At 61.3% G+C, this 111,630-nt stretch carries 120 protein-coding genes and 1 pseudogene (1 of these 121 only partly in view); 63 read left to right on the top strand and 58 right to left on the bottom strand.

Translation table 11 applies throughout. The annotated features are described in order from the left end of the window. From ACIQH5_RS17135 to ACIQH5_RS17105, 7 genes are all read left to right on the top strand, one after another. A protein-coding gene (locus tag ACIQH5_RS17135) for a MetQ/NlpA family ABC transporter substrate-binding protein (RefSeq protein ID WP_400405626.1) crosses the window boundary here: on the top strand, positions 1–202 show its final stretch. Its footprint begins 683 nt before the window's first position; 202 of the gene's 885 nt are visible here — the last part of the coding sequence; its start codon lies beyond the left edge, outside the window; the stop codon is at positions 200–202. A gap of 80 nt (positions 203–282) precedes the next feature. Continuing rightward, positions 283–1,632, top strand: a complete 1,350-nt coding sequence (locus ACIQH5_RS17130; RefSeq protein ID WP_400405624.1) for an LLM class flavin-dependent oxidoreductase — start codon at positions 283–285, stop codon at positions 1,630–1,632. Beyond that, positions 1,629–2,171 carry a GNAT family N-acetyltransferase gene (locus ACIQH5_RS17125; RefSeq protein WP_400405621.1) on the top strand — a complete coding sequence of 181 codons (543 nt, stop codon included), beginning with the start codon at positions 1,629–1,631 and terminating at the stop codon, positions 2,169–2,171. Before ACIQH5_RS17130 ends, ACIQH5_RS17125 begins: the two co-directional genes overlap by 4 nt. 139 nt (positions 2,172–2,310) lie before the next feature. Continuing rightward, positions 2,311–3,141, top strand: coding sequence for an oxidoreductase (locus ACIQH5_RS17120; protein ID WP_400405619.1), 831 nt, complete (start codon positions 2,311–2,313; stop codon positions 3,139–3,141). A 179-nt stretch (positions 3,142–3,320) separates the two neighbouring features. Then, on the top strand, positions 3,321–3,491 hold the full coding sequence (locus tag ACIQH5_RS17115) for a hypothetical protein (protein WP_178994140.1): 171 nt from the start codon (positions 3,321–3,323) through the stop codon (positions 3,489–3,491). Positions 3,492–3,733: 242 nt separating this feature from the next. Then, positions 3,734–4,882 (top strand): glycosyltransferase family 2 protein, encoded by a 1,149-nt coding sequence (locus ACIQH5_RS17110; RefSeq protein ID WP_400405616.1) that lies wholly within the window; start codon positions 3,734–3,736, stop codon positions 4,880–4,882. Positions 4,883–4,889: 7 nt separating this feature from the next. Next, on the top strand, positions 4,890–5,066 hold the full coding sequence (locus ACIQH5_RS17105; RefSeq protein ID WP_400405614.1) for a hypothetical protein: 177 nt from the start codon (positions 4,890–4,892) through the stop codon (positions 5,064–5,066). An 86-nt stretch (positions 5,067–5,152) separates the two neighbouring features. Here ACIQH5_RS17105 and ACIQH5_RS17100 read toward each other — a convergent pair whose 3' ends face one another. Next, entirely contained in the window at positions 5,153–6,403 is a 1,251-nt protein-coding gene (locus ACIQH5_RS17100) for a hypothetical protein (protein ID WP_400405611.1), read from the bottom strand. 366 nt (positions 6,404–6,769) lie between these two features. Between ACIQH5_RS17100 and ACIQH5_RS17095 the strand changes: the two genes are divergently transcribed. Then, entirely contained in the window at positions 6,770–7,249 is a 480-nt protein-coding gene (locus ACIQH5_RS17095) for an NUDIX domain-containing protein (protein WP_400405690.1), read from the top strand. Here ACIQH5_RS17095 and ACIQH5_RS17090 read toward each other — a convergent pair. Further along, positions 7,244–8,023, bottom strand: a complete 780-nt coding sequence (locus ACIQH5_RS17090; RefSeq protein ID WP_400405608.1) for an SDR family NAD(P)-dependent oxidoreductase — start codon at positions 8,021–8,023, stop codon at positions 7,244–7,246. The genes ACIQH5_RS17095 and ACIQH5_RS17090 overlap by 6 nt on opposite strands. Positions 8,024–8,103: 80 nt before the next feature. Here ACIQH5_RS17090 and ACIQH5_RS17085 point away from each other — a divergent pair, with 80 nt between their 5' ends. The 3 genes from ACIQH5_RS17085 to ACIQH5_RS17075 are packed head-to-tail and all read left to right on the top strand — an operon-like array spanning position 8,104 to position 9,284. Then, the gene (locus tag ACIQH5_RS17085) at positions 8,104–8,718 is read left to right on the top strand and encodes a TetR family transcriptional regulator (RefSeq protein WP_400405605.1); all 615 of its coding nucleotides are present in this window, start codon (positions 8,104–8,106) and stop codon (positions 8,716–8,718) included. Then, a complete protein-coding gene (locus ACIQH5_RS17080; protein ID WP_400405602.1) occupies positions 8,718–9,089 on the top strand; it encodes a hypothetical protein in 372 nt (123 codons plus the stop codon). The genes ACIQH5_RS17085 and ACIQH5_RS17080 overlap by 1 nt, the downstream gene beginning before the upstream one ends. Before the next feature lie 15 nt (positions 9,090–9,104). Then, complete coding sequence (locus tag ACIQH5_RS17075) at positions 9,105–9,284, top strand: hypothetical protein (protein WP_400405600.1); 180 nt, start codon at positions 9,105–9,107, stop codon at positions 9,282–9,284. A gap of 9 nt (positions 9,285–9,293) precedes the next feature. Here the strand turns inward: ACIQH5_RS17075 and ACIQH5_RS17070 are convergent, their stop codons facing one another. From ACIQH5_RS17070 to ACIQH5_RS17060, 3 genes are all read right to left on the bottom strand, one after another. Then, positions 9,294–10,091 (bottom strand): alpha/beta fold hydrolase, encoded by a 798-nt coding sequence (locus ACIQH5_RS17070; RefSeq protein ID WP_400405597.1) that lies wholly within the window; start codon positions 10,089–10,091, stop codon positions 9,294–9,296. 66 nt (positions 10,092–10,157) lie between these two features. Further along, a complete protein-coding gene (locus tag ACIQH5_RS17065; RefSeq protein WP_400405595.1) occupies positions 10,158–10,349 on the bottom strand; it encodes a helix-turn-helix transcriptional regulator in 192 nt (63 codons plus the stop codon). Positions 10,350–10,361: 12 nt separating this feature from the next. Continuing rightward, on the bottom strand, positions 10,362–10,799 hold the full coding sequence (locus tag ACIQH5_RS17060; protein ID WP_400405592.1) for a hypothetical protein: 438 nt from the start codon (positions 10,797–10,799) through the stop codon (positions 10,362–10,364). 82 nt (positions 10,800–10,881) lie between these two features. On the opposite strand from ACIQH5_RS17060, the gene ACIQH5_RS17055 reads away from it, so the two are divergent. The 3 genes from ACIQH5_RS17055 to ACIQH5_RS17045 all read left to right on the top strand — a co-directional run bounded on the left by ACIQH5_RS17055 (position 10,882) and on the right by ACIQH5_RS17045 (position 12,781). Then, complete coding sequence (locus tag ACIQH5_RS17055; RefSeq protein ID WP_400405589.1) at positions 10,882–11,553, top strand: helix-turn-helix domain-containing protein; 672 nt, start codon at positions 10,882–10,884, stop codon at positions 11,551–11,553. 82 nt (positions 11,554–11,635) lie between these two features. Then, positions 11,636–12,169 carry a VOC family protein gene (locus ACIQH5_RS17050; protein ID WP_400405587.1) on the top strand — a complete coding sequence of 178 codons (534 nt, stop codon included), beginning with the start codon at positions 11,636–11,638 and terminating at the stop codon, positions 12,167–12,169. A 39-nt stretch (positions 12,170–12,208) separates the two neighbouring features. After that, positions 12,209–12,781 carry an MOSC domain-containing protein gene (locus ACIQH5_RS17045; protein ID WP_400405584.1) on the top strand — a complete coding sequence of 191 codons (573 nt, stop codon included), beginning with the start codon at positions 12,209–12,211 and terminating at the stop codon, positions 12,779–12,781. Positions 12,782–12,799: 18 nt separating this feature from the next. On the opposite strand, the gene ACIQH5_RS17040 is transcribed toward ACIQH5_RS17045, so the two are convergent. From ACIQH5_RS17040 to ACIQH5_RS17030, 3 genes are all read right to left on the bottom strand, one after another. Next, positions 12,800–14,134: a CCA tRNA nucleotidyltransferase gene (locus ACIQH5_RS17040; RefSeq protein WP_400405688.1), complete on the bottom strand. Its 1,335-nt coding sequence runs from the start codon at positions 14,132–14,134 to the stop codon at positions 12,800–12,802. Positions 14,135–14,286: 152 nt separating this feature from the next. After that, entirely contained in the window at positions 14,287–16,257 is a 1,971-nt protein-coding gene (locus ACIQH5_RS17035) for an ABC transporter ATP-binding protein (protein ID WP_400405582.1), read from the bottom strand. Next, entirely contained in the window at positions 16,254–17,987 is a 1,734-nt protein-coding gene (locus tag ACIQH5_RS17030) for an ABC transporter ATP-binding protein (protein ID WP_400405580.1), read from the bottom strand. The genes ACIQH5_RS17035 and ACIQH5_RS17030 overlap by 4 nt, the downstream gene beginning before the upstream one ends. Positions 17,988–18,148: 161 nt before the next feature. Between ACIQH5_RS17030 and ACIQH5_RS17025 the strand changes: the two genes are divergently transcribed. Continuing rightward, a complete protein-coding gene (locus ACIQH5_RS17025) occupies positions 18,149–19,147 on the top strand; it encodes an aldo/keto reductase (protein ID WP_400405577.1) in 999 nt (332 codons plus the stop codon). A 10-nt stretch (positions 19,148–19,157) separates the two neighbouring features. Here the strand turns inward: ACIQH5_RS17025 and ACIQH5_RS17020 are convergent, their stop codons facing one another. The 3 genes from ACIQH5_RS17020 to ACIQH5_RS17010 all read right to left on the bottom strand — a co-directional run bounded on the left by ACIQH5_RS17020 (position 19,158) and on the right by ACIQH5_RS17010 (position 21,554). Continuing rightward, positions 19,158–20,066 carry a helix-turn-helix transcriptional regulator gene (locus ACIQH5_RS17020; RefSeq protein ID WP_400405575.1) on the bottom strand — a complete coding sequence of 303 codons (909 nt, stop codon included), beginning with the start codon at positions 20,064–20,066 and terminating at the stop codon, positions 19,158–19,160. Between the two features lie 94 nt (positions 20,067–20,160). Continuing rightward, positions 20,161–20,865, bottom strand: coding sequence for an AAA family ATPase (locus ACIQH5_RS17015; protein WP_400405573.1), 705 nt, complete (start codon positions 20,863–20,865; stop codon positions 20,161–20,163). A gap of 11 nt (positions 20,866–20,876) precedes the next feature. Continuing rightward, the gene (locus ACIQH5_RS17010) at positions 20,877–21,554 is read right to left on the bottom strand and encodes an FMN-dependent NADH-azoreductase (RefSeq protein ID WP_400405570.1); all 678 of its coding nucleotides are present in this window, start codon (positions 21,552–21,554) and stop codon (positions 20,877–20,879) included. Positions 21,555–21,720: 166 nt separating this feature from the next. Here ACIQH5_RS17010 and ACIQH5_RS17005 point away from each other — a divergent pair, with 166 nt between their 5' ends. From ACIQH5_RS17005 to ACIQH5_RS16995, 3 genes are all read left to right on the top strand, one after another. After that, positions 21,721–22,374: an HAD family hydrolase gene (locus tag ACIQH5_RS17005; RefSeq protein ID WP_400405567.1), complete on the top strand. Its 654-nt coding sequence runs from the start codon at positions 21,721–21,723 to the stop codon at positions 22,372–22,374. 85 nt (positions 22,375–22,459) lie between these two features. Then, positions 22,460–22,867, top strand: a complete 408-nt coding sequence (locus tag ACIQH5_RS17000; protein ID WP_400405566.1) for a winged helix-turn-helix transcriptional regulator — start codon at positions 22,460–22,462, stop codon at positions 22,865–22,867. Between the two features lie 15 nt (positions 22,868–22,882). Continuing rightward, positions 22,883–23,524 (top strand): thioesterase II family protein, encoded by a 642-nt coding sequence (locus tag ACIQH5_RS16995; RefSeq protein ID WP_400405563.1) that lies wholly within the window; start codon positions 22,883–22,885, stop codon positions 23,522–23,524. 92 nt (positions 23,525–23,616) lie between these two features. On the opposite strand, the gene ACIQH5_RS16990 is transcribed toward ACIQH5_RS16995, so the two are convergent. The 5 genes from ACIQH5_RS16990 to ACIQH5_RS16970 all read right to left on the bottom strand — a co-directional run bounded on the left by ACIQH5_RS16990 (position 23,617) and on the right by ACIQH5_RS16970 (position 26,648). Beyond that, the gene (locus ACIQH5_RS16990; RefSeq protein ID WP_400405561.1) at positions 23,617–24,258 is read right to left on the bottom strand and encodes a flavodoxin family protein; all 642 of its coding nucleotides are present in this window, start codon (positions 24,256–24,258) and stop codon (positions 23,617–23,619) included. A gap of 65 nt (positions 24,259–24,323) precedes the next feature. Further along, on the bottom strand, positions 24,324–24,569 hold the full coding sequence (locus ACIQH5_RS16985) for a phosphopantetheine-binding protein (RefSeq protein ID WP_400405559.1): 246 nt from the start codon (positions 24,567–24,569) through the stop codon (positions 24,324–24,326). Between the two features lie 83 nt (positions 24,570–24,652). Continuing rightward, the gene (locus ACIQH5_RS16980) at positions 24,653–25,627 is read right to left on the bottom strand and encodes a beta-ketoacyl-ACP synthase III (protein ID WP_400405556.1); all 975 of its coding nucleotides are present in this window, start codon (positions 25,625–25,627) and stop codon (positions 24,653–24,655) included. Beyond that, positions 25,624–26,208, bottom strand: a complete 585-nt coding sequence (locus ACIQH5_RS16975; protein ID WP_400405554.1) for an AvrD family protein — start codon at positions 26,206–26,208, stop codon at positions 25,624–25,626. The genes ACIQH5_RS16980 and ACIQH5_RS16975 overlap by 4 nt, the downstream gene beginning before the upstream one ends. 17 nt (positions 26,209–26,225) lie before the next feature. Beyond that, positions 26,226–26,648, bottom strand: coding sequence for an AvrD family protein (locus ACIQH5_RS16970; protein ID WP_400405552.1), 423 nt, complete (start codon positions 26,646–26,648; stop codon positions 26,226–26,228). Positions 26,649–26,826: 178 nt separating this feature from the next. On the opposite strand from ACIQH5_RS16970, the gene ACIQH5_RS16965 reads away from it, so the two are divergent. Then, positions 26,827–27,663, top strand: coding sequence for an alpha/beta fold hydrolase (locus tag ACIQH5_RS16965; RefSeq protein ID WP_400405550.1), 837 nt, complete (start codon positions 26,827–26,829; stop codon positions 27,661–27,663). Between the two features lie 70 nt (positions 27,664–27,733). On the opposite strand, the gene ACIQH5_RS16960 is transcribed toward ACIQH5_RS16965, so the two are convergent. From ACIQH5_RS16960 to ACIQH5_RS16930, 7 genes are all read right to left on the bottom strand, one after another. Then, entirely contained in the window at positions 27,734–29,254 is a 1,521-nt protein-coding gene (locus tag ACIQH5_RS16960) for a CHAD domain-containing protein (protein ID WP_400405547.1), read from the bottom strand. Positions 29,255–29,372: 118 nt separating this feature from the next. Next, on the bottom strand, positions 29,373–29,876 hold the full coding sequence (locus ACIQH5_RS16955) for an SRPBCC family protein (RefSeq protein WP_400405545.1): 504 nt from the start codon (positions 29,874–29,876) through the stop codon (positions 29,373–29,375). Between the two features lie 114 nt (positions 29,877–29,990). Beyond that, positions 29,991–30,344 (bottom strand): hypothetical protein, encoded by a 354-nt coding sequence (locus ACIQH5_RS16950; protein WP_400405542.1) that lies wholly within the window; start codon positions 30,342–30,344, stop codon positions 29,991–29,993. A 220-nt stretch (positions 30,345–30,564) separates the two neighbouring features. Beyond that, positions 30,565–30,768, bottom strand: a complete 204-nt coding sequence (locus tag ACIQH5_RS16945) for a hypothetical protein (protein ID WP_400405540.1) — start codon at positions 30,766–30,768, stop codon at positions 30,565–30,567. Between the two features lie 121 nt (positions 30,769–30,889). Then, complete coding sequence (locus tag ACIQH5_RS16940; RefSeq protein ID WP_400405537.1) at positions 30,890–31,063, bottom strand: hypothetical protein; 174 nt, start codon at positions 31,061–31,063, stop codon at positions 30,890–30,892. A gap of 86 nt (positions 31,064–31,149) precedes the next feature. Then, positions 31,150–31,308 carry a hypothetical protein gene (locus ACIQH5_RS16935; RefSeq protein ID WP_018778776.1) on the bottom strand — a complete coding sequence of 53 codons (159 nt, stop codon included), beginning with the start codon at positions 31,306–31,308 and terminating at the stop codon, positions 31,150–31,152. A gap of 231 nt (positions 31,309–31,539) precedes the next feature. Further along, a complete protein-coding gene (locus tag ACIQH5_RS16930) occupies positions 31,540–32,304 on the bottom strand; it encodes an IclR family transcriptional regulator (protein ID WP_400405533.1) in 765 nt (254 codons plus the stop codon). A gap of 112 nt (positions 32,305–32,416) precedes the next feature. Between ACIQH5_RS16930 and ACIQH5_RS16925 the strand changes: the two genes are divergently transcribed. The 8 genes from ACIQH5_RS16925 (at position 32,417) to ACIQH5_RS16890 (ending at position 41,197) form a co-directional block, all read left to right on the top strand. After that, entirely contained in the window at positions 32,417–33,808 is a 1,392-nt protein-coding gene (locus tag ACIQH5_RS16925; RefSeq protein WP_400405530.1) for an SLC13 family permease, read from the top strand. Positions 33,809–33,836: 28 nt separating this feature from the next. Then, complete coding sequence (locus tag ACIQH5_RS16920; protein WP_400405528.1) at positions 33,837–35,054, top strand: CaiB/BaiF CoA transferase family protein; 1,218 nt, start codon at positions 33,837–33,839, stop codon at positions 35,052–35,054. Next, positions 35,051–35,860, top strand: coding sequence for an enoyl-CoA hydratase/isomerase family protein (locus tag ACIQH5_RS16915; protein WP_400405525.1), 810 nt, complete (start codon positions 35,051–35,053; stop codon positions 35,858–35,860). Before ACIQH5_RS16920 ends, ACIQH5_RS16915 begins: the two co-directional genes overlap by 4 nt. Positions 35,861–35,956: 96 nt before the next feature. Continuing rightward, entirely contained in the window at positions 35,957–36,550 is a 594-nt protein-coding gene (locus tag ACIQH5_RS16910) for a dTMP kinase (protein ID WP_400405522.1), read from the top strand. Positions 36,551–36,806: 256 nt separating this feature from the next. Beyond that, positions 36,807–37,289 carry a hypothetical protein gene (locus tag ACIQH5_RS16905; protein ID WP_400405519.1) on the top strand — a complete coding sequence of 161 codons (483 nt, stop codon included), beginning with the start codon at positions 36,807–36,809 and terminating at the stop codon, positions 37,287–37,289. 854 nt (positions 37,290–38,143) lie between these two features. Continuing rightward, a complete protein-coding gene (locus ACIQH5_RS16900; RefSeq protein ID WP_400405516.1) occupies positions 38,144–38,416 on the top strand; it encodes a lactococcin 972 family bacteriocin in 273 nt (90 codons plus the stop codon). A 64-nt stretch (positions 38,417–38,480) separates the two neighbouring features. Next, the gene (locus tag ACIQH5_RS16895) at positions 38,481–40,442 is read left to right on the top strand and encodes a hypothetical protein (protein ID WP_400405514.1); all 1,962 of its coding nucleotides are present in this window, start codon (positions 38,481–38,483) and stop codon (positions 40,440–40,442) included. A 5-nt stretch (positions 40,443–40,447) separates the two neighbouring features. Then, positions 40,448–41,197, top strand: coding sequence for an ABC transporter ATP-binding protein (locus ACIQH5_RS16890; protein ID WP_400405512.1), 750 nt, complete (start codon positions 40,448–40,450; stop codon positions 41,195–41,197). Positions 41,198–41,427: 230 nt separating this feature from the next. Here ACIQH5_RS16890 and ACIQH5_RS16885 read toward each other — a convergent pair whose 3' ends face one another. Beyond that, entirely contained in the window at positions 41,428–42,162 is a 735-nt protein-coding gene (locus ACIQH5_RS16885) for an NUDIX hydrolase (protein WP_400405509.1), read from the bottom strand. A 103-nt stretch (positions 42,163–42,265) separates the two neighbouring features. Between ACIQH5_RS16885 and ACIQH5_RS16880 the strand changes: the two genes are divergently transcribed. The 8 genes from ACIQH5_RS16880 to ggt all read left to right on the top strand — a co-directional run bounded on the left by ACIQH5_RS16880 (position 42,266) and on the right by ggt (position 52,165). Next, positions 42,266–43,285 (top strand): SPFH domain-containing protein, encoded by a 1,020-nt coding sequence (locus ACIQH5_RS16880; RefSeq protein ID WP_400405507.1) that lies wholly within the window; start codon positions 42,266–42,268, stop codon positions 43,283–43,285. 9 nt (positions 43,286–43,294) lie between these two features. Next, positions 43,295–44,197, top strand: a complete 903-nt coding sequence (locus ACIQH5_RS16875; RefSeq protein WP_400405505.1) for a hypothetical protein — start codon at positions 43,295–43,297, stop codon at positions 44,195–44,197. A 76-nt stretch (positions 44,198–44,273) separates the two neighbouring features. Continuing rightward, positions 44,274–45,182, top strand: coding sequence for a LysR family transcriptional regulator (locus ACIQH5_RS16870; RefSeq protein ID WP_400405502.1), 909 nt, complete (start codon positions 44,274–44,276; stop codon positions 45,180–45,182). Positions 45,183–45,312: 130 nt separating this feature from the next. Then, a complete protein-coding gene (locus ACIQH5_RS16865) occupies positions 45,313–46,410 on the top strand; it encodes a tartrate dehydrogenase (RefSeq protein ID WP_400405499.1) in 1,098 nt (365 codons plus the stop codon). Positions 46,411–46,504: 94 nt separating this feature from the next. Continuing rightward, the gene (gene dctA, locus ACIQH5_RS16860) at positions 46,505–47,998 is read left to right on the top strand and encodes a C4-dicarboxylate transporter DctA (RefSeq protein WP_400405496.1); all 1,494 of its coding nucleotides are present in this window, start codon (positions 46,505–46,507) and stop codon (positions 47,996–47,998) included. Position 47,999: 1 nt separating this feature from the next. Beyond that, the gene (locus ACIQH5_RS16855) at positions 48,000–49,154 is read left to right on the top strand and encodes a glycerate kinase (RefSeq protein ID WP_400405494.1); all 1,155 of its coding nucleotides are present in this window, start codon (positions 48,000–48,002) and stop codon (positions 49,152–49,154) included. Between the two features lie 94 nt (positions 49,155–49,248). Next, positions 49,249–50,199, top strand: coding sequence for a hypothetical protein (locus ACIQH5_RS16850; protein ID WP_400405491.1), 951 nt, complete (start codon positions 49,249–49,251; stop codon positions 50,197–50,199). A 127-nt stretch (positions 50,200–50,326) separates the two neighbouring features. Then, positions 50,327–52,165 (top strand): gamma-glutamyltransferase, encoded by a 1,839-nt coding sequence (gene ggt / locus ACIQH5_RS16845; RefSeq protein ID WP_400405488.1) that lies wholly within the window; start codon positions 50,327–50,329, stop codon positions 52,163–52,165. A gap of 28 nt (positions 52,166–52,193) precedes the next feature. Here the strand turns inward: ggt and ACIQH5_RS16840 are convergent, their stop codons facing one another. The 18 genes from ACIQH5_RS16840 to ACIQH5_RS16755 form a co-directional block, all read right to left on the bottom strand. Continuing rightward, complete coding sequence (locus tag ACIQH5_RS16840; RefSeq protein ID WP_400405486.1) at positions 52,194–52,379, bottom strand: hypothetical protein; 186 nt, start codon at positions 52,377–52,379, stop codon at positions 52,194–52,196. A gap of 31 nt (positions 52,380–52,410) precedes the next feature. Further along, positions 52,411–53,103: a hypothetical protein gene (locus ACIQH5_RS16835; protein WP_400405483.1), complete on the bottom strand. Its 693-nt coding sequence runs from the start codon at positions 53,101–53,103 to the stop codon at positions 52,411–52,413. Beyond that, complete coding sequence (locus ACIQH5_RS16830; RefSeq protein WP_400405481.1) at positions 53,104–53,640, bottom strand: hypothetical protein; 537 nt, start codon at positions 53,638–53,640, stop codon at positions 53,104–53,106. Between the two features lie 209 nt (positions 53,641–53,849). Further along, positions 53,850–54,560 carry an ABC transporter ATP-binding protein gene (locus tag ACIQH5_RS16825; RefSeq protein ID WP_400405478.1) on the bottom strand — a complete coding sequence of 237 codons (711 nt, stop codon included), beginning with the start codon at positions 54,558–54,560 and terminating at the stop codon, positions 53,850–53,852. After that, positions 54,557–56,230, bottom strand: a complete 1,674-nt coding sequence (mpaP, locus tag ACIQH5_RS16820) for a daptide biosynthesis intramembrane metalloprotease (RefSeq protein WP_400405476.1) — start codon at positions 56,228–56,230, stop codon at positions 54,557–54,559. The genes ACIQH5_RS16825 and mpaP overlap by 4 nt, the downstream gene beginning before the upstream one ends. Next, positions 56,227–57,474 (bottom strand): YcaO-like family protein, encoded by a 1,248-nt coding sequence (locus tag ACIQH5_RS16815; RefSeq protein ID WP_400405474.1) that lies wholly within the window; start codon positions 57,472–57,474, stop codon positions 56,227–56,229. The genes mpaP and ACIQH5_RS16815 overlap by 4 nt, the downstream gene beginning before the upstream one ends. Continuing rightward, entirely contained in the window at positions 57,471–58,289 is an 819-nt protein-coding gene (gene mpaM, locus ACIQH5_RS16810; protein WP_400405472.1) for a daptide-type RiPP biosynthesis methyltransferase, read from the bottom strand. Before mpaM ends, ACIQH5_RS16815 begins: the two co-directional genes overlap by 4 nt. Before the next feature lie 84 nt (positions 58,290–58,373). Then, positions 58,374–58,511, bottom strand: coding sequence for a daptide-type RiPP (locus ACIQH5_RS16805; protein ID WP_400405469.1), 138 nt, complete (start codon positions 58,509–58,511; stop codon positions 58,374–58,376). 60 nt (positions 58,512–58,571) lie between these two features. Next, complete coding sequence (locus tag ACIQH5_RS16800) at positions 58,572–58,697, bottom strand: daptide-type RiPP (RefSeq protein ID WP_268891908.1); 126 nt, start codon at positions 58,695–58,697, stop codon at positions 58,572–58,574. A 48-nt stretch (positions 58,698–58,745) separates the two neighbouring features. Then, positions 58,746–58,886 carry a hypothetical protein gene (locus tag ACIQH5_RS16795; RefSeq protein WP_181151850.1) on the bottom strand — a complete coding sequence of 47 codons (141 nt, stop codon included), beginning with the start codon at positions 58,884–58,886 and terminating at the stop codon, positions 58,746–58,748. A 4-nt stretch (positions 58,887–58,890) separates the two neighbouring features. Then, positions 58,891–60,105, bottom strand: coding sequence for a daptide-type RiPP biosynthesis dehydogenase (mpaC, locus tag ACIQH5_RS16790; protein ID WP_400405465.1), 1,215 nt, complete (start codon positions 60,103–60,105; stop codon positions 58,891–58,893). Then, on the bottom strand, positions 60,102–61,391 hold the full coding sequence (gene mpaD, locus ACIQH5_RS16785; protein WP_400405462.1) for a daptide-type RiPP biosynthesis aminotransferase: 1,290 nt from the start codon (positions 61,389–61,391) through the stop codon (positions 60,102–60,104). Before mpaD ends, mpaC begins: the two co-directional genes overlap by 4 nt. Beyond that, positions 61,388–62,413: a daptide biosynthesis RiPP recognition protein gene (mpaB, locus tag ACIQH5_RS16780; protein WP_400405459.1), complete on the bottom strand. Its 1,026-nt coding sequence runs from the start codon at positions 62,411–62,413 to the stop codon at positions 61,388–61,390. The genes mpaD and mpaB overlap by 4 nt, the downstream gene beginning before the upstream one ends. A 276-nt stretch (positions 62,414–62,689) precedes the next feature. Next, positions 62,690–63,175, bottom strand: a complete 486-nt coding sequence (locus ACIQH5_RS16775) for a DUF6301 family protein (protein WP_400405457.1) — start codon at positions 63,173–63,175, stop codon at positions 62,690–62,692. Beyond that, positions 63,172–63,414, bottom strand: coding sequence for a hypothetical protein (locus ACIQH5_RS16770; protein WP_400405454.1), 243 nt, complete (start codon positions 63,412–63,414; stop codon positions 63,172–63,174). The genes ACIQH5_RS16775 and ACIQH5_RS16770 overlap by 4 nt, the downstream gene beginning before the upstream one ends. 86 nt (positions 63,415–63,500) lie before the next feature. Further along, the gene (locus ACIQH5_RS16765; protein WP_400405452.1) at positions 63,501–64,823 is read right to left on the bottom strand and encodes an MFS transporter; all 1,323 of its coding nucleotides are present in this window, start codon (positions 64,821–64,823) and stop codon (positions 63,501–63,503) included. Beyond that, positions 64,820–66,415 carry an acyl-CoA synthetase gene (locus ACIQH5_RS16760; RefSeq protein WP_400405449.1) on the bottom strand — a complete coding sequence of 532 codons (1,596 nt, stop codon included), beginning with the start codon at positions 66,413–66,415 and terminating at the stop codon, positions 64,820–64,822. The genes ACIQH5_RS16765 and ACIQH5_RS16760 overlap by 4 nt, the downstream gene beginning before the upstream one ends. 29 nt (positions 66,416–66,444) lie before the next feature. After that, the gene (locus tag ACIQH5_RS16755; protein WP_400405446.1) at positions 66,445–67,209 is read right to left on the bottom strand and encodes an enoyl-CoA hydratase/isomerase family protein; all 765 of its coding nucleotides are present in this window, start codon (positions 67,207–67,209) and stop codon (positions 66,445–66,447) included. A gap of 116 nt (positions 67,210–67,325) precedes the next feature. Here ACIQH5_RS16755 and ACIQH5_RS16750 point away from each other — a divergent pair, with 116 nt between their 5' ends. The 5 genes from ACIQH5_RS16750 to ACIQH5_RS16730 all read left to right on the top strand — a co-directional run bounded on the left by ACIQH5_RS16750 (position 67,326) and on the right by ACIQH5_RS16730 (position 70,616). Then, on the top strand, positions 67,326–68,219 hold the full coding sequence (locus ACIQH5_RS16750) for a LysR substrate-binding domain-containing protein (protein ID WP_400405443.1): 894 nt from the start codon (positions 67,326–67,328) through the stop codon (positions 68,217–68,219). Between the two features lie 83 nt (positions 68,220–68,302). Beyond that, positions 68,303–68,524 (top strand): hypothetical protein, encoded by a 222-nt coding sequence (locus tag ACIQH5_RS16745; protein ID WP_400405441.1) that lies wholly within the window; start codon positions 68,303–68,305, stop codon positions 68,522–68,524. Between the two features lie 128 nt (positions 68,525–68,652). Continuing rightward, positions 68,653–69,189, top strand: a complete 537-nt coding sequence (locus ACIQH5_RS16740) for a type IV toxin-antitoxin system AbiEi family antitoxin domain-containing protein (RefSeq protein WP_400405438.1) — start codon at positions 68,653–68,655, stop codon at positions 69,187–69,189. Next, positions 69,186–70,043, top strand: coding sequence for a nucleotidyl transferase AbiEii/AbiGii toxin family protein (locus tag ACIQH5_RS16735; RefSeq protein ID WP_400405435.1), 858 nt, complete (start codon positions 69,186–69,188; stop codon positions 70,041–70,043). Before ACIQH5_RS16740 ends, ACIQH5_RS16735 begins: the two co-directional genes overlap by 4 nt. A 189-nt stretch (positions 70,044–70,232) precedes the next feature. Continuing rightward, positions 70,233–70,616: a DUF1304 family protein gene (locus ACIQH5_RS16730; protein ID WP_400405433.1), complete on the top strand. Its 384-nt coding sequence runs from the start codon at positions 70,233–70,235 to the stop codon at positions 70,614–70,616. Positions 70,617–70,642: 26 nt separating this feature from the next. Here ACIQH5_RS16730 and ACIQH5_RS16725 read toward each other — a convergent pair whose 3' ends face one another. From ACIQH5_RS16725 to ACIQH5_RS16700, 6 genes are all read right to left on the bottom strand, one after another. Then, on the bottom strand, positions 70,643–71,107 hold the full coding sequence (locus ACIQH5_RS16725; RefSeq protein ID WP_400405431.1) for a VOC family protein: 465 nt from the start codon (positions 71,105–71,107) through the stop codon (positions 70,643–70,645). Beyond that, entirely contained in the window at positions 71,046–71,483 is a 438-nt protein-coding gene (locus ACIQH5_RS16720) for a MerR family transcriptional regulator (protein WP_400405428.1), read from the bottom strand. Before ACIQH5_RS16720 ends, ACIQH5_RS16725 begins: the two co-directional genes overlap by 62 nt. Positions 71,484–71,640: 157 nt before the next feature. Then, a complete protein-coding gene (locus ACIQH5_RS16715; RefSeq protein ID WP_400405426.1) occupies positions 71,641–72,234 on the bottom strand; it encodes an AAA family ATPase in 594 nt (197 codons plus the stop codon). A gap of 167 nt (positions 72,235–72,401) precedes the next feature. Then, on the bottom strand, positions 72,402–72,824 hold the full coding sequence (locus ACIQH5_RS16710) for a hypothetical protein (RefSeq protein WP_400405423.1): 423 nt from the start codon (positions 72,822–72,824) through the stop codon (positions 72,402–72,404). Positions 72,825–72,915: 91 nt separating this feature from the next. Next, on the bottom strand, positions 72,916–73,599 hold the full coding sequence (locus ACIQH5_RS16705) for a type 1 glutamine amidotransferase domain-containing protein (protein WP_400405421.1): 684 nt from the start codon (positions 73,597–73,599) through the stop codon (positions 72,916–72,918). Between the two features lie 34 nt (positions 73,600–73,633). Beyond that, entirely contained in the window at positions 73,634–74,278 is a 645-nt protein-coding gene (locus ACIQH5_RS16700) for a TetR/AcrR family transcriptional regulator (protein ID WP_400405418.1), read from the bottom strand. An 86-nt stretch (positions 74,279–74,364) separates the two neighbouring features. Between ACIQH5_RS16700 and ACIQH5_RS16695 the strand changes: the two genes are divergently transcribed. Continuing rightward, complete coding sequence (locus ACIQH5_RS16695; protein WP_400405415.1) at positions 74,365–75,306, top strand: NAD-dependent epimerase/dehydratase family protein; 942 nt, start codon at positions 74,365–74,367, stop codon at positions 75,304–75,306. On the opposite strand, the gene ACIQH5_RS16690 is transcribed toward ACIQH5_RS16695, so the two are convergent. The 7 genes from ACIQH5_RS16690 to ACIQH5_RS16660 all read right to left on the bottom strand — a co-directional run bounded on the left by ACIQH5_RS16690 (position 75,299) and on the right by ACIQH5_RS16660 (position 82,701). Further along, positions 75,299–76,465 carry a Gfo/Idh/MocA family protein gene (locus tag ACIQH5_RS16690; RefSeq protein ID WP_400405412.1) on the bottom strand — a complete coding sequence of 389 codons (1,167 nt, stop codon included), beginning with the start codon at positions 76,463–76,465 and terminating at the stop codon, positions 75,299–75,301. The two genes, ACIQH5_RS16695 and ACIQH5_RS16690, sit on opposite strands and share 8 nt — an antisense overlap. A gap of 3 nt (positions 76,466–76,468) precedes the next feature. Continuing rightward, positions 76,469–77,212, bottom strand: coding sequence for a ThuA domain-containing protein (locus tag ACIQH5_RS16685; RefSeq protein WP_400405409.1), 744 nt, complete (start codon positions 77,210–77,212; stop codon positions 76,469–76,471). Position 77,213: 1 nt separating this feature from the next. Next, positions 77,214–78,317, bottom strand: coding sequence for a Gfo/Idh/MocA family protein (locus ACIQH5_RS16680; protein ID WP_400405407.1), 1,104 nt, complete (start codon positions 78,315–78,317; stop codon positions 77,214–77,216). Positions 78,318–78,354: 37 nt separating this feature from the next. Further along, positions 78,355–79,254 (bottom strand): carbohydrate ABC transporter permease, encoded by a 900-nt coding sequence (locus ACIQH5_RS16675; protein WP_210065905.1) that lies wholly within the window; start codon positions 79,252–79,254, stop codon positions 78,355–78,357. Then, the gene (locus ACIQH5_RS16670) at positions 79,251–80,192 is read right to left on the bottom strand and encodes a carbohydrate ABC transporter permease (RefSeq protein WP_400405404.1); all 942 of its coding nucleotides are present in this window, start codon (positions 80,190–80,192) and stop codon (positions 79,251–79,253) included. Before ACIQH5_RS16670 ends, ACIQH5_RS16675 begins: the two co-directional genes overlap by 4 nt. A gap of 2 nt (positions 80,193–80,194) precedes the next feature. Beyond that, positions 80,195–81,505, bottom strand: a complete 1,311-nt coding sequence (locus ACIQH5_RS16665; RefSeq protein ID WP_400405401.1) for an ABC transporter substrate-binding protein — start codon at positions 81,503–81,505, stop codon at positions 80,195–80,197. Between the two features lie 200 nt (positions 81,506–81,705). Further along, positions 81,706–82,701, bottom strand: a complete 996-nt coding sequence (locus tag ACIQH5_RS16660; RefSeq protein WP_400405398.1) for a LacI family DNA-binding transcriptional regulator — start codon at positions 82,699–82,701, stop codon at positions 81,706–81,708. 314 nt (positions 82,702–83,015) lie between these two features. Here ACIQH5_RS16660 and ACIQH5_RS16655 point away from each other — a divergent pair, with 314 nt between their 5' ends. Beyond that, positions 83,016–84,053 (top strand): SIR2 family protein, encoded by a 1,038-nt coding sequence (locus ACIQH5_RS16655; protein ID WP_400405395.1) that lies wholly within the window; start codon positions 83,016–83,018, stop codon positions 84,051–84,053. Further along, positions 84,050–85,798, top strand: a complete 1,749-nt coding sequence (locus tag ACIQH5_RS16650) for an ATP-binding protein (RefSeq protein ID WP_400405392.1) — start codon at positions 84,050–84,052, stop codon at positions 85,796–85,798. The genes ACIQH5_RS16655 and ACIQH5_RS16650 overlap by 4 nt, the downstream gene beginning before the upstream one ends. A 625-nt stretch (positions 85,799–86,423) precedes the next feature. On the opposite strand, the gene ACIQH5_RS16645 is transcribed toward ACIQH5_RS16650, so the two are convergent. Next, the gene (locus ACIQH5_RS16645) at positions 86,424–89,993 is read right to left on the bottom strand and encodes a hypothetical protein (RefSeq protein WP_400405389.1); all 3,570 of its coding nucleotides are present in this window, start codon (positions 89,991–89,993) and stop codon (positions 86,424–86,426) included. A gap of 1,244 nt (positions 89,994–91,237) precedes the next feature. Between ACIQH5_RS16645 and ACIQH5_RS16640 the strand changes: the two genes are divergently transcribed. The 14 genes and pseudogenes from ACIQH5_RS16640 (at position 91,238) to ACIQH5_RS16575 (ending at position 104,867) form a co-directional block, all read left to right on the top strand. Beyond that, positions 91,238–92,041, top strand: coding sequence for a hydroxypyruvate isomerase family protein (locus ACIQH5_RS16640; protein ID WP_024818157.1), 804 nt, complete (start codon positions 91,238–91,240; stop codon positions 92,039–92,041). A 78-nt stretch (positions 92,042–92,119) separates the two neighbouring features. Further along, a pseudogene (locus ACIQH5_RS16635) lies at positions 92,120–93,004 on the top strand (2-hydroxy-3-oxopropionate reductase); the annotation flags it as partial. Positions 93,005–93,136: 132 nt separating this feature from the next. Beyond that, positions 93,137–94,912, top strand: a complete 1,776-nt coding sequence (gene gcl, locus ACIQH5_RS16630; protein WP_400405386.1) for a glyoxylate carboligase — start codon at positions 93,137–93,139, stop codon at positions 94,910–94,912. 25 nt (positions 94,913–94,937) lie between these two features. Then, on the top strand, positions 94,938–96,104 hold the full coding sequence (locus ACIQH5_RS16625) for a glycerate kinase (protein WP_062068063.1): 1,167 nt from the start codon (positions 94,938–94,940) through the stop codon (positions 96,102–96,104). Beyond that, positions 96,097–97,446 carry an allantoinase AllB gene (gene allB / locus ACIQH5_RS16620; RefSeq protein WP_400405384.1) on the top strand — a complete coding sequence of 450 codons (1,350 nt, stop codon included), beginning with the start codon at positions 96,097–96,099 and terminating at the stop codon, positions 97,444–97,446. The genes ACIQH5_RS16625 and allB overlap by 8 nt, the downstream gene beginning before the upstream one ends. A 10-nt stretch (positions 97,447–97,456) precedes the next feature. Continuing rightward, positions 97,457–98,227 (top strand): winged helix-turn-helix domain-containing protein, encoded by a 771-nt coding sequence (locus ACIQH5_RS16615; protein WP_400405382.1) that lies wholly within the window; start codon positions 97,457–97,459, stop codon positions 98,225–98,227. An 81-nt stretch (positions 98,228–98,308) separates the two neighbouring features. Continuing rightward, entirely contained in the window at positions 98,309–98,776 is a 468-nt protein-coding gene (bcp, locus tag ACIQH5_RS16610) for a thioredoxin-dependent thiol peroxidase (RefSeq protein WP_400405379.1), read from the top strand. Between the two features lie 146 nt (positions 98,777–98,922). Further along, the gene (locus tag ACIQH5_RS16605; RefSeq protein ID WP_400405376.1) at positions 98,923–100,044 is read left to right on the top strand and encodes a PP2C family protein-serine/threonine phosphatase; all 1,122 of its coding nucleotides are present in this window, start codon (positions 98,923–98,925) and stop codon (positions 100,042–100,044) included. A gap of 21 nt (positions 100,045–100,065) precedes the next feature. After that, positions 100,066–102,042, top strand: coding sequence for a glycosyltransferase family 2 protein (locus tag ACIQH5_RS16600; RefSeq protein ID WP_400405373.1), 1,977 nt, complete (start codon positions 100,066–100,068; stop codon positions 102,040–102,042). Further along, a complete protein-coding gene (locus ACIQH5_RS16595; protein WP_014922802.1) occupies positions 102,032–102,364 on the top strand; it encodes an STAS domain-containing protein in 333 nt (110 codons plus the stop codon). Before ACIQH5_RS16600 ends, ACIQH5_RS16595 begins: the two co-directional genes overlap by 11 nt. Then, on the top strand, positions 102,357–102,776 hold the full coding sequence (locus ACIQH5_RS16590) for an ATP-binding protein (protein ID WP_091324851.1): 420 nt from the start codon (positions 102,357–102,359) through the stop codon (positions 102,774–102,776). The genes ACIQH5_RS16595 and ACIQH5_RS16590 overlap by 8 nt, the downstream gene beginning before the upstream one ends. A gap of 178 nt (positions 102,777–102,954) precedes the next feature. Then, entirely contained in the window at positions 102,955–103,500 is a 546-nt protein-coding gene (locus ACIQH5_RS16585; RefSeq protein ID WP_400405369.1) for a hypothetical protein, read from the top strand. Continuing rightward, a complete protein-coding gene (locus ACIQH5_RS16580; RefSeq protein WP_400405366.1) occupies positions 103,501–104,586 on the top strand; it encodes a C2 family cysteine protease in 1,086 nt (361 codons plus the stop codon). Between the two features lie 8 nt (positions 104,587–104,594). Beyond that, on the top strand, positions 104,595–104,867 hold the full coding sequence (locus ACIQH5_RS16575) for a hypothetical protein (protein WP_156424534.1): 273 nt from the start codon (positions 104,595–104,597) through the stop codon (positions 104,865–104,867). A 93-nt stretch (positions 104,868–104,960) separates the two neighbouring features. Here ACIQH5_RS16575 and ACIQH5_RS16570 read toward each other — a convergent pair whose 3' ends face one another. Further along, complete coding sequence (locus ACIQH5_RS16570) at positions 104,961–106,055, bottom strand: pyridoxal-phosphate-dependent aminotransferase family protein (protein WP_400405362.1); 1,095 nt, start codon at positions 106,053–106,055, stop codon at positions 104,961–104,963. A 193-nt stretch (positions 106,056–106,248) separates the two neighbouring features. Here ACIQH5_RS16570 and ACIQH5_RS16565 point away from each other — a divergent pair, with 193 nt between their 5' ends. Further along, positions 106,249–107,091 (top strand): phosphatase PAP2 family protein, encoded by an 843-nt coding sequence (locus ACIQH5_RS16565; protein WP_400405359.1) that lies wholly within the window; start codon positions 106,249–106,251, stop codon positions 107,089–107,091. 29 nt (positions 107,092–107,120) lie between these two features. On the opposite strand, the gene ACIQH5_RS16560 is transcribed toward ACIQH5_RS16565, so the two are convergent. Further along, positions 107,121–107,246, bottom strand: coding sequence for a hypothetical protein (locus ACIQH5_RS16560; protein WP_400405356.1), 126 nt, complete (start codon positions 107,244–107,246; stop codon positions 107,121–107,123). On the opposite strand from ACIQH5_RS16560, the gene uraD reads away from it, so the two are divergent. The 5 genes from uraD (at position 107,245) to purM (ending at position 111,426) form a co-directional block, all read left to right on the top strand. Continuing rightward, positions 107,245–107,754 (top strand): 2-oxo-4-hydroxy-4-carboxy-5-ureidoimidazoline decarboxylase, encoded by a 510-nt coding sequence (gene uraD / locus ACIQH5_RS16555; RefSeq protein ID WP_400405353.1) that lies wholly within the window; start codon positions 107,245–107,247, stop codon positions 107,752–107,754. The two genes, ACIQH5_RS16560 and uraD, sit on opposite strands and share 2 nt — an antisense overlap. Continuing rightward, entirely contained in the window at positions 107,751–108,092 is a 342-nt protein-coding gene (uraH, locus tag ACIQH5_RS16550; RefSeq protein ID WP_062068086.1) for a hydroxyisourate hydrolase, read from the top strand. Before uraD ends, uraH begins: the two co-directional genes overlap by 4 nt. A gap of 89 nt (positions 108,093–108,181) precedes the next feature. Then, on the top strand, positions 108,182–108,514 hold the full coding sequence (locus ACIQH5_RS16545) for a hypothetical protein (RefSeq protein WP_400405349.1): 333 nt from the start codon (positions 108,182–108,184) through the stop codon (positions 108,512–108,514). Positions 108,515–108,649: 135 nt separating this feature from the next. Beyond that, the gene (gene purF / locus ACIQH5_RS16540; RefSeq protein ID WP_062068090.1) at positions 108,650–110,281 is read left to right on the top strand and encodes an amidophosphoribosyltransferase; all 1,632 of its coding nucleotides are present in this window, start codon (positions 108,650–108,652) and stop codon (positions 110,279–110,281) included. Then, positions 110,278–111,426 carry a phosphoribosylformylglycinamidine cyclo-ligase gene (gene purM / locus ACIQH5_RS16535; protein WP_062068092.1) on the top strand — a complete coding sequence of 383 codons (1,149 nt, stop codon included), beginning with the start codon at positions 110,278–110,280 and terminating at the stop codon, positions 111,424–111,426. Before purF ends, purM begins: the two co-directional genes overlap by 4 nt. Positions 111,427–111,630: the final 204 nt, after the last annotated feature.

The following is a 111,630-nucleotide window of genomic DNA, read 5'->3' as shown; positions in this document are numbered from 1 at the left end:
CATCAACGGCTTCGTAGTGAAGGCAGACCGCAAGGACGATCCCACGTGGAAAAAGATCGTGGACGCCTATCACACCCCTGAGGTGGAAGCCTCGGTGACCAAGCTCAACGACGGCAACCTGCAGTTCAAGGCTGACTGGACCGCTGCCAAGCTGCAGGAAGTCCTTACCGCCGAAGAGGCAGCCATCAAGAAGTCCAAGTAGCACTTGTGGGGCGGCGGTCCTGCGCCACAGAGCACCGCTGCCCCACACTCCCCCCGGAAAAACAGCACCGAAACAGGCCCATGAACCAGACACTCATCCGTGAACGCCAGCAGATCCACTTCTTCGCCTACCTCGTGGGCAGCGGCATCCACTTGGCTTCGTGGCGCCACGAGACCGCGTTTCCTCAGGCGAGCATCGATTTCGCCCACCAGGTACAGCTCGCCAAAACTGCCGAAGAAGCCAAGTTCGATGCGATCTTCCTGGGCGACTCCCTCGCGATCGATGAGACGTCCAATCCGGGCATTCTTAACAGATTTGACCCCATCGGCCTGGTCACTGCCCTTGGCGCGGTCACCAGCAACATCGGCCTCATCGCCACGTCCTCCACGTCCTATGACGAGCCGTTCAACTTTGCCCGCGCGGCCCTCACCGCGGACCACATCAGCGGCGGCCGTGTTGGCTGGAACATCGTGACCACGCGGGACCTCACCAACAGCACGGCCGGCAACTTCAGTGCCGATGAGCACTTCGACCACAGTCTCCGCTACCGCCGCGCTGAAGAATTCGTGGAGGTCACCCAAGGGCTCTGGAATTCCTGGGACGCGGACGCCTTCCTCTACAACAAAGCGCAAGGACGATTCTTTGACCGCCGCAAACTCAGCCGGCTGGACTACCAGGGCGAGTTCTTCAGGGTCGCCGGGCCGCTGAACATCGGTCCCTCCCCGCAGCACTCCCCTTTGCTGGCCCAAGCGGGCACTTCGGTGCCGGGCCAGAAGCTGGGGGCCCGCTTCGCCAACGCCCTTTTCGCGAGCCACCCCGACATTCCGCAGGCTCGGCAGTACCGGGAGTCCGTCCGGGCTCAGGCGAAGGCGTTCGGCCGGAATCCCGACGAAATCTACGTCTACCAGGCCATCTCGCCCGTGGTCGCGGACACCCGGGACGAAGCTTTGGAACGCATCCGGGAGTTGGACAGCCTCATCACCGATCAGCAGGTGCTGGATTTCCTGCAGGAATACTTCGCCGGACAGCTGGATTTCACCGGGCTCGGTGCTGACGCCACAGTGGCCCAGTCCGGCATTCCCACCATCACGCAGCCCAGGACGGACTTCCGCTCCGCCGGGGAACAGATCAGGGGTCGAGAGGACGATGTCACGCTCAAGGATCTCTACTCGATCCTTACGGGTGACAAACGGAACCACGACTTCATCGGGACCCCGCACCATGTGGCCGACTCCCTGGCACGCTGGCACGCCGAAGGTGCCGCGGACGGCTTCAACCTCATGTTCTCCCTCCTCCCCCAGGACCTGGAGCGCTTCGCCACCGGCGTCATCCCCCTGCTCCAGGAGCGCGGCCTTGCGCGCACTGAGTACGCGGGCACCACCCTGAAATCGCACCTCGGACTCGATCCGCAGCCGAAAGGACAATCATGACCACCACACCAACCGTTGCCACCGGCACCCACGTGATTCGCCACGCCCGCCCCGAAGAGTACGACGCCGTGGGGCGGCTGACGTACGAAGGGTTCGGTCATCATCTTCCCGGCGCCCGTCAGCCCGACGAACAGCGTCTTGAACTCTTGCTGGACGCCGCGGCAAGGGCCCGCGAAGGCGTGCTGCTGGTTGCCGAAGACGTGGAAACCGGACGTTTGGTGGGCACCGCAAGCCTCCTGCCCTTTGGCTCACACCTCAGCCGGCAGGCACAGGAAGGCGAAGTGGAACTGAGGCTGCTGGCTGTCCTCCCGGAAGCGCGCCGCACGGGCCTTGGCCAGAAGCTCCTCGACGAGTCCGCCCGCCTGGCCTCAGCGCAAGGTGCCGAGCGCGTGGTGCTGGACACCGCCGTCGACAATGAGACCTCGCAGCGTCTCTACCGCCGCTTGGGCTACGTCCGCCGGCCCGAGCGTGAGAAGGAACGGCCCGCGCCTAAGGTGCAGCTGGTTGTCTACACTCTGGACTTGTCCCCGAGGGGTTAGCTCCCGGCTCTTTCGCCCGCCCAAAGAGCCGAAATGTCGCCCCTGAAGGGAGGCACTGCCAGTACCCGGACAAGAGGGCACTCCCACGGACCCAGGGAGTAGCGTTCCAATGGAATGGTCCCCTAGGAAAAGGAACATCATGACTACCTGGCTCATTACAGGCTGCTCCACCGGACTTGGCCGGGCGCTGGCTCAAGCCGTTCTCGCACGAGGTGATAACGCCGTCGTCACCGCCCGCGACACCTCAACGCTCCAGGACCTGGCATCAGAATTCCCGACGACGGCCCTCGCCGTGGCGCTCGACGTCACCGAGCAGTCGCAAGTGGACGCCGCGGTTCAGCAGGCAGAGGAACGTTTCGGGGCCGTGGATGTCCTGGTCAACAATGCCGGCTACGGATATCGCGCGGCCATCGAAGAAGGCAGCGACGCGGATGTCCGCACACTGTTTGATACCAACGTTTTCGGCCCGGTGGCAATGATCAAAGCAGTCCTCCCTGGCATGCGTTCCCGTCGCTCCGGCGCGATCGTGAACATCTCCTCCATCGGCGCACGCATCTCCCCTCCCGGCTCCGGCTACTACTCCGCTTCCAAGGCTGCTCTGGAGGGACTGTCCGGGTCCCTGCAGAAGGAAGTAAAGCCGCTGGGCATCTCAGTGACCGTGGTGGAACCGGGTGGTTTCAGGACCGACTTCGCGGGGCGTTCGCTCACCCAGTCGGCCGAGGCAATCGCCGATTACGCCGACACTGCCGGCAAGCGCCGCAAGGAGCACGACACCGTCCACGGCACACAGCAAGGCGATCCGGACAAGGCTGCCGCTGCGATTATTACGGCCGTCGAAGCACCTGAAACTCCCGGTTTCCTTCTGCTCGGCGAAGACGCGTCGAAGGCTTACGACGCCGTGGCGGAAGCCCAGCGGGCCGAGGTGGATCACTGGCGGGAACTCAGTGTCAGCACGGGTTACACGGAGTAATGAGCAACGTGTAATCGGTCACACTTGGCCGGATTCGCTTGTCAATCGTGGTGGGCAGCATGAACCATGAAGGAGGGAATTCGTTCCCATACAAGCTGAATCAGCAATCCTCACCGACGAGGATGCGGCCCCTGCGAAGAAGCTTGGGGCTGTTAACGGCCTGAGTGAAAGTACTGACAATGACGACACATACTGACTCCATCACGCTGAAAATCTGGGACAAGTCGGCAATCGACCACACCATCGATGCCGCCATTGAATCCCTCTCACACCGCGCAGCCGCCGAAAACTGCGGGATCGCGGTAACCCTTAGCGGCCCCAAGACCTTCACGGTCAGCCTGAACCGCTAAGCAGCTCACAACAAAGACAAGAGGACGACGCCGGTACTTACCGGCGTCGTCCTCTTGCTTCAACGCCCACCCGGGACGCGTCCAAAAGCGGTACCAGTGGCCCTCGAACCCGAAACGTGACGCCGTTAAGAAAGTCCTGACCAAACCTTGAGACTTCCTTGATGGTTTCCCTCCCCTGATCTTGCGTTCGCGTTGGAACTCTAAGTGAGTCAACACTTCAAGTTTCGAACGGAGGGATCACCATGCTTACCGAAACCATGGCCACTACAACCGCGCCGGCCCCGGCGAACGCACCGGTCACGGCTACCAGGCGGCGCCGATCCCACCGTGCGGCAGGCGGCGTAGTCACCGTCCTGGTTCCGGCACACAACGAGTCCGCCGGCATCACCGAGACGCTTCACTCCTTGAACAACCAGACCCACCGCCCGGACCGCGTCATTGTGGTGGCAGACAACTGCACGGACGACACTGAAGAGCTTGCACTGGCCCAGGGAGCCGAAGTTATCCGCACCGTGGGTAACAAGGACAAGAAGGCCGGTGCCCTGAACTTCGCCCTCAGCCAGCTCCTTCCAGATGCCGACCCCGAGGACTTGGTCCTGGTCCAGGACGCCGACTCGCAGCTGGCCCTCGACTTCATCGAGAATGCCACCAAGAACCTGCTGGCCGACGAACTGCTCGGCGCGGTTGGCGGAGTGTTCAGCGGTGGTCCTGGCGGCGGCTTTGTAGGTCACCTGCAGCGCAACGAATACGCCCGCTACGCACGGGACGTGAAGCGGCTCCATGGCAAGTGCTTGGTAGTGACCGGCACAGCGGCGCTCTTCCGCGTCAAGACACTACGCGACGTCGTGGCCGCCCGGTTGGACGGCACTCTCCCTCCCGGTAACGGCAAGGGCGGCGTCTACGACACCTCGGTTTTGACCGAAGACAACGAACTCTCCTTTGCCCTGCTGACCCTGGGCTACCGCATCGCATCTCCATCAAACTGCACATTGGTCACCGAGGTCATGCCCACATGGCGTGAGCTGTGGTCACAGCGGCTCCGGTGGAAGCGCGGCGCGGTGGAGAACTGCGTGCAATACGGATGGACCAAAGTAACCAGGCCCTACTGGGGACGCCAGTTCCTCTCCATGATCGGCGTCGTAGTGACGCTGGCCTACTTCGGTTCCCTCCTGTACGCGCTATTTTCCGGGATGGGCCTGAACCTTCAGCCCTTCTGGATTACCGTCACCGGCATTTTCATCCTCGAACGCATAGTTACTGTGCGTTTCCGGGGCTGGAGGTACATGCTCCTGGCCGCAACCATGTACGAAACCGTCATCGATATCTTCCTCCAGGCCGTTCACGCCAAGGCGTACCTGGATGCAGCATTCAACAGAAAGAAAGTTTGGTAATCGACTCATGTACAACAACCCAGTAACCCCAGTGACAGGGGCAGCAGCAGCCGGAGTGGGCTCCGGAACGCTCGCCTATTCCGGAGCAGGGGACCTCTTCTGGTTCGCACTTGCAGCCTTTGCCATGCTGGCACTCGGCCTCGCCATCAAGAGGATCGTGCCGGTCCGGGCCCAGAAGAACTAGTCCAGCCACCCCGCCCGCAGTTGTGTCGCTACCTCCAGCGCGACACAACTGCGGGTTTAGTGCATCCGGACTGCCGGACTGCCGGCCTACGGAACCAGCGCCGTGCCGGCTGAGTACTTGGCCACCGTGGTGTAGCCGGCCTTGGTACCGGTAACCCTCACGCTCATGGAGTCAGCCTGATCGGCACTCACCAGCTTGTATGTCTTGGCGGTTGCACCGGCGATTGCCACACCGGAGCGGTACCACTGATACGTCAAGGCGGTGCCGGACGTCCACGTTCCGGGGTTGGCCGTCAGCGTTGAACCCACGGCGAGCGTTCCGGAGATGGTGGGGGTTGGTGCTACCAAAGTCCCTGCCACCACTGCTGCCGTGGGGGCGGATTCCCTGATGGCAGTGGCATAGCCGGCCTTTGTTCCCGTCACACGCACCGTCAAGGTACCGCCCAGGTCGGCAGCGGCAAGGACCCGGGTGGCACCGGTTGCGCCGGTGATCGCCGTACCGTTCCGGAACCACTGGTAGCTCAGCGTTGTTCCCACGGTCCAGGTCCCCGGTGATGCAGTGAGCGTTGAGCCAACAGCGGCCGTGCCTGAGATGGTGGGTGTTGGTGCCGTGAGCTGACCCTGATTGGCAGGTGTGAAGGAGAAGTCCCGAATGGTCACAGTTTCGGGAGCTACATGCGCCGCATCCCCGCCGCCCCCACCGGTCACCCACAGATTGAAGTGAATTTGTTCCTTGGCTGGAAGCGGGACAGTGGAACCCTCCAGGACAGTCCGCTTCAGGAGAGTTCCGTCGTAGCCCTCACCGGCGAACGTCTCATAAGTCAGCTTGCCCGGTTCCCACACCATCCTGTGAGTCAGGATGGGAGCATCGGTGACGTCAAAGGTGACAGTGTTGTTTCCCTGTCCCGGCGGCAACGTGGCATCAAACCAATATCCATGCCCTTGGGTCACCGGCCAATCTTCACCGTAGGCGGCTCCCCCGCCCCAAGCCGAGGCCTCACAAAGGTCAATTTCCGTGTACCCGGGCTCCGCATTGGGGTCGTACGTGAACAGGCAACCCCACACCACTTCCTTCTGGAGGGAGCTCACATCCTTTTCCACGGTGGTGCTATAGGTGCCATACCCAAAACCCTCACGTGTGGATTGGAATTCAGCTCCCTTCGGAGCCGAGCCCGTGGGGTTGCTGATGGAGAGCTTAACGTACCCGTTGGCGTCCGGATTGCTCACATTATTGGCATCCCAACTCGCGTTATACATGGGCGCCCCGCCCCAAAACCGCTTCTGCCAGTTGAACCCTTTCCAGGCAAAACTTCCCACCGGTCCGGGATCCTCAGCCATGGGCGTAGTGTCCGCCGCATGTGATGGACCTGTTCCCGTGAACATCGATAAACCGACCGCAACAATGACGGCCAAACCCATTGCTTTTCTTCCCCCATGTGGAAGGAGCCTCACTGATGATGCCATAGCTGTTTCCTCCTGCTGATGCGCCCAGACCCGTCAACGGCTGATGCCGTTGACCGCAACGACGTTCCACCCCCGAGGAACGCCTGTCCTCGATTATCAAGGAGCCAGGGTCCAGCCGGAAGGGAAATGAAAAAGGAAAACTATCCACCGACCATCAAGGCGATAATGCGGCCAACTCCACGAGTAGCCTTAGCGTGTCCGAGAAATTCTTAGTGCATCGCAGAAAACCCGGGAGGGCACATCACCATTCGCAGCGCAGGGATCCTCCTCCACCGGCGAAACACGGCCGGACAATTGGAGCTCTGGATAGCCCATATGGGCGGACCGTTCTGGGCCCGCAAAGATAACCACGCCTGGTCCATTCCCAAGGGAGAATTCCCTGAGGACGAAGACGCCCTGGTGGCCGCACACCGGGAATTCACCGAAGAAATAGGCACACCACCTCCGGCGGCGGACTACGAACTTTTGGGCGTCTTTAAGCAGCCCTCCGGAAAGCTGATCACCGCGTTCACAGCAGAAGCCAGCGAGTTTCAGCCTCAGGAGATTATCAGCAACACCTTTCCCATGGAGTGGCCAAAAGGCTCGGGTGCCATCAAGGATTTCCCGGAGATCGACGACGCCCGGTGGTTTGAGGAAACAGTGGCCCGGACCAAGCTCGTCAAAGGGCAATTGCCCATTGTGGACGCACTGGTCCGGCACCTCGGTGAGAATTCCCTATAGAGCCGACCAGCCGCCGTCGGACGCCAGAATGGCGCCGTTAACGTTGGTGCCGTCGTCACTGAGCAGGAAGGTGATGGAAGCAGCCAATTGTGCTGCGGTTGCGGGCGTGGGAACCGTTGCCTGCATCAGGGGGCTGAGGCGTTCGGCTGCGAGTTGCGATCCCCAGTTAGCCACAATGTTGGTGATGGTGGGACCGGGAGCCACAGCATTGAACCGCAAGCCCTTGGGACCGTACAGCACTGCGGAATTCTTGGTCAGGCCCACCACCGCATGCTTGGACGCCGTGTAAGCAGCACCGGCAGCCGAACCACGCAGCCCGGCCTCCGAGGCAACGTTGACTACGGAGCCGGATCCGGCTTCCAGCATGAGCGGCACCACTGCGCGGGTCAGGCGCATAAGTGCCGTGACGTTGATGCGGAAAACGCGCTCCCAGAGTTCGTCATCAACCTCGTGAATGGGAGCAAAGTTGTCCATGATGCCGGCTACGTTGGCCAGGGCATCTACTCGGCCGCCCGCCGCGGCGAGGACAGCGGCCACCGTCTCTTCAGTGGAGATGTCACCAGCCACCGGAACCAGGTCAAGGCTGGCGTTCTCCTCTACAAGAGCGTCCAGGCGCTCCTTGCTGATGTCTGCAGCAACGACCTTGCCGCCCTCTTTGGCAATCCGCAATGCGGTCGCCTGGCCGATTCCCGAGGCTGCGCCCGTGACGATGATGGTCTTGCCGGCGAAACGGCCGGAGGTGATGGCCTCCTGCCATGAAGCGTCGTTGCCCATGATGTCCTTCCGATGATTGCTGGGTGGTCCCACCAGCTTATGACACTCTGTGTCATTATGTAAGAGTGAATACTGGAGGAATGACTTCGGACGATGCCAAACCCCCGCGCCCCAGCGGTCGGCCCGCCACCATCGACCCCGATGCCGTGGCCGGACTGGCCTTGGACCTCTTCGCTGAACACGGCTACGAGAACACGTCCATGGAGGACATCGCCAAGGCTGCCGGAATAGGGCGCAAGAGCCTCTACCGCTACTTCACCAGCAAGGCCGACCTCGTGTGGGGTGGCACCGAACCCGTAGTTGAGGCCTCGACGCGGGCGTTTGACTCCTTCCACAGTCCCGGAAAGTCCGACGGCGGCGTGCTGGCCGGGCTGCGCGAGGCAACCATTGCCGGGGTCGCCGTCATTCCGGACTTGGCGGTCACACGCGGTCGTCTTCGACTGATCGCCGAGCACCCCGAACTGACCAGCCGCAGCTACGAGTCCTTGGCGCCGCAGCGTGAAAAGGCTTTGGCCTTTCTCGTCGAGAGCGGCCTCACCGACTCCGCGGCGCGCTTTGTGAGCGCCGCGTATCTTGCTGTGACTTTTGAGGCATGGCTGCAGTGGGCTGCCGGTTCGGAGCCGGACCCGGTACCTTACCTGATGGCCGCACTCGAGGTGTTACGGGTTCCATTCGACAACGTGAGAGCTGTCTAGTGGACGCATTCACGGTGCTCTTCGATGGGGCCAAAGGAGCGGCATCTTTGGCACCTCTGGCGACGTTCGGCGTGGCCTTGGTCGCCTACTTCGCGTATCGCCAGAAAACCAAGGCCGACAAGCGGGACCAATGGTGGAAAAGGGCACAATGGGCAATTGATGCATCATTGGATCAGGAAGATCCCCAACGCAGACTCACCGGGGTAAGTGTCCTGGTACACATGGTTGACAGTGACCTGGCCACGGCTGGGGACGCCGACCTCATGAAAATCCTCTCCATAGCAATCCAAGATGAAGAACTGGAAGAAGAATTTGAGGACGAAGAAGGCGGCAGTGGAGTAGACGACCCGCAAGACATCAGCCAAACTTAGGGGAAGGAGATGAACATGCCCAAGAAAGCAACAATTGAGACATCCCACCGTTCATCAAGCGGAGGACGGTACGAGGTGCGCCTAGTATCCCGCAACAAGACGGTCACTGTCTCGTCCCCCGTTCGGGCCAAGATTCTTGAACAGACTGAGAAGCTGATCGCCGCTTCAGAGCGCAAGTCTGCTCCGTCCAAGTAATACACGGCTTCAAGCGTCATTTGATGGCGAGCCAACCTTCACGGCAATGAACTGCCGGATCCACTCAACCGTCTCAGGATGGTCCAGGTGCAGGCCGTGACCCGCTCCGGGCACACGCACCAGTACCGAGCCACGGATATGCTCCCGCAGAAGGAGCGCATTGGGTAGCGGGGCCAACGGATCTTCAGTACCGTGGAGGATCAGCGTCGGGGCTTGGATATCGCTGAGCCGACTCCAAGCATCGTGCTCGCGGCTGGCCCTGAAGTGCCGCGCCTTGGCCCACGCCGATGCCCGGGAGTTGAAGAAGGTGTGTGTGGCTTGAGGATTGGCGTGGACCCACTCGGCAGAGAAGAATAGCGGTTCAAGCCGGGACATATCTCCACTGGTCAAAGCGTCCAACGCGGCTGGATTCGGCTGAGTTCCGGCGTCGGGCGACTTTCCGCCACTCGTTGCGGCGAGGATCAGCGTGCGAACCTTCTGCGGATAATCCACTGCCAACCACTGGCCGACGCGACCACCCATCGAATGCCCGTACACGTGTGCTAAATCCGCTCCGGCTGCGTCGAGAACGGTCACAGCATCCTCCGCGAGGAGCCGGGTGGTGTAGCGCTCGGCGTCGCCCTTCCCGCTCCGGCCTATGCCCCGGTGATCAAAGCGGATGACGCGGTAAGAGCGGGACAGAAGTTCCGCCGTCGGGCCCCAACCATCCATGGCCGTGGCCTGTCCTGCAATGAGCAGCATTGGCTCGCCTTCGCCTTCTGAGGTCCAGGCGAGTTCAGTGCCGTCGGCGGCCTCAGCAAAGTTCACCGTGCCACAGTATCCGGGCGGCGCTCAAAGCGCTGCGGCGCAGGACACAACGCCTCAATCAGCGGCTCAATCAGCAATGAAGATGTCCTCGATACTGCAGTCAAAGGTCCTGGCAATCTGGAACGCCAACGGAAGAGACGGATCAAACTTCTCCCTCTCGATGGAGATCACAGTCTGCCGGGAAACTCCGAGCACCGCAGCCAGATCCGCTTGCGTCCAGTGCCGTTCGGCGCGACGCTCCGCGAGGTTGTTCTTCATGTCAGCGGAGCCTTACTTCAGCGCACGGTGGCGGATGGCCACGTACCGCAGGCCGGCGTCAACCGCGCTCAAGGCAACCAGACCTAGAAGGACAGGAAGCGCATCGATGTCGAAGCGGCTGATGGCCAGCACCAGCGAAGCGACCACAATAACCACAAGGACGTCCAGGAATGCCCCCGCTCCCGCTTGGCGCATCCACTGCAACTCGACGCTCTGCTCGCCATGCGGATCGCGGGTGACCGTGTGGTTCGAAACGAAAACCTTGGCTCCAAGCGACATCGCCGGATAGGCGGCGCATAGGGCACCTATGCCCGCTGCAAGCCAGAAGTCATCCGGATTTGATGCTCCCACCGCGACGGAAACTGCAAGTGTCAGGATGGCGCCGAGGATGATCGCCAGGACGTAGTGGTGGACTGGCGCCCGTCTTGATGTAAAGGATGCTTTACTCATGTCTGAAGTAAAGCACCCTTTACATTGCAGGGCAATGGTCTTCCATCGCGTGAACCAGTTAGCCGGGCACACTAAGCTGGCGATGATGTATGAGCAGAAGCCCAGCTCGTCGCCCGCCATCAACTCCGTGTGGCGGGCTTTCGTTGAAGAACCAGATATCTACACGGACCCGGCCAACGAGTTCTGGGGCCTGGCCTTCACGCGTCGCAGTGACGCAACGCTCCGAGCGGAGCTGATCGGCCCGTCCTTGCAGCCGCGGGTTCTCGAGAGCATCCAAGGCGACAACTACTGGGGCGTTGAATTCCGGTCCCATGTGGTCATCGATGGCGCGTCGAAGCAAAGCATCCTCGGGGAAACCGTGGAGCTTGCGGTGGACGGAGACTTCTTCGAATTCCTCGGACGGCAGTACAGCATCCCGGAGTACGAAGGCCTGGAGGCTTTCGTTGGGCGTCTGCTCGACGACGGCGCAATCGTCAGTCGCGACGACGTCGGCCGGTCCCTGGCTGGCGACATCGGCGGATACTCGCCGCGCAGTTGGCAACGCCATATCCGTTGGGTCACCGGCCTGAGCCGTAAACAGATCGAACAGCTGGAACGAGCACGCGCCGCCTTCTTTCTGCTTCAGAGCGGGTACTCCGCGAGCTCAGCCGCCGCGGCTGCGGGATACGCGGACCAAGCGCATATGTCCCGCTCTTTGCGTCTGCTCCGATCTGAAACTCCGGCACAGATCATTGCCCGCCACGTCGCGGATTGAGATGGCGTTTTTCTTCAAGCCAACCAGCACAATACGTGGCTGACTTGTAGGTACCACTCACCAACGTCAAAGGGTCACCACTATGAGCATTCCCAAAGCCCCGGAGGGGTACAACACGGTCAACTCCTTCATAATGACTGAGGACGCGCCCGGGATGATCTCTTTCCTTACCACAGTCTTCAGGGCACAAGCGATACCCGAGGCCCACACCCTTGACGACGACGGTCTGATCCTTCATTCCGAACTCAAAGTAGGCGACTCAACGGTGATGGTGGCTGAGAGGAAACCGGACTGGCCGTTCACCCCCAGCCTTTTGCAGGTCTATGTGGATGATCTTGACGCGACACTGGCAAGTGCCATTGGTCTTGGAGCGACCGTGGTGACAGCTCCCACCGACTTCTTCGGCGATCGCCTTTCGCGCGTCGTGGACCCTTGGAGCAATCTGTGGTGGATCTACCAGCACAGCGGGGAAGCGCCTGAATGGGTTGACAGTGCCACTGACTGGGGCGACGTGAGCCCTGACAATGAAGACGCCTCCTGGGCCGCAGAAGCCAGCCCGGAACTCGTGTACATCCACGACACCTTGCTCACCACCATGAAGGGCCTGGGGCGCTGATGCGGTGCGCTCCCAGCCAGCTGGCGCTAGCGTTGGGGGATGACCGCTGACTACAGATACGACGTCGAAGTCCTGCACCTTTTGGTGTCGCCGGCCCACGCCTATTTCGGTCGCGCCAGGGAAGGGGCAGCAGACGTTCCCACTACTGACGCGGATCAGGCAGAACTGGTCGCAGGCAAAGGGATTGTCGGCGACAGGTTCTTCGGCAAAGCCGCCCATATGGATGCCGCAGTGACCTTGTTTGCGATGGAAGCCCTCGAATCCATCGCGGCTGAGCTGGGGGCTGGGCCCTTCGATCCCCTGTTGACGCGGCGGAACGTTGTCCTTCGCGGAGTGGAGCTGGCTCCCTTGCTGGGGCACGAGTTCACTCTTGAATCGGGCGGAGATGAGGTGCGTTTGAAGGCGGGACGCCCGGCCCACCCCTGCGCCTGGATGGACCAGATGCTCGCCCCGGGCGCACATAAGGCGATGCGAGGGCGTGGCGGTGTCCGCTGTCAGGTGCTTTCCGGCGGCTTGCTGCATCGCGGGCCGGCAGTGTTGGTCAGTCCGGTTCCGCTCGATCCCACCAAGGCCGGGGAGTCCAACGTGCTGCGGCCGTCGCGGTTGCCGTGACCCTGACGCTTACTTTGCTTACTTCCGTGCCTGGAACTCGTCCAGCCTCCGTATCGCCACGGCCACCACGGCGTCCCGGTGGGCATGAAGCCAAGCCTCCGCCCCTTCCTCGTCGCTGAACAGACCGTCGTCTTGAGCGTCTCGACTCTGCTCAATCACGAACTGCCACAGCCGTCCACGCGGGATGTCGGCGTCAGCCAAGGCGGCACCTTTCAACAAGGTGGTGCCCACGATCCTCTCTTTGCCTAGCCGCTCGGCCTTCGAGAGCCAGGTCGGCAAGTGATTGACGCCTTGACGGGCCCCAAACCCGCGTCCTTCCTTGTCCGCTTCCACCAGCCGAGCCCAGTCCACCAGTAATGGTCCGCCGTTGGCGTGATCCAAGCGTCGAATCACCCTGCGGACCGCCGAATCACTGATGGTTCCGTGGTGCCCTTCCGGGGTGTGGCACATGTGCTCCCGGATCAGCGGCAGGATCTTGTCTTCGTATCGTCCAGGCGCTCCAATCCGGTGCAGGAAACTCCGCGCCGGCTCAACACCAGTGACGTTGTGCCCGTTGGACGTGATCCTGCCATTGGCATCGATGATGGTGGATAGTGCTTTGCCAAGGTCGTGGGTGACGGCGGCCAGTACCAAGGTAGCTGTTTCGTGGGCATCCAGTTGCTCGCGCCGGGCGATGCGGGCTGCTTGGTCTCCAGCCAATCCGAGGTGGGTGTGCACGTCGCCCTCGGGGTGCCATTCTGGATCCTGTGGGACTCCGCGGGTGGCGGCCAGCTCGAGGAAATGTTCCTCCCACCCGGAAACGTGCAGGGTCTCCAGTGCCTTGGAGATATAAGTGCCCTTGGAGGCCAGCTTGTAAAACTCACCCCAGATCCGCGCTTTGGGCAGGTCGGCAAAGGCGGGCGCAAGGCTCCTGCACAACTGCGCAGTTTCCGGGACGAGTTCGAACCCAAAGCGACCGCTGAACTGCATGGCCCGCAGCACTCTCAGCGGGTCGTCTCTAAACGCCGTGCTGGTGTGGCGCAGCAGGCCGGCGGCCAGGTCACGTTGTCCCCCAAATGGGTCCACAACGTCACCGCTCCTGTCATCCCAGCCCATGGCATTGATGGTGAAGTCCCGGCGGGCAAAGGCCTCCGTCTCGGACTCTTGGCGAGGTAGTGACACATCGAAGACTTGACCACCCACCGTGGCGGAGACGATCCCGAAGTGCTGCCCCACTTCCATGACGTGACCAGGCAATGCTGCCGTCACCTGAGCGGCGGTCAACCCATAGACCTCAATGTCGATGTCCTTCGAGTCCACCTCCACGCCGCGGGCACGGGAGAGCAACGCGTCCCGGACGGATCCTCCAACGATGAGTGGACGGCCACCCGCAGTCCGCAGGCTTTCAAGTACTCGCCGGGCTTCGGGAGTGAGGTGGATGAGATCTGGAATGGTTGTGATGGTCTTTACGTCCTAACAACTCACAGTGACGAAAGATGGGGCGAAAGCCAAAGCATCCCACAAATCTAGACCTCAGAGACGGGCGCCGCGAACTGCGCCTCGTACAACCGGGCGTACGCCCCACCCTCAGCAAGCAGCTCCGAATGTGTCCCCTGTTCCACGATCTGCCCGGCTTCCATCACCAGGATGAGATCGGCGTCGCGAATGGTGGAGAGCCGGTGGGCGATGACGAAGCTCGTCCGGTCGGACCTCAGAGCGTTCATGGCCTTCTGCACCAACACCTCGGTCCGGGTATCCACGGAGCTGGTGGCTTCGTCCAGGATCAGTACGGAGGGCCGGGACAGGAAGGCGCGGGCAATGGTGAGCAGCTGCTTCTCACCGGCAGAAACGTTGCCGCCTTCATCGTCCAGCAGGGTGTCATACCCTTCGGGCAGCGACTTCACGAACCGGTCCACGTACGTGGCCTGGGCAGCCTCCATAATCTCGGCTTCCGAGGCAGTGGGCCTACCGTACGCAATGTTGTCTCGAATCGTCCCCCCGAACAGCCAGGTATCTTGGAGGACCATGCCCATCCGCGAGCGGAGTTCCTGCCGCGAGAGCGAGGCGATGTCCACGCCGTCGAGCGTTATGCGCCCTGAGTCCAACTCGTAGAACCGCATCATGAGGTTCACCAGGGTGGTTTTACCCGCACCGGTTGGCCCTACTATGGCGATGCTCTGCCCCGGCTCGGCGACCAAGCTGAGGTCCGTGATGAGCGGTTTGTCCGGCGAGTACCTGAAGGACACGTTCTCGAACACCAAACGCCCCCGCGAAGGACCGGACTGAGGAACGGGAGCAGGCTCAACAGATTCTTCCTCCTCATCCAGCAGATCGAACACCCGCTCGGCTGAGGCAACGCCGGATTGCAGCATGTTGGCCATCGATCCGAGTTGCGCCAGTGGCATGGTGAACTGCCGCGAGTACTGGATGAAAGCCTGGACGTCGCCCAATTGCATGGAGCCGGACGCCACCTGCAGGCCACCCACCACGGCGATTCCGACGTACACCAGGTTCCCGATGAACGTCATGGCCGGCATGATCAGGCCACTCACGAACTGCGCGCCGAAGCTCGCCTGATACAGCTCGCCGTTCTTCGCCCGGAATTTCTCCTGAACCTCGTTCTGCCGCCCGAACACCTTCACCAGAGCGTGCCCGGTGTACGTTTCCTCAATCTGGCCGTTGAGCTCACCGGTGTTCTTCCACTGCGCCACGAACAGTTTCTGCGAGCGTTTGGCGATCAGCAGCGTGGTTCCCAGCGTCAACGGAATGGTCACCAAGGCAATCAGGGCCAACAGCGGCGAGAGCAGGAACATCATCACCAGCACACCCAGCACGGTCAGCAGGGAGGAGACCACCTGGCTGATGGATTGCTGCAGGCTTTGGGAGATGTTGTCCACGTCATTGGTCACCCTGCTGAGCAGCTCACCGCGCTGGATGGAGTCGAAATAGCGCAGGGGCAGCCTATGGATTTTCGCTTCGATCCGCTCGCGGAGGCGGTACACGGTCCGCTGTACGACGCCGTTGAGCACGTACGCCTGCATCCAACCGAACGCTGAGGCCAGGACATACAGCGCCAGCGCCCATAGCAGCACAGAGGCCAGCGCGGTGAAGTCGATTCCGACGCCGGGAGTGAGGGTCATGGCGCTCAGCATGTCGGCCTTGCTGTCATCACCTGAAGCGCGCAAGCCCGCGATCACATCGGCTTTGGAGGCGCCTGCAGGAAGCTGTTTTGAGACGACACCGGCGAAGATCAGGTTGGTGCCTTCGCCCAGCAGCCTTGGCCCGATGACGGACAGGGCAACACTGACCACGGCAAAGACCAACACCAGAATCAACCAAAGACGCTCCGGCCGGAGCGTCCCCAGCAGCCGCCGGGCAGAGGCACTGAAGTTCGAGGCTTTCTCAGCCGGGACGTTCATCCCGGCAAACGGACCACCGCGGCCCGGTCCCATGGCTGGCCGTTGAGGACCGCGTGGTCCGGCTGATACGGCGCTCATGCTGCCTCCTCGGCCGCGAGCTGGGAGGACACGATTTCCCTGTAGGTTTCGGAGGTCTCCAGTAACTCATGGTGCGATCCGCGCCCAACAATCCTGCCGTCGTCGAGCACTAAGATCTGGTCCGCGTCCGCGATGCTGGAGACGCGTTGCGCCACGATCACCAGCGTGGCGCCCTTGGTATGGCGTTTGAGAGCCTGCCGGAGCCGGGCATCGGTGGCGGTGTCCAAGGATGAGAAGGAGTCGTCAAAGATGTAGAGTTCCGGCTGTTTCACCAGCGCCCGAGCGATCGCGAGCCGCTGCCGTTGGCCGCCGGAAACGTTGGTGCCGCCTTGTGAAATGACCGCATCCAGGCCACCCTCCATCTCTTCCACAAAATCCCGGGCCTGAGCCACGGACAGGGCCTGCCACAGCTCGTCCTCAGTGGCATCGGGTTTGCCGTAGCGAAGGTTGCTGCGGACCGTTCCGGAGAACAGGTAGGGCCGCTGCGGCACCAGCCCGATGTGGCCCCAGAGCAGATCCGGGTGCAGCTCACGGACGTCCACGCCGTCCATCAGCACGGAACCGGACGTGGCGTCGAACAGCCGCGGCATGAGGTTCACGAGCGTGGTCTTGCCGGCGCCGGTGCTTCCGATGATCGCGGTGGTCTCCCCCGCTCGGGCGGTGAAAGAAAGCCCGCTCAGCACCGGCTGCTCGGCACCCGGGTAGGCGAATCCGACGTAGCGCATCTCCAGTTCGCCGCGGCGGATACCGCCGGTGACGGGGTTCGACGGCGGCTGGACACTTGATTCGGTGTCCAGCACCTCGCCGATCCGGTCGGCCGAGACGGACGCGCGCGGGATCATCACGGCCATGAACGTGGCCATCATGACGGACATCAGGATCTGCATGAGGTAACTCAGGAACGCGATCAGGGTGCCCACCTGCATGGAGCCGTCCTCGATCCTGAAGGATCCGAACCAGATCACCGCCACGGAGGAAACGTTCATCACCAGCATGACCACAGGGAACATGAGAGCCATCAGACGGCCGGCCCGCAGCGCAACGTCAGTGACGTCGTCGTTCGCTTTGGCAAAACGGGCGGCTTCCATGTCCTCGCGGACGAAGGCCCGCACCACACGGATACCGGTGAGCTGCTCACGGAGGACCCTGTTCACGGCGTCGATCCGGACCTGCATCTTGCGGAACAGCGGCACCATCCGCGTCACGATCAACCCGACCGCCACCAGCAGCACCGGCACGCAGACGGCGATCAGCCAGGAGAGTTGGGCGTCCTGCCGCACGGCCATGATCACGCCGCCAATGCTGAGCATGGGTGCCGCCACCATGAGCGTGCAGGACATGAGCACCAGTTGTTGCACCTGCTGGACGTCATTGGTGGAGCGCGTGATCAAGGACGGCGCCCCGAATTTGGTGACCTCCTGCTCGGAGAACTCCCCCACCCTGCTGAAAATCGCGTCACGAAGATCCCGGCCCATCCCCATGGCGGCCTTCGCGCCGAAATACACGGCCACCACCGCACAGGCGATCTGCACCAGGGTAATGAGCAGCATGAGCCCACCCATGCGCAGGATGTAGTCCGTGTCCCCGGTGGCGACGCCGTTATCGATGATGTCGGCGTTCAGCGTCGGAAGGTACAGGGACGCAATGGACTGCGCCAGCTGGAAGACGACGACGGCGATCAGCAGCCGCTGATGCGACCGCAGAAACCGAACAACTACCTTCCACAACATGGGAACTCCCAGCAGAAATCGTATGAACCGAAGGCCAGTTTACGTCTGGTTGCTGTGGGCAACTAGAGGGATGTGAGGGGTAATGTCAGGGACTCCCTCACACCCGTCCGGCCCCATAACGTCGAAGTAGTCATCAGCCCGAACAGCAGAGGAGTACAACCATGGAGAAGCGCACACTCGGCACCAACGGCCTGGAGGTTTCCGCGATTGGGATGGGATGCATGAGCATGAGCGGCGGCTACAGCGAACGGCCGGATCGCGACGAAATGATCTCCCTCATCCGCACAGGCGTGGAGCGCGGCGTGACGTTCTTCGATACCGCCGAGATCTACGGCCCCTATGCCAATGAGGAACTTGTTGGCGAAGCATTGGCACCGTTCAAGGACCAAGTGGTCATCGCCACCAAGTTCGGCTGGGACATCGACCCCGCTGAGCGGAAGCCAAGCGGCAAGGTCACCAGCAGGCCCGAGGTCATCAAGGAAGTAGTTGAGGGATCCCTGCGTCGGCTCGGAGTGGACGCACTGGACCTCTACTACCAGCACCGCGTCGATCCGGAGGTGCCAATCGAGGACGTGGCAGGTGCTGTCAAGGAATTGGTAGACGCCGGAAAGGTGAAGCACTTCGGTATGTCAGAAGCAGCCGCAGGGACCATCCGGCGAGCCCACGCAGTCCTCCCAGTGGCTGCGGTTCAGAGCGAGTACTCCTTGTGGTGGCGCCGCCCCGAAGAAGAAGTCCTGGACGTTTGCGAAGAACTTGGAATCGGATTCGTTCCCTTCAGCCCACTGGGCAAAGGCTTCCTGACCGGCACCATCAACGCTTCCACCAGCTTCGAATCCGGCAACGACATCCGCAGCACCATCCCCCGGTTCACGCCCGAGGCCATGCAGAACAATCAGGCCGTGGTGGACCTCCTTGCCGGAATCGCTGAACGAAAAGGCGCGACGCCGGGCCAGATCGCCTTGGCATGGTTGCTGGCGCAGAAGCCATGGATCGTGCCGATTCCCGGCACACGGAAACTGCACCGCCTCGAAGAGAACCTGGCCGCGGCCGACGTCGAACTTTCACCTGCTGAACTGGACGAGATCGAGGCGGCCGCCGCGAAAATCACCGTGGAGGGCGGCCGCTACAACGACGCCGGCGAGCGGATGACCAACCTCTGATCCAGACAGACTAGACAACAGCCTTCCGTCCAAGCCCTAAAAGTGCTGCCTGCGTCCCCGTGCCTCTTTTGGGCAGGTAGGTGAACAGGCGGAGGGCCGGAAATTGCGGGACGCTCAGAACCATGGGAGCGAAGCTGAGCCGGCCGAGCGTTTGGTGGTCGTACACAACGTCAACGTGGTAGGAGTCGCCAACCACCTGACGCTGCCACAGCTCGTCGAAGGTCTTGGAGACGGCACAGAGACTCCGGGCCAGGATGTCGAAACGAGGATCGTCAGGAAACTTGGCTGATTGTGCACGAAACTGGGCAACCATGGATCGGGCCATCATCTCTTTGTGTACGTGGGGCCGGGCAAGCTCATGATCCGTGAAGAATCGGTGGAGACAGCTTTCGCCCACACGCGTATCAAAGGTGCCTGCGGCGGCCGCGTTCATGGCAACAACGGTCCAGAACGGGTCGGCAACGTAACTTGGGTTCGCTATGGCATCCACCAGTTGCTGCAGGAGTGCCAGTTGGGCGTCGTCGACGTCGAAAGACCTCCCGCCCGTCCCCGTCAGGGGCTGGCCACCGCTATCCCCCGCCTGCCCGTTGGCCGTGACCGGACTGAGCCGGCGCCCGGAAGCCAGCCTGCGGACGTACGTCCTGTCTTCCGGGCTGAGCTGCAGGGCATTTGCTATGGCATCCAGGATTTCCACGGAAGCGCCGATAGCCCTGCCCTGCTCCAGCCACGTGTACCAAGAGACGCCAACGTTGGCCAGCACGGCGACCTCTTCCCGCCTGAGTCCGGGAGTCCGGCGGCGTGAACTCACCGGCAATCCGACATCCTCCGGGCGCGTCTGTTCGCGGCGGGTACGGAAGAACTCGCCCAAGCGCGCATGGTTGGACCGCGTTTGATGGGAAGCAGAAGGATGGGTGGGCATGGGTTCTCCACTAATGACGAGCGCCCGACCGACCGCTCTTAGGCAGTCGGCCGGACGGACGGGTGAGTAGAATCCGAATCCTGGGTCAGGCGGATTACTGCAGGACGCGTTCCCGCTCGGAGCGCACGTCCAGTTGCGCATACTCTTCTGAAGCCAACCGTGCAGCGTCCTGCGGACTCATGCGCGGTTCCAGGCTGAACAGGTTAGCGATCTTTTCGAGTCGTTCCTCCACGGAACCGGACACCACATAGAACGGGATCCCCAGCTCGTCCATGGTTTCCTGCAGGATGGCGTCCGACATGTTCCGGAACTGATCGTTGACGGGCCGGTGGCCGTCGGCCGAGAGCGGGAGCTCGTTCTTCAGGTGCACGAACACATCGAAGGAGTTCTGTACGTGCCTTTTGAAGCTGTTGCCAAGGCTTGTCATCACTTCTTCGAAGAAGGCTAGCTCCGGCGTCTTTTCAACGGTCTCGCCCACCGAAAGATGCGCCGAGGCACTGGGATTCAGGCCGAGCGAAACCCGTACGGACCCATAAATCCATTCCTGGAGGGATGACCCGTCAGAAATGAACCCTGCCGAAAGCTTGTCCTCGTAAACGGCCCTCTCAACATGACGGGTCACAATCATCTGGATAAGCTCTGCAGCCGTGCACTCCTCAAGGGTCTTACCAGGCGCGGCCTCGGGGAGAATTTCGCGCATGGTCCTCGCCCGCGTCCGGGGCAGCCCCGTGTAGTGTGACAAAGCCATGGACGTGAATGTCTTGCCCGAGGAGTATGTACCTGAAATGCCGATGCGCACTACATCCGCCCTTAGTCGTTGACGAGCTGGAGGGTTCCCGCGGCGCTGAGCTTGCCGGCGAAAACGATGGCGGCGTCACTGAGGTCAGCCTCGGCAACTTGGCGGGTGCCATCCACATCACCATTGAGCACCGTGGGAGCGAAGCGCACGTGCGTGGCGTCCTCGATGCCCACGAAGTTCAGCCAGTCGGCAAAGAAGGTGCTGCTGAAATCCGAGCCGAACGCCGCCGGGACACCGGGGGCGTAGACGCCGCTGGTGTGGATCGCCAGGGCCTGCTTGCCTTCCAGCAGGCCGCGGTAGCCCTGCTCCGGGTCAAAACCAAAGCTCCAGCCGGGCTGGGTGATGATGTCGATCCACTGCTTCAAGACATAGGGAACGCCCGCGTTCCACATGGGGATGTTGAAGACGTAGGCGTCGGCGGCAGCGAACTGGTCGAACACTGCGCGGGCCGATTCCCAAGCAGCCACCTGTTCCGGCGTCTGGTCCTGCCCAGTGAAGACAGCCATCTTCGCGGCGGCGGCGATGCGTCCGAAAACGGGCAGCGCACCGTCGTCGAACAAGTTCAACGTCTCCACTTCGAAGCTTTCCGCACCGGCAGTCTGGACGGAGTCGATGAAGTGCCGGGCCAGCCGCAGGGAATCGCTGTTGGCATAGCGCGGAGAGGCGTTGACGTGGAGGATGGTAGGCATTGGCTTCCTTTCGAGGCTTTGCTTCGGGGGACGCTTTGTGTCCCGTATCGATCCTCGCTGACAGCGCGACACCGCATAAGAAAGCACTCTTTTGTGCCTAGGGCACCTCAAAGTGCCCTGCCATTGGGTGCTTCCCATCCGCGAATCAGTCCCTAGGATTCTTCCTGTGGAAGAATCCTCCCGCGGCCCTGGCCAGACCGCCTACACAGACATCGACGGCACCGTCACTGCCTACAACACCATCTTCGAGTTCCTCCGCTTCGACGCCACCGAGCATGCACGCGGTAATGAAGCTGAGGAGTTCCTTGCCGGCCTGCGCACCGCAGCGGCAAACGGGATCCCGCGTTCGGTGACGAACGCCCGCTACTTCCGCTGGTGGAAGAGTCGAAGCGTCACAGAAGTGGCCGAACTGGGCGAGCGCTGGGCCGATCTGCAGGATCAACAGGCAGCCGCGTGGGATTTCTTGGAGCCTGTGACTTCGCTCCTGGACGCCCACGTGGATTCCGGACGGCAGCTGGTGGCCGTGACGGCATCCTTCGAGCCGGCGCTGGTGCGTGTTCGACGGCGGTGGCCCCAGCTCGCGCTGATATGCACCCGCCCGTTGGTGGCAGCAGGAGAGTACACCGGAGAGATTGAGGAAGCACTGGTGGGTGAGGCCAAAAAGCGGGCCGTCCTGGCCCACGCATCAGGAAACAACGTGGATCTGGCTGGCAGTTTCGCCTACGGGGATCACCATTCCGACCTGCCATTCATGGCACTGGCCGGGGAATCACTGCTGGTTGAGGCAGCGCGCGGGGTCTCCGCAGCGCCCGTGAGTTAAGGTTTACTACACCGTTCCCCCACCTGTCACAGGCCGGAAGTAAACTGTGCCCACCAGTCCACTTGATGAGGAAAGTATTGGGGATATGACTCTCACGGCTGAACAGAAACGCCAGAAAGCCCGGAAGCACTACAACGCATCATTAGACCTTTGCCCGGCCCGGCAATTGCTGGAGGCCATCAGCAGCAAATGGGTCACCCTGGTAATGCTTGCCCTTGAGGACGGACAGCAGCGCCACAGCGACCTCCGGAAGCGCATTCCAGGTGCCAGCCAAAAGATGCTGACGTCCACCCTCCGCTCGCTGGAACGCGATGGCTTGGTCCTCCGGCATGTCACCGTCTCTGTTCCCATCCGTACCGATTACGAGCTCACCCCGCGTGGCCGCTCACTGCTGCGGATCATCTTCGAAATGAAGGAATGGGCGGAGGAGCACATGGATGACGTGGCCGTTTCCCGCTTGGAGCACGACCGCCACCGGCTCGCTTTCAACTGATCGTTGGGACCCTGCGTGCACCTGTTTTGCCTGCATCACGCCGGGGGAACCACAGCCAGTTTCGCGGGCTGGCGCTTCAACGGTGTGACGGTTAGCAAACTTGGATTCCGTGGGCGGAACTTCACATCCTTGGGGGCTGCGGCTGATGTCCTCGCTGCGCGCGTGACGGCGTCCGCGCCGGCGCCTGACCGGCTCGCCCTGTACGGTCACAGTTTGGGAGCGGTCCTCGCCTTCGAGATCGCTCTTCGGCTCCAGCGCTCAGGCCGGGTGGCTCACCTCTTCCTTGCTGCGGTGCGCCCCCCGTCGGGAATGTACGACGACGGTGCTGCCGCAGTTGCCGCTGCTGGGGCACTATCCCAGCGTGCCCGGGAAGTCCTCCTTGAGGACCTCGGTTTGTTGGCGGGATATCCGGGACGTCCGCCCAAGAAGCAAATGGAGGTTCCAACCACCGTGCTCTACAGTGCCGATGATCCGGTGGTCCCGGTTTCGGATTCCCTTCGGTGGGCGGCGTGGTGCGCGGCCGAGCCCCGCTTGCTGAAAGTGGAGAGTGGGGGCCACCTGTTCCATCTGGACAGTTCTACAGTGCGGATGTTCGTGGAAATGACACTGTCCTCTGAACCTGGCAAAGACCTCCACACGGTTCGGCGCCACGGATAAAGCCTGGAGACTCCCGTATCCGGGTGTCGCCAGGCCTCAACCGTCTTGCCGGAGATTGTCACGTAACTCCGGGCGCCGTTTGCCAAGGGCGTCTAAGCTCCCGCGCTGATAAGTTCCCGGTCCGAGTTGGGGTTCGACAGGTCTTGATTCCCCAGGGCTGCCTTCCCTGCCGCGAAGATCGCCGTGATTTCCGCAACGCGTAGGCCCAAGTGAGCGGCCGTAGCGATATCGGCGGGGTGGACGCCCTCAATGCCGACGTCCGAGAACGTCTGAGCGGCGGCACCATTGAAGTAGCCGAAACGGTTGAGGTCGTTTTCAGTACCCTTGGTGCTCTTCCAGCCGGGAAGCAGGCCGAGGTTGATCCAGTTCATACCGTGCTGCGCGCCAAAAGTGGCGAAGTAATCCAGTGTGGAGTTTTTGTCCCCTGCTTTACAGGCAGCGTTGGTGAAGCCCGCACCCAGCTTGTTGTGCCACTTCTGCACCGCCCAACGGCCCGCGGTCTTTTCTGCGAAAGCATGGAATGCCGAGGGTGCGGTGCCCATGTACGTGGGTGCTCCAAAGATGATGGCGTCCGCCTCATCAATGAATTTCCAGGATTCCTCGGTCAGTTCATCCACACGGAACAGGGCTGCGGTGGCGCCCGTCGAGCCGGCAGCGGTGACCACCGCATCTGCCAGAACCTTTGTGTGGCCGGAACCTGAGTAATAAACGACTGCAATTGCCGGAATGGTCATGGGTGTCCTCGCTGTTGGTTTCTGTGTCTATGTATTGGCAAACGTGACTTGTTAGCCGGTTCCGGCTAGACGACGGGCTGCAAGGCCAGCTTTCCGGTCACCAGCCCCGCGGCAACGCGTGCGGTTCCGGCGTCCGCGAGCTCGAATTCGTCTACGCGCACGCCGAACTTGTTGCTGAGAATGACAGCCGCTTCAACCAAGGACAGTGAATCGATGTCCAGGTCCGCGAATGAGTCGTCAGGACTCATGTGGCTGAGCTCGTCCATAGTGGATCGGATGGCCTCAACGACGTCCAAAGCTGTAATTTCCATTGTTTCCCCCTTTATAAGGTGGCCCAGATGACCGGGCCGCTATGATCCTGCGCGGCCTATGCCGGCAGGAATCGGTGGTGGCCCTAATGCGGGTCCACCACCGAGATCGAAGGCCAGGTCATGGCGATGGCACCCCAGGTGGTTCCCCCGCCGAAGGCAGTTAGGACCACTTTGTCCCCGGGGATCCTGTGGCCCTTGGTGCTGGCGTCAGTCATAGCCAGCGGAATCGAGGCGGCTGAGGTATTGCCTACCCTGTCCAAGTGGACCTCAGCTTTGGAGGTGGGTATTCCAGTCACCGAGGCCACGGTGTTAAGGATCCGCAGGTTGGCTTGATGGGCGATCAGGGAATCTACCTCGCCCGCCGTCCAGCCAACAGTGGTCAGAACGGTCGCCACAGAGTCTGACATCGCGGCCACCGCTTGCGTGAACACTTCCTTGCCCTGCATTTCAAAGAAAGCACCGGCGGTGCGAGGAACATGGATCAACGTTTCCCCGTTGCCGTCGGAGTGGAGCGTGGAAGCAAGGATGGCTCCTGGTTCCTCTGCAGTTCCGGCTGAAAGGTATGCGGCTCCTGCACCGTCTCCGAAGATCACGGACGTCGTACGGTCGGTCGGATCCAACAGGCGGGTAAATGTATCCGCGCCAATCACCAGAGCCGAATCAACTGAGCCCGAGGTGATGGCCCAGCTGGCGGTAGCAAGCGCGTAGACAAAACCCGAGCAGACTGCCGAGATATCGAACGCAGCGATTCCGTGGAGCCCGAGGTTCGCCGCAACCTTCGGTGCAGTAGCCGGGCAGACCTTGTCCGGCGTCGAGGTTGCCACGATCAACAGGCCCACAGAATCGACGCCAGCACTTGCCAAGGCTCGTTGCGCTGCTGTTGTTGCGAGGACACTGGTGCTCTCAGTTTCATCCGAATGACGCCGCTCAGCGATGCCGGTCCGGCGGCGGATCCATTCATCAGAGGTGTCCATGACGGTGGAGAGGTGCTCATTGGTGACCACGCGTTCGGGAAGCGCGCCCCCCAGGCCTCGAACCACCGCGGATCCCACGATCATTGGACAGTCCCTGGCGGCAATTCGTGAGCGACGCTGCAGACTACTTCGCCGCCGTCGAAAGTTCCCACTACGTCGGCACAGCGCCAAGATCCGTCGTTCTTTCCGATGAGCCGGCTCCTCCGCAAACGCACACCCAAAGCGGTTCCCCGCCCGCCCCCAATCTTCGGGCCGGGGCCGCTAAAAGTCATCCGGGTTTTGCGCATCCAGAGCGTGTTGCTGTCGGAACGGTTCATGGCATCCAATCTGTAGAGCAGCACCTGCCCCAGTTGCAGAGTGGCCACAAAGTACTCCGCGGCGGAGAGCGCGTGCGGGTACGCAGCTTCCAGTCCGCGGCGCACCCCCAACTGGTGGGCCGCGGCGGGATGCTGGCGGAGTGAGAGTTGCGCGTGGCCTGCACCAAGCTCTGGTTCGCGAAGGTCCGCTTCCAGAACCACGTTCAGCAAGTCAACCTGCCGCTCGGCCCACAGCTCCCCGTAGAGGCGAGTGGCAGGGTCACCCACCAAAGCTTCCTCCGAGGGTGACTGAACGGACGCGAGTCCGAGTTCAGCCGAACCATGGGCCACTTCGAGTACCGCGGTCATGGAGGCAACCGAGCATCTCAGGATGGACCCGCGTCCGTGGTCCCGAAGGGTCGCCACGCAATAAGGTCACTCAGGCTTCCTTCCACCGGTTCACTGCCTCCGGAGATAGTGACGGATGTCAGGTAGGCGGCAGGCAATATCTCCGGCGAAAATCTGCTCGCCAACAGGGCTTCCGCCATTCTGCAGGCAAGGACAAGAACGTCCGTTGTGCCAAGATGCGGAGTTTGTTCCCGGTTGCCTTTGACGGACCAAACTCCGTCCATGCCCAAACCGGCGCGGGCGGTCAGCGAGGACTCGGCAACAGTGTGGGCAACGCGAAGATTCCTCAGCCGGGGGTTGGTGGTCTTGTAACCGTGGCTGAAGAAGCGGCTGCGTCCATCGCCCAAGAGGTCGTCGATGGAGGCATAAGTCTTTGTGGCGGAGGATAGGGCAAGGGGCATGAGTATTCCTTGGATTCGTCATCGGCGGTGATCCAAGATTCCCCCGTTGCAACGTCGACAACCAGTGTCCGTGGATGGTGGTGGTGGGAACACCACCCTGTGTAGCTGTTCTGCCGGTGCCGGCCCCAACAGTAGGCTGGAAACGTTCGTGTTGAACCGCATCGAAGGGACTTGAGTTTTGGCTTACATCACCGTCGGAAACGAAAACAGCTCTGAGATCGAGCTTTACTACGAGGACCATGGGACCGGCCAGGCAGTGGTCCTGATTCACGGCTACCCGTTGGACGGTTCCTCCTGGGAGAAGCAGACAGCCGCTCTGCTCGACGCCGGTTACCGCGTCATTACGTACGATCGCCGCGGGTTCGGCAAGTCCAGCCAGCCCACCGAGGGCTACGACTACGACACCTTCGCCGCAGACCTGAAAACCGTGCTGGACACGCTGGACCTGAACGATGCCGTCTTGGTGGGCTTCTCCATGGGCACCGGCGAAGTTGCGCGCTACATCAGCACGTACGGTTCGGCACGCGTTGCCAAGGCTGTGTTCCTCGGTTCGTTGGAGCCGTTCCTCCTGAAGACCGACGACAACCCTGACGGCGTCCCGCAGGACGTCTTCGATGGCCTTGCCGCCGCCGTCAAAGCAGACCGCTACGCCTTCTTCACCGACTTCTTCAAGAACTTCTACAACAGCGACACTTTCCTGGGCACCGACCGGCTCAGCCAGGAATCCGTGGATGCCAGCTGGAACCTGGCCAGCAAGTCCGGGGCTTTCGCCTCAGTTGCCGCCCAGCCCACCTGGCTCACGGACTTCCGTGCCGACATCCCCAAGATCGACGTCCCGGCCCTGATTGTTCACGGCACGGCGGACAACATCCTGCCCATCGACGTCACCGGACGGCGATTCAAGGACGCCCTGCCCAGCGCAGAGTACTTGGAGATTGAAGGCGCACCGCACGGTCTGCTCTGGACGCACGGGGCAGAGATCAACGAGGCCCTGCTGGCGTTCCTCAAAAAGTAAGTCCCGGGAGTTTGTGTACAGCAGATGACCTTTAGAAGGCGTTTTTAGGGCATTTGCTGTACACAAACTCCTACTTCTTGAGGCGAAGCTTTCGCGCCTTCTTGCTCTTTCGCAGGTATTTTTCCAGCGTCGCATCAGCCGCGGTGCTTTCCATGGCATGGAGCACGCCATACGTGAAGGCACTGTTGCTGATGCCCGGCGCGGAACCCAGCTTCAGCAGTTCCGTTCGGGCCATGACACTGTCCTGGTGGTCGCCGAGGATGGACTGAACGTTGTGCGCAGCGTTCCCCAGCTTCACAGCACGCTTACCGTGGATGCCTTCCACGGCTGCGGCGGCAAAACGCAGCTTTTTGGCGGCCTTCCGGACTTCGTGGAAGGCCTTGTCGTGTTCAGGCCCGACGGCGGTACCCACCGCTGCATTGTGGCGTTTGCGGAGTCTTTTGCCAGCCTTGTTGACGAGCTTTGCCGTGGTTTTCTTGGCCGGCCGAGACCCCGTTGGAGTCAGCGGGGGATGCTCCAGGAAGGCTTCCAGATTGTCCAGCAACGTGAAGTAGCGGGGGCTGTTCAACCGGTTCCGCACGGCAGACATCGCATTGTTGGCCCTCAGGGACATGCGTTGTTCAAGCTCATCCCCGAGCTGACCGAGAACCAGCTTCCCCGGCAGTTCCTCAAGGCTGACCTTCAGGCGTTCGTGCAGAACCTCAACGTCGCGGTACCGGCCCAGGGTCCGCGCGAGCGATTTCAACTCCCGTTCCAGATCCTTCACAGCCGTCGGCTCGAAGAGCTCACTAAAACCATGCAACACGGCCCGGATCCGGCGGATCTGGGACCGCATTTGATGGACCGAATCGTCACGGGCAAGGCGGACATGTGAATCCTGGAGGAGCATCTCGGCCACTTGTTCGTCCAGATAACTGAGCACGGGAACCGCCGCTGGGCCCTGGCCGCTGGGCTCGTCGCGTTCCGTCCGCCGCGAGGCGGGCCATGAGTCGCCCAAGGCGGTGGCCAGCTTGGAAGTACGCTTACTCGGCTTAGCGCCGGCGTCGGCAAGTTGTTTCGTTAGTGTGCTCAGCAGAGCGTGGTCGGCTACATCCGATGCCAGCTCCACTTCCCACTCACGCCATTGAAGTTCACGCGGTTCACCAAGCATCGCCTCTGCGCGAACGTGATCATCTACGAATTCGGCCATGCGGCGGCCATCTTTGCCATACAAGGGGTAACTGGTGCGTTCCGTGGTCAGCGTTGCGACTGGAGCCACTGCATGTCCCCGCGTGTAGGCGAGCACACGGTCCGTGAGTTCTACCGGGACCGTCTCCGCGTTGCCCAGCGGTGCTTGGATCTCTATTCGCCTGCCAGCGCTGTGCGGGAGCTTCAGATGCCATCCGGCGTCAGTTCCACCGGTGCGGCGGCGCAAAGTGATTCCCCGGGCCGCGAGGGCCAAGTGCTGGGTGTCAAAGTAGATGGCTTCCAGGCTATGGCTCGCCGGTTCACCCACTTTTCCGATGCCATCCAGCTGATCCAAGGCCGGCAGCGGCGCGGACGCGTCGGCGTCGAATTTCTGTTCAACTTCCACGGTGCCGGTGGTTGCCATGATGGCGGAAATCCTGTCTTCTGGGGGTGCCACGAGGGCCGGCCCGTTGACGTGGCCGGCCCCCGTTGGAGCAATCTATTGGTGCTGTATCCAGTCTGAGCCAGTCCGAAGCCTGGCGCTAGAGACCCGGCGCGCTACTGCCTGGGGTCTGACCCGTGTCATCAACATCTCCGCCGGACACCGTGCCACGCCAAGCACCGGTTTCATGCCCTTGGGCTTCGATGAACTTCTTGAACTTGTCCAGATCCGCGCCGACGCGCAGGCTGTCCGCACCAAGCGCTGAACCCGCCTTTTCAGCGAGGCCCTCGGGCTCCCACACAATCTCAACGTTCACCCGTGTCCGGCCGGAGTCCAGGGGCTCGAAGCTTACGGTGCCGCCGTTACGGGGACCGTCAACGCTGGCCCAACTCACCAGGGAGTCCGGGACCTGCTCGATGATCTGCGCATTGTATTCGCGCTTCACTCCGCCCACATTGGTTGAAAAGTGGAGGCCCGTTTCATCGATTTGTTCTAAGGACTCCACCCCATTCATGAACTGGGGGAATGCCTCGAATTGCGTCCACTGGTTGTAGGCGACAGTTACGGGGACATCTACTTCGATTGACTTATTGACCGTAGCCATAGGGTTGCTCCTTCGATTTCGCCGCGGGTGCTCATGCTGTACTGCTGGTGGCGCGCCAGCCAGCTGGCTGCTTAACCAGTGGCGCGCCTGTCTAGAGCGCGCCAGCCAAAGCTCTTAGCCGGCGTCGAAACTTTCGTCGTCATCGTCGTTGGGAGACTCTTCCTGGGGAAGGTCGTTGCCGCTGCCGTCCGGCAGGCTGTCGTCGTTGCCGTCCGGCACGCTGGACTGCTCGGCGTGGGCTTGCTCTTCGGTTCCGCCGAATCGGCCGGCACCGGGCTCGCCCGCACTGTCTGAATCCTCCGGATTCAGGTGGCTGAGGTTTGGCGCGCCAGTACCCTCTCCGAGGGAAGCCTCCTCGATGTCTTCTTCAACGCGCGGTTGCGCCTGGCCTCCGCCGGCTTCCTGCTCCGCGGTAGGAGTGCCGTAGCCTCCCACTTCCTCTTCCGGCGTGGTGTTCTGCTTGTCCATGTGAACTGTCCTTTCCCTGAGCGGTGGAACGTGTTTATGGAACACTTCGAACCTATAAGGCTCCTTGGTGGCATGTCCATGCCTTTGACGATAATAGTCAGCAAACTTAGTAAAAGGCCATTCGAGGGTCTAGGCTTCCACCATGAACCCGTAGGCCACCACGGCAAGCGCCATCGACGCGGCACGAGCGGGCACCGCCAGCGCAGGCGTCGCGAGCTAGTTAGGACGGCTGCGGAATCTCACAGCCGCCCTGAGGATCCAAGCCCGTGTAATTCAGTGGGCCGGCAACAACATTCAACGCTATGGTGGCAAACTGTGAGCACTGCGCGGGTGGCGAAGTGAAATATCCCCGCTGACCGGCTGCAACGGCCCCAATAATGAGCCACACCACCACGAACAGCCCGATGATTGAACCGATTCGCATTTATATCCCCATCACTAAAGACAGCTCCCGGTAATTAACGGCAAATCCCGGTTTTTGGCGTGGAATGACACAGCGCGGCTGCGGACTGGATATCTCCTGTTCGCAGCCGCGCTGGCGCCTATCAATCCGCGGGATTGGTTTCGGTAGTCAGACCGCGTGAGTCCGCGGTCTTCTCGTCCTTCTCTTCTGCCGGGCCGGGCGGGCTGGCAGATTCGCTGGCTCCGGCGTCGACGGCGTCGCTGGGACTTTCCGACGAGGCGTCACCTGCAGGCACTTTGTTGCTGGATTGAGCCACTATCGGGTCCCTGGGAATCGGATTTCCCGGGGTTGTGGTCCCATCGCGAACCTGGGTAAAACCGGCAACTTCACTGGGGTCTGTTGTCATACGCGCGACCGGCCCCGGCCCACCACCCAGCCGATCAGGGCCAGCACCAGAAGGATGATTCCCACCCACAGCAGGAAGCTGAGGGCCTGATTGAATCCGCCTACCAGGAGCAAGATGATCGCGATAACACCGGCGATTATTAAGAGAGTGTTCATTGAGCTACGCATCCCTTTCAATAACTGTTGTCTATTCAGGAAGGCGTCCGCTGGTACTTCATTACTGAAGCGCCACCCATGCCAACGGGCACCGATCAGGGAATTTCTTCCCTATTTCGCTTACGTACCCTCACGGAATTAGTTCAAACGGACCTCTGCCCATGAAGGGGTACGTACATAGCATCATGATAGGCGCGCATTACGCTGGAACGAAGTATTCGGACAGGAAACTTAGTATCCCTTTGTGGAGAACGCGCCCAAGGCACGGCTGATCTCCAAAGCAGTTCCCGCCGCCGCCTCGCCGTACTCCTGATACTTGGCCGGCACGATTCTGCTGGACGGTCCGGATATGGAGATGGAACCGGCCGCCACGCCGCCCGGCCCCAGCAACGGGACGCCGATCGAGGTGATCCCGGTACTGAGTCCCTGTTCATTGATGGAGTACCCGCGGGCCCTGGTGTCAACGATCATCATCCGGAGCTGGGCGGGATCAACAACCGTCTGCGGTGTCAAAGCCTCCAGCGGACCGGCCAGGTAGCCATCCACAAAAGCTTCATCTGCCGCGGACAAGTAGGCCATTCCCGTGGAGGACGCGTGCATGGGAAGCCGCGACCCCAGGGGCAGGAACGCCCGGAGAACGTGCGGGGTGTCCAGGCGCTCGATGATCAGCATGTATCCGCGGTCCGGCACGGCTAAGTGAACGGTTTCGGTGGTGTCCAGCTGAAGCGCGTTCAGCGGTCCCATGGCGGCGTCGCGAATTACCGAGCCACTGCTTCCGCGGCTCGCCACAGCAAAGGCGTGGTTGGTCAACACCCATTTACCGGCCTGCGCTTCTGACTGCGCAACCCAGCCCAGTTCGGCCAGCGTCCTCAGCATGCGGAGCACGGTGGCCTTGGGGACGTCCACCTCGCGGCTTAGCTCGGACAGGCCGGCCGGCTGGTTGTCCGAGACCGCTTCCAACACACGAATCGCCGTGACCACGCTCTGCGTACTCATCCACACTCCCGCTTGACCGACTTCCCTCAGTGCCCTACATTACAGGCGACTTCCCAAAATGAACCAACGGTTCATCCAGTGAACCGACGAAGTTTGATTGGAGAACGGCCCTATGGAATTGCAAATACTTGCCTTGGCCATCTTTGTGGGCGTCTTTGTTCTGGCAACACTGCGCAAGGTGCACATCGGAGTGCTCATGTTCGCAGCAGCTGCCGGGGTAGGCGTCTGGATGGCGGGGATGACCATTGACAAGGTGGTGGCAGGCTTCCCCATCGGAATCCTGGTCCTCCTCGTGGGAGTGACGTACTTCTTCGCGATCGCCCAGGCCAACGGCACCATCGATCGCATTATCGAAATGGCAATCACCAAAGTGGGTGACCGCGCCTTCTTTCTCCCGCTCGCCTTCTTCGCACTCACCATCGGCATCTCCGCCATGGGCTCACCCCTTGCCGGACTGGTCATGGCGCCCATCGGAATGCCGTTGGCCAAGCGCTACGGCATCGACCGCATGCTCATGGGAATCGCCATCGGCTCGGGCCTCAGTGCCGGAGGGTTCGCCCCCACCAGCCTGTTCGGAATCGTCACCTACGGCACGGCCAGGGCGGCCGGGATCGACCTTGACCCGTTGGTCCTCTTCAGCGTGGCGTTGGGCACCAACATCCTGCTGTTGACGGCCGCCTACGTCCTTTTCGGCGGGTTCAAGCTTCTCAACAAGCGCACCGCTGACGGTTTTGGCACAAATGTGCCACGTTTCAGCGCCAGCCGCCCGACGCCGTCGCACCCTTTTGAGCGCGAAGGCAACATCGCACGGGGCCAGAAGGCGGCCGCCCAAACCGTCCAGGTCCTGGAAGGCTGCCAACCGCAAGCGGAGGCACCGGCGTCGGGCCCTCAGCTCAACCGCAACCAGATCATCACGGTGCTCTGCATGGCCGGCCTGGTCCTCACCGTCATCATGATGTCCGTCCTTGGAGCGAACCCGGACATTGGCGTCCTGTGTTTCGCATTCGCCTCAGTCCTCACGCTCTGCGATCCGCAATCCGGCAAATCGGCGGTGAGCAAGATCGATTGGTCCACTGTTCTCCTGGTGGGCGGGATCATCACGTTCGTCGGAGTCCTTCAGACCATGGGTGCCGTGGCTCTGCTCGGGGAAGCAGCCGGCGCCGTCGGGACTCCGCTGCTGGCAGCGCTGGTGATCTGCGCGATCGGCGGTCTTGTATCCGCCTTCGCCTCAACCACCGGCATGCTCGCGGCGCTGGTGCCGCTGGCCCTCCCACTGGTGGCGTCCGGGGACATTGCCGGGTGGGCAGTCATTGCCGCTCTGGGCGTGTGCTCTTCGATCGTTGACGTCTCGCCGTTCTCCACCGTGGGCGCCACGTTCGTAGCCACCGTGGACGCCGACGAACGTCCCCGCCTCACCAGGCTGCTCACACGGTGGGGGCTCTCCATGGTGGTGGCCGGCCCTCTGGTCCTTGTTGGCGCCCTGGTTCTTCCGTCCAGTCTCTAGTTTCTTCAACGCACGAAAGGTGCCCACCATGCTCAAACCACTCCGCGGAATCACCGTCATCGACCTCAGCCGAGCTCTCGCAGGCCCTTATTGCACCGCGCTCCTGGCCGATATGGGCGCCAGGATCATCAAGGTGGAAAGCGTCAACGGGGGCGACACTGCCCGGCAGTGGCCCCCGTTCCAGGACGGTCACAGCCTTTACTTCGACTCCGTCAACCGCAACAAAGTGTCCGTGTGCTTGGACTTCTATTCAGACGAAGGACGCGAGATCCTCTCGGGATTGATCGCCGACGCGGACGTTCTGGTGGAGAATTTCAAGCCCGGCACGCTGGAGAAAATGGGCTTCACTCCTGCCCGGCTTGATGAGTTGAACCCCGGGCTCGTAGTGGGCTCCGTAACCGGATTCGGAAACACCGGCCCCCTCAAAGACGACGCCGGGCTGGACCAGGTCATCCAAGGAATGTCCGGCCTGATGTCCGTCACCGGCCCCGGACCAGGCTCTGCCTATCGCGTGGGGGTGCCCATTGTGGACATCACCTCGGGAATGATCTGCGCGTTTGGAATCGTAACTTCACTCCTCGGAGCCCGGAACGGCGAGCGCCCCAGCCGGGTGTCAACCTCCCTGCTGGAAACCGCACTGAATCTCTCCGCTTTCCAGGGGCAGAAGGCTCTTAGCCTCGGCGAAGCACCCACGCCGCAGGGCAACAACCACCCTGTGATCGCCCCCTACGGCATGTTCGCCACGGCCACGGAGTCCATCAATATCGCCGTGGGCAGCGACAAACAATGGCGGGCGTTCTGCGGCTTGCTCGGTGTTCCGTCTGCTGTGGAAGATCCCCGGTTCATCACCGGGGCGGACCGGTCAGCCAACAGGGATCAGTTGTCGGAGCTCGTCGAAAATGCCTTGGCGGCCAAATCCGCCGCCGAGTGGGTTCCGCTGATCAGCCAGGCCGGCATTCCTTGCGGCCCTATTTATGACTACACGCAGGCCCTCGCCTCGGAACAGGTCGCGGCTTTGGGACTCGTGCAACGCCGCGAGCGCCTGGACGGCTCCGAGCTCCCGCTGCTCCGCGGCCCCCTCAGCCTGGATGGCGAGGCCAGCGAGATCCTCTCGCCCCCACCGCTTCTGGGCGAGCACACCGCAGATGTACTGATGGAGTTTGGAATGACGCACGACGACGTCACCCGGCTTGAGCGCGAGGGCCGCATTGTGTGCGGGCCGGCAAAGATTGGAGCACAGCGATGACCACAGTTTCTGACGTCAGGGCAGGCCGTATGGCCGTCTCGATCACTGACGGTGTGGCTACCGTGGAAATCAGCAACCTGGCACAGCGAAACGCCCTGACCCGGGATATGTGCTTGGAGATCCAGGAACTGATGCCGCGTCTGGACGCTGATCCTGACGTTGCCTTGGTAGTGCTGAGGGGCGCCGGGGACACGTTCTGCGCCGGGGCCTCCATCAGTGAACTCTCTTCTGTGCTGGTGGATTCCCAACCGGACGGCACCTCCGTGGATCATCTCAGTGGGGCAGATGCTGCCATCGCTTCCCTGTCCAAGCCTTCCGTCGCTTTGGTGGATGGTGCCTGCATGGGCGGCGGCTGGCAGATCGCCTCAGCCTGCGACTTCATCATTGCCAACGAACGTGCGGTAATCGGGCTGACTCCGGCCAAGATCGGGATCATTTACCCCCGCCCGGGCATCGAACGGCTCGTCCGGCTTGTGGGACACGCCAACGCCAAGTACATCCTCCTCACCGGACTGACGTTCAGCGCAACCGAGGCCCGGGCACTCGGGCTGGTGGCCGACGTCGTGCCTTCAGAATCTTTTGAGGAAAAGTGCGCGGCACTTGTCAGCACCCTGCGGAGCCGCTCCCGGTTCTCCATGCATTCCATGAAGCGACTGGTGGACGCCACAGACGCAGCACCATCCGATGCTGATCAGGAATGGGCTGACGCTTGGGCTGCCATGCCGGACAGTCCGGATATGGGGATTGGTATCAGCGCATTCCTGAACCGCGAGCGGCCTGAATTCACCTGGCGACCAGTGGGCTAAGCCGGCTGAGATGTGATCTGCACCTCAAGCGGCACAAGTGACGCCCTCCCCGCGTTGTACATGGAACGAGTTGTACAGAAGACGAAGGGAGGGCTCATGCTCATTGTTCTGACGGGAATTGACGGCTCAGGAAAAACGACGGCGGCCCGCGCCTTGGTCGATTCGGCTCGCGCTGAAGGACGAAGCGCCCTGCTGCTCAGTAATCACGCTGCCCGCCGGAGGATGTCGCTGTTGTCCGAGCGGTTTGGATGGACAGTGGCACCACGCGTATTGGACTTCGTTGAAACCGGCGTTCGATTGTTCAACGTTCTGGTCAACCATGCACGGGCCCGGCAGTTTGATGGCCTGGTGGTGATGGACCGCCACCTCCACTGCCAGCTGGCGTTACGCCAGGCCAACGGTGTGGGTCGCGGCAAGCTGCTTCCGTGGCTGCTGGAGAAGCTACCCGCAGCCGACCTGCACGTCCACTTCGACACAGATCCCACTGTTGCCCACGCTCGGGTCATGGCACGTGGCACGGATCAGGAGACGGTTGCCGACCTGAGGGCATTCCGGGATGCTTACCGTTCGCTTCCTGAGTATGAGAACTTTGTTGAGGTGGACGCCAACGGCGAGCCCGGCAACGTCCTGGCCCAGCTGAACCGGGTCATCGCGGCCGCCAGCGAAGAAGCGGCCGTCCCCCGCCCCTAAACTTGGCTTGACTTGCTCCCCGCTGCTTGCCGGGTATGCTCGGCCCATGCCAACTACGGCGTTCTTGGGGGAAAATTCGTGAGTACCAAAAGCAGACGCAGTCTGCTGATCTTTGTGTTCGGATTCGGGACGTACGCTTCACTGATGCGGCCAGTGGGCGCTATTTATGCCCTGTTGATCGGCCTCGTTGTAGTTGCGGCTGTTCTGTATGTCGACAGGCTCGTGCAATCGAAACGTCCGCAAAGGAGTTCGTTGCGTGAAATGCACGATCTTGGGCGGCGCTAAAGCTTCAAGGCTGATTTCAGAGGCTGGGATCAGCCGCGGCTCGCAGAAGGTCATCGCAAGCGTCATGGGACTGGCTTGCGTCTTCGTCATCGTGACCGCCATTCCCAGCGGTGTGCTGCTGGTCAGCGCAGGGCTGGTTGCGGTCATTGCCCTCCTGACAGTCTCAGTACTTCACATCACGGTGACCGTTGAAGCCACAGAGCAGAACCTAACGGTCAGATGCCGGCCGTTCTACTCCAAGACGATCCCGCTGGAGGACATCCTTGATGCCTCCCCTGCGCCATCCAGTTCCATGATCGGAGGTTTCGGCGTCCGGTACTTGGGCCAGCGAACGTGGGGGCTGCTGGTCGGCGGTCCGGCCATCGTCCTGGAGACCCCCAGCCGCACCTGGCTGATCTCAACGCCAGACCCCGAGTCCACAGCCGCTTCCATCCTCGCCCACGCCCGCAAGTGATTGGCAGATACGCGTGGAGGATCGGCTTACGGGCGGATCAGCCGGTCCAAGCCTCTGCGGAGGATCGACAACAACGTACTGTCGATCCAGAATTGCGTCGAACAGCCGCGGTCTGACCGCTGACTTAGACCCCGACATGGCAGACCCGTCGTGGAGCTTCCGGGTCTTCCGTGGGCCCAAGCGCCCGTATAGCTTCACAGTTGAAGGGCCGTACGAGGACAGCGGCTAAGACACTCCGGAAACACACGCTGAGATGACACGGTGACCCTTGGTCCCGTTCGCGCAAAGAACTCACCAGGTACATCGACAACCAGAACGCGGCGATAGCCATCGAATATTGGTTCGTACCAGCTGCCGCCTGGAAGTGCGTTGGGCCCAAGAAGCACAGACACTGCTTTGGCCAGCACAACGTCCAGCGGCGGACGAACTGTCGACGGGAGGATCCCTCTCAGCTGGGCCATGTGCTCAGGAAAGGGCATCCGGCATGGACAACCAATTGACACGGAGTCCGCGGGTCATTAATGCTTTGGGAAATGTTGAGAAATATTTTCCAGGAGGCGTCATGAAATCAGCTGTTGTGCCACTTATACGCATTTGCGCCAAAATATACGCAAAGCGGGTCGCCCCGATCAAATAGCTAAAAATCTGTTGCAGGTCTGGTTTTCCCATTCATACGCATTTACGGTGTTCTCAGACATTGGGATGACGCAGAAAGCCCGGAGGAAAGGGCGGAGATGAGACTCTCCAGTATCTAAGGATGGACGCCGGCGCGGGTTCATGCTGCGTTGGGACATCCGGAATTTAGAACGAGGGGAACCAAAATGAATTTTCGTCGAAGCCTCGCGGGTTGCCTGTTGACGCTTGGCCTTTCAGCGGCGGGAGGTGGGATTGCGCTTGCTTCCACTTTCTATCCGGCCGAGGGGGGAGTGTGGAATTACGGTGTTGTCAGCGGCGCGCACCTGTATTCCGACTACTTCCAGCAAAATCTCTGCCACAGCTCATCGACGCAGAACGACTGGGGCTATTCGTCATCACCCAATGCGATTGCGGGATCCTGGTCAAACAACTCACAACCAACGACGAGCTTCCAGAACAACCGCGCCTACTACGGAATCAACGGCTGCTAGAGGAAGAAGGGCCGGCGCTGTACCGCGTCTGTACGCGGTGCAGCGCCCGGCACAGGGTGAAATAATGCTGAAGGTTTTGGTCCGATTTGCTGCTGTGGCGATCACGGCTTTGATTGCCCTAGTCGCAGGCGTCTATGCAGCTGCAGCAGACCTTGATGGATTGCCGGATTCTGATTTCGTTGTTTCAGTTCGTTTCGACGGAAGCCCGCTGTCCAGAGACCAAATAGTCAGCAAACTGGACACCTTCGCCGATGCCACAGGAGTAGGCATCGTACGAGTTGCGAGTGCGCCGGACGACTTCCTCAACAAGCGGGTTGCATTTTCCTTTGGATCAAAAGAAATCCAGAACGCAGATATTGACTGGTTCTCACCAACCATGAGCGGTTCGATGAGCAAATCCAGCAATCTTGGTACTACGTCGCTAAATGGCGTCTACGGTCTTTCAGGAAGTGACACACAGGCAGCATCCTTCCGGACCTGGATGACCGGCGAGCTGAAAGCCGATGCAGTACTCACCAAGAAGACATCTGCTGGGTTGCTTTCCTACGCTCTGTTGACTGTGGGGGCATGGGTACCAGTGTCCGCGGCAATTCTGTTGTTAGGAGCGACGATATTATCGTGGTTCGTACTGCGGGCCCGTGGCCGTGAGCTGCGCGTCATGGCCGGCATGCGGCTATCACATGTTGTATTCACAGACTTACGCTCCTTATTTGGAGCGTTGGCGTTACCGGCATTGGGCACATATTTGATTGCTGTGGTCGTTGTGTTGGCGACAGGCTTTGGTCGTTTCGGATACTACACCGCCACCCTGGCGCTGTTTACGGGTGTTCTGGCGGCGTTCACAATTGTTGTGGCTCTGCTCCTGGGAATGGTCACTCTCCCCGCTGTGCGCGACATCGCGGCCCGTCGACCGTCTGAGCGGGCTTCCTGGGTTATCAGTGAGCTACTCAAGGTGGCAGCAGTGATGATTGTGGCTGCGATTTTGCCCACTGTTTGGGGCATTGTGGCGAATGCGTCAGCGGCTAGTTCGCAAGGAGCTACATGGGGTGCCATGGGCGACGACGTCACCCTCCGCATCGCGCAGCGGCCTGGCCCGGCCGAAGAGGCAGCATTTGCAGGACTCACGAGGGACATGGTGGGGAACGACGCTGCCATGTTTTCGATGTCTTTGGATTCCAGCACAGTCGATCTTGTCGATGAGGCGGCTACCGCGGATCTGAACGCGATGGGATATGACAGTGTTGTTCTCACAGACCATCGGTACCTTGACACTGTCAATGGGGCCCGTGGTGCATCGTGGGGTCCTGTCACAAAAGTGCAGTCGTTCGGAGACCTGCCGGAAACCGTCAAGGGCAAGTTGGTCCCGACCCTGAAGCTCTGGACCAGCAACCGCCAGGGACCGGAAATACAAATTTACGAAAATACCAGCGACGTGGACATTGTGGTGTCGGGAAGCATGGCAGGCACACTTGATGTGAATGAGCATCCGCTTATCCTGGTAGTGAAAGACGTTGCCCAGTTCGACAGCTCTTTCCTTGCTTCTGCGGTGAGCCGCGGCAATGTGGTGTTCACGGATCCTGAACGCGTTGCTCAGATCGTGAAGGAACGGGACATGGTAGCGGAGATCCTCTCAACTGACCGAATAGCCGATTTGGGTCTGTACGACGCGCAATCCAAGCAAAGGAACGCCCAACTGGGAGCTTCGGCGATAGCCTTGGCTGTGCTGGCACTGATTATGTGCGTGGCTATTACCGCCTGGATCTTCGCGCTTTTACGGCGGCGCCGCTGGTTTGTCCAACGCACTGCCGGGAAATCCTGGATTACCATCCTCCTTCCAAGACTCCTTTGGGAGTTAATCGCGGCGACGTTGCTCGGAGTCGTCATGGCTTTGTCGTTCGTGGCTTTGGATTCTTCACACATCTGGGTTTCCGGATTGGCACCCCTGATCTATTTCGCCTGCACTTGGTGCATTCATCAATGGGCCGCAGTGACCACTTTCCGTACGACGCTTGCACGAAGGGGATAGAACTGATGCTTTTGTACGCAGACAGTGTTTCGGTTGTGATTGATGGAAAGCCCGTTTTGAATTCGGTTTCCGTGGAAGCCAAACCAGGAAAAATGCTCGTTCTTGCCGGCAGCAGCGGCAGCGGCAAGACGACTTTGTTGAACGTACTCGGACTATTGGGCCGGGTCGGGAGTGGCCATGTGGTCGTGGGCGGCGAGGATGCCACGAAATGGAATGACTCCAAACGTCGCCGCTTCTGGAGGAATCATGTCGCCTTCGTATTTCAAGACTATGGACTCATTGAAGAGGCGAGTGTCGGCTATAACGTGACAGTGGGGCGGCGAGGCCTTTTTGGATTGCGCCCGTCCGAGAGTGAACGATTGGGCCAAGTTCTCAAGCACGTTTTGCTGTCAGGACGCGAAAAGGAGCAAACTGCCAGGTTGAGCGGTGGCGAGAAACAACGCGTTGGATTAGCGCGGGCAATGTTCCGTGCGGCTGACATCGTCCTTGCCGATGAACCAACGGCGTCGTTGGATCGCAGGAATCGTCAGCTGGTGATCAATTTCCTGAAGGAAGAAGCCCGGCGCGGTGCCACGGTGGTTGTTGCTACCCACGACGAGGATCTTATGGCGGCTGGAGATGACGTGGTACTGCTAAGCCAACATCCGTCAGGGACGCCCATACGACCTTCGAAACTGTCAGGGACTCCGCCAGTGGAGTTAGCGGGCCCTCGGCAGGGTGGATTATCCGCAGGGTTGCTTGGCCCTGATCAGTGACATTTCGATGGTAGCCACCCGAAGCCCGAATATTGGGGGCGTTTTATCTGGATGACCAGAGAGGTTCGCGAGTGAGCGGGGCTTGGTCGAATATGAGATCTTCTGTGGCGTGAGGCGTAGCCTAAGCGGCATGGGGAAACTGTCAGGTGGCATCATCGTGCCGGCTCTTCAACATCCTGAGCTCTGGGCGAATCCACTACCGCGACTGCCCCAGTTCAGTGTCAGCCGCTTTAGTCCCTCGGCCGCATCAACGGCGGGTTCAGGACCGCGCGCGTGGGTTGGCCCGGCGTCGGACGCGCCTCGGGGGCGAGCCGGAACAGCGCGGCCGGCCGTCCGGCGTCGCCCGTTGTCATCCGTCCGACTTCTTCCAGGAAACCGGGCGTCCCCGTCGCTTTTCGGTGGAAGTTCCGCGGGTCCAGGCGCGTACCCCACACGGCTTCGTAAACGGTGCGGAGTTGGGCAATGGTGAACTCTTCCCCGCAGAACGCGGCGCCCAAAGGTGAGTACTCGAGCTTGGATTTGGCCCGTTCCAGGGCGTCGTCGAGGATGCGGGCATGGTCGAAGGCGAGCTCAAGCGTCCCATCGAGGACTTCCCGCACCGGGTACCAGGCGGCCTGTTCGGCGTCGCTGCCGGCCGCCAGCACTGGGAAGTCCGGCGCGAGCAGCAGGTGCGCCACAGTGAGGACGTCGCCGCGGGGGTCGCGCCCCTTCGGGCCATAACTCCCCAACTGCTCAAGGTGCCCGGGCAGATGTTCGACGCCGGTTTCCTCCGCGAGTTCCCGGCCCGCCGCCTCGAGGAGGTTCTCCCCCGCGAGGACGAAGCCGCCGGGAAGCGCGAGTTTGCCGCGGAAGGGCTCGATGAGTCGGGTGATGAGCAGGACGTTCAGTTCGCCTTCGCGAACGGTGAGGGCGACGACGTCGACGGTCACCGGGAAGCGCTCGGGCGCCGGATGGGATGCAGGCATGAATCAATCCTAGGTAGTTATCGTCATGTTGACAATAATGCCGAGGTGCCCCTACTGTTGAGTTATCGTCAAGTTGACGACAACAAATGAAAGCGAGAACATCATGGCCATCATCAAGCGCTACCCCTGGGTCAGCCACTTCCTCGGCAGCCCCACCGGTTACGTCGTCCACCTGCAGAAAGGCGCAGTCAAGCACCAGGGAGTTGGACAGGCATTCTTCTTCCGCCCCGCGAACTCCGTGTTGAGCGAGGTCCCCGTGGACGATCAGGAACTGCCCACCCTCTTCCACGCCATCACCCGCGACCACCAGGACGTGAGCGTTCAGGCCAACGTGACCTACCGCTTCATTGATCCCGTGGCCGTGTCCACCCGACTCGACTTTGGACTCCAGACCGCCGGCAAGGCGCCTGCAACCGGACGCGAGCAGGTGTCCACCATCATCGGCCAGCTCTGCCAGAGCCACGCGATCGACCAGATCGCCACCACCACACTCGCCGAGGCCTTGGCACGCGGAGTCAGCCAACTCCGGCTGGTCCTCACGGAGGCGCTGCGAGCAGATGCCCGCCTCCAGTCCACCGGCATCGAAATCCTCGGCGTGCAGGTACTGGCCATCCGGCCCGAGGCCGACGTCGAACGTGCGCTGCAGACTCCGGTGCGCGAACAACTCCAAGCCGAAGCGGACCGGGCCGTGTACGAGAGGCGGGCAGTCGCCGTCGAACGCGAACGCACTATTTCCGAGAACGAGATGGCGAGCCAGATCGAACTCGCCGTCCGGCGGGAGAACCTGGTGGCCCAAGAGGGTGCCAACGCCCGGCGCGCTGCCGAAGAGAAGGCCGCCGCGGGACTCATCGAGGCACAGGGTTCTGCGGAACGAAAGGGTATTGGCGCAGCAGCCGAGGCGAACCAGATCCGACTCGTCGGCGAAGCAGCAGCGGCCCGCGAAGCAGCAACCATGGAGGTCTACCGCGGCATGGAACAGGCCACGCTCTTCGCGTTGGCACTCAAGGATGCGGCCGGCAGCCTGCCGAACATCGGCAACCTCACCATTACCCCGGACCTGCTCAGCGGAGCACTTGCCGGACTGTTCAAGGAACCCGCCACAACCGTAGAAGCCACCAAGTAAGGACCCGTCATGGCAACCCCGCGCATCGTCATCGTCCATCGGCGTACCGAACTTCAGGAACTCCTGGACCGGCATGCCACCCGCGGACAGGCCGAGTTCTTCCTCAGCACCCGTGGCCGCAGCATCCAGGACGTACAGGACCGACACGACCGCCTGACTGACGCGCTGGCAGCCATCAGGGCTTCCGTACCATCGGATTGGCGGCAGGCCGAGGTGGAACGCACAGACTTGAGCCGCTTCCTGCTCACGGCGGAGGACATCATCGCCGTAGTGGGGCAGGACGGGCTCGTGGCGAACGTTGCCAAGTACCTGAACGGCCAGCCGGTGATCGGCATCGATCCCGAGCCCGGCGCTAACCCGGGCGTCCTTGTCCGTCATACTCCGGCGGCGGCTGCAGCCCTCCTCTCCTCCGGTGATGTAGCCCGCCTTCGCTGCCAGAACCTCACCACCGTGACGGCAACGCTCGACGACGGTCAGCAGCTTTCGGCGCTCAACGAAGTTTTCATCGGGCACGCCTCACACCAGTCGGCGAAATACTCCATCACGGCCCCGAGCTTCACCCAGGCGGGCGGACAAACGGAGCAGCAATCATCGTCCGGTCTGATCGTGTCCACGGGCACCGGCGCCACCGGCTGGTGTGCCTCCATAGCCCTCGAACGCGGCGGGCGTGCCTTGCCGGCACCCACCGATCCCCGGCTCGCGTGGTTTGTCCGCGAAGCCTGGCCCTCACCTGTCACCGGCGCTTCGCTGACGGAAGGCGTCCTGGAAGCCGGGGAGGTTCTCCGGATCACCGTAGCGTCCGATCAGCTGGTGGTGTTCGGTGACGGCATGGAAGATGACCGGCTCACGGCGTCGTGGGGGCAGGAAATTGCGATTCAGTTGGGGCAGAGGCCGCTGCGGCTGGTGGTGTGATCCAATCGGCGCCCAGGAGGCTTGATAGGCATAAACTATCGATGCCCTCGCCCTACATTCCAAAGGACCCCAGGCCATGGACACGCGCAAGCTCAAATACTTCCTCGCCGTCGTTGACCATGACGGCTTCAACCGCGCTGCTGAACATCTCCTGATCGCCCAGCCATCGCTGTCCCAAACCATAGCGGGCCTTGAGAAGGAGCTCGGCGTTCCCCTTTTTCACCGCATCGGCAGGCGCGCTGTCCTGAGCGAAGCTGGCAAGGAACTGGTGGGCCCGGCCCGACTCGTGATGCGGGACCTGGACGCTGCGCAGTCCGCCGTTCAATCCTTGCGCGGGATCCGCAGCGGAAAGCTGGACATCATCACCATGCCCTCCCCGGGGATAGAACCCTTGACGTCAATGATTGCCTCCTTCACCCAACTTCACCCGTCTGTTCGGCTGAATGTCGGCGCCGCTTTCACTCCGGAGGAAGTCATCGAATCAGTCCGCAGCGGCAGCCATGAGGTAGGTCTGGCCGGTTCATCCACACCGACCAAGGTCCCCGGCGTTGAGGTCCTGGAGCTCGAGCGGCAACCGCTGATCCTGATCGTCAACCCGCACGCAGATACGTTCCCCTCTACGGGCACAGCCATCCAGCGCGAAGAACTGGGCGGACACCGACTCATCGCAAGTCAGCGCGGATCCCTGATGCGGTGGCTCGTGGACGACGCCGTGGCCCACGGAGTAGAGGTGGAGATCGTGGTGGAAGTGGCACACCGGACGTCCATCCTGCCGCTGGTACTGGCGGGAGTCGGGCATGCAGTGATGCCGTCGTCATGGGCGCCTACAGCTCATAAAGCCGGGCTTCGAACTTTGCTGGTGGAGCCGGTGAATTACCTCGATGTTGCCGTACTCAGCCGAAAGGAAAACCTCACGCCGGCCGCGAAGGCCTTCCTGGAGGTCGCCGCCCACCACACTGAACGTGGTTCCAGGGCAGACAGATAGGCAGTACCTATCAGGCGTATCGAAACTAAGTCTTGGACGCCACCTACCCCTCCGCCGTGTACTTGAAGAGGAAGAACAGTGTGACCCGCATAACAGGCTCACTGCTAACAAACTCAACGAGGAGGTAGGCATGAGCGCCACCCAGAAATTCAGCATCGCATCGATCCCCGCAGACGGTGTGGGCAAGGAAGTTGTTTCCGCCGGCCGCCGCGTTCTGAAAGCCTTGGCTGAGAACTCCAACGGCAAGTTCGCTTTCGACTGGACCGAGTTCCCATGGGGCTCGGAGTACTACGCCAAGACCGGGCAGATGATGGACCCCAAGGGCCTGGAAGCCTTGAAGGAGTTCGACGCGATCTACTTCGGAGCCGTTGGCTGGGAGAACGTCCCGGACCACATCAGCCTTTGGGGCCTGCGCCTGAACATCACCCAGAACTTTGACCAGTGGGCCAACATCCGCCCGGTCAAGTTCCTCCCCGGAGTCCAGTCCCCGCTCCGCAAAGCAGACAACACCGAGCTCGATTGGGTGGTTGTCCGCGAGAACAGCGAAGGAGAATACGCCGGACTGGGCGGCCGCAACCTGAGCGGTCGCGGCCCGGGCAACGAGGTGGCACTGCAGACCGCGCTCTTCACGGAGAAGGGCTGCGAGCGCATCATGCGATTCGCTTTCGATCTCGCCCGGACCCGCACAGTGAAGAAGGTTTCCTCGGTCACCAAATCCAATGCCCAGCAGTACGGCATGGTCCTCTGGGACGAAACCTTCCAGCGCGTCGCCCTGGATTACCCGGACGTGCAGACCGAGAGCGTTCTGGTTGACGCCATGAGCGCCAAGTTCATCCTCAAGCCCGAGGATCTGTCCGTTGTGGTGGCGTCCAATCTGAACGCCGATATCCTCTCAGATCTTGGCTCCGCCCTCGCCGGCAGCCTGGGCCTGGCAGCGAGCGCCAATCTGAACCCGGAGCGCCGTTTCCCGTCCATGTTCGAACCGGTCCACGGATCTGCACCTGACATCGCAGGCCAGGGCATCAGCAACCCGATCGGTGCCATCGCCAGCGCCGCACTCATGCTGGACCACTTCGGCCTGCACGAGGAAGCACGCCGTGTGGAGGCCGCCATCGAAACGGCCACCGGCTCAGGCCACCTGGCCCGCGACGTCGGCGGCACCGCCACCACCGAGGACGTTACCGAGGCCATCATCGCGGCACTCGTCACCACTCTCGCAACCGTCTGACCACAGACTCAACGTTCGACGGCGGCCAGCCCGCCGCCGTCGAACGTCACCTTCAGTTTTCCCTCCAGAGACATTCCACAACGAGGTAGGAATCATGGATCACAGCAACACCGCCGGCGCAGCCGCTTCACGCACTAAGGCGCCAACAAAGACCCGCTGGTACAAACAGTTGTATTTCTGGGTACTGACCGCAATCGTCATCGGCATCCTGGTGGGGTGGCTGGCTCCAGCGGCCGGCATCGCCATGGAACCGATCGGCACCACTTTCGTGGATGCCATGAAGATGCTCATCGGCCCCATCGTATTCCTGACCATCGTGGGTGGCATCGCCAGCGTAGCCGATCTGAAAAAGGTGGGGATGACGGGCCTGAAGGCCTTGACCTACTTCCAGATCGGCACCATTTGCGCCATGGTTTTCGGCCTCGTGGCCATCAACATCTTCCGTCTCGGTGACGGCGTCAACGCGGACGCCAGCACCATCCAGACCTCGGACTCTGCCGCCAAGCTGATCGACGCCGGACAGCACCAGGAATGGTGGCAGTTCCTCACCCACATCATTCCGGAGAGCATGGTTTCGCCCTTCGTTGAAGGAAACATCCTGCAGATCATTTTCATCGCGGTTGTTTTCGGCATCGCCCTCAATGCCATGGGCAAAGTTGGCGCGCCGGTACTGGACGGCGTCCAGCGGCTGACCAGCGTGATGTTCAAGATCCTCGGCTTCATCATGAAGGCCGCACCGCTGGGTGCGTTTGGTGCCATGGCTTATGCGGTGGGCAAGTACGGGGTCTCATCGCTGACAAGCATGGGCGGTCTGATCGCCCTGTTCTACGTCACCTCAATCTTGTTCGTGGTGATTGTCCTTGGCTCCGTCATGGCGTTCCTCAAGCTGAACATCTTCACCATGATCCGCCACCTCAAAGAGGAGTACATGCTCATCCTGGGCACCTCCACTGCCGAACCCGCCCTACCTGGGCTGATGCGCAAACTGGAGCACGCCGGGGTGAAGAAGGAAACGGTGGGTCTGGTTGTCCCCACGGGATACAGCTTCAACCTGGACGGTGCCGCCATTTACCTGTCCCTCGCCGCCCTCTACATCGCCCAGGCCACCAACACGGATCTCACCATCGGCCAGCAACTGGGTCTCCTTGCCGTCATGCTGCTGACGTCCAAGGGCGCCGCCGGCGTCGCGGGTGGAGGGTTCATCGCCCTCACAGCAACACTGACCACCCTAGGCACCATCCCCGCAGCCGGCATCATGCTCATCTTCGGCATCGACAAGTTCATGTCCGAGTGCCGCGCCTTGGTGAACTTCACTGGCAACGCCGTCGCGACGCTCTTCATCGCTTGGTGGGACCGCACCTTGGACGCCGATCGTGCCCGCCGCGTCTTCCGTGGCGAAGCCGTTGAGCCGATGCCCGCAGAAGACCCCGCCCACGCGGACGAAGTCACCGACATCGACGATGATCTGATCGAATACGGGCACCACGGCCCCAAGCACCCGTCTTCCTTGGACAGCACAGTGAGCGAAGGCTTATCCAGGCAGGCTGCCTCATCCGATCGCCGCCCCGCCTACTCGGAGACCGTCTGACATGACCAACACCGTTCTTATTGCTCCCGACAAATTCAAAGGCAGTCTCACCGCTGGCGAGGTAGCAGATGCACTTGCCGCCGGGCTCCGCTCGGCTGGATCGGACGGTACCGGAACAGTGCACTGCGAGATCCTTCCACTCGCCGACGGAGGCGATGGCAGCGTTGATGCCGCCGTCGCCTCCGGTTTCGCCCGGCACCGTTGCACCGTTGCCGGCCCCACCGGGCAGCCCGTCCGCGCGTCCATTGCGTTCGACGGCATCACAGCAGTGGTTGAGGTCGCGAACACCTGCGGTTTGGCGATCCTGACCGGCTCCACCCTTGAGCCACTGGATGCCTCGAGCCGTGGATTCGGCGAGGCCGTCCGGTTCGCCTTGACGCTAGGGCCATCCCGGGTTGTTCTGGCATTGGGTGGCAGTTCCAGCACCGACGGCGGCATGGGCATGCTCACCGCTTTGGGCCTGAACTTCCTCGACCACTCCGGGGCCTCGCTGGAGGGCACCGGCCGCTCACTGTCCCAGGTTCACTCAGTGACCGGTTCCCTGGTCCCGGAACTGGACGGCGTGGAACTCATTCTCGCCAGCGATGTCCACAACCCTCTCCACGGACCCACCGGTGCCGCGGCCGTCTTCGGCCCCCAAAAGGGGGCCACGCCGTCGGATGTTTCAACGCTCGACGCCGGGCTGAAGCACTTCTCTTCTGTACTTACTGGTGCTGGACTCTTTTCGGAAGGCCCTTCCGATGTAGCGCACCACCCCGGCGCTGGCAGTGCCGGTGGCGTCGGCTTCGCCTGTTTGCTGATGGGAGCGAAGCAGGTTTCCGGTGCGGACTACTTTCTGGATCTCCTGGACTTCGATGCACGCAAGGATGTTTGCGACGTTGTCATCACGGCTGAAGGCAGCATTGACGACCAGACTCTGGCCGGGAAGCTGCCCGCCGCCGTCGCCCGCCGTTCCGGTACCCGACCGATCATCGCCGTTGCCGGCCGCTCGCTGCTCGCGCGCGAGCAATGGGCCGAGATGTCGCTATCGGCGGTTTATGCCCTGACGGACTACACGGACACGGACTCCTCGAAGGATGCTGGGCTCTCTGCGGAGTTGCTGCGTGTGATTGGGCGGGAGATCGGAGATGCGGTGCTGGGGATTCCCCAAAGCTGAGGACCGATACATTAATCCACTCGGTGTAGTATGGGTGCCTGCCCGCCTGGTTTAGGCTTGGGCACCCATTTTCCAGACTCATACGAGGAGCCTCGTGAGCCACCCCGAGAAAACTGCCCAGACTTCCGCCCCGGCCACGAACCCTTCAGGAAAACCCGGCCGGGACGCCTTGTGGGGATGGTTGATCGGGCTCCTCGCCGGCATTCTTGGACTGGTGCCATGGTGGATCACGGGCGGCACACTGCCACTCCAAAACCTGTGGGCCACACAAGTGATGCCAGCTCAGATGCCTCCCGCTCTCCTCCCCCTGAGCCAGTACGAGGCGACAACCATTGTGGCGCTGCTGACGGTTGGCGGAGCATTGGCCGGGCTCGCAGTTCGCATCTGGTCACCCGCCCGCCGTCGACTCGTCATGTGGTGCGCGGCCGCCGGTGTTTTCGCGGTGCACTTCACGGCCACCTTTCAATCATTTTCTGTACTTCACCAGGGCCTCGCCACAGGCCCCTTGGCCAGCCTCTACTTCGGCGGTCTCCTGGCGGGCGTCATCGGTTCCGTGATCGCGGCACTTATTGCCATGCTGCTCATTGCTTCACCATCCCATGTCAAAGCCACCATCGGATTCGGGCTCATGGCTGTTCCCTTCACGTCGTGGGCAGTGGTGTGGGTAGTGAGCGTAGTGGGGTTCCTCAATGTACCCACTGCCGTGCCGACCATCGCGCGGTGGGTCCCCGCCGTCCTGGTGGGTTGCGCGCTGGCGTGGTGTGGGCTCCGACCCGCCCGTCGAGCGGTTGCTTGGGTGCTTAACCTCGTATTCCTGTGGCTGCTTCCGGCACTGTTCACCGCCGTCCAAGCCGTCCTTGGAACCCGAGTGCTGGCTGGCGATATTCCGGAGATGCTGCTGATGGGCAGGCAAGTTTTGACGGCAGCCCTTGGCCCGGACGGAGGGGCTTTGCCCACGATTTTGCTGGCTCTGGCTATCGGGCTGGCGGGAGTCGGTGTCCGAATCATCGCTGCGCGCAGAAGCTCCGGGGTAAGCCGTGCCTGAGCGTGTGCTCGACCGCTCCTACCCCTAATACCCCTCGAATTTCAACCGTTGTTCCCTTGCAAACCCCGCGATAGGGTGACCGGACCGTCCACCCACATCATCGTCTGGAACAATTCTGGGAGACACCATGACACATGTGCGACGTCAATTGGCTGCGGTCACGGCAGCTTTGGCACTGACCGCGACGAGCGGCGCGATGGCCAGTCCGGCCTTCGCCGACCCCCGCGAAACAGACAAGACAGCCACGGCCACCGGCTACGGCGGCGCCGTGAGCACCGTGGATCCTGAAGCTTCCGCAGCCGCCATCGAAGTACTCAGGAAGGGTGGCAACGCTGCCGATGCCGCCGTCGCCGCAGCAGCAACCTTGGGAGTTACCGAGCCCTACAGCGCAGGCATTGGTGGGGGCGGCTACTTCGTGTTCTATGACGCGAAGACCCAGCAGGTGGGGACCATCGACGGGCGCGAAACTGCTCCGGTGGGCATGCCGAACGATGCCTTCATCGACCCGGCAACCAAGAAGCCGTATAACTTCACGCCGGAACTTGTGACCAGCGGCGTTTCCGTGGGCGTTCCCGGCACACCCGCAACCTGGGAGCGGGCGTTGGAGCGCTGGGGAACGTTGGATTTGGGCCAGGCGCTGAAGCCGGCCATCAAGGTGGCAAACCGCGGTTTTGTTGTGGACGAGACGTTCCGGCAGCAAACGCTGGACAACAAGCTGCGCTTTGACGCGTTCACCTCCACACGGGACCTGTTCCTGCCAGGTGGTGACGCGCCCGCCGTCGGAAGTGTCTTCAAGAACCACGATCTCGCGGCGACCTACCGGCAAATAGCCAAAGAGGGCACCGACGCTTTCTATGGCGGCCCGATCGCGGAGGAAATCGTCAAAACCGTGCAGACTCCGCCGAAGACCGCCACCACCGGACTTCCCGTCCCCGTCGGTTTCATGACCACCCAGGACCTGGCCAATTACAAGGTGCTGGACCAGGACCCCACTGAGGTGAAGTACCGCGGCTACGAGGTTTACGGCATGGCTCCTTCCAGCAGCGGCGGCACAACGGTGGGTGAGTCGCTGAACATCCTGGAAAACTACGACCTCAAGGGCATGACGCCTGTGGATGCCCTCCACCACTACATCGAGGCCAGCTCGCTGGCTTTCGCGGATCGTGGTGCCTACGTGGGCGATCCTGCTTTCGTCAATGTCCCCACCACCACGCTGCTGGACGACGTCTTTGCCAAGGAACGCTCCTGTGAGATTGATCCGACGGCGGCCGCTCCCAAGCCTGTAGCCCCCGGCAATGTAAAGGAGTACGACGGCGCGTGCCCGGCTGCCGTGGCGCCCCTCGCCAAGGACTCGGATACAGAGAACATTTCCACCACGAACCTCACGGTCGCCGACAAGTGGGGCAACGTGGTGGAATACACGCTGACGATCGAGCAGACCGGCGGTTCGGGAATCGTTGTCCCAGGCCGGGGCTTCCTGCTCAACAACGAACTGACTGACTTCAGCACGGTGTATGACCCGAAGGATCCCAACCGGATAGAACCGAACAAGCGGCCGCGTTCTTCAATGTCGCCGACGATCATTCTCAAGGACCAGAAGCCGTTCCTGGCACTGGGCTCCCCCGGCGGATCCACCATCATCACCACGGTCCTGCAGACCATCCTGAACCGCGTCGACCTCGGGATGACAGTCTCGGAAGCCCTCGCTGCGCCACGTACTTCTCCGCGGAACGGTGCCACGGTCAGCTCCGAACCCGCCTTCATTGAGGCCCATGGTCCTGCGCTGGAGCAATTGGGGCATGATCTTGTTCCCGCTGGTGACGCCTTCACTTCAGCTGCCGAGATTGGGGCCGCAACCGCCATTGAGTTCAACCCGGACGGATCGCTGACCGCGGCCGCCGAACCTGAACGCCGTGGCGGAGGTTCGGCGATGGTGGTGAAACCGACTAAAAAACTTGGCAGGTAACGGCTAGCTCAGTCATGGGGCGAGCGTCTTAGGGTTGTCGGTTCTTCCTGACCTCCCGGACGAACCTCCACAGCGTCATCAAGGATGCCGCCGCAATGATGATTCCGGACAGAGTGGACCACCACGCCTGATCTGAATCGGAAACGAAAATGGACACAGCATAGGCGCCGAGAATCAGGGCCAAAAAGAGCCAAACCAACGGACTGCGGTTCATTGAGAATTCCTTAATCGAACTAGATGAAATGTCAGGCCAGATCCCGCTTCAGGAACACCCCGAACGCAACCGCTGTGACTACTACAAGCCAGATCGCGGCTCCGGCAAAAGAACCGGATATTGGTATGTGGACAGCTATGTGGTCGGCCCAGTCAGCGGCCAGCATAGGGAAGAGAAACTCTTCGGCGTGCCCCAACGAATCGGCCAGGGCTTCCGGAAGTACCAGGCTCAGGGGCACCACGAAGAGGCTCACCAGATGGCTGCGTAGAAGGGAGCCGATGGCAAAGCCCCACAGCGATCCCATGGCGGCCATGCCCGCGAACTGCAGGACTGAGTGAAAACTGAATCCCCAGGCCCCGGCCAGGATTTCTCCGGATGCTCCGAATAGGGTGCCTACAATGACGCCAACCAGGAGGGCAGTCAGAGTAGTGCTGGCCGCCCGGGCAGTGAACGCCGGTCCCCGATGGAACAGCAGTACTCTGCGTGTGAAGCACCCCGCCCGGTAGTCCGACGTGAACGAGAAGGAGCCAGTCACCGCGGCCGCCGTGAGCATGAGGGACATGCCTGCTTGCTGGAGAACGCGGTCAATTCCCGGTGGTGGTTGAGGCTCAAGGCTCGCCATGCCAAGGAGTATGCCCACGAGCCCCAGCACCAGCAGGGCGCAGATGGCTGATCCCAGCCACAACCACGGCCGTCTGAGGTCCGAGAGAAAGGCGGACACCATCTAGAACTCCCTTCCTCGGAGGATTCGCACCGCACATAAACCTGCCGCGAGTAGCCAGCCAAGCGATACAAGGAAGGCTGGCAATGGCTCCAGAAGACCCTCCAATGGCAGGGACGCTATTCCCGCCAAAGCTCCGGAGGGCAGCCATCGAGCTATGTCAGGTGCGCTTGCCAGAAGGGGCACCTCAAGGGCCAAGGGGATCAGCAGGGTGAGCATCGTCGTCGCGTAGTAGTGCCGAATGATCCACCCCAGCGAGCAACCCCACAAAGCACCCATGGTTGAGGCAAGCACTACTCCCGTCATCTGGTGCCATGACTCGGCGGCCAGCAATTGCTCCAGCACGCCATGGGGCAGCGAAAACGCCATGCTGACGCCCCACAGCACTATTCCAATGAGGATCGTGGCAAGACCAACAAACGCCGCGGCCATGTATTTGGCTGTCAGCACCTGACTCAGCCCTGACATCACCACACTGCGGCGAAGGGTTCCGTAATAGGACTCCCTGGTGACCACGTAGCTTCCTGCAAACGTTGCCACGGGTGCAACGCTGGCTGAAAGGGCCCAAAATGTTTGGACGTTGTACGCCACCGATAGCCCTTCCGACGTACTTGGCCACCCCAGGAAGTTTGCAACAAACCAAGGGACCAGTGCGGTGAATGCCAGGATGCCGAGCACTGAATAGCCACTGACATATCGGAGGAGCTCTGAACGGAGACCACCGGCCAAGGAACTTAGGGCGGCTCCATTCACCGGGAGCCCTCCAGAATCTTGAAGTACGCCGATTCCAAGCTGCCTCCGCCGATCGCCTTGGCTTCCTCGAGGGTGCCTCGAAACAGCATCCTTTGCTTGAGAATCACCACTTCGTCCGCAACCTGTTCCAACTCCATGAGCTGGTGGCTTGAGACCAGGGCGCTCCCGCCGGACGCAACGAATTCCCGTAGGAACCTCCGCAGCCACTGGATGCCCTCGGGGTCCAGTCCGTTGGCGGGCTCATCAAGGACCAGCATCTCCGGGCTGCCCACCAAGGCGGAGGCAATTCCCAGACGTTGCCGCATTCCCAGCGAGTAGTCCCGTACCTTCTTGTTTCCTTCGGCTGCGAGGTCCACCAACTCAAGGACGCGCTCTACGGTGCCCGGCTCAGCCCCGGAAGCGAGCCGGCAGATCTGCAGGTGCCGGCGTCCCGTCAGCCCAGGCTCCACGTCCATGCCGTCCAGATTCACGCCAACTTTGGTGGCGGGCCTGGGCAGTGTCCGGTAGTCACGGCCGAATACGGTTGCACGCCCTGACGTCGCCTCCACCAGGCCGGTTAGCCCTGCGAGCGCGGTGCTCTTTCCCGCCCCGTTGGGACCAATCAGGCCAACCACACGTCCGGCCTTTACATCGAAAGTCAGGTCTTTAACAGCGAACCGCGAGCCTCGCTTCTTACTGAACGCCTCAAAACTGGCGTGGATTCTCATGGGTTCCCCCTCGTTGATTCTGTGGTTTGCCCGGACTGACGTGGCCATAGGGGCGAATTGATGGCCGTCTCCCACAGCCACTCCCCCAATCTGAGGTCCCGCTGGCTTGTCACTTCTGCACGTCCGGAGGCGGACAGGTTCACGCCTGATTCCAGCTCGCTTGGATAGGCCAGTACCGGCAGGTTGTTGCCGGCCACCACGATGGGGGCCAAGGTGTCCAGTGCTGCCATGGAGTTCGACGGCGGCGGGTCGCCTATGGTGGCCTGGCCCAGCTTTTCGTGGATGATCATTCCCTGCGATTGCAAAGTGACGCGATCGCCGGGTTCGAACGCCTTGCCGGAACCTTGCTGCGGAGTCACCACGTGCAATTGGCCGTCTGCATACGTGTACCCGGCTACGGTCACGGACCTCATGGGAACGAACCATAGAAGTGCTCCTACAGCCAGGGCTCCCAACCCGACAACAAGGATCCGCCTCCATTCCGGGCTTCCAGTCAGGGCTGCCGCACGGAAAAACCGAAAGATACCCTTGGCAGCCATAACAAGCAGCAGGCATAGGACCCCGAAGACAACCAGGTGCCCCACGTAGCCAAGTTGCAGGAAGATCGGCACGAGTCGTTGGTAGCCGATCACCATGAAGGCAATTCCTGATACGAAGCTTGCAAGGCCAAACCACGGCAGAAAGCCCTGCTTGAGGGAGGAACGCCGGGAACCGAGAACGCGTGAACTGACGACGTCGGCCAGCGCATCCATCGACTTCTTCCGCAGATGGGGAATGTCCACCGCGGACATCAACGCCACGTAACCGTCCAACTTGATGAAGGGAAAGAGATTCAGCACCGCCACGGCGTAGCAAATCATCCCGTAGAGCACGGCGGCGTCCTTCACTGCCGAGTCCGATAGGAATACCTGAACCGTCAAGGCAATGCTCCCCAGGGCAACATGCACCAAAGGACCGGCAAGGGCTACGAGCACCCGCTGCCTTCCGGAACTCAGGCGCCACCCATCGGTGACGTCGCAGAAGAAGGCAGGCGAGAGGTAGAACAGCATAATCCCGATCCGCCGCGGTGTGCCGCCAAAGTACGTGAGCGCCATGCCGTGACCCAGTTCGTGCAGCAATGTGGAGACGAACATCGCTGTCACTACGTACAGATAGGCCTCCAAAGGAAGTGGCGTTGAAAGAACACGCCACATGCTGGGCCCGGCAAAAGACGCGCCGATCAATCCGCTCAGCAGGAGCAATAAGGCTACGACCGCACCACCGGGTCTCATCATGGCTGCGACTACCGGGCGGAATGTCTCCAACAGCCGTGCCGGATTGAAGAGGGTGAATTGCACGGTGAAGGGCGGCCGGAACTGGACCCGTCGAATCTCAGCCGGCCCCGCGCCGTCGTCGAATATCCCCGTGGGCGCCAACTGGCGCACAATCCCTTCTACGTCCGCAGGCGTCCAGACGGGTCCCAGTAGCTGGGCGATCTGGGCGGGTTGCATGTCACCGTCCACTGCTTTCAAAACATCGGCGACGTCGGATGAGACGCGCACTTTCGGCACACCATTGATGGCGACGATCCATGGCCCGCCTTCCTTCAGCGGCACGTCGATGGACGCAGACGAGGCAAGCTGCACCGGCCACTCGAGTTCAGCGTGCGTCGCCTTCCCCCACCTGCTCATATCAACGGGTGCGGGGTAGAAGGGCAGCCAGGCATGACGAACAGCTTTTTGGTCTCGTCCATGGTCAAAGGGACAGCCCCAGGGCAGATGGCTTTGCCGGCCACCCACCCTAATTCTTGGATTGCTCGGGGAAGCCTGTGGGTGAGGTTGACCCAGTGGGAGCTGATGTTTCGGCCAGCCAAATGCTGCACCAGGACATCCACGTCAGGTGCGGAGTGGCTGCCGGGAAAGCAGGACGATGTGAAGGTTCCAACCCACTGCCGCAACTCAGCAATCGCCGGTGGAGTTGTCCAGAAGTCAGCGCGGGAGTCGTCATCCGTCACCGGGGCGTCACTCACCCTGGTGAGTGGACCGACGGAAACCGCACCATCGGTGGCTGTCCCGGCAGATTGTGCTCGGGCGAGGAAGAGCTCCCGGATTTGCAGCCCCTCCTGAAGCGCTCCACTGAGGGCCATGACAGGGTCCGAGGCAGCCTTAAGTCCCACGGCACCGAAGCCGGCTGCCCCCTTCTCCTCCGTAATGATGCATACGGCGGTCAACAGCGGACTGTCATTGCTCGGAATGAAGGCAAGGGTGGGCTCCACGCCGGCCGCCCGGGCAGCTACAAGAAGCAGACTAAGTCCTCTGGTTTCCGGTGGCTGACGCGCGGCAACAGGCATGCTTTCTGCGTCGAACTTTTCCAGCGGGGTCCTCTGGCGCCACGCAGTCAGAAAGGCATCGCGTTCAACTATTTCCGATAATCCGGAGCGCTGGGCGAAGGCCTCCGAGGGTCCGGAGGCCGCACCGTTGGGTGAGGGATCGAAGTATCCATCCCATGGGTTCACATGACCGAGTCCAGGGGTGTAGTCCACAACAGGAGCTGGCACCAGGGTGGGGTCTCCAGTCTGCAGATCAATGGCCCGGTACCAAGGAAAGTCGCAAGCGAGGGCGGATGCGCACCCTAAACCGGTGCCCACAAAGTCGATCTTCGTGTCGAGGCTGCCTCTCGGAGCAAGCAAATGCTCGGAATCCGCCGCCACGGGAACCAGCGCGAAGCGTTCAACGGCTTCGCCCGCCCCTCTTGTCAGCGACGCCCGCTTCGTGACGTCGAAGGCCCCTACGGCAGAAGCGAGCCGAGCACCCGGTGCACCATTTGCTAATCGCCCCACGGTTCGCCACAGCCCCACCTCATTGGGTACGTAAACGGTTGCTTCCGTCACCAGTCCAAAGGAAGGGTTGAGCGTTTTTACGGCATCTACGCTCATTTCCCGCAAACCCACAGCTCCACGTCATGCAGATCAGGGCTTGGCGACGCTAGCCGTACCGGCCGGCGTTCAATGATGCTAAATCCTTCGGCAGCGATCTCCTCCTCAAGGAGGCTGTTGCTCAGAAACGCGACGTCGCTGGCGTATGCGGAGGATCTATATGTCCCGTCTACGCCGAAGCTGACGTGGATCATGGTCACGTGACGCGCTCCGTTGGCGGGGTCCCGGCCTTCAGCAGTGATCAGAAACGAGTCTTCATCCAGTGCCGAGACTGTACAGCGGCCGTGGTTGGTGACGGGGGCTTGGTGGTTGTCCGCATTCAGAACCGTCAGCAGGAACTGTCCGTCCGGTGTCAGGCATTCGCGGACCCTGCGGAACAATTCCCAGCGGCCCGCCGAATCAAGGAGCGTAATGGAACTGGCACCCAGAACCACGCAACCGAAACCGCCGTCGACGTCAAAGCGGGACATGTCCCCCTCTACCAGCTCAAGCTGCACGCGGCGGGGGTTGAAGGCTTTGGTGTCGGCTTTTTCTTTCAGCATTGCCAGCATTTCCGGTGACGAATCCACGGCGGTCAGTGGTCGGCCCAGGGCGAGGAGCGGACGCGTGATCCGCCCGGATCCTGAGGCAAGTTCCAAGATGGGCCCCGAGGTTTTGCGCGCTGCGGCCAGGATCTCAGGAAGCTCGGTGAGGTCGTCGGCGGTGATCTGGTCATAGAGGCGCGATCCGGAAACGCTGTATAGATCCTCAGGCGGATCGACGTGTCCAAGGATCCGCAAAATGGCGTCGGCGGTCTCATCTGTTGCGGTGTTCATCAGCTCGTGCTCTCCGGGAGTTGCTGTTGTGGACTGGCGATCACGCGGGTGGTGGCGATTTTGGCACCACCCGCGTGCACTGGCTTAGGTAGCGGCGAGGCCGACGACGACGCCGGCGATGATGATGACGTCACCAACGCGGATGTACCACGGTGTATCGTCCGGGGTGTCGAGGTTCTCCAGTTCTTCGATGCTCAGCTGGAGGTTCGAGTTTGCAATCATTGGCTTCTCCTTTCTTCTGGATGTGGACGGAACTCTTCTGGATGTGGACGGAACCGGGGGTTAGGTGATGCTGACGGCGATCACGCCGATGGCAACTCCTTGGGTCACACCGATGAACCAGTTGTTGAAGTCCGGGGTGTCCATGGACTCGATCTCCTGAATGGAGATGTTGAGCTGATTTTGCATTCGTTTTCACCTCCTTCGTGTGCTCGTTGAGCTTGCTGGGTGGCGCGATCAGGTGATGCCTACTGCGATTCCCACCAAGGCCAGTCCTGCGGTGATGCCCTTGATTCGTTCGTCCCAGTCATCCGGGACGTCCATGGCCTCCAGCTCCTGGATGTTGAGGTCCAAGGCTTTGAGTGCTGTGCTGTTCATGTACTCACCTCCTCTCTCTTGCCGCTGCTAGATCGCCCGTTGGGCCTGACAAGACGTGGTGTCCTCTCGCCGCTGTGGTGAGGACGTGGTGAATCTGGGCGGCGTCAATGCCGCGAAGCATGGGAAGCGCTCCGCCCCAATTTTGGATAGCGGCTTCCGTGGTCCGGAGCAGCGTTTCCTCGCCTATGGTCTCCAGCCCGGCGATGCCCCACCGCCGCATCAGATAGGTGATGCCGGGAGCCGGTTCAGGATCCAGGGCAGGGACCGCCTCGGTAACCATGGACCACAGGTGTTGGAGGCGCAGGCGGTCTCCCCAAGCTGCAGCACCGTGGGAGATTTCCTCCCAGATGGGACCGATCACGGAGGCTGTTGCCGTCATCTTTCTCGCCCCGGTGGCGTACGCGAGCTCGTTCGCGAGGTACCAGTGCCTCGCCCCGTAGGGATTCCGGCCCATGAGAGCCCATCCCGTGTGCGTCTCCATGCTGAGCCGTGCCGCGGTCAGCCGCAGCTCCGGCGCATCGAACCTCGTCAGTTGCTCACCCAACCGGACTATCCGTTGGATGAGGACATGGCCGTCGTCGTCGAAGATGCTGCGCTGGCTGCCAACCATGGTCCCGGCCACCCGCAGAAGAGCTTCAAACAGGCCTTCAAAAACCAGATACTTGGGCAGGGTGGCGAGGTGTCCGGCGTCGAGCACTGCAACGTCACCTGCCAGGTTGCGGGAGGCTATCAGGCGGCGTCCGACGGCGGTGTCCAGGCACGCGACAGCGCTGACTTCAGCGCCGGTCCCCACGGTGGACGGCATGAGAATGGTTTTGGGGCGTTCCTTGGGGTTCGTGACGGGTGGCAACACCAACAGGCCGGAGCGTTTGGCGTGGCGTTCTGCAAATATGGTCAGAGCAGGGTCGGCCGTGAAGAGCGCGGCGAGCTTGACCGCGTCCAGGACGGAGCCGCCACCTAGTCCCACGATGGTCTGAAGACCGTTTTCGCGGATGAAGCTGCCAACGTTCCTCAGCGTTTCCACCGTGACTGGCGCCGCGGTCAGTTCCAGGACGGCTGATCCTTTGAGGTCACCTGCAAGGAGTTTGTCGCGGTGTCCTGCGAGCTCCTTGTCCACTACCAGGCCCGTTCGGCCCCGGGTGAGGCTGCCTACATACTTGGGTGCCATCCCGTCGTCGGCAATGACGCATCGGGTCCTCAACCCGTGATCGGCAATCATTCAAAAACTCCGTCCCGGGTGGCCGTGACCAGGCCGGCTTCAACGGCGGCCTGAAGCTCTTCAAAGTTCTCCTCGGTGTAGGTGAGTGCAGGCAACAGCTGGATCCGTCCAGGCCCTGGCTGCACCATAGCGCCGGCCTGGTGGATGTTCCGCACCACAGCCAGGACTCCCTCGGATGAGAGAGGCATGCCGTTTCTGGAGTGAAGCTTCAGGCCACGCATGCAGCCGCGACCAGTTGCGTTCCCTACCCCGGGGATGCGTTGGAGGTCTTCAATGAGCTTGTTGAGGCCCTCTGCTACCTGCTTATTCAGGGTGTGGTGGTCCAGCCGCTTCATCTCAGCGACGGTGCTGAGGATGGCTGCACACGTAGCCGGGGTGCCAGCTTGGGTTTCTCCGTGAACGAAGATGGACTCTGTTGCGTCAAAAAGTTGGGTCACGCGTTGGGCTATCAAGAGGGCGGCGCATGCGCTGGTGCCATTAGTCAAGCCCTTGGACGTGACGATGATGTCCGGCTGTTGGGGCCATGTATCCGAGACGAACCAGCCGCTCACCCTGCCGAAGCCGGTGGCAACCTCGTCCGCGACCAGCAGGAAGCCATGCTGGTTCCGGTGCTTGATGACCTCTTCAACGAAGGCGCCCGACACCGATTCCGCGCCCGAACCCAGAACGGGCTCCATAATGACCGCAGCGATCCGGTGGCCTTCCCTGTGCATCAGCCGGGTCAGTTCCGCGGCGTCGTCGTCGAATCTGATGTGGCGGATGTTCCGACGATCGACCCCGTAGACCGCTTGGCCGAGTTCATCGCCGCTGAGGGCCTGGCTTCCGTAGGTCAGCCCGTGGTAGCTGCCGCTCAGGCCAACGATGAGCTTCCGCTCGGGCTGCCCGTTCACAACGAAATACTGGCGGGCGAGTTTCATGGCCGCGTCGTTGGCCGCTCCGCCGGAAGTAGAGAACACCACCCGTTGGAAGTCCTGTGCGGGCAGGCTCAGGAGGGCTCTTGAAGCTTCCACGGCTTTCCCGTGAGACGTGCGAAATAGCGGAAGATAGGAGGCGGTGCGAAGTTCTTTGGCAATGGCCTCGGCTATCCGTTGGTTTCCGTAACCGAGGATGGTGTTCCACAGACCGCTCTTTGCGCACAGCCTTCGCTGGCCGTCCGCGAAGGTGACGTGGACGCCGTCGGCGCTGACTGCCGTGTAGCTGGACTCATTGAAGTCGTGTTGGGTAACCAGCGGAACCCAGAGGGGAAGTTGTGTCCTTGGGGTAGGAAGGACGGGCACCGCGGTCATCGGAGCTCACCCATAAGGTGGATACCGAGTTGTTCGAAATGGGTGACTACCGCCCTGGCCGCACCTTCAGCCGCACCAGCTGAAATCTTGAGAGCGGGTGACACCACTCTGGCGGCAGCCTTGATGTCCCGCACATTGGAGACGGCCTCAACGATGGCCGCGGCGTCCACACCGATCTTGAAGAGCCGGCCTGTCTTCGTGTCCAGAAGGGTGTGCTCTGCCGCCCTCTTGAGGATAAAGGGAGCGCTCGCAGACGGCACGCCGTCTTTGAGGGTGGCGCCGTAAAGGCTGACGCCGAATCCGACCAGGTTTGTATTGGCTCTGTCTTCTCGCGGAATGAACTTCCAAGCATCTAAAGCGGCAAGGTAACGCGGGATCCAGGGCTTCGGCTCAAGGGAGTCTTGAATGTCCCAAGGGTAATAGACAGCGGCGACGGCGGACTCCGGCCTCAATGACACGGCCCGGACTCTGATATCCGGCAGCGAATCGCCTACCTTGCCGATTTTGGTGCCGTAGGGCCCGGTCCTGACGGAGCCATCCCCCGTGATGTGAAGCCGTGTCAGCAGAAGATTGTCTTTCGCTGCCCCGCTCAACAACCCCCGCTCTGCCAGAACAGTGTTGACTTCGATGAGCTGCTGAACAAAATGGCCGGAACTGATAGCTTCTTCTGCGTCGTCGAAAAAGGCCTGCCAGTCTTCCTTCGTGGTGATCCTGGCTACCGTCACGCCCACTAGGTTCACAAAAGGTATGGCCACATAGTCTTGGATTTCCAAGCTGAGGGTGCCATCAACCAGGAGCTCTTCACCAGCGGCATCGAAGGACCCCGATACCGTGACGATGCCTTCGTCGGCTTTGTCCCCGTTCAGAACCAGAACCGTAGAGCCCTCACCGGCAAGCGACTTTGCGTAACCGGCGTGCTCGGGATTCTCAACAAAAATGACGTGCCCCGGTATCCGTCCGGGTACCCCCGTAATCCACTGATCCACGGCGGCGGCAATGCTCTGTTGCTGACTCAGCTTCAATTCCCCAACCCCAATAGTTGTCTGCTCCAGCAGCCCCGCATTTAATCGGGGCTGCGTTCTGAGAAGGACACTATGGGCGGGGTGATACGCCACAGAGTGGAAAGACGGAACTAGGTGGTGAATTGGCCGGAATTAGGCGTGATTTGGGTATACCTAGCTGACCTACCGGGGGTGTCCTAGGTGTTCGGAGCTGGGTCCACTTTCGGGCCGTGCAGACGAGTTCGTTGGATCAGGTGAGGGAGCCCGCCAACTAATCAGCGGGAGCGCCGGCCATCGTCATACGTCGCCGAGTTTCCGCTCCACTTCCGCGCCTTGGGGTGTTTCGAACCTTGCGGAGAGACCCCTAGGTGAGAAGTTGAAGGTGACGCGAGCACCGCCGTCGACGTTCCACCGAGCAGTTTTGGCTTTTTCGAAGTCCCGTAGGGCTGGCTTCCCCCATTTTGCTTCGCCCTCGCGAACCATGAGCGTGAAGGAATCGCTCAGGAAGGCGGTGGACTCGGGTGTTACATCCCGGATGGTGTCCGACGTGTCCAGGCTCAATTCCCTCATCACGTTCTTGACGTCGACGGTCATAACATCAGCGGTTGTGAAGTTGGATACTGTGTTCATCAAATATGGCGTGTCGTTGTCGACTTCGATGGTCCACCCGAACCTCTCCACAGCACGCTGTTGGGCCTCGGCCTCCGGCATAGGCCATGGCGCAGCAATCCAGAAGTCCATGATGTCGCAGACCTCAGCGGGGGGCATTGATTTCCAGGTCACTTGTTGCGTCCTCTTTCCAGTTTTTCGCTCTTTGCTCTTTCCAGCCAGACTCTCCAGGCGTTATAGCTGAAGAAGGTGAAGTTGTACCCGGCGGCGGCCGCAGCATCCTTCAACGTCTCACCCACTCGGAAAACGGGTCGGCCGTCATCGGCCTCGATGGACTGAACGATCTCGGTGTCCGTGGCATTGAGCATGTGGATCAAGGGGTACGCGGTCCGGAAACTCTCGGAGCCTCCCATGAAATGGACCCAGTGACCGCGTCCCCAACGAATCTCCGTGCCGTTTGCCCCGACTTTTACGTCAACCCCTTTCAAGCTAAACGCCTCTACAGAACCGTGGTCCGCGACAACGACAAGTCCTTGGTCTCCCGGAAGAACAGGACCACCACAACGGCCGACACCAGTGCCATGCCCATCAGGTAGAAGGCCGGGGCCAACGGCGAGCCAAAGCCCGCTACCAAACCGGTGGCAACAAAGGGAGCGGTTCCACCAAACAGCACGTAGGCCAGTGTGTACCCGATCGCGGAGCCGGAGGCCCGAACCGACGACGGGAACATTTCCACCAGAGCCGGAACATTGGATGTGCCGATCACGGCCACCAACGCACCCAAGACACTCGTCCCCAGGATCGCGAAACCGAGACCCAACGGCATGATCGAGAACGCCGGAATAGTCATCACCACGAAGCCAACACACGCCACCAGCAGCATCCGTTTGCGGCCGTACCGGTCACTGGCACGAGCGGCCAGAGGACAGACTGCCGTGTACACCAGCATGGTGATCACACTGGTGATCATGGATTCGGCCGATGAATAGCCGAGGCTCGAGCTCATGTACGCGATCATGTAACTGCTCATCAGGTAGTAAGCGATGGCGTTGGTGATGCTGTAACCGAAGAGCGTGAAGATCTGGCGGGAACACATGCGGATGGCGTCGCCCAAGGGCCGCTTGGCAACTTCACCCTTATTCTCGAGGCCACGGAACACCGGGGTGTCGTCAACCTTTGACCGTATATACAGTCCGATCAAGCCCAGCGGCGCCGCGAGCAGGAACGGAATCCGCCAGCCCCAGGCCTGCAAATCGGCAGGACTCAATGTCGCGGTGATCGCAGCACCCAGCAGAGCACCTGCAACCGAAGCCAGGCCAACGGTGGCCGGGATAATGCTGGCGTACGTTGCCCGCTTGCCTTCCGGAGCGTACTCCACGATGAATGCGGACGAACCCGTGTACTCACCACCGGTGGTGAAGCCCTGAACCGCGCGGAATAGGAACAGAAGGATCGGAGCCCACACGCCAATCACCGCGAACGTCGGCAGGATACCGATACAGAACGTCGCCGCGCTCATGATCAGCACACACAGGCCGAGCATCTTGTTACGGCCGATCCGGTCACCGTAGCGTCCAAAGAAAGCCGCCCCCAGCGGCCTGGCGATGAAGCCGCCGGCGAAGATTGCCCACACGGCCAGAAGTGACGCCGTCGTGGAGTAATCCGGGAAGAAGAGCTTCGCGATGGTGACGGACATGACCGCATAGGCCGCGGAGTCGAACCATTCAACGAAATTTCCGACGGCGGCTGCCGCGGCGACGCGCTTCAGGCTCCGGCGCGGGGAAGACTCAGTGTCAGCAACTTTCTCGGTCATCGTATTCATGATTGTTGTCCTTCGGGGCGGGGAGAGGCTACAACGTGTGGGAGTTCGCGGAGCTGGGCCCGCTGGACTTTTCCGGTGGCCGATTTCGGCAGCGCGGAGACGTATTCAATAAATCGTGGGTACGCGAAGCGGGAGAAGTTCTCCTTCACGTGGGCCACGATGGCTTCGCTCAGTTCCGCTCCCCCAGCGTGACCGGGCATCAGTTCGATCCAAGCCTTGATGGACTGGCCGCGAAGCTCGTCCGGCACACCGGTGACGGACACGTCCCGCACGGGATCGAGTTCGCGAATGACTGCCTCCAGCTCATAGGGTCCAACCCGGTATCCGGACGTTTTGATGACGTCGTCGGTCCTCCCCAGGAACCAGACATAGCCGTCGTCGTCCGCGTAGGCCTGGTCCTTGGTGTGGTACCAGCCGCCCCCGAACGCGGTTGCGGACGCCTCCGGCATGTTCCAGTATCCCAAGGGAAATTGGGGGTTGGAGCGCGCCCGGAGGCAGATCTCGCCGGTCTCGCCGGTGGGAACTTCCTGTTCATTTTCGTCCAGCAGGCGGACTTCCCATCCAGGAAGTGGACGCCCCATGGACCCGGGCTTCACCGGCACATCCGGGTAGTTGCCCAGCAGCGGGTAGGACTCCGTGGAACCGTAGTAATCCAGCAGCGTCACCCCGTACTGCCCCTCGAACCAAGTGATCAGGTCCGGCGTTAGCGGCTCATTGGACGAGCAAACCGTCCGCAGGGACAGCGGAAAGCGAGCACCGGCGTCGGGCACGTCTTCGCGCATCTTCCGCAGGAACGTCGGGTTGACCAGCGCGCTGGTGACGCGGTGGCGGCTCATGGAGTCCAGCAGGGCTGCGGGCTCGAAGCCGCCACTGGGACGGAAAACCAAGTGCGTTGCACCAAGCCGGAGCGGGCCCATGAGCTTGGCCAACGACCACGCCCAGTCCCCCGCACCATAAAACACGTCGCCGTCGCCGATCTGGTGGCAATACTCGAACTCGTTGTGGCCAAGCAGCGTCCGGTGCGCGTGGACGATCCCCTTCGCCCGACCAGTGGTGCCCGAAGTGTAGAAGATGAGGGCGGGGTCGTCGGCTTTGGTTTCGACATCCTCGAATTCGGTGTCCGCTTCCGTAATGGCCGGCCCGTCGATGTCAATGAACGTGCCTTCGTAGTCCCCGAAGAGGTGCCTCGCGGACTCCTCGGCGATGATCACCGACGCGCCGCTGTCCTCCAGCCGGAAACGGATCGGCTCAGCCGCCCACAGCAGGGACATCGTCACAAGGATGGCGCCGGTCCGGAGCACACCGAGATACGCAGCCGGAGTGTCGGAACGCTGAGGGAGGAGGACGGCGACGCGGTCGCCCTTCTTGATGCCGGCGTTTTGCAGGGCGGCAGCGATTTGCCGGGAGCGGTCCTGGATTTCGCCCCAGCTCACCTCGCGTTGACCTTCGACGGCGGACTCCAGGATGAGCGCGCGCTTGTCTCTTGGGTGCCGGTCGGCGACGTCGACGGCCATGTTGTAGAGCTCAGGCACCTCCCAGCGGTGGCTGTCCCGCAGTTCGGTATAGCGATCTTGGGTTGCTGTGGTTGTCATGGTTTTGCCTCCTGCTTCTGCTTCGCGGGTTAGCGGCGGCCGGCGAGGAAGCGGGCCATTTCGCGCTGCGGTTCGCCGGTGCCGTAGGCCTCTCGGTGGACGCGCTTGGCTTCTGCCATGGCATCGGTGAGGTCGTCGTCTTCCAGGCTGCGCAGGCGGTTCTTGGTCAAGCGGACCGCACCCGGAGGAAGGAGGCTCAAGCGCGAGGCGAGTTCCTGGGCGTAAGCCAGCACGCCGCCGTCGTCCGCCAAGTAGTTGAGGAGGCCGAGCCGCTGGGCCTCGGCCGCATCCACCAGCTCGCCGGTGAGGACGAACTGGGAGGTCTTGGACTTGCCGAGGATGCTCCACATGGCCCAGATACCGGTGATGCTGGGGATGCCGGAGAGAACTTCCGGCTGGCCCATGCGGACTTTGGAATCTCCCACGCGGAGGTCCGCGAGAAGTGAGTACTGGAAACCGGAGCCAGCGGCGACGCCGTTGACCGCGGCGATGGTGATTTGGTCCAGGTTGCGGACTGCCCGGTAGAGGCGGTCAAAGCCGTCGATCCAGGCTTCCGCTGACTCGTGATCCTCCGGGTTCATGGACGCGGTCTCGGCCAGGTCCTGTCCTGCGCAGAACGCGCGGCCGCTGCCGGTGAGGATGACCGTGCGGACTTCGTCGTTGCCCTTGAGGCCTTCCAGATAGTCGATGAGTTCGCTGCGCATGGCCTCGGTCCAGGCGTTGAGCTTGTCCGGGCGGTTGAGGGTGATGATGGCGGTGGGGCCGGTTTGTTCGAAGAGGACGTCCTGGGACATTGGGGAATTTCCTTTGGCTCATTGGGGCTTCTTGATTCCCATCTGACCATCAGCGAATGTGACCCGTCTAACATCAATATCTACTCAGCTTGATACCAAACTGATATGGTGCCGCGATGGACCTTCACCATCTCAAGTACTTCGTGGTGCTCTCCGAGGAACTGCATTTCGGGCGCGCGGCACAGCGTTTACACATGGCCCAGCCGCCACTCTCACAGCGCATCAAGGACTTGGAAAAAGAGCTCGGCGTCCTGCTGTTTCATCGTCGGCGCACCGGCGTGGAGCTGTCCGAAGCCGGGGCTTTGCTGCTGGAGCACGCGCGTGGGGTGCTGGATCACGTGGCCATGGCGCAGGAGTCGATGCGGCGGATCCGGCCCGGCGCTTCGGGCATCCTGCAGGTGGCGGTACCGCCGGACACGAATCCTGTTGCGTTGTCCACGATGGTGTCTTCTTTTGCTGCGTCTGCTCCCGACGTTCTGCTGAACCTGCACGAGCTCACCACCGTTGAGCAGGTTGAGCGACTGCGCGACGGCGAACTGGACGTTGCGGTGGTGCGTCACCCTTTGAGCAGCGTGGGTTTCGAGTCGGGGCCGGTGTTCTCGCGGGCGCTGGGCGTGGTGATGAATGCTTCGCATCCGCTGGCTTCATTGGAGGCCGTGCGGCTGGGTGACTTGGCCGGGAGTCCGTTGATCATCTTCCCGCGCCACATGGCCCCGACCCTGTACGACTCATTCCTGCACACGTGCCGCGACGCCGGGTACTTGCCTGCAGCGATTGTGCACGCAAGGAACCAGCACTTCACGCACGGGCTGATCATGGCCGGCCGCGGAGTGCACTTCAATGAGGAGCCGTGGACACCATTGCCTTCGGGGATCGTGTGGCGGCCATTGGTTGGGGATCCGTTGGCTTGGCGGACGTCGGCGTTGTGGTTGAAGAGCCGACGGTCAGCTGAGACGGACGCGTTTGTTGCCGCTGTGGGGGCGGGGTTGGAGGCGGGTAGGCACGGGTGACTATCCACTGGGGATATCCACACTTTGATTCGTTGGACCTTTGGGGAGGACTCTAGGAAGTAGTGCCGTGTTAGCGTCAAGCCATGAAGCCAACTCCTCGAACCCTCCGAAGTCTTACGTTCTTCCTGGCAGGGTTTGTACCGTTCGCCATATTCTGGCCAATGTACGGCGCCGTAGCGGGATTTGGCATTGGCCTCCTGGTCGCAGCGATTGTCATTGCCGTTGATGCCGCACTTATCTCTCGCCGGAAAACCAGACGCGAGGTCCAGGTTCATCCGGCCTTGAGTGACCACGACTCGGCGTAACCACGGACGCCGGCAGGCGAATAACTTTCATTATTAACGTCGAAACTATACCGCTAACGGTATGGTTTCGACATTTTAAGAGCACGAAATTTATGGCAAAGTAATACCGTTTACGGTAGATTTTTGACATGAGAACAACCTATCGAGGCGTTCTGCGTGAGATCGCTTACGACAACCACGGCTATGTCACCACCGCGGATGCAGTGAGCGCTGGCGTGCCCGCTGTGGAGTTGCCAAAGCTCACTGCCCGCGGCGGCCTCGATCACATCGGATACGGTCTTTACCGTCTGACTGACATTCCTCCGACCGACGACGATCAATTCGCCGAAGCGACCTTACGCGCAGGAGACGATGCCTACCTTCGCGGAGAATCCGTCCTGGCCCTCCTCGGCTTGGGAGACGTGAATCCTACGAAAATTACCGTAGGCACCAGCCGTCGTATCCGCCGCGCAATGCCCGACTATGTGAAGATCACCCAGATGCAGGCCGGAACGAAGGTTACACGCTACCGCGGGATCCGCGCCCAGCTGCTCAGCGAAGCTCTGCTGGAATGTCGGGGCCAGGTCCCCAACACACGACTGCGGGATGCGGCAGTCAAGGCCCGCGCTGAAGGACTGCTGACCACGGCTGAGTGGAACCGTGTGCGCAAGGAGCTCGCCGAATGAGGTACGACAGCCCGCCCCGCAACCTCGCCGCTCTCAACCAGAGATTGAAGAACTTAGAGGTAGACGAAGCTCTCACCCTTCGCCGACGAACGACGATGGCTCTGGTCGTGATCGGACAAATGCTTCCCGAGGGTGCGGTGAAAGGCGGCAGTGCGATGGCACTGAGATACGGCTCCACTACAAGGTTCACCCGCGACCTTGATGCCGCCCGTGCAGGAGGTCTCGCGACGTTCCGCACCGACTTCGAAGAGCGCCTTGAGGAAGGGTGGGGTGGCTTTACTGGGCGGCTGGCAGAGCGAAAAGCCCCGAAGCCCAAAGGGATTCCCTCGTCATACGTGATGAAACCATTCGATGTGAAGCTCGACTACGAGGGGAAGCCGTGGTGCACAGTGCCCTTCGAACTCGGTCACAACGAGATCGGTGACGCTGACGATCCCGAGTTCACTCTGGCTCCCAGCATCACCGAAATGTTCACCTCTGTGGGCCTTCCCGCTCCAGACCCGGTAGCGGTAATGTCCACCGTCCACCAGATCGCCCAAAAGATACACGCGTCCACCGCCCCCGGTAGTGACCGCGCCCGAGACCTTGTGGACCTGCAGATCCTGGGCGCACGCGAGAAGCTGGACCTAGCGATGGCCCGGGCCACTTGTGTTCGTCTTTTCGGCTACAGAAGGGCCCATGCTTGGCCTCCATCCGCTGTGGAGGGCCCCGATTGGCCGAACCTCTACACGGTGGCCGCCGAGGGCCTTGACGTCCTCCCTGATGTCGCTCCCGCCATCGAGTGGCTGAACAAGTTCATCGCCCGGATTGACCAAGCCTCGCCAACCGATCAACTGTCGCTGGCTGAAGATTAGAAAGGCCCCCGCCAACACCGTCAGCCCTTACGGCACTGGCATGCGCCAGTTCTGGGCTCACGTCATCGTCGGAAGCTTGTCTAGGTTAGCGGCGTCGTCGTCGGGACCGTGACACCTTGAAGGTGTTCGCGCCTAACGCTAATCTGCAGACACAAGTAATGAGGACTGCAGGTTCGCTAGGAGCACGGCATGAATTTGCTGAGCCAGATACTCGCGGGGGCCACCGGCCTTGCGCTGATAAGCGTTGGCGTCCTGGAGATCTTCTTCCATGGTGATCAACGCTTCCACCGGATCTTTCTGATCCGACCAGACGACGTGCGGGCAGTACGGATGTGGGCGATGAACGTTGGCGCCTACAACATAACCTTTGGCCTTGGAATCGCAGTTGGTCTATGGCTGGTGAACTTCTCCGGCACTCCCGCGAGTGGGTCAGCGATAGTTATTTTCTGCTGCGCCTGCCACGTCTTCCTTGGTTTCTGGCTGTGGGTCACAGAGAGGCGGCTTCTGCTCAGCGCCATCGGCCAAGCACTCTTTCCCCTACTCGCGATCGTTTTCTTCATTGTCCTGCACTAGGGCGTGGACGGATCTATCGGGATGCCTCACCTGGCACGATCGACGTCAGTGGTGAAGCCTTTCTTCCTGGTACGTTCTTGCAGAGTCTCAAGTTCTTGGAAGAAGGTCACTTGCCAGCCATCAGGACCCTGCACTCTGCCGTTAATGGTCTCGAACGGAGTTCTCCTTGGAGGTGCGAGCACCTCTAACCCAAATTCTTCGACGGAGGTCATTGCAGCTTCGGTGTTGTCTACCTCCAGGGCTATCCGAAGCGTAGGACCTTTGGAAGATGGTGCGTCTTCGATGGCGTCGATGTTGCGAACGTGTGTGGGTGTGGCGAGCTCAATTGTGGCCGTGGCGACGTTCAGTATTGCCACTCGATCCTCCCCATCGGTTGCGAAAGCTGGCTGTTCCGGGAGACCAAGGACGTCGCGGTAAAAGCGCAGGGCGCTATCGAAGTCGTCTGTTTCGATGATCAAACGCAATTGCTTGGGAGGCCGTGAAAGAGTCATGTCCATCATTTTGGAGGGTGACATGCGTGTCAGGTGCAAGCCCGTATCGATCTCCCAGCCGTTTCAGCTGCCGAAGTTCGGCTTCGACGGATTCCTTCTCGCTCTCCAGTCGCGCTTGCGCAGCTGTTATGGCTGCCAAGAGCAGGTCGCGGTCTCTTACGGGATTGACCAGGGCAGGAAGCAGCGTGCGGATTACGGAACTGCAAAAACCAGCCTCAAACAAGTCTTGGATCTGAAGCACACGACGCTCATCCTCGTTCGAGTAAATGCGGTGACCTGCCGAAGACCGCTGCGGCTCAAGCAGGTCTTGCTGTTCGTAATAGCGCAGGGACCTGACGCTGACGCCAGTCCTCGTGGATAATTCTCCAATCCTCATACAAACATCTTCGTTGATTTCTGCCGCCCGTTAATCGATCCCAACGTACAGCTGGCCCTGATCATGTTGGCGGGCGTCTGTGACAGCATGAGGCTATGAGCGCGCAACTTGAGGTTCCGCGGTTGGAAGACCTGAATGATCTCGCAATTGATGCCCCTCAAGCTAGAGCGTTCAGCAGGCTTGTGTAGGTCTCCTCGATTTCCCCTCTGCGACTGTGGATGACTAAAGCAGAGGGACGGGCATGAAGCCCACTGGTCAGGCTGTCGTACATTGACTCCAGCAACGTGGAGCCGCCGTTCTGTTCCACAATTGCCGTTACCTTGGCGTGCCAAGGATCGTGGTTGTCTCCGCGAGCGTAGAACCGCTCTACTGAGGACTCTCCAGTGTCCATGAGTACTACCTCTCGAAAGGCCGCGCCAGCCTTCAGCGCAATGCCGGTGAACAACCCGATTTCCTCGTCGGCGTCGAGAAATTGCGGCATGATCACTCGATGCCCTCCCGCCAGGTGCGTGGCGGCCATGTTAAGAGCGATGGGGCGGACCTGAGCCCCAGCCGCCTGAAAATCCTCTTGCCAGCCGCCAATGAGGCACCGGACCTGATCGACGTCCAAGTTCAACGTTCCGGGATGGCGGTCTGCAAAGAGTCTGGCGAGAGTGGACTTTCCGATGCCCGGCGGGCCGTTCAGCAAAATCAATTCTGCCCCTGGTTGGTCACTCACTGGCCAGTTGAACTTTCCTGGGTTTGCAGACATGCATGACACTCTAGGCGCTAGAAGAGAACTATCACTCGACACATCCCTCTCTTCCAGGGTGTGCATCAGCGTTCGGCTGGACGGAAACAGATACGGGTTTGCCTTCCGATGACTTCGCCAACCATCAGCGCTATCGGATCACGGGGATTGACTTAGCGGCGTCCCCATCAGTCCAAGAGTCCGCCAGCCACTCGCCCCTCCGGACGTTGACGCAGGGACATCAAGGCGAGGGCGTACAGAAGACCGCGGGCCACGCCGAATAACCACGGGAACGGTAGGTCGAAGCCCAACCAAAACACTGCCTCCACAGGGAGAAGGGCCAGGCCAAGAACCAGCCCGGACCGGCGCCCCTTCCATACGAGCCAGGCCGCCCACGACGCCACCAACACCACGACGAGGAACGCCATGAGCAGCGACACGAAGGCCCAGCTTTGCAGGCCGTCCCACGGCCCCGCGTACATCGGGAACAGGTCCATGAACATCGGCAGGTACCCGTTTTGCAGGAGATGGATGCTGACGGGGATCGCTGGAATTCCGAACGCCGCAGCGTAGATCCAAGTCAGCACTGCCGCCACACGCGCCTTTTGCATAGCCTTCCTCATTTCGGAAATCTCGGATGAATCCGGCCCCGGATAAGTCCAGTGTGGAACAGAGCATTCACCGGCGGAAGTGGCTAATGCTTTAGAGAAGCGCAGCAACCTTCTGGGCAGTCGCCTTGGCCGATCCCGGATTCTGGCCGGTGACCAGGTTGCCGTCCGCAATGGCGTAGGAGACGAACGGGAGCAGAGCTTTCTCATAGATTGCTCCGCGTGCTTTCATCTCTTCCTCCGCGTTGTATGGCACCAGCTTGTCGACGCGAGCCAGCACTTCTTCCTGCCACGCGAAGCCGGTCACCTTGCGGTCTTTAACGAGGAGGCTGCCATCCGAAAGCCTGATGTTCAGAAGGCCGCAGTACCCATGGCAGACCGAGGACACAATGCCGCCCCGTTCCCAGATTTCGCGGGTGATCCTCTGCAATCCTTCGCTGTCAGGGAAGTCGTACATCACTGCATGGCCGCCGGTGAAGTAGATGGCGTCGTAGTCGGCCGAGTTGATGCTTTCAGGGGCGGCCGTGTTTTCGAGAAGGGCCATCCGAGCTGGGTTGTTGTGCCACGATTTGGCCGCTTTGTCGTAGCTGGGGAATTTCAGTGAGCGAGGTTCCAACGGGGCCCGTCCGCCTTGTGGGCTGACAATGTCCTGTTCGAAACCGCGCGCCTCGAACACTTCCCAGGCGTGAACCAGCTCGGATAGCCAGAGGCCGGTCTGGTGTGAAGGATCCTCGTAGTGGCTGACATTGGTCACGACGTGAAGGATGCGTTTAGTCATGCTCATTCTCCTGAGGGTGGTGGCCGGATCGGGACTAACCGCCCGATTTGTTGTTGTTCAGCGCGAAGAGCGCCCCAACCGCCGACTTCACGCGAACTGCAACGTCGTCGCTGGTTTGTGGCCGTAACTTGCCGTCGAGATGAAGGAACGCCAGCCCGTGCGCCACGCTCCACAGCGCGATGGACAGATTGGAGTTGTTCGCGTCCGGGAAAAGGCTCCCTATCGCTTGGTTCAACATCTGGTGAAGCTGCTCCGAGGCGTGTACGCGTTCGCTGTCCTCCTGGTCGCATTCGTTGCCGAACATCAATCGGAATACGGCGGGCCGTCTCAGAGCGAACGCAACGTAGGCCACCCCGAGTGCCGTGATCACATCTTCGGGCGCCGCGGATACCGCCGGTGCCGCGAGCTCCGCAAGCTCCGCAGCGTCCGCAGGCTCAGCCAAGTCAGCCAACGCCGCCTCGAGGTCCGCCCGCAGGTCTCTGAATCCCTCGATCGCAACCGCACTGTCCAGCGCTTCCCGGTCCGCGAAGTGCCGGTAAGGCGCTGTGGGTGACACTCCCGCGCGTCGGGCAACAGCCCGCATCGAGAATGGCTCACCCGCTTCCAGGCTCTCAATCGCCGCAGCGAGCAGGGCTGCACGAAGATCACCGTGGTGATACGGCTTGATCGATGTTGACACTGCTAACTTCGCCTCCTACGCTGATGTAAGCAGTGCAAACATACCGCATTGCGAATCCAATGTCATCCGATAAAACAAAGGTTGAAATGCAGACCATACTCGGCGCCAACGGCCAGATCGCCGTGGAACTAGCCCGCGAGCTACACCGCGCCCACACCTCCGATCTCCGGTTGGTGAGCCGCAACCCACGCAAGGTGAGCGAGTCCGACGTCGTCATAAGTGCGGACCTGCTCGACGCCGGGCAGACGGCTGCCGCTGTTAGGGGCAGCGACATCGTGTATTTCACCGCGGGCCTGCCGGCGAAAACTGAACTATGGGAGGCGCAGTTCCCTACGATGCTCCGGAACGCGCTGGACGCGACGCGTGAGGCCGGGGCCAAATTCGTCTACTTCGATAACACCTACATGTACCCGCAGGACGATCGCGTCCAGACTGAAGAGACGCCGTTCGCTCCCAACGGGCGTAAAGGCGAGGTCCGCGCGGCAATGGCATCCATGGTGCTTGAGGAGATGGCCCGCGGCGACATTCCCGTCCTCATCGCCCGCGCTCCCGAGTTCTACGGGCCGGGGAGGACGCAGAGCTTCACCAACGCCCTGATCATCAATCCTCTCAAGGCCGGAAAAAAGCCCCGGGTCCCAGTGCGGGATGACCGACTACGAACACTCATCTGGACGCCGGACGCCAGCCGTGCACTTGCGCTCCTGGGCAACACGCCGGACGCCTATGGTCAGACGTGGCACCTTCCCGTCGCCGAAGAACGGCCGACCTACCGGGAGTTCGCCACCATGGCCAGCAAAACGTTCGGCCAGGAGCCCGGCTTCACCCTCGTTCCCCGGTGGATTCTCAACGCAGCCGGGCTGTTCTCGCCGCAGGTACGGGAACTAAGGGAACTTTTGCCGCGCTACGAGCACCACAACCGCTTCGACTCCACGAAGTTCAGCTCGCGCTTCCCTGAGTTCGCGGTCACCAACTACCGCGATGGCCTGGCTCTTATCCACGCGGAGGCCACCGTCGTTCCGGCTAACTAACGGCAACCCGTTCTGGAACCTCCGTCACCACACTTCTGTTCCGCGCCGACTCTTCGACGGCGGCCAGCACCCGCTGGACCTGGAGCCCGTCAGCGAACGACGGCGATGGCTGGGTTCCGTCGCGAACGGCAAGGAGGAAGTCGCGAACTTGGTGGGTGAAGGTGTGTTCCCAGCCGATGACGTGACCCTGCGGCCACCATGCTGCAGCGTAGGGGTGCTCGGGCTCATTGACCAGGATCCGCCGGAAGCCCTGCTCCCTCACCGGAAGCGTAGCGTCCAGGAAGCCGAGTTCGTTCAGGTTCTCCAGATCAAACGTCAACGACCCCAAAGACCCGTAGATCTCTATCTTCAAAGAGTTCTTCTGTCCGGTAGCCACTCGTGACGCTTCTACCGACGCGCTAAGGCCGCCGGTCAGGCCCAAAGTTGCCCACGCGGCGTCGTCGACCGTCACTTTCTCCAGTCCAGTGGCACCGGGGCGCTCGGCCACAAAAGTCCGCAACGTTCCGGTCACCTCAGTAACGGTCTGACCCGTCAGGTGCTGGACCTGGTCTATGGCGTGCGAGGCAATGTCCCCCAGCGCCCCGGACCCGGCTGTCTCCTTGCGGAGCCGCCAACTCATGGGGACGTCGACGTCGGACAGCCAGTCCTGCAGGTAAGCGGCACGGATGTGCCGCACAGTTCCGAGACGTCCTTCGGCAATCAGCTCCCGAGCCAAGGCCAGCGCAGGAACGCGGCGGTAGTTGAAGCCGATCATCGACTGCACTCCCCGGACCCGGGCCGCGGCGGCCGCTTCCGCCATCAATTCAGCCTCACCCAGAGTGTTGGCCAGCGGCTTCTCCACGAGTACATGCTTCCCGGCAGCCAGAGCTCCCAGAGCGATCTCCGCGTGCATCCAACCGGGCGCGCAGATATCCACGATGTCGATGTCGTCCCGCGAAATCACGGAACGCCAATCGGTCGCGGACTCGGCCCAGCCATACTTCGCGGCGGCCTCCGCCACCGCCAAGGCGTCCCGGCCAACGAGCACTTTCTGTTCGAAGGCCGGGACGTCGAAGAAACTGGCCACGTTCCGCCACGCGTTCGAGTGGGCTTTCCCCATAAAGGCGTAACCAATGGCGGCGACGCCCAACGGACGGCCACTAGGAAGAGAAACGGTCATGACCTACTCGAACCAACCCCGGGCCGGGTTGGAAACCTCCGGCGCATCGCGGAAAACGCCGGGTTGAGCAACCCAACCCACGCCGTTGGCGATGACCTTCTGGATCTGCGGCTGGTGGTACACCGGGTATTCCTGGTCGCCCGGGCTGAAGTAGAAAATCCGGCCCTTGCCGCGGGAGAAGGTCACGCCGGAGCGGAACACCTCGCCGCCCTCAAAGGAGCTGATGAAGATCAGGTCGTCGGGCTCGGGAATGTCGAACAATTCGCCGTACATTTCCTGCTGCGGAATCACGATGGGGCTTTCAACCCCAGCCGCGATCGGATGCGACGGCTTGACCGTCCATACGAGCTCGCGTTCGCCCTCGTTGCGCCACTTCAGCGAGCACGTGGTCCCCAACAATCGAGTGAAAATCTTGGCGAAGTGCCCGGAGTGAAGCACCACAAGTCCCATGCCGCCGAGCACGTGACGCTGCACGCGCTCCACCACTTCGTCACTGACCTCGCCGTGTGCGATGTGCCCCCACCAAAGCAGCACGTCGGTCTGCTCCAGCACCTCTTCAGAAAGGCCGTGTTCGGGATCGGCGAGTGTCGCCGTCGTGATTTCGGAGTCCGGGTAGAAGCCGCGCAGCCCGGCGGCGATAGCGCCGTGGATTCCTTCCGGGTACATCTCGCCAATGGTTGCAGGCTCGTTGCGGGCCTCATGCACGGCCTCGTTCCAGACGACAATCTTCAATTTCGCATCAGACATTTCAGAGCACCACTTCACGTTGTTCAAGGGCGGATTTGTAGCAGGCATCGAGCACCAGGGCCCGGCTGAGGGCAAGCGAACCGTCGTGGCTTCCCCACACGGTCTCGCCACCGCGGACCGCGCCAATGAAGTCGTCGACGACAGCCTGGTGGGCTCGCCCGGGTTCGGCCACCACTTCGAAGTCGGCGTTTTCGCCGTCCTTCTCGGTGAAGACATGGACATCCGCGACCGGGTTCTCGGAGGCGCCCACCGAGCGCAAGTCCGCTCCGCCGTCGGTCCCGTAAACCGTGAAGTCCATCAGGTCCCGCTCGTCGCGATACGTGGCCCATCCCGCTTCGAGGATCAGGGTCCCACCGCCTTCCAGCCGGATGAACGCGGAAGCGAAGTCTTCCACTTCAAACTTGTGGCTGGAGTTCGACGCCGTGTACCGGGCGTTCCCGCCGAGGCCGCGAGGGCCCAGTTCGGAATGGGTGGACGCCGAGACGGCCAGCACCTTGGGCTCGCCCAGGAGGTGCAGCGAGTAGTCCAGGACGTGCACGCCGATGTCGGCAAGCGGGCCGCCTCCGGCGAGTTCCGGGTTGGTGAACCAGCTGCCCAGCATCGGAATGCCTTGGCGCCGGAGCCACGATGCCTTGGCGTAGTACGGGCGACCCAGCGTGCCGGCGTCGATCACTTCCTTGAGCGCCTGGATGTCGCCGCGGCGGCGGTGGTTGAACGCAACGTCCAGGACGCGGCCAGCCTTGCGGGCGGCGTCCACCATCTGTTGACCCTCGACGGCGTTACGCGCCAACGGCTTTTCGCTCAGCACATGCAGTCCCCGCTCAAGCGACGCAATGGCGATGGGCGCGTGCAGGAACGTCGGCACGGCGACGCTGACGGCGTCGAGGCCTTCAAGTTCGATCATGTCTTCCCAGCGGGCGAAGGCGTGAGGAATGCAGTACTCCTCCTTCAGCTGGGCAAGAAGATCAGCTTCCATGCCGGCGACGGCGACAATCTCGACGCCGGGGATGGTGCTGTATGCCTTGAGGTGCTGCTGGCCGGCCCAACCGATGCCCACAACTCCCACCTTGAGGGTTGCGGACGGGGCCTGCTGCTGAATGCTCACGTTGTTCCTGTTCTTTCTGGGGTTTCTAGGTTAGGGGTTAGCCTTTGACGGCGCCGGCCGTCATGCCGGAGACAATGCGCTTCTGGCACACGAGCACCAGGATCACCAGCGGGACGGTGATGATCACCGACGCTGCGCTGATGGTGCCGAGGGGTTGGTCGAACTCGCTGGTGCCGCTGAAGAACGCAATCGCCACCGGCACCGGCCGGGCTTCGGGCGAGGTGGTCAGCGTGACGGCCAGGAGGAATTCGTTCCAGACCGAGATGAACACCAGGATCGCCGTCGTCGCCAGGCCGGGGACCGCCAGCGGCAAAATCACCTTGCGGAAAGCCACAAACGGCGTGGCGCCATCCATGTACGCGGATTCCTCCAGCTCACGCGGAATCTCCTTGAAGAACGACGTCAGCGTGTAGATCGCCAGCGGCAACGCGAACGTCAGCTTCGGGATGATGAGGCCGAGCAAGGTGTCGTACAGGCCGATCTCGCGCCAGATGGAGAACATCGGCGCCGCGATGGCGATGGCCGGGAACGTGGTGACCGAGAGGATCAGCGTCAGGATCATCGCCTTGCGGCGCATCTTCAGTCGGGCAAGCGCATAGGCGGCGAAGGACGCGAACACCAGCGCCACTGTTGTAGTTACGACGGCGATAATCACCGAGTTGCGCAAGGCCAGGAGGAACTCGGGGTTCTGGAAGACCACCAGATAGTTCTCGAGGGTCGGCTGGCTCGGGAAGAGCTCGCCTTGGGACAGGCTTGCACCCTTCTTAAGGGAGGTGTTCACCAGCCAGTAGAACGGGATGAGCGAGAAAGCCATGACGGCCACTACGAACACCCATACCAAGGGATGCAGTTTCGATTCCCCACGCAAGCGACGCTTCGGCGCCTTGGGGCGCGTGGCGAGTTCCGCCGTCGGGCGTTCTGCAGTCAGCGTGCTCATTGTTCCTCCTTCGCGACGTCGCGGATGTTGCCGCCGGCGAAGCGGACGTAGATGACTGAGACCACCATGACGGTGAGGAAGGTCAGAATGGACAGCGCCGAGCCTTCGCCCACCAGCCGGTTTTCACGCAGTTGTGTGTAGGCGAGCATGGACATGGATTCGGTGCCGTTGGCGCCGCGGGTGAGCACGAACGGGAGGTCGAAGACGCGGAGGGCGTCCATGGTGCGGAAGATCGCGGCGAGGACGATCGCCGGACGCAGGAGCGGCAGGGTGATGTTGACGAAGGTCTGCCATTTGCTGGCGCCGTCGAGCTCCGCGGCCTCGTACGTTTCGGCGGAGATGACCTGCAGGCCGGCCAGGATGATGAGCGCTGCGAAGGGCGTGGTCTTCCAGACGTCGGCCATGACGATCACGGCCATCGCGTAGCCGTGCTCACCGAGCCACACAACGTCGCCGCCCGGCAGTCCCAGCGTGGAGAGGACGTTGGTGACCAGGCCCATGTTGGGCTGGAACATCGTTTGCCAGGTGATAGCGCTGACCACAGTGATGATCGCGTACGGCAGCAGCACCACGGTGCGCAGGACGGCGCGGCCCTTGAACGCGAGGTTGAGCAGCAACGCCATGGCCGTGCCGAGGACGAGTTCCAGGCTCACAGAGAGGCCCGCGAAGAGGAAGGTCTGACCGAACGCAGCCCACCACTCTTGGCTTGCCAGGGCGTTGATGTAGTTTTCCAGACCGACGAAGCGGGACAGGCCGGCGGTGCGGACGCTGTACTGGTTCAGCGAGAGCCAGATCGCGTAGCCGATAGGGACCGCCGCAACCAGCGCCATGATCACCAGCGACGGGGCAGTCATGCGGAACGCGAGCTTGCGCTCGGCGCGGTCGCGGCCACTCGTCTTTGCTGGGCCGCTGCTTGGCGGGATTGTTTTGATGGCCATGACTAGAAGCTCGCCTTGGCGGTGGTGATTTCCTCGGCCATCTTCTGCACGGCTTCCTCGGTGGAGGCGGTGCCGGAGAGGACGGCGTAGACGTTCTTGTAGATCGCCTGCGAGATCTGCGGGTAGACCGGGGAGATCGGGCGCGGCTTGGCGCCCTTCACCGAGGCGAGGAGTTCCGTGGCGAACGGCATCTTCTGGAGTACCGCGGCGTCAGAGTAGGCAGCTTCGTTGACAGGTGCTTGCGAGTAGTCCATGGCCACGTGCTTCTGCCAGTCCGGGGTGGTGGCGAAGTCGATGAACGCGACAGCCCCGGCCTGGTTGGTGGAGTGGGCAGAGATCGCCAGGTTCCAGCCGCCGAGCACGCCGGAGGCCTTGCCGCCTTCCCATGCCGGTAGCGGCGCGACGCCGAAGGTGGACGCCAGCGGTGTCGCGTTGAGCAGGCGGTAAACGTGCGGCCAGTTGCGCTGGTACCCGAAGTCGCCGGACTCGTAGGCGAGGCGTGCCGGATCTTCGTTGTAGGTGAGGACGGCGCGGTCGGCTGAGCCGTTCTTGAGTCCGTCGCTCATGAAGTTCAGGACGTCGCGGGTTTCCTTGGAGTCGATCTTGACGTCGCCCTGATCGTTGAGCACTTCGCCGCCTGCACTGTAGAGCATTTCGAGGAAGTTCACCGTGAGGCCTTCGTACTGCTTGCCCTGGTAGACGTATCCGTTCCCGGGAGCCTTGGCAGCTTCCGCGTAGAGCTGCTGCCAGGACTCAGGCTTGGCCACCTTGTCCTTCTGGTAGTAGATCAACCCGGCGTTGGTGAAGAACGGCGAGCCCCAGTATTTGTCCTGGTACTTGGTGGTTTCCACAGTGGAGGGAATGAGCCGGTCCTTGTTCGCTTCCACCAGCTTGGTCTGGTCCAGCAACCAGCCCTGGGAGGCGAACTCGGAGGTCCAGATGACGTCCGTGACGAAGAGGTCGCACTCCGTGGACTTGCCCTCGAGCCGCTGCACAATCTGCGTGCGGGCCTCGTCCGTGGTGGCGCCGATCTCGGTGTACTTGGCCGTGATCTTGCCGTTCGCCTTGGTGAACGCTTCCGCTGTGCCCTTGTAGATGCCGCTCGCGTCCTTGACGCCGCAGATGTTCACGGCACCGCTGGCATTAGCGCCCGACGCCGGATCGGCAGCTGCCGCTTGCTCGGCACCTTGCGGTGCGGCTCCCCCGCCGCATGCGCTGAGGAGGAGGGCTGCGGCTAGTGCGGTTGCGGCTAGGGCTTTGCGGTTGCGGGCGGCTCTGTTTTGGAGCGGGAGAGCAGGTCGGTTCAAGTCCACAAGTGGCTCCTTTGGGGTCTGTGGGCGGTGGCGTTCAGTGCGCGTTTTGGCTGTCCCGCGTACTGAGGAGTGGCTTCTTTGCCGGTGGTTCTTTTGCTTTGTGGAATCGATTCCAAATGTGTTCAAAAGAATCGGCCCTGCGGCCGTGGAATCGATTCCAAAGTAGTGTGACAGGGACCACGGAGGGCTGTCAACCCTCTCTACTTGGTGGAGTCCCTGATGACGAGTTCGTGCGGGAGGAAGGTTCTTCCCATGCGATGGTCGCCTGGGATTGTCATACGGTCGAGGAGCTCAGCGAAGGCTACACGGCCCATTTCGTAGGCCGGCTGCCGGACCGTGGTCAACTCCGGGACGCACATTTCCGCTTGGGCTGAGTCATCGAAACCTGCTACGGCAATGTCTTCTGGAACTCTGAGTCCGGCATCCGTGAGTTCCCGAACGCACCCGGCAGCGACGACGTCGGTCCCGCAGAAAACTGCGTCGGGGAGGTCTTTTGCTTCGAGAAGCTTTTTGGCGAGCGTACGGCCGGCGTGGAAGCCGAAGTTGCCTTCGCCGAACAGGATCTGGTCCGATTCCAGGCCTTGCTCCGTGAGCGCCTGACGAAATCCCTCTTCGCGCAGCCGGCCGGAGCGGGCACCTCTATGGGCGAGCATGGCCAGCTTCTTGGCGCCCGTGTCGATGAGGTGCTTGGTGATGTCGTAGGCGGCTTGACGGTCATCGATGGACACTCCAAATGCTGCCTCGGCATCGACAATTTCACAGACCTGGATCACGCTCATTTGCTCGGCGACTGCGTTGACGTCGTCGTCCGGCATCGTCGGCGAAAAGATGACCAGGCCGTCCACCGAACCGTTGCGCAGCATGTCGACTAGTTGCTGTTCGCGATCCAGGTCTCCGTCTGTGGCTGCGATGAGGCTGACATAGCCGGAGTCTGCAGCAGCGTCGCCGACACCGCGGAAGACTTCGCTGATCACGAGGGAATCGAGGTTCTTCGCGAGGGCGAGGACGCGCATTGTGCGGTCTCTTCGGAGATCCCGCGCCGAGGCAAGGGGTCGGTAGCTGAGCTCCTTGATGGCGGCGTTGACCTTCTCCTTGGCCGACTCGCTAACGGCCGAACTCCCGTTCAAGACGCGCGACACCGTCCCTACAGACACACCCGCAGTCCTGGCGACGTCCTGAACTGTCGCTCGTGCCATTCGATTGTCCTTCCGCGAGTAGTGGCGATGATCCTTGCCGCCACCCCCCTGCCGGTCCTCAGCATAGTTGAGCACTGGCTGGCGCGGGAGCCGATGGCCGTCGTCCTCCGCTGAGCCCCTTGGGCGTTAGGACCACAGACTCGCGAGCCGAATTCTGCCACCAGAGCGGACAAAAAGGTCAAAACTGACGCCTCGGTTCCCACCGGCTTTACGTTGCGGCTAACATCAGCCCCACGAACGACACACAATAAATTTGGGTATTTCATTCGCATAAGAACTTGGTTCGAACAGATATTGTTCTTCTGGTGAGTTCTGTGAGCCTTGACGCCGTGTACACGCATATCCAGCAACTGTTTATTGCGGACCTCACTACCGTGATTGGTTCCGGACTGTCCTGCTCGTATGGGCTGCCCAGCATGGGAACGCTGGCCGACGAACTGGAGGCAGTGATGCCGGAACTTCTCGGGCAGGCCGGAATACCCGACACGACATGGGTAGGTGTGGCACAGAATCTGAAGGAGTCTGGCCTGGAGGTCGCACTAGACGATCTGGCGGGAGATGATCCCTCGTTGCCAATCCTCGTGACTGCGACGGCAGACATCATCCAGGCCTGCGAACAGCGCGCAATGGCCAGAATCATATCCCCAAATCAGCGCTACCCCTTGCAAGAATTACTTTGCTACATTAGCAAGAGTTCCGCATCCGCCGATGTCATTACGACAAACTATGACCGGTTGATTGAACTGGCCTGCGCACTTGCCGCGATACCCGTGGATACAGGTTTCAGTGGGCACACAATCGGCACTTATGACGAGGTAGCCAGTCGCGAGGCTCTTATGTCAGTACGCCGATTACCCCGCGGTCAAACTTCGGTCGGTTACAGACATCATATTCGCCTGGCAAAACCTCACGGCAGCCTGGATTGGTTCAAACATAACGGTGAGCCGGTGCGATCCGAGATCGCCTTCGGTGGACAGCCCCTCATCATTACACCCGGCCTCAGCAAATACAAGACCGGATACGAGCGCCCTTTTGACGCACAGAAGAATAGAGCCACGGGTGCTATCGACCGAGCAAACACTCTTCTTTTCATCGGCTACGGGTTCAATGATGATCATCTCCAAACGCATCTGAATCCGCAATTTTCAAGAGGCATAAAGACTGCCGTTTTAGCTCGCACTCTAACTGAGGCAGCAATGGGTTACATTCAAGACTTCCCCCACATCCTTGCGATTGACGCTTGGCCTGGGCAGGCGGATTCTTCACGAGTCCATTTTCAAGGGGAGACCCTCAAAGTTGAATCAATTCCACTTTGGGATCTCGGCACGCTCATCTCGGAGGTACTGACTTGACCAATACAGCAACTTCATCACCCACGCTTTCCTTCGATGATGTGCCGCACCTTGGTACTGCACTGAGAATTGATACATCAAGTGTTTGGGCAATGGCAAATGAGATTAATGGAATTACGCGTGTAGGCATTGGCTCACTGATTGCAATGGAAGGCCAAATACCCTCCGAGTTCCTAATTGGCATGCTTGACCGTGTTACTCGTGAGACGGACCAAATAGACGTCCTCGGCGAGGAAGATAATGATTCGTTTCCAATTACACATGCTGAGCGTGACCTATTTCGCGTTGTTCTTCTCGGAACATATAAGACTGTTGATGGCCAAAGCAGAAACACGTTTAAACGCGGCGCCGATTCATATCCCAGGATAGATGCCAAATGCTGGGCCATAAATGGAGACAATCTCCAATCACTGATGAATCTGCTCTCCAGCGAGGTCGAGGAATCTAAGAGGCTTTATCTCGGTTCATTCGTTTCAGATGCAACTGCCAAGGCTGTTGCTGACGGGGACCGTCTTTTTCAGCGCCATGCTGCCCTAGTCGGGAGCACTGGGTCCGGCAAGAGTTGGGCTGTGGCACTCATGCTCGAACGCGCCGCGGCCCTGGACCACCCTAATCTGATCGTCCTAGACATGCACGGCGAGTATGCCCCTCTGACCAGCGACACCAGTTCCTACGGCTTTGCCGCTGGATGGCGCATCGCCGGACCGAACGATCAGGTAGAAACTTCGGACACCCTGTTCCTGCCGTTCTGGATGCTCAATCAAGAAGAACTATTGGCATTGCTCCTTGACCGCAGTGAAGACAACGCACCAAACCAAGCTGCACGCTTCACGGAGCATGTGAGGACTTTGAAGCGTCAGACACTGGAAGCAGCAGGAAAGCTAGAAGCACTTGATAATTTCACAGTAGATAGCCCAATTCCGTTTTCGCTTACAGATTTGGTGGAGCTCCTCGAAGCCGATGACACCGAGATGGTCGCTGGTCAAAGCAGGCAGGTAAATGGCCCTTTCAAAGGCAAGCTCACACGATTCATCTCAAGACTGAGTACCAAGATGAACGACAGACGCTATGCGTTCATGTTCAAAGCTCCATTTTCTACATCAGACTACGACTGGCTGCATGGAGTTGCTAAGAGCATGCTAGGGACTAAACCTGGGATAAAAATAATTGATTTCAGCGAGGTCCCCTCCGACGCTCTCCCGGTGGTTGTCGGAGTATTTGCTCGCATACTATATGACATTCAGTTCTGGTCAGCCGTCGAGACCCGGACGCCGTTCACCTTCGTCTGCGATGAAGCTCACCTCTACCTGCCATCTGACAATGTATCCGTCAGGGAACAGCGGGCTCTAGACTCATTCGAACGCATAGCAAAAGAGGGTAGGAAGTACGGCGTTTCCCTCTTGGTAGTAAGCCAACGGCCATCGGATGTCAGCAAAACGGTGCTTTCGCAGTGCAACAACTTCATAGTTCTTAGGCTCACTAATGATCAGGACCGCCGAGTCATTGAACGTGTCATGCCCGACAACCTCTCAGGACTCACTGCCTCGTTACCGCTCCTGGATGTTGGTGAGGCCCTAGTCATCGGGGATTCCGTAGTCCTTCCAGCCCGGGTAAAGCTCGACGCACCTTCGATAAAACCGGACAGCGCAACCAGAAAATTCTGGACGGAGTGGAACACAACGCCAGCAAAGGACGACGCTCTGGTGGCGGCTGTTGAATCACTGCGTCGCCAATCACGGTTCTAAGAGGAAGCGACTCATGGCGGTGGGTTCAGTCAGGATCTAGCCCTATCAAAAGGACCTCTGGTTCCTCCACCTGCAGGTCTATGCAATCATCTGATTTCGCGGCACCGCCACCCCAACGGATCCTCGTTATTTTTCACTCGAGATGAATGTGCTGAAGGACGGCATAAACAGGTATCTTGCCGAGATCCTCAGCAATGATCCCAAAGCTCCGCTAAGCGCCGAGCAGAACGAGTACACTGATCGAATCCTGCACGCATCAGAGTCTGATGGACGTAATCAAACGAGCAGCACCAGAGCAGTCCATGGAGGACGAAGAGCCGGAGGCGATTTGCTGCTCGATGCTCTTGCAACCATCGGGATTGTTTTACTAGAGCCTGGAGAGTTTGTGCCCCATTCACTTTCGGGGTTTCCATGGAGCTTAGGTACGTGCAAGGCTATTGTGGAACTTTGAGCGCGAAAGGGCATTCGATTGGGAAGCTGAGCCAACCAACTCTCCGAACCAAATGGATCTCGCTGCTAGGCCGGCTATAGCCTTGGCATGTCTTGGCATTGAAGACCTAGACCCTCGCTGGAGATAGGTTCCATGTCGACCGAATCATTCATCGAGATGGAGTCGGCAGAAGATCTACCACGTCTCCTCCGCTTCACGCTCCAATGCTCTCTCTTTGCCACGAACAAGATCTTCCATTAGTTCGCTAATCCAGACTTTTACTGCCTTCGTTTCGTGCGGACTTTTTAACCAGCCAACGAGTTGGTCAATCTGCCGCGAGATCCTGTCCGACTCGTTGCCTGTCCACGAACCGCTAATGAACTCACTAGCCAACGCAGAAGAGACCTGTCGATCAGAGCCGAAGTTGATTATCAGGAATCGGCCAATATCCGACATCCGGTTGTCACCAATAGATGCGACGGATGCCAGGAGTCTGGCTCGGTCCAATCGACCAGCAACCCATTTCTCAGCAGTTTCAAGATCGACGGCAGCAGCAAGCCATCCGCGTGCTGTCAGCGCGAGCCTCCACGAGCCTGCTTCAATTCGGTTCATAGCCTCCGACCAGGCCCTTGAACCGCTGCTTTTCAGCGCGGCACGAAGTACTTCGTATTCATGGCTTGACTCATAGCCGACAACCGCATCGGCATCGATGAGATCCAGGAGGAGTTTCGCAACATAATAGGGGTCACGCTGGGCTAGTCTTAGCGCGAGTTGGGCCCAGTCCCAAGACTGTTGTCCGATTCTCGGAAAATCCGCGCGACGCCTTACGACGTCACGTACGAGGCCGTCAACAAGGACATGCCCCGTCGAATCGTTAAGGTGTAAGGCCAAGAAGTCCACAACCGCGTTGTAATCGTCTTGGGTGAGCATTCGACTCATCCACGGCGTTACGTAGCTCTCTAGTTGACTGTCAGATGGATCCTGAAGCCAGCCGAAAAGCATCTGGGCTCCATCACGAACAGAAACGGCACCAATCGACTCGTCGATTCTTTTCTGTGCTCTCGCTGTCTTTGGCCCCCGGACCGTGAGCTTGAGTTGTGCCACGGCATCGAGTGGGGACTGGTCGATGAACGAATCGAAGGCATCTGTCTCCCCAGCCTCGGTTTTAGCCCAGAGATATCCGACCACGGCCGGCAGGTTGGGTCCATTGACTAAAGCGAGCAAACTCTCGCGTACTCTATGCGAGTCGTCCAGCAACCCTGCTAAGGCGCGCCCCAGCTCAAAGGCGGCAGGGACCTCCTCAAGTAGAAGCTCTAGGATGGCTTCGACCTCGGACCCCTTTGGGAGTGACCCGATAGCATCCGATATCTGGCGCCTAAGATCTGCGTTATCGCCGTGCCAAGGATGGGCGCGAGCAAGAACCCACAATTGTTCCGAGGCCGATTCATCGGGCAACGATTCTTCAAGCTGCTTTACGGCATTTAGACGACCTGAAGCATCGGAAACGCGGCCAAACAGCGCCTTCAAACTAGAAATTTCAGTTCGAAGACCACGAAGTTGGCTTGCACTAAGAGTGCCGATGGATTCTGTGAAGTGCTCGAGAACTTGTGGTTGCTCAAGTAGCGGATGAATTATTTCCGCAAGCACATGCAAGGCTTCCTGGGAAACATCAGGATCTGAATCATCTGCCAACGTCCGAAGCAGATCTATAGCACCCTTACGGTAATTCCACATCTCTCCATTTGTCTTTGGCACTCCTCTGGGTTCGACAATAGTTCCGCCTTGGAGTTCACCGGAAACCATTATCGATTCATGTATCGATAATGCATGAGATGCCGCCTTGATCACCATTCGCCGCACTCGCGAGTCCCTGGAAGTCACAGCACTCTGTAAATAGGACATACGATCTTCAGGTAAAGCGGCCGTGCCTGGAAGCATCGTACCGAATAATGCAACCCACGTGCCTGTGGCATTGTTGCTGTATTTTTCAGTTTCAACAACTGCGAGTCGGGCGAGCGCTTCAGCAGCCAATTCGAAAGTCTGCGATCTCCAAGCGAGTTTTTCCAGCGTCCAGACAAGATCACGACGAATCGAATTATTGGCTCGGAACTCCTCATCGGTGGCATCAAGTATCAGTTTTGCAATTTGACGAGCAACCGCATTAGGCGCGATGACAGCTGCGTGCACTAATAGCTTCGAGTTACCACCCCTTGAAAGGGATTCTAACGTCGCAAACGGCCCCGTCGGGGCCAGCAGAGTTCTTACGGCAGGGCTGCTACTCTCGAACTCACCAATATCCGAAGCACGACGGAAAAGGCGCTGAACCAGGTCGTCGTCGAGGACTGGTATCAGATCACGGATAATCTGGTCACCAAATTCGTCCCAAGCGCTGGCAGCCAGGTACACCGCCAATGGGAACGGGCCAACGCTGCGGAACCGACCCTGTTTTGATAGTAGACCGCTACCCTGCAGGGCTCGAGCCGAGGCCCTAAGATCGGCGATTGGGATGTCAAGCCCTTGCGCAATGACTTCCAACTCCCGCGCCACGTCACGGTCGTAGCCGAACCTGCTGAAGAGAGCGAGGATGGTGCAGCCTAAAAAAAGATCACCATCTGGAAGCTCCCGGGTAATGTACGCACGCACATCGTCACCAGTGACAAGCGTGGCGGCAGAGGCAGTGGGTGAGCTGAGGATGGCAGAGGCTGCTTTCAGCGCGTAGTCGACATTTCCGGCTGAGACCTCCACGACAACTCTAACTGCCTCGGACCACAAGTTGGGTACATTAGTTTCCAGTAATTCGGTCATGGGACCGTCTTCGAAGCCCGCCAACCCGATCATGGGCGATCTCGTCGAGTAAGCACCGGGTTCACCAATAGTGACCAGCTTTGACTTTGTTCCAGAAGGTAGGCTCCCCGCATAGATCTCATGCTGCTTTCGGTCGCACTCGTCAATTACCAGCACAGCTGTTCGCCCTTGAACGGTCAATTGGTTCAGGAGCGGTAGCGTGAATTGATCTGCGGCCGGCACGTAAATCACAAGCGGCTCATACGATTGTCCTCGAAGGGCCTCCATCACGAGCCTCGTCTTGCCGAGACCACTCACTCCGTCCACATGGACGTCAATCTGTGAGCCGCCTGCAAGCAAGGCACGGAGCTGCTGAATGACAGCGTTTCTCTCGCCTGAAGACACCCACGCAGTGGTGTGCCTGTTGGAATCCGCCCATCTGTGAAACGTAAGGCAAGTTGTTCCGATTCCGCCGAGGATTGGGTCAACGGACAACGAAGGATGCTCCTCTGCCCACCTCGCCAAGCCGTCCGCTCCGATTATCTCAAAAGAGTCGGCTTCAACGTGAAGGCCAAGTTCTTGGGCTTGCTCAATGAGCGCCTTGCGGCGTGATGCGATCTTAGCGCTCGTAAGGGATACACCCAGCACCAAGCGGTATTTCCCTCCATTCCTGAGGATGTCCAGTGCATGAGTGGCGCCCTTCAACTCCGTCTTGCATTTTGCCGGCGCCAAGTCCCCTGCTTTGAACTGCCAAGCACTGTTCCCCTCCGGGATCCACGTCGTCGCCGACGCCTGACGCAGCGCCGCATCTACGCCCCCGTCTCCCACATTTTCGAGATACGTGGTCTCAAGCGTGGTTCCCGTCATTCCGGCGCGCGCTACCTCAACACTGAGAAGGCGGCTCACGAAGGACCCAAAACTGGCCCCACCAAGACCACGAATTACTGCTGGTGCAACAGAGAATGGACCAAAGTCACCCACGGACTCTCCTTCTCCAACCTAAGCAAATTTTCGTCGTTCTTGCTCTCACCTTCACAGTTGCATGCTAGTGCAACGGGTCCTATCGGTTGGGGACCTGGCGTCTACATAGTGGGGCCATTGGATTTCAAAAAGAGCTTTAAGTGGTCGTAGCTCCTAGGAGGCTGGATTGCTCGGGACTGTACGTCAAGACGCTACAGGTCACTTAGCGACGCCATCCTTCTGTTCTTGGAACCACAGAAAGCAAGCCGGCGGCGGCGCCGGAGCAAGAGTCCACATCCCGGGTATCCCTAGCCCCCAACTTCCCCCGGCTCGTGACGCTGCTTTGTCTTGGGTGAGGCTCTTCAGTTCGCTGCTGAATGCGCGGATTTGCCGGGATATGGCTGCCGCTTTGAGGCGTTTGAACTGAGCATTCAAGGCGATTGCCTCTTGCTCGGTACTAGCCGGTTCACCATCCACCCGGTGCGCGATGTCGGTTACGGCCAGGTGAACAAAACTGCTCTAAGCGACCCCTCTTTTGTCCGACCATATTAATTTCCACGAACCCGGGCACCGCTTCATCCCAGTCCGCCCCGGTTCCAACCGGTATCTGGGACTGCAACAACGGGCCCGGGTTTGGTATGGGACCGGGCGATGGTGCCCACGCTCATCCGCATTAACAGCGCAGCCTCCTCATCGGTCAGACCAACTTCCCCCACCCCGTCGAAGCAAAGGCACCAGCAACGGCAGCATCGGCACAAGTCGTTCACCAGCGAGGGCACGCAACACAGCCCAACGCCCAACCAACGCCGCGACAACCCGCGGACCATACACCGGCACCGGAGCAGACCGGACCCGCACCGGCCGCAACTCCAACGCCACCCCCAACGCCCTGCGCGCGTAATCCCGGTTCCAACCCCGTGAGCTCCACCAACTCACTCAGAAACCGAGTCTTCTCAGAACGCGTTCCCCGGGCATAAGCCCTCGCCTTGACCACCGTGACAGCTCTGCGTTCACTCATCGTCAGACCCATCCGTCAAGGAGGTCCGCCACCCACACTTCCCGTACCTTTCCCAATGAGGCGACGTATCCGGCTTCGCGGACCTTTCCCATGAGTCAATGCGCCCCCTTGACTCCCACCCCCACCTTCCCTAAACTTTTCATAAAGCAGAATCTAAATTCCACAAAGCGGAAACTGACGCCAAGCACCAAGGCAGCAGCCAAGCAACCGGAAGATAGATCCAAGCCCCTCCTCGGAAGGACCTACGATGACGTACACAGTGAACTGCTCCATCCTCCTGACGGAGCTGCCCTTGCTCGAGCGCCCCGCCGCCGCGAAGGCAGCCGGTTTTGACGCCGTCGAGTTCTGGTGGCCCTTCGAGACCTCCGTCCCCAGCGACGCCCAAGTTACCGAGTTTGAAACCGCCATCAAGGACGCCGGCGTTCAGCTCACTGGCCTGAACTTCAACGCTGGCAACATGCCCGGCGGCGACCGCGGCCTGGTTTCCTGGAAGGGACGTTGCTCCGAGTTCAAGGACAACATCGACGTCGTAGCCGGCATCGGTGAGCGCCTGGGCTGCAAGGCCTTCAACGCCCTCTACGGCAACCGCCAGGACGAGTTCACCCCTGAAGAGCAGGACGAACTCGCGGCAAAGAACCTCGCCGCAGCAGCAGAAGGCGTCGCCCGCATCGGCGGTACCGTCCTCCTCGAGCCGGTCAGCGGCGCACCCAAGTACCCGCTCCTCACCGCTGAAGACGCACTCAAGGTCATCGCCCGCGTCAAGGCAGAATCCGGCGCACAGAACATCAAGCTCCTCGCCGACTTCTACCACCTTGCAGTCAACGGCGACGACGTCGAATCCGTCATCGAGAACCACGCCAAGGACTTCGGCCACATCCAGATCGCCGACAACCCCGGCCGCGGCGCTCCCGGAACCGGCACGCTCCCCCTCGGCGAATGGATCGCCCGCAGCCGCGAACTCGGCTACGACGGCTACATCGGCCTCGAGTACAAGGAACCGCAGGAATCGGCTTTCAGCTGGGCCATCCGCCAGCGCGCCAACGCCAACTAGCAAACGACGGCGCCACCCGCCTAAGCGGCTGACTCGCCATCCAGCACACCTGAGCTAAAAAAGACTTTCAGAAAGAGAACCACAATGAGCAACGTTGCAGTCATCGGACTCGGAATCATGGGCCTCCCCATGGCCATCAACCTCGTCAAGGCCGGCCACACGGTCACCGGTTTCAACCGCAGCCAGGACAAGATCGACAAGCTCGTCTCCGAGGGCGGCCAGGGTGCCACCAGCATCGCGGACGCAGTCAAGGACGCCGACGTCGTCATCACCATGGTCCCGGACTCCCCCGATGTTGAGGGTGTAGTCAGCGGCAAGGACGGCGTTTTCGCCAACGCGAAGAAGGGCACCCTCTGGATCGACGCTTCCAGCATCCGCCCGGACGTCGCCAAGCGCCTCTCGGATGACGCAGTAGCAGCCGGTATCCGCCCGCTTGACGCTCCCGTATCCGGTGGCGAGCAGGGCGCAATCGACGCCGTCCTGTCCATCATGGTCGGCGGCGAAGCTGCTGACTTCGAGGCAGCACAGGATGTCCTCAACGCAGTGGGCAAGACCATCGTCCACGTCGGCCCGTCCGGCTCCGGCCAGACCGTCAAGGCAGCCAACCAGCTGATCGTGGCCGTCAACATCCAGGTCCTCGGCGAGGCCATCGCCTTCCTTGAGGCCTACGGCGTAGACACCGACGCAGCACTGAAGGTCCTCGGCGGCGGCTTGGCCGGCTCCAAGGTCCTCGACCAGAAGGGTCAGAAGATGCTCGACCGCAACTTCGACCCCGGCTTCCGCCTGGCCCTCCACCACAAGGACCTCGGCATCGTCACCTCCGCAGCCCGCGAAGCCAACGTCGCTGTCCCGCTCGGCGCAGTCGTCGCCCAGCTCGTCGCCGCAACCGTCAACCAGGGCGACGGCGGCCTCGACCACTCGGGCCTCTTCAAGCAGGTCCTCCAGCTCAGCGGCCGGAAGTAAATACCCCGTCAAAAGCCAGCTAAGCAACACAAGCAGGGAACCCGCCGTCGTACTTAAACGACGGCGGCTCCCTCACCACACCCAAAAACACCACAGACTTCGCCCGACAGGGCAAAAAACAAGGAGTACACCATGGCTAAGATGCGCACCGTTGACGCGGCAGTCGCCATTCTGGAAAAGGAAGGCGCCACCGAGGCTTTCGGCCTGCCAGGCGCAGCGATCAACCCGTTCTATTCCGCAATGCGTGCCCACGGCGGTATCCGCCACACGCTGGCCCGCCACGTTGAAGGCGCCAGCCACATGGCTGACGGTTACAGCCGCGCAGCTGATGGCAACATCGGCATCTGCATCGGCACGTCGGGCCCCGCTGGCACGGACATGATCACCGGCCTGTACGCAGCATGGGCGGATTCCATCCCCATGCTCTGCATCACCGGCCAGGCACCCGTTGCCAAGCTGCACAAGGAAGACTTCCAGGCCGTGGACATCGAGTCCATCGCCAAGCCGTTGACCAAGTTCGCCATGACCATCCTGGAGCCGGGCCAGGTTCCCGGCGCGTTCCAGAAGGCGTTCCAGCTGATGCGTTCGGGTCGCCCGGGCCCGGTTCTGCTGGACCTGCCCATCGACGTTCAGATGGCCGAGATCGAGTTCGACATCGACGCCTACGAGCCCCTGCCGGTGGAGAAGCCCAAGGCTTCCCGCAAGCAGCTGGAAAAGGCTTTGGACCTGCTGACCGCAGCCCAGCACCCGCTGATCGTTGCCGGTGGCGGCATCATCAACGCCGGCGCTTCGGCCCAGTTGGTTGAGCTGGCCGAGATCCTGAACGTTCCTGTTATCCCCACGCTGATGGGTTGGGGCGCCATCCCGGATGACCACCAGCTGATGGCCGGCATGGTTGGCCTGCAGACTTCGCACCGCTACGGCAACGAGACGTTCCTGCAGAGCGACTTCGTGATCGGCATCGGCAACCGTTGGGCCAACCGCCACACCGGCGGCCTGGACACCTACACGGCTGGCCGCAAGTTCGTGCACATCGACATCGAGCCGACGCAGATCGGTCGCGTTTTCTCGCCGGACTTGGGCATCACGTCCGACGCCGGTGCAGCGCTGGACGGTCTGCTGGAACTGGCCCGCGAACGCCAGGCCGCTAAGACCCTGCCGGACTACTCGGATTGGGTTGCCGAGTGCCAGGAGCGCAAGGGCTCCCTGCACCGCAAGACCAACTTCGACAACGTACCCATCAAGCCGCAGCGCGTGTACCAGGAGATGAACAAGGCCTTCGGCCGCGACACCACCTACGTGTCCACCATTGGTCTCTCGCAGATCGCCGGCGCACAGATGCTGCACGTGTTCGGTGCCCGCAAGTGGATCAACGCTGGCCAGGCCGGCCCGCTGGGTTGGACCGGTCCCGCCGCACTGGGCGTGGTTCGTGGAACCCCGGACGCCACTGTTGTTGCCCTGTCCGGTGACTACGATTTCCAGTTCATGATCGAGGAACTGGCCGTTGGCGCACAGTTCAACCTGCCGTACATCCACGTTGTGGTGAACAACAGCTACCTGGGCCTGATCCGTCAGAGCCAGCGCGGCTTCAACATGGAACAGAACGTTTCCCTGGCCTTCGAGAACATCAACTCCCCGGAGACCAACGGCTACGGCGTAGACCACATCAAGGTTGCCGAGGGCTTGGGCGTCAAGGCCATCCGCGTTGAGGACCCCAACGATCTGCCTGCCGCTTTCGACAAGGCCAAGGCACTGATGGGCGAGTTCAAGGTTCCAGTGGTTGTTGAAGTGATCCTGGAAAAGATCACCAACATCTCCATGGGCGTTGAAATCAGCGGCGTGAACGAGTTCGAAGAGCTGGCAGAAACCGCGGCGGACGCACCCACCGCGATCCTGACCAAAGCGTAAGTAAGTAAAGGAAGGAGGCACCGGAATGCGTGTTGTCATCGCCCCGGACAAATTCAAGGGCTCGCTGTCCGCGCCCGACGTCGCCGAGCACCTGGCAACAGGTTTGCTGGCTGGATTCGGTCACGGTATTCAGGCAACACGTATTCCGGTGGCCGACGGCGGCGAAGGAACCATCGACGCCGCCATCGGCTCCGGCTTCACCCGCCGGACCACCACCGTCACCGGCCCGCTCGGCGAGCCGGTGAAGGCCGACTTCGCAGTGCGGGACCAGGAAGCTGTCATCGAAATGGCGGCAGCTTCCGGTCTCGCCCTCCTCCCGGACGGCCCCACGTCCGAGGCAGCCAAAACCGCGACCAGCATCGGAACGGGCGAACTCATCCGCGCCGCGCTGGACCTCGGCTGCCGCAAGATCATCCTCGGTGTAGGCGGCAGCGCCAACACCGACGCCGGCGCAGGAGTCCTGCAGGGCCTCGGCGCAGTGTTCCTGGACAAGAACGGCAATGAGCTCCCCGGCGGCGGAGCGGCCTTGGCCGAGCTGGACACCATCGACTTCTCCAACTTCGACGTCCGCGTTGAGGCCACGGAGTTCGTGTTGGCGTCCGACGTCGATAATCCCCTTTTGGGGGCCAGCGGAGCCCCAGCCATCTTCGGTCCGCAGAAGGGCGCGACGCCGGACGACGTCACCTCGCTCGATGCGGCACTGAGCCACTTCGTCGACGTCCTCGCAGCCACAACCGGGCAGCACGCCAAGTTCGCAGCCAAGGCCGAAGGCGCTGGAGCGGCAGGCGGCGTTGGTTACATTGCCATCGCGGCACTGAAGGCAGAGCGGCGGCCGGGCATCGACGTCGTGCTTGAATTCACTGAACTCGAGCAGCGGCTCAAGGGCGCCGATCTGGTAATCACCGGAGAAGGCAGCCTGGACGAGCAAAGCCTGCTCGGCAAGACCCCCATGGGTGTCTCCCGCGCGGCGCAGAGAAACGGGGTTCCCGTGATCGCAGTGTGCGGGCGGAGTACCCTAAGCCGGGAACAACTCACGGATGCCGGCTTCCATACGGTGCACGCACTGACCGATCTGGAAAAAGATGTCCAAAAATGTATCGCTGAAGCAGGTCCGTTGCTTGAACAATTAGGTAAGCACATAGGCGTGTACCTGGCGGAACGGACCGAAAACAAGGAGTACCTCAATGTCTGAAGCAATCGGCGCCTATGACCTCGTTATCCGGGGCCAGCGCATCCTGACCACCGCCGGCCTCGCAGCCCGCGAAGTTGGCATCCGCGACGGCGTCATCGTCGCCATCGAACCCCTGGGCAACGGCCTGACGGGCAACGAGGTCATTGAACTCGCAGACGACGAAACCCTCATCCCCGGCCTGGTGGACACCCACGTCCACGTCAACGAGCCCGGCCGCACCGAGTGGGAAGGCTTCGCCTCCGCCACGCGTGCCGCAGCTGCCGGTGGCGTGACCACCATCATCGACATGCCGCTGAACTCCATCCCGCCCACCACCACCGTGGACGGCCTGGAACAGAAGCGCGTAGTCGCCAAGGACCAGGCATTCGTGGACGTCGGATTCTGGGGCGGTGCCATCCCGGGCAACAAGAGCGATCTCCGCCCGCTCCACGACGAAGGCGTTTTCGGCTTCAAGTGCTTCCTCCTGCACTCCGGCGTGGACGAGTTCCCGCACCTCGATGCAGACGAGATGGAAGAGGACATGAAGGAACTCAAGTCCTTCGACTCCCTCATGATCGTGCACGCAGAGGACTCCCACGCGATCGACCGCGCCCCGCACCCCGGCGGCGACCACTATGAAACCTTCCTCGCTTCCCGCCCCCGCGGCGCCGAGAACAAGGCAATCGCCGAGGTCATCGAGCGTGCCCGCTGGACCGGCGCCCGCGCCCACATCCTGCACCTCTCCTCCTCCGACGCGCTGCCCATGATCGCCTCAGCAAAGCGCGACGGCGTCAACCTCACCGTTGAGACGTGCCCGCACTACCTGACACTCATGGCCGAAGAAATCCCCGATGGCGCCACGGCCTACAAGTGCTGCCCGCCGATCCGTGAGGCCTCCAACCGCGAGCTCCTCTGGAAGGGCCTGCAGGACGGCACCATCGACTGCATCGTCTCGGACCACTCCCCCTCCACACTGGATCTGAAGGACCTTGAAAACGGCGACTTCGCTGTTGCTTGGGGCGGCGTTTCCTCGCTGCAGCTGGGCCTGTCCCTCATCTGGACCGAAGCCCGCCACCGCGGCATCCCGCTGGAACAGGTTGTCTCGTGGATGGCTGAGAAGCCCGCCGCCCTGGCACGCCTGCACAACAAGGGCCAGCTCGCCCTGGGCTACGACGCCGACTTCTCCATCTTCGCCCCGGACGAAGCCTTCGTTGTGGACGTCACCAAGCTCAAGCACAAGAACCCCATCACCCCGTACGACGGCCGTCCCTTGGCCGGCGTCGTCCACAAGACCTACCTGCGCGGAACCCCCATCGATGGCCAGAACCCCGGCGGCAAGCTGCTCCGCCGCGGCAACGTTTAGGTCAACCGTCATGGCAGTCAATGCCTACGGGCCACCGCCGTCGCGAGGACCCGCAGCACGCGGCCTCGCGGGTCGGCGGGCCGGCTTGAATCAGCGGAACGGCCTGACCGCACACGGTCTGGCGCTCTGGGTCAACCCGGCCGAGGGCGACGAGATCGATCCTGAGGTCTGGGAGCGGGCAGCACGCCTTGTGCTGGCCCGCGCCATGAAACTTGCCCCGGATGCGGAAGTCCGTATCTGGCCCGCCACCGGGGCAGAGCACTCCGGCGTCGGCGACACTTCCTGGGGCGGCACTCCGCAGGAAGCCGCCGACGCCGGTACCAACGACCGCTCTTCGAGTACGGTAACGCTCGCCGATGCCCTCGCTGAGGCGCGTTCGTCGAACCGTACGGCCGGGCAGGACGGCAGCGAAGAGGGCGGCAGCACCGCCGTCGAGCCCGTAACGTTGGCGAGCCGCCGCAGCCAACTTGCGGTGGACCTCGCCGCTGAAGTAGTGCTGCTGGACGGTGAGCCGGTTGCCTTTACTGGCATGGAATACAAGCTGCTCCGCTACCTCGTGGTGAACTGCTCCCGGGCCATCAGTCGTGAAGAATTGCAACGTTTTCTGGAGTCATTTGACCTCCCCGGCGCGGCATTTCGCTCGATCGACGTTTATGTTGGGAGGGTGCGGCGGAAGCTAGGCTCCGCCCGACACACCGTCGCCACCGTCCGTGGTGGCGGCTACCAGTTCGTGCCAGGGCCCTATGCCACAGTGCGCGGACCTGCGGAATACAGCATCTAAGTTCGCTGTTCTGTCTACTAGACAATCCGTTTTATGAATGACCAATGCCGGCTGTTTGCCGGTGAAACGTAAAGGATCGCCATGACCCAGAAACTCCTCGTCGGAACGCAAGCACCTGATTTCGCGCTTCTCGACGCCGACGGCACTAAGGTCTCGCTGTCCGATTACCGCGGACGCAACGTCATTGTGTACTTCTACCCGAAGGCAGCCACCCCCGGTTGCACCACCGAGGCTTGCGATTTCCGCGACAACCTCGCCAGCCTGCAGGGCAAAGGCTACGAAGTCATCGGGATCTCCCCGGACGCCCCTGAGGCACTGTCCAAGTTCACGGGCGAGTTCGCTCTGACCTTCCCGCTCCTGTCCGACGAAGACCACGCTGTTGCCCTCTCCTACGGCGCATGGGGCGAGAAGCTGGTTGACGGCGAAATCGTTGAAGGCCTGGTCCGCTCCACCGTTGTTCTGGACGGCGAAGGCACCGTGAAGCTCACGCAGTACCAGGTCGCCGCTCAGGGCCACGTCCAGGCGCTGCGCGAAGAGCTGGGCGTCTAACCCTCTCTCACATCACCCGTGCTTGAGCGAATCCCTCTCACACATAACTGCACAAAACGTGTAACGCCCGCCCACATTTGTGAGCGGGCGTTTCATGTGTCGTGACTAAACGTGACAAATACCCAGCAGCATTAGTTAATGGAGCCATGGTCTCTCCCACACCCGTGCGCCACGCTGTCGTTGTTGAAGACGACGCTGACATCCGCGGCCTTCTCGTCTTGGTACTGGAGCAGCTCGACTTTGTGGTGACCGAAGCCCCTGACGGTCTCTCCGGCGTCGAGGCCGTCCGTAAAACCAACGCCGAATTGGTGACGCTGGACATCAACCTTCCGGACATCGATGGCATGGAAGTCTGCCGTCGTCTCCGCGAATTCTCGGACGCGTACATCCTGATGCTCACGGCCCGCGCCGATGAGATCGACAGGCTCACAGGCCTGGACACGGGCGCGGACGACTACATCAACAAACCCTTCAGCCCCAAGGAACTCCAGGCCCGCATCCGCGCATTGTTCCGCCGTGCCGCCCGGACGCCCGCCACCCCCGCCGAGGACGCCGGCCAGAGCGATGAACTCGCCCGCGCCGCAGTGGTGCAGCAAAGCCTCCTGCCGCGCGAAACGGTCCGCCTCAACGGTTACGACGTCGCTGGCGCCTTCCGTCCTTCCCGCAGCGTGGGCGGGGACTTCTACGACTGGTACCAAACCCGCGACGGCATGCACCTTACCTTCGCCGATGCCATGGGCAAGGGCATGGGCGCCGCACTCATCGCCGCAACGGTCCGAGCAGTCATGCGATCCGTTGCGGACACCCCGGCGATCGACGCCGCTTTTGGTTCGGCCAGCGCCACCATTACCTCGGACCTGGACCAGTCCGGCTCCTTCGTGACCATGTTCCATGCGCGGCTGGACAGCGCCTCCGGAAAACTCAGCTACATCGACGCCGGCCACGGCCTTGCGCTGCACGTTCCAGCCGAGGGGGCGGCGCGGAGGCTGGTTTCCGCGGGCCCGCCTGTCGGCATCCTGGACGACCAACAGTGGCCTGCTTCGGAGCTGGAACTGGAGCCGGGCGATTCCCTGGTGATCGTCAGCGACGGCGTGCTGGACGCCCACGATTCCTTGGAAGAGTTCCAACGCAACGTGGAGAAGGTGGCACGCAACGGGGCTACTTCGGACGATGTGTGCGCCGCACTTCTCGAGTTGGCGCCGGCGTCAACCGCTGAAGATGACGTGACCGCCGTCGTCGTTCGCCGAAAACCAAACGCAGGACTGTAAACAACAAAAAGGGGGGATTTTGTGACACGTTTCTGGACTCGGCTGATCGTTCTTCTCACGGTCATTTTGGGCGTCAACTATGTGGCGTGGCGATGGATGGCCTCCTTGAACTGGGACGCATGGTGGATCGCCGTTCCGTTGGTGCTTGCCGAGACGTACAGCCTGATTGACGTCATGTTGTTCGGCCTCACCGTGTGGAACATCAAATTCCGGAAACCGCCGCCCCCTGCCCCGGCCGACGCCACCGTGGATGTCTTCATCACCACGTACAACGAGCCCCTGGATCTGGTGATGACCACGGCCCTGGCCGCCAAGGACATCACCTGGCCGCACAGCACCTGGATACTCGACGACGGCGATCGGCCTGAGATGCGCGAACTCGCCGAAGCGAACGGGATTGGTTACGTCACGCGTGGCGCGGACTGGACACCTGACATGCCGCGGCACGCCAAGGCGGGTAACCTGAACAACGCCCTGATGGTCACCTCGGGCGAGTACCTGTTGATTCTCGACGCCGATCAGATCCCCGAGCCGGACATCCTGGACAAGACGCTGGGCTACTTCAACGACGACAAAGTGGCGCTGGTCCAGACACCGCAGTACTTCATCAATGTCCCCGCCGACGATCCCCTGGGCAGCCAGGCACCCCTGTTCTACGGTCCCATTCAGCAAGGCAAGGACGGCTGGAACGCGGCGTTCTTCTGCGGCTCCAACGCGATCCTGCGGCGGGAAGCCCTCATGCAACTGGGGCTGGTGGGCTACGTCAAAGCCACGGAGAAGAGCATCCGGCGTGCCCTCGCTGCCTCCCGGACCGCCATCAAGAAAGCGCGGCGATCCTCCGAGGCGGAGAACCCATTGGTAGCGCAGATGCTCAACGAGGTGGAGGCCGCAACGGAGTCCGCCCAAAGGGAGCTGGAAGCCGGGGCGTCGTTGAGCGAGATCACGTACCGGGTTCGCCGCAAGGTGGACGACGCCGTGCGCACCCTCGTGGCCGCCGACTTCTCCGCACTCCAATCCGACCTCGAAGAGATCGCGGCCATGGAACTGGCCCACGTAGGCGAGTCCGGTGTGACCACTGTGGCGAGTGACGCCGTCGACCGTATGTCCGGACGCGACTGGTCCCCCTTGGGTGCGCTCGAATCGGTCCACGCAGTCCTGGACGCCATTTCGGTGGAACGCACCGACGAAGCCCAACCGATCATGCCGCTGGCCACCATTTCCGTCACGGAGGACATGGCCACAGCCATGCGCCTGCACGGCCTCGGTTGGAAGAGCGTGTACCACCACGAAATCCTCGCCAACGGCCTGGCCCCGGAGGACGTCAAGACCATGCTGACCCAACGCCTCCGCTGGGCCCAAGGCACCATGCAGGTCCTCCTCCGCGAGAATCCACTGGTGCAGCGTCGGCTCACATGGGGCCAGCGGCTCATGTACTTCTCCACCATGTGGACCTACCTCAGCGGCTTCGCAGCAGTGGTGTACTTCGCGGCGCCCATCATCTACCTGACGCTCGGTATCCTCCCGGTGAACAGCATCAGCTTCGACTTCTTCATCCGCTTCATCCCGTTCATGGTGGTGAACCAACTCCTTTTCCTGGTAGCCGGGCACGGGATACCCACCTGGCGCGGGCAGCAGTACAGCCTCGCGCTGTTCCCCACATGGATCAAAGCATGCACGACGGCGGCACGGAACGTTTGGTTCGGACGTCCCCTCGGGTTTGCGGTCACCCCCAAGGCACGGCAGAGCGGCGGCCCGAGTTGGAGCCTGATCCGGCCGCAGATCATTGTGGCGGTGCTTCTGGCTGTTGCGTTGGTTGTTGGTGTTGCCCGTCTGCTCGCAGGAATGTCCGAGCCTCTGGGGACACTGGTGAACGTGGCGTGGGTAGCTTTCGACCTGGTGGTCCTGAGCGTTCTGGTCAAGGCAGTTTTGTACAAGGGCTTCGTGCCTGAAGGTGTCGGGCCTGAGCGCCCCGAAGAGAGGAATGCAGATGCAGTTTAGCTATGAAGTCAACGACTCCTACGCGGAGGTGAAGGGCGTAGGCCGGCTGAACATGGTGGCCGCGCCCAAGCTGCGCGAAGTGGTGGCCGAGGTTGTGGCCGGTGGCTCCAGCCGGGTTGTGGTGAACCTGGCAGAAACGGACTTCATGGACTCTTCCGGGCTCGGCGCACTTATCGGCTGCCTCAAAGCCGCGCGGCAGGCAGGCGGTGACCTCCGGATCGCCGGCGTTCAGCCGCAGGTCAAGATGGTTCTGGAACTGACCAACATGGACAGGGTTCTCACCGCTTACCCCACCGCAGAAGCGGCATTCGGCGATGACTGAGGTCATCGCCCACCGGGGCTTCCATGGGCCGTCCAATGAAGAAGCCATAGAAGCCATCCACAACGAGTTGGACGCCCTGTGGGATGACGCGTCCTTCGTTCCGGACATGGACCGGATGACCTTCGCTACGGCCGTGATCGAGGCTGCCGCGAACATCGTGCAGCATGCGCTTCCTGTGGCGGAGAAACCTGTGGAGATCGACGTAGACATCAGCGTCCAGCCCACTCGGTTGGTTGCCCGGGTCAGTGCACACCACGCCCGGGAGCCGTTCGCGGACGACATGCAGGCTTCGATGCCGGATTCGGAAGCAGAGTCCGGGCGCGGGTTGGCGCTCATCGAGGCCTTGGTGACCACGGTGACCTTCGAGCGCCAGGATGGCACCAATACCTGGATCCTGACCCGCGACACCTGATCCTCTCTCACATCCCACCCGCTTGAGCCCAACCATCTCTCACATCCCACCCGCTTGAGCCGACCGTGAAGTGCAACGGGTTGTTCTGCCCATGGCCAAAGCGCAACTAAGCGTGACAGCATTCGGTGAGATCCGCCGTCGAGCACTAACAACATTGGGGAACGAAATGAACCGCCGCATGAACCGTAACGCTTGGGCGTTGGCCGCTGCCCTTGCAGTGGTGACTGTTGCTGCAGGCTGCAGCGACACCCCCGACGGACCCAAGCGGGTGCCCAGCGAGGCGCCGCCCGTTACTGCCGAGCCCGCCCCTGTGGCTGAAAGCGCCGCCAAGTACAACGCCCTCACCACCGAGCTTGTTGCCGCCCTGGAAGCGAAGATGCCGGCCATCACCTGGACCGTGGATGATCCGGCGCGCTTGAGCCGTACCCAAGACGGCAGATGCATACTCTCCCCACGGAGCATGAAAAGCACCGCAGACATCGTGGAGCCATCCAAAAACTTTGAGGACGTCTCCGCCGCGGCCGATCCAGTGCTGGAAAAGCACGGCTTCCCTGCCTTCGACGGAACCGACCCCGTGCCAGGTGGATGGGTGGTCACCCGCAGCACGGATGCCGCGGGCGCCACGGTGACCATCGAATCAAAATCCCCGGCCTACCTCAGCGTCACTGCTCCGGTTAAGTCCGAGACGTGCGATTCCAACGAAATTCCTCAGGGGGACAGATAAATGCCCGGATTCTACGGTGCTGATATTGCCCAATTGCGGGCACTCGCCAAGACCATGTCGCGGCATTCGGAACGGATGACCTCGCTGTCCATGGAACTGGGCAACCTCATCAACAACGCTCCGTGGGATGGCCGTGACGCCGTGATGTTCCGCGCCTCGTGGGACTCCCAGCACCGTCCCATGCTGAAGAAGATCTCCAGCGAATTGCAGAACCAAGCCAAAGAGCTGATCCGCAATGCGGACGAACAGGACAAGTCAAGCTCAGGTTCCTCGGGCTCCGATCGTTCCGGGCGGGGAGATTCGAACCCTCCCGGCGACCCGGGACCACTGGATCCGGACAAACCCGACGTCGATGTGCCCGGCGATGTCCGCAACGACCCCGACGCCGGGGACCCAAGCGACATCAATCAAGGACAGATTGGCGACTGCTGGCTGTTGGCCGGAATCGGTTCGGTGGCCCAGGTGCTAGAGCGCGAAGGCAAACTCGACGAATTCCTGGAAGAGCACATGCGTCCTGTGGGCGACCCGCCAACGCACTGGGTTGTCACTCTTTACGAAGACGGCGAACCCGTGGAAGTCACTGTGGAGGCCAAGTCGGTTGACGGCGGTGTCCGCGGCGCCGACGGCGAACCCAACTGGCTCTCCATCTACGAACGCGCGGCAGCTGAGCACCGCGGCGGGTCCTATGACGACATCGACGGCGGTTTCAGCAACGAAGCCATGGAGCTGATGACCGGGCAGTCCGCTGACAAGGACGGCGAGCTGAACTTTGATGACATCGAGGACAAACTCTCGGACGGCCAGGCCATCTCCGTGGGAACTGAGGACGTCAAGGACGACGACTTCGACTGGGTCTGGGAGTCCGACGAAGTCAACCGTACCGACGTCGTGCCCAACCACGCGTACGTTGTTGTGGATGTGAAAACCAACGACGACGGCGAGAAAGTCATCGTCCTGGCCAACCCGTGGGGACCCTCCGGCGGTTACATGGAAGGCGACGACGACCTCAAGTCCGGCACGCTGGAACTGACCGAGGACGAGTACAAAGAAAACTTTGACTCCGTATACTCCGTGGACGTGAAATAAGGATGGCCGTGGAACAGCTGGTAACAGTCAAGCAAGGCATGCAGCCCACCTTCGACGGCGTCAAAGTGGGAGTGGTCAAAATCGGCATCGCCGACGGTGCTCCGGCCATCCAGTTCTGGATCCGGACCGCCGAGCAGCAGCGAAAGCAGGCCTTCCGCGAGGGCCAGTCGGTCACCCTTCCGGGTGCTGGCCTGTTGACGGTCACCTCCATCCAGCCTGCGGAAGGCAGCACGGCAGCCTCCGCCACACTGACGTACGACGGCGGCCCGGTCGCCGATTGAACGTCGGCGCCGGGCAGGGTGAGAGAGGGTTCACCTCAAGCACGAGGGATGTGCGAGAGCGATCAGCTCAAGCCCGCGGGACGTGAGAGAGCGTCAGGCTTTGGCGATGGCCTCTTTGAGCGCACCCAGGACCAGGGTCACCGAAGCGCTGTTGGCGTTGGGGCCCATCATGCCGATGCGCCACACAGTGTCCGCGAACTCCCCCACTCCTGAGCCAATCTCCATACTGAAGTTCTCCAAAAGATAAGCGCGGACGGCAGCCGAGTTGACGCCGTCGGGCACTCTGACCGTGGTGAGGCTCGGCAACCGGGAGCCCTCGGCAGCGAACAGTTCCAGTCCCATGTCCTGCAGTCCGTCCTGCAAGGCGGCACCGGCGGCACGGTGCCGGGCCTGCACAACGTCCAAACCTTCGGCGAGGATGCGGTCCAGGGCGGCTTCAAGGCCGGCGATCATGGTGACCGGCGCGGTGTGGTGATACGTCCGGGCACCGCTGGCCGCGCCGACGTACCCGCCGAGCAACCCGATATCGAGGTACCAGGAGCGTGGGTCCTTGACGCGACGTTCAAAGGCGCGATCGGACACTGTGAACGGCGACAGTCCCGGCGGCACCCCCAGGCATTTCTGGGTTCCGGCGTATCCGACGTCGATTCCCCAGTCGTCTGCTAGGAGTTCCAGTCCGCCGATGGAGGTGACGGCGTCGGTAATCAACAGCGCGTCACCCTTGCCTGCGCCGAGGGCCGCGATGTCGGAGAGCACTCCCACCGAAGTCTCTGCATGGACGGCGGCGATGACTTTGGGGTTCGGATGCGCTGAGAGCACCCGCTCTGCGTCCACGGGCTGGCCCCATTCGTGATCCACCCGGACCACCGTGGCCCCGCATCGCCGGGCAACCTCACACATCCGCGCCCCAAAAAGTCCGTTGACAGCAATCACTGCTACGTCGCCGTCGGACACGGTGTTCACGAAAGCCGCTTCCATTCCGCCGGAACCGGTGGCACTCAAGGGAAGCGTCCGCGCGTTGGACGTACCCCACACAGTCCGAAGGCCCGCGCAGGTGTGGTCCAGCCGCTCGATGAACACAGGGTCAAGGTGGCCGAGCACGGGATAGGCCAACGCGGACATGGCTTCGGGGTAGCAATTGCTCGGGCCGGGACCGAACAGGAACCTGGACGTCAGAATGTCTGGCATGTGCGAACTCCTTCAGCTGGTTGAGGACATTCTGCCCCACCCAACGTTGCGGGGCCCACTCTGCGCCCCAAAACGCCCGTAGAGGGCGTGGAGCGGGCCTCGCAACGTTCCGGGCCGATCACCCAGGATCCTCCAAGCCCAAACTGCTAAGGTTACTCACCAATACTGAGGCCGCCACGGATAGGGGACGAGAGTGACGACTGAAGGAAAAACCGGAGGAAACGAGGCGCCCGAGCAAGGGGTCACCGGCGAAGTGAGCCAGGACCGGTTCGTTGCCGGCCAAGACCTGACGCGCTGGAAATCCCCGGCTGGCCGAGCACTGGCCGGCGGTGCTGAAAAAGTCACCTCCCTGCTCGGCCCCTATGCAGCCCTGATCATTACGCTCGTTGCGGGTCTTGCCATCGTATTGTCGCTGACCCTGGTGTTCGGCGAGGTCTACGAGTCCGTGACAGAGGCGGACGGGGTTGCCGGGCTTGACGATCCCGTGCTGGCAGCAGCCAAGTCAGTACGCTCCCCCGCCTTGGACATGGCCACAACAGCGTACACAAATATTGGCGGAACAGTTGGAATGCCCCTCATCGCCGTGGGCATCATGATTTTTCTGGCCACACGGCGGAGGTCATGGACTCCTGTCATTCTGATGCTCGCGGCCGGCTTGGGGTCCTTGATCATCACTATCCTGGGCAAGCCGATCTTCGGCCGCAGTCGCCCGGACTTGGCCGACGCGATTCCGCCTTACGAGCACTCAGCATCATTCCCCAGCGGCCACTCGCTCAACTCGATAGTGATCGCGGGAATCGTCGCCTACCTCATAATCCTCAGGCTCAAGAGCACCAAGGCGAGGGTCACCACGGTATTGGTGGCGGCAGCATTCGCCTTCACCATGGGGCTGAGCCGGGTCTACCTGGGCCACCACTGGCTGACCGATGTCCTGGCTGCATGGGCCATCGGCATCGCCTGGCTGGCGCTGGTCATCACGGCGCACCGACTTTACTTAACAGGCAGAACACGGCGTCACAGCGCGGTAGTCTCTTGACACCAGCCCGCTCACTCGGCTTAACTGAATTACGTATGCTGAAATAACAGTTCCATGATGCGGAAGCTTGAAGCACAGGCTTCCTCCTGCACCAGCAGGGGTTCCGCATAGCCCACACCATGGATGCCAGCATTTTGCACGAGGATGACAAGCATGGAGCTTGCAGTATTCAACAGTGTTGACCGGGAAGAGGCCATCAGGACTCTCACCCCTTGCCTGGACATCAGCCGCTGGGTGGAGACCATCGTAGACGCGCGTCCCTACGCCACCGTCGACGAGCTGCTGGGGCAAGCCCAGCGTGCCGCCGAGCCGTTCACCGCAGCCGAGGTGGAGTCCGCCATGGCGCACCACCCCCGGATCGGCGAACGACCCAAGGCCCAGACCACCGAGGCGGCCATGTCGCGTTCGGAGCAGGCTGGAGTCGACCCCGGCGACAACCACACAACAGCCGCACTCGCCGAGGGAAACCGGGCATACGAGGAGAAGTTCGGCAGGGTCTTCCTGATCCGCGCTGCCGGTCGCAGCGCCGAGGAAATCCTCAGCACCCTGCAGGAACGCATCACCCACACCCCCGAAGAAGAAGACACGATCGTGGCTGGCCAGCTGCGGGAGATCGCACTGCTGCGCCTCTCCGGACTGATCAGCGAAGGAGTCAACGCATGAGCGTTTCACAGGTAACAACCCACATCCTGGACACCGGTTCCGGCCGCCCGGCGGCGGGTGTCGCCGTCGTACTCTACGTCCGCGAAGGTGAGGACTGGACGCTGGTGGCGAAGGGTGAAACCGACGCCGACGGCCGCATCAAGACCCTCGGCCCGGAGCGGATCCCGGGCGGCGCGTACCGCCTGAATTTCGCCACCGGCGCCTACTACGAGGGCCTCGGAACCGAGACATTCTTCCCGGAAGTGGACCTGAACTTCACAGTTTCGGACGCCGGAGAGCACTATCACGTGCCCCTGCTGCTGAGCCCGTTCGCGTTCTCGACGTACCGCGGCAGCTAACTCCAGGAGTTTGTGTACAGATAATGCCCCTAAGGAGTCACCTTAGGGGCATTATCTGTACGCAAACGCGGAACGGTACGCTTGAAGGCATGGCTTCAGAGGACACCACCCCCAACTCCGCCCGCCGCGAGATCACGGTTCGCCGGGCACCCAAGTTTGTACCCTTCATGATTTTGGGAGCCGTGGTTGGTGCAATCGTGGCCGCAATCATCGCCTATGGCCGCCAAGCCGACCCCGCTTTTGATGCCGGCACCGTTTTCGGCTTCTTCCTGATCGTCTGCGCGGGTGGCGGCGTCATTCTCTTCTCGATTCTTGCCCTGATTCTGGACCGCATCAGCGTCAAGCGCACTCAGCGCGCCTTGGTTGAGCCCGTTCCGGATTCGGTTCCGGACGAAGGACCAGAGAGCGACGACGTCCGCTAAGTCGGGCGTTCGGCCCCCTCTCTGGCGGGCTCGCAGATGTGAGACACACCGCATTTTCGCGGGAACACGCCAGTTCACGGGGTCACATAGCCTGCGGGGGAACGTACCACGCCTACATCATGAGACAATCGACCAGTGGCACGTGGCGACGGAAAACTTTCTCATGATCTTCTCCCCGGCGAAAAAGGCCCTCAGGACGCTTGTGGCGTCTTTGGGGTTTGGGCTCCCGGTGAAGAAGTAGCAAAACTCACCTATTACGGGCTGTATGCGCTGCAGCACCGCGGACAAGAATCGGCTGGTATAGCTACCAGTGACGGCAAGCGCATTAATGTCTATAAGGACATGGGCCTTGTGTCCCAGGTCTTCGATGAGACAACCCTGAACACCCTTACCGGACACCTGGCCGTTGGCCACTGCCGGTACTCCACCACCGGTGCAAGCCACTGGGCCAACGCGCAGCCAACCCTGGGTGCAACAGCAACCGGCACAGTTGCCTTGGCCCACAACGGCAACCTGACCAACACCGCTGAGCTCCGGGAAATGATCCTTGAGCGCAACGATGGCCAGCTGACCGGTGAGATGAAGCAGGGCAACACCTCGGACACCGCGCTGGTGACCGCTCTCCTTGAGGGCGAAGAGGGAAAGACCCTGGAGCAGACCGCACTGGAGCTGCTGCCCAAGATCAAGGGTGGCTTCTGCTTCGTCTTCATGGATGAAGGAACCCTCTACGCAGCCCGCGATACCTACGGCATCCGCCCGCTGTGCCTGGGACGCCTGGATCGCGGCTGGGTTGTCGCGTCCGAGCAGGCCGGCCTGGCCACTGTTGGCGCCAGCTTCATCCGCGAGATCGAGCCCGGCGAGTTCATCGCCATCGACGAGGACGGCGTCCGTTCGCAGCGCTTCGCCGAGGCAACCCCCGCCGGCTGCGTCTTCGAATACGTTTACCTCGCCCGCCCGGACGCAGCCATTGCCGGCCGCTCCGTGTACGAGGCCCGCGTGGAGATGGGCCGCCAGTTGGCCCGCGAGAACACGCACGAGGCTGACCTGGTCATCCCCGTTCCCGAATCCGGCACACCCGCCGCTGTTGGCTATGCAGAGCAGTCCGGGATTCCGTTCGCCCACGGCTTCGTCAAGAACGCCTACGTGGGCCGTACGTTCATCCAGCCCTCGCAAACCCTGCGTCAGCTCGGTATCCGGCTCAAGCTCAACGCCTTGGAATCCGTGATCCGTGGCAAGCGCATTGTGGTGGTGGATGACTCGATCGTCCGCGGCAACACCCAGCGCGCCATTGTTCGGATGCTCCGCGAAGCCGGTGCCGCGGCAGTGCACGTCAAGATTTCCTCTCCCCCGGTTCAGTGGCCCTGCTTCTACGGCATCGACTTCGCCTCCCGCGCGGAACTGATTGCCAACGGTGCCACCATCGAGGAGATCTCCACGGCTATCGGCGCGGACTCGCTGGCTTACATCTCTGAAGATGGCATGATCGGCGCCACCCAGCAGCCGCGCGAACGCCTCTGCACCGCTTGCTTCACCGGCAAATACCCCATCGAGCTGCCGCACGCAGACAAGTTGGGTAAGAACCTGCTGGAGCGCACCGACCTCGGTGGCCTTGAACCGGCCGCTCAGTCCGAGTCTGTGGACGATTCCGAGGATCCTGCCGAGAAGCCGGGCGCCACGGGTTGCGATCCCGGCCCCGACGCCGAATTCGAAAACCTCCTTACCGACGCTGATCGTTTGACCGACGCCGACAAGAAAGAGTCTGTATGAGCTCCGCAACACCCGCCGCTGAGAATAACTCCGGTATCACCTACGCCTCCGCGGGTGTCGACGTCGAAGCGGGAGACCGCGCAGTCGAACTCATGAAGGGCGCCATTAAGGCGACTCACAACTCGTCGGTGATTGGCGGCGTCGGCGGTTTCGCAGGCCTGTATGACGTCTCGAAGCTGCTGACCTACAAGAAGCCGCTGCTGGCAACGTCCACTGACGGCGTTGGTACCAAGGTTGCCATTGCTCAGGCCATGGACATTCACGACACCATCGGTTTCGACCTCGTGGGCATGGTGGTGGACGACATCGTGGTGGTTGGCGCTGAGCCGCTCTACATGACCGACTACATCGCCTGCGGCAAGGTTGTCCCGGAGCGCATCGCTGACATCGTCCGCGGTATCGCTGCTGCTTGCTCCGTAGCTGGCACCGCCCTGGTGGGTGGCGAAACCGCTGAGCACCCGGGCCTCCTGGGTGAGCACGAATACGATGTTGCAGGTGCCGCTACCGGCATCGTCGAGGCCGACGCCCTCCTCGGCCCGGACCGTGTCCGCGCCGGCGACGTCGTGATCGGCATGGCCTCCTCCGGCCTGCACTCCAACGGCTACTCCCTGGTCCGCCGCGTCATCAACCACGCCGGTTGGGCACTGGACCGCCAGGTATCCGAACTTGGACGCACCTTGGGCGAAGAACTCTTGGAGCCGACCCGCGTTTACGCAGCTGACTGCCTGGACCTGGCCCGCACCTTCCCGGTGCACTCGGCCAACGCGGTCCACGGCTTCAGCCACGTCACCGGTGGTGGCCTGGCAGCCAACCTGGCACGCGTCCTCCCCCAGGGCCTGGTGGCCACCGTTGACCGCAACACGTGGGAACTGCCCGCCATCTTCAAGCTGGTCTCCGAGCTGGGCAACGTTCCGCTGGCCGACCTGGAGCGCACGCTGAACCTCGGCGTGGGCATGGTCGCCATCGTTTCCGCAGAGGCAGCCGACGCCGCAGTGGCCCGCCTCAACGACCGCGGCCTGCCGTCCTGGGTCATGGGTACCGTTTCCGCTGACAGCGACTCGATCGACAAGACCGGCCCGGACTACGTCCAGGGTGCCAAGGGCGTCGACGGCGGCGCTGTCCGTTTGGTGAACGCCTACGCCTAAGCGGTTTATCGCCTCAAAGAGACATAAAGAGAGCGGCCGGGCTGACTGCCCGGCCGCTCTTTTGCGTCTCCTCCACCCATCTAAGTAGCAAATCAGGTCGTTCTCAGCGGGCGGTTTCTAGCGGTTATCGCAACAGGAAGGTTCTGATCATCTCATTGGGGGTGCAGAAGTCGAATCGTTGGCGGGGTCTGTCGTTGAGTTCGT

Source organism: Paenarthrobacter sp. NPDC091711 (genome assembly GCF_044756605.1).
Lineage (GTDB): Bacteria > Actinomycetota > Actinomycetes > Actinomycetales > Micrococcaceae > Arthrobacter.
The sequence above is the reverse complement of the archived record's forward strand: the minus strand, read 5'-3'. Positions and strand labels throughout refer to the sequence as shown.

Excerpts from the sequence above, each read along its gene's own strand:
- ACIQH5_RS17130 (WP_400405624.1), top strand. The coding sequence starts at position 283 with ATGAACCAGACACTCATCCGTGAACGCCAGCAGATCCACTTCTTCGCC.
- ACIQH5_RS17125 (WP_400405621.1), top strand. The coding sequence starts at position 1,629 with ATGACCACCACACCAACCGTTGCCACCGGCACCCACGTGATTCGCCAC.
- ACIQH5_RS17120 (WP_400405619.1), top strand. The coding sequence starts at position 2,311 with ATGACTACCTGGCTCATTACAGGCTGCTCCACCGGACTTGGCCGGGCG.
- ACIQH5_RS17115 (WP_178994140.1), top strand. The coding sequence starts at position 3,321 with ATGACGACACATACTGACTCCATCACGCTGAAAATCTGGGACAAGTCG.
- ACIQH5_RS17110 (WP_400405616.1), top strand. The coding sequence starts at position 3,734 with ATGCTTACCGAAACCATGGCCACTACAACCGCGCCGGCCCCGGCGAAC.
- ACIQH5_RS17105 (WP_400405614.1), top strand. The coding sequence starts at position 4,890 with ATGTACAACAACCCAGTAACCCCAGTGACAGGGGCAGCAGCAGCCGGA.
- ACIQH5_RS17100 (WP_400405611.1), bottom strand. The coding sequence starts at position 6,403 with ATGGCTGAGGATCCCGGACCGGTGGGAAGTTTTGCCTGGAAAGGGTTC.
- ACIQH5_RS17090 (WP_400405608.1), bottom strand. The coding sequence starts at position 8,023 with ATGGGCAACGACGCTTCATGGCAGGAGGCCATCACCTCCGGCCGTTTC.
- ACIQH5_RS17085 (WP_400405605.1), top strand. The coding sequence starts at position 8,104 with ATGACTTCGGACGATGCCAAACCCCCGCGCCCCAGCGGTCGGCCCGCC.
- ACIQH5_RS17075 (WP_400405600.1), top strand. The coding sequence starts at position 9,105 with ATGCCCAAGAAAGCAACAATTGAGACATCCCACCGTTCATCAAGCGGA.
- ACIQH5_RS17065 (WP_400405595.1), bottom strand. The coding sequence starts at position 10,349 with ATGAAGAACAACCTCGCGGAGCGTCGCGCCGAACGGCACTGGACGCAA.
- ACIQH5_RS17060 (WP_400405592.1), bottom strand. The coding sequence starts at position 10,799 with ATGAGTAAAGCATCCTTTACATCAAGACGGGCGCCAGTCCACCACTAC.
- ACIQH5_RS17055 (WP_400405589.1), top strand. The coding sequence starts at position 10,882 with ATGATGTATGAGCAGAAGCCCAGCTCGTCGCCCGCCATCAACTCCGTG.
- ACIQH5_RS17050 (WP_400405587.1), top strand. The coding sequence starts at position 11,636 with ATGAGCATTCCCAAAGCCCCGGAGGGGTACAACACGGTCAACTCCTTC.
- ACIQH5_RS17045 (WP_400405584.1), top strand. The coding sequence starts at position 12,209 with ATGACCGCTGACTACAGATACGACGTCGAAGTCCTGCACCTTTTGGTG.
- ACIQH5_RS17035 (WP_400405582.1), bottom strand. The coding sequence starts at position 16,257 with ATGAGCGCCGTATCAGCCGGACCACGCGGTCCTCAACGGCCAGCCATG.
- ACIQH5_RS17030 (WP_400405580.1), bottom strand. The coding sequence starts at position 17,987 with ATGTTGTGGAAGGTAGTTGTTCGGTTTCTGCGGTCGCATCAGCGGCTG.
- ACIQH5_RS17025 (WP_400405577.1), top strand. The coding sequence starts at position 18,149 with ATGGAGAAGCGCACACTCGGCACCAACGGCCTGGAGGTTTCCGCGATT.
- ACIQH5_RS17020 (WP_400405575.1), bottom strand. The coding sequence starts at position 20,066 with ATGCCCACCCATCCTTCTGCTTCCCATCAAACGCGGTCCAACCATGCG.
- ACIQH5_RS17010 (WP_400405570.1), bottom strand. The coding sequence starts at position 21,554 with ATGCCTACCATCCTCCACGTCAACGCCTCTCCGCGCTATGCCAACAGC.
- ACIQH5_RS17000 (WP_400405566.1), top strand. The coding sequence starts at position 22,460 with ATGACTCTCACGGCTGAACAGAAACGCCAGAAAGCCCGGAAGCACTAC.
- ACIQH5_RS16990 (WP_400405561.1), bottom strand. The coding sequence starts at position 24,258 with ATGACCATTCCGGCAATTGCAGTCGTTTATTACTCAGGTTCCGGCCAC.
- ACIQH5_RS16985 (WP_400405559.1), bottom strand. The coding sequence starts at position 24,569 with ATGGAAATTACAGCTTTGGACGTCGTTGAGGCCATCCGATCCACTATG.
- ACIQH5_RS16980 (WP_400405556.1), bottom strand. The coding sequence starts at position 25,627 with ATGATCGTGGGATCCGCGGTGGTTCGAGGCCTGGGGGGCGCGCTTCCC.
- ACIQH5_RS16975 (WP_400405554.1), bottom strand. The coding sequence starts at position 26,208 with ATGACCGCGGTACTCGAAGTGGCCCATGGTTCGGCTGAACTCGGACTC.
- ACIQH5_RS16970 (WP_400405552.1), bottom strand. The coding sequence starts at position 26,648 with ATGCCCCTTGCCCTATCCTCCGCCACAAAGACTTATGCCTCCATCGAC.
- ACIQH5_RS16960 (WP_400405547.1), bottom strand. The coding sequence starts at position 29,254 with ATGGCAACCACCGGCACCGTGGAAGTTGAACAGAAATTCGACGCCGAC.
- ACIQH5_RS16955 (WP_400405545.1), bottom strand. The coding sequence starts at position 29,876 with ATGGCTACGGTCAATAAGTCAATCGAAGTAGATGTCCCCGTAACTGTC.
- ACIQH5_RS16950 (WP_400405542.1), bottom strand. The coding sequence starts at position 30,344 with ATGGACAAGCAGAACACCACGCCGGAAGAGGAAGTGGGAGGCTACGGC.
- ACIQH5_RS16945 (WP_400405540.1), bottom strand. The coding sequence starts at position 30,768 with ATGCGAATCGGTTCAATCATCGGGCTGTTCGTGGTGGTGTGGCTCATT.
- ACIQH5_RS16935 (WP_018778776.1), bottom strand. The coding sequence starts at position 31,308 with ATGAACACTCTCTTAATAATCGCCGGTGTTATCGCGATCATCTTGCTC.
- ACIQH5_RS16930 (WP_400405533.1), bottom strand. The coding sequence starts at position 32,304 with ATGAGTACGCAGAGCGTGGTCACGGCGATTCGTGTGTTGGAAGCGGTC.
- ACIQH5_RS16925 (WP_400405530.1), top strand. The coding sequence starts at position 32,417 with ATGGAATTGCAAATACTTGCCTTGGCCATCTTTGTGGGCGTCTTTGTT.
- ACIQH5_RS16920 (WP_400405528.1), top strand. The coding sequence starts at position 33,837 with ATGCTCAAACCACTCCGCGGAATCACCGTCATCGACCTCAGCCGAGCT.
- ACIQH5_RS16915 (WP_400405525.1), top strand. The coding sequence starts at position 35,051 with ATGACCACAGTTTCTGACGTCAGGGCAGGCCGTATGGCCGTCTCGATC.
- ACIQH5_RS16910 (WP_400405522.1), top strand. The coding sequence starts at position 35,957 with ATGCTCATTGTTCTGACGGGAATTGACGGCTCAGGAAAAACGACGGCG.
- ACIQH5_RS16895 (WP_400405514.1), top strand. The coding sequence starts at position 38,481 with ATGCTGAAGGTTTTGGTCCGATTTGCTGCTGTGGCGATCACGGCTTTG.
- ACIQH5_RS16890 (WP_400405512.1), top strand. The coding sequence starts at position 40,448 with ATGCTTTTGTACGCAGACAGTGTTTCGGTTGTGATTGATGGAAAGCCC.
- ACIQH5_RS16885 (WP_400405509.1), bottom strand. The coding sequence starts at position 42,162 with ATGCCTGCATCCCATCCGGCGCCCGAGCGCTTCCCGGTGACCGTCGAC.
- ACIQH5_RS16880 (WP_400405507.1), top strand. The coding sequence starts at position 42,266 with ATGGCCATCATCAAGCGCTACCCCTGGGTCAGCCACTTCCTCGGCAGC.
- ACIQH5_RS16875 (WP_400405505.1), top strand. The coding sequence starts at position 43,295 with ATGGCAACCCCGCGCATCGTCATCGTCCATCGGCGTACCGAACTTCAG.
- ACIQH5_RS16870 (WP_400405502.1), top strand. The coding sequence starts at position 44,274 with ATGGACACGCGCAAGCTCAAATACTTCCTCGCCGTCGTTGACCATGAC.
- ACIQH5_RS16865 (WP_400405499.1), top strand. The coding sequence starts at position 45,313 with ATGAGCGCCACCCAGAAATTCAGCATCGCATCGATCCCCGCAGACGGT.
- dctA (WP_400405496.1), top strand. The coding sequence starts at position 46,505 with ATGGATCACAGCAACACCGCCGGCGCAGCCGCTTCACGCACTAAGGCG.
- ACIQH5_RS16855 (WP_400405494.1), top strand. The coding sequence starts at position 48,000 with ATGACCAACACCGTTCTTATTGCTCCCGACAAATTCAAAGGCAGTCTC.
- ggt (WP_400405488.1), top strand. The coding sequence starts at position 50,327 with ATGACACATGTGCGACGTCAATTGGCTGCGGTCACGGCAGCTTTGGCA.
- ACIQH5_RS16840 (WP_400405486.1), bottom strand. The coding sequence starts at position 52,379 with ATGAACCGCAGTCCGTTGGTTTGGCTCTTTTTGGCCCTGATTCTCGGC.
- ACIQH5_RS16835 (WP_400405483.1), bottom strand. The coding sequence starts at position 53,103 with ATGGTGTCCGCCTTTCTCTCGGACCTCAGACGGCCGTGGTTGTGGCTG.
- ACIQH5_RS16825 (WP_400405478.1), bottom strand. The coding sequence starts at position 54,560 with ATGAGAATCCACGCCAGTTTTGAGGCGTTCAGTAAGAAGCGAGGCTCG.
- mpaP (WP_400405476.1), bottom strand. The coding sequence starts at position 56,230 with ATGAGCAGGTGGGGGAAGGCGACGCACGCTGAACTCGAGTGGCCGGTG.
- ACIQH5_RS16815 (WP_400405474.1), bottom strand. The coding sequence starts at position 57,474 with ATGAGCGTAGATGCCGTAAAAACGCTCAACCCTTCCTTTGGACTGGTG.
- mpaM (WP_400405472.1), bottom strand. The coding sequence starts at position 58,289 with ATGAACACCGCAACAGATGAGACCGCCGACGCCATTTTGCGGATCCTT.
- ACIQH5_RS16805 (WP_400405469.1), bottom strand. The coding sequence starts at position 58,511 with ATGATTGCAAACTCGAACCTCCAGCTGAGCATCGAAGAACTGGAGAAC.
- ACIQH5_RS16800 (WP_268891908.1), bottom strand. The coding sequence starts at position 58,697 with ATGCAAAATCAGCTCAACATCTCCATTCAGGAGATCGAGTCCATGGAC.
- ACIQH5_RS16795 (WP_181151850.1), bottom strand. The coding sequence starts at position 58,886 with ATGAACAGCACAGCACTCAAAGCCTTGGACCTCAACATCCAGGAGCTG.
- mpaC (WP_400405465.1), bottom strand. The coding sequence starts at position 60,105 with ATGATTGCCGATCACGGGTTGAGGACCCGATGCGTCATTGCCGACGAC.
- mpaD (WP_400405462.1), bottom strand. The coding sequence starts at position 61,391 with ATGACCGCGGTGCCCGTCCTTCCTACCCCAAGGACACAACTTCCCCTC.
- ACIQH5_RS16770 (WP_400405454.1), bottom strand. The coding sequence starts at position 63,414 with ATGGGAGGCTCCGAGAGTTTCCGGACCGCGTACCCCTTGATCCACATG.
- ACIQH5_RS16765 (WP_400405452.1), bottom strand. The coding sequence starts at position 64,823 with ATGAATACGATGACCGAGAAAGTTGCTGACACTGAGTCTTCCCCGCGC.
- ACIQH5_RS16760 (WP_400405449.1), bottom strand. The coding sequence starts at position 66,415 with ATGACAACCACAGCAACCCAAGATCGCTATACCGAACTGCGGGACAGC.
- ACIQH5_RS16755 (WP_400405446.1), bottom strand. The coding sequence starts at position 67,209 with ATGTCCCAGGACGTCCTCTTCGAACAAACCGGCCCCACCGCCATCATC.
- ACIQH5_RS16750 (WP_400405443.1), top strand. The coding sequence starts at position 67,326 with ATGGACCTTCACCATCTCAAGTACTTCGTGGTGCTCTCCGAGGAACTG.
- ACIQH5_RS16745 (WP_400405441.1), top strand. The coding sequence starts at position 68,303 with ATGAAGCCAACTCCTCGAACCCTCCGAAGTCTTACGTTCTTCCTGGCA.
- ACIQH5_RS16740 (WP_400405438.1), top strand. The coding sequence starts at position 68,653 with ATGAGAACAACCTATCGAGGCGTTCTGCGTGAGATCGCTTACGACAAC.
- ACIQH5_RS16735 (WP_400405435.1), top strand. The coding sequence starts at position 69,186 with ATGAGGTACGACAGCCCGCCCCGCAACCTCGCCGCTCTCAACCAGAGA.
- ACIQH5_RS16730 (WP_400405433.1), top strand. The coding sequence starts at position 70,233 with ATGAATTTGCTGAGCCAGATACTCGCGGGGGCCACCGGCCTTGCGCTG.
- ACIQH5_RS16725 (WP_400405431.1), bottom strand. The coding sequence starts at position 71,107 with ATGACTCTTTCACGGCCTCCCAAGCAATTGCGTTTGATCATCGAAACA.
- ACIQH5_RS16720 (WP_400405428.1), bottom strand. The coding sequence starts at position 71,483 with ATGAGGATTGGAGAATTATCCACGAGGACTGGCGTCAGCGTCAGGTCC.
- ACIQH5_RS16715 (WP_400405426.1), bottom strand. The coding sequence starts at position 72,234 with ATGTCTGCAAACCCAGGAAAGTTCAACTGGCCAGTGAGTGACCAACCA.
- ACIQH5_RS16710 (WP_400405423.1), bottom strand. The coding sequence starts at position 72,824 with ATGCAAAAGGCGCGTGTGGCGGCAGTGCTGACTTGGATCTACGCTGCG.
- ACIQH5_RS16705 (WP_400405421.1), bottom strand. The coding sequence starts at position 73,599 with ATGACTAAACGCATCCTTCACGTCGTGACCAATGTCAGCCACTACGAG.
- ACIQH5_RS16695 (WP_400405415.1), top strand. The coding sequence starts at position 74,365 with ATGCAGACCATACTCGGCGCCAACGGCCAGATCGCCGTGGAACTAGCC.
- ACIQH5_RS16690 (WP_400405412.1), bottom strand. The coding sequence starts at position 76,465 with ATGACCGTTTCTCTTCCTAGTGGCCGTCCGTTGGGCGTCGCCGCCATT.
- ACIQH5_RS16685 (WP_400405409.1), bottom strand. The coding sequence starts at position 77,212 with ATGTCTGATGCGAAATTGAAGATTGTCGTCTGGAACGAGGCCGTGCAT.
- ACIQH5_RS16675 (WP_210065905.1), bottom strand. The coding sequence starts at position 79,254 with ATGAGCACGCTGACTGCAGAACGCCCGACGGCGGAACTCGCCACGCGC.
- ACIQH5_RS16670 (WP_400405404.1), bottom strand. The coding sequence starts at position 80,192 with ATGGCCATCAAAACAATCCCGCCAAGCAGCGGCCCAGCAAAGACGAGT.
- ACIQH5_RS16660 (WP_400405398.1), bottom strand. The coding sequence starts at position 82,701 with ATGGCACGAGCGACAGTTCAGGACGTCGCCAGGACTGCGGGTGTGTCT.
- ACIQH5_RS16640 (WP_024818157.1), top strand. The coding sequence starts at position 91,238 with ATGACGTACACAGTGAACTGCTCCATCCTCCTGACGGAGCTGCCCTTG.
- gcl (WP_400405386.1), top strand. The coding sequence starts at position 93,137 with ATGGCTAAGATGCGCACCGTTGACGCGGCAGTCGCCATTCTGGAAAAG.
- ACIQH5_RS16625 (WP_062068063.1), top strand. The coding sequence starts at position 94,938 with ATGCGTGTTGTCATCGCCCCGGACAAATTCAAGGGCTCGCTGTCCGCG.
- allB (WP_400405384.1), top strand. The coding sequence starts at position 96,097 with ATGTCTGAAGCAATCGGCGCCTATGACCTCGTTATCCGGGGCCAGCGC.
- ACIQH5_RS16615 (WP_400405382.1), top strand. The coding sequence starts at position 97,457 with ATGGCAGTCAATGCCTACGGGCCACCGCCGTCGCGAGGACCCGCAGCA.
- bcp (WP_400405379.1), top strand. The coding sequence starts at position 98,309 with ATGACCCAGAAACTCCTCGTCGGAACGCAAGCACCTGATTTCGCGCTT.
- ACIQH5_RS16605 (WP_400405376.1), top strand. The coding sequence starts at position 98,923 with ATGGTCTCTCCCACACCCGTGCGCCACGCTGTCGTTGTTGAAGACGAC.
- ACIQH5_RS16595 (WP_014922802.1), top strand. The coding sequence starts at position 102,032 with ATGCAGTTTAGCTATGAAGTCAACGACTCCTACGCGGAGGTGAAGGGC.
- ACIQH5_RS16590 (WP_091324851.1), top strand. The coding sequence starts at position 102,357 with ATGACTGAGGTCATCGCCCACCGGGGCTTCCATGGGCCGTCCAATGAA.
- ACIQH5_RS16585 (WP_400405369.1), top strand. The coding sequence starts at position 102,955 with ATGAACCGTAACGCTTGGGCGTTGGCCGCTGCCCTTGCAGTGGTGACT.
- ACIQH5_RS16580 (WP_400405366.1), top strand. The coding sequence starts at position 103,501 with ATGCCCGGATTCTACGGTGCTGATATTGCCCAATTGCGGGCACTCGCC.
- ACIQH5_RS16570 (WP_400405362.1), bottom strand. The coding sequence starts at position 106,055 with ATGCCAGACATTCTGACGTCCAGGTTCCTGTTCGGTCCCGGCCCGAGC.
- uraD (WP_400405353.1), top strand. The coding sequence starts at position 107,245 with ATGGAGCTTGCAGTATTCAACAGTGTTGACCGGGAAGAGGCCATCAGG.
- ACIQH5_RS16560 (WP_400405356.1), bottom strand. The coding sequence starts at position 107,246 with ATGCTTGTCATCCTCGTGCAAAATGCTGGCATCCATGGTGTGGGCTAT.
- uraH (WP_062068086.1), top strand. The coding sequence starts at position 107,751 with ATGAGCGTTTCACAGGTAACAACCCACATCCTGGACACCGGTTCCGGC.
- ACIQH5_RS16545 (WP_400405349.1), top strand. The coding sequence starts at position 108,182 with ATGGCTTCAGAGGACACCACCCCCAACTCCGCCCGCCGCGAGATCACG.
- purM (WP_062068092.1), top strand. The coding sequence starts at position 110,278 with ATGAGCTCCGCAACACCCGCCGCTGAGAATAACTCCGGTATCACCTAC.